Here is a 92,264-nt window from a genome sequence, read left to right as displayed (position 1 = left end):
GTTCTATATATATAAGAATACATTTTCCCTTGAGCAGAGCGAACAAAATCAGTGGCTGTGGCATCATAATCAGTTGAAGCCTGTATGTTATATTTATCTATGAAGATGGAGAGTGATGCCATCCAGGCAACTCTTTCGTCTAATCTATCTGCACTATTCAATTTGGATTTTTTCCAGCTATTTTTTATTGCTTTTAATGTATATGGATTGAATAAATTAATACGTTCCAACGCATCCGAGCATAATGCATTATTGATGAGTTCCGAACAATCCCTTCGTAACCAAAGTCCGTAAAGGTTGTGCGACGTCTGCAGTTCGTCCATAGCTAAACCTGTACTTGGATATATTTTTCCATCTCTAGCCCACGGTATCGATAAAAGGTTTCCTGGTAACGTTTTAAGAACCTCAACATACACATCATCGTTTCGACATTCAGGGCTTAAAGACCACATGAACCCAAAAACTGAAGGAGCAGTGAACATTTGGTACAAAGGTATGCGGTCATCTATTAGGTCCATACAAGCTGACAGTTGACGACGCATGTAGTGACACTGTCGTTCTATTTCATAATACTGCCAATCACACTCGCGAGGAAATTGACTTCGATACTTATCAACTTCGAAAGAAATATTATTCATAAAATCTTTTTCAACTGCACTTGATAACAAACCAAACTTGTTGAAATCACTATCTAATATACTTTTAATTTGATCAACTTTAACACCTGAAAACTCCGCACGCCCAACGCTATCACCATAACTTCCTGCTAATATACCGTCCAAACCTTTTACCTTCGATATGTCATGCATAGCATGAAGGTGCAAAGGAGAGAATTCTGCTCCCATTTCTGCAGTCAACGTTATATTATCAATCAATAAATCTGCACTAAGCGGAAAGTGGACGAACTCCCATTTAAATAGCTTTGCAATTTCTGATGCGTAGCGTACATCTCTTGTTTCAGTTATCCCCCATGTAAGGGCTACGACATCCCCTAAGTACTCACCTCGAACTTGTAATTCTCTAATAATTCCAGCAGCAACTCTACTATCCATACCACCAGAAAGTAGAACTCCAATAGATTGTTTACCTTCCAGAAAACCTCTGACCTCATCTAATAGAAGTTCCTTTAGTCTTAAACCAATATCACTTGCTTCCATTACAATATTACTATGCTTAGGTAAGTGGCATTCATTAAAACTGGAAGATGAATCATCATACTCATGCATCCAAGGTTCTCGTTTTATTCCTTTAACAAGCGTTTCATCACCTATTATATAATTCTTCATCATAAAACTTAGGACAGATGATGGATTTATAAAATTTTCAGCGTCACCTTTCAAAGATAAAGCGTCACCTATATTTTTAAAACGCTCTTTTTTACCCGGAGAATAGTAATTATAACGTCTGCCAAGATAATCAACATTTTTCTCGGTCATTAACTCTCTCTCCATACTTTTAAATACTGCTGGGCCACAACAATATGGGAATGCAAGTTTTCAGCATATTCCCGAGAATCAGCACCGATATCAGTTATAATATGCTTGTTATCAAGAACCCATTCCATTTTTGTTACGATATCTTGAACATTGGTATCAATAGAGATTATAGGTGATTGAGCTATAGAAAACTCATTCAAACATTCATCTTCACCTCCACCAATACACACTTTCCCTAAAGCCAAGTTATAAGCAGTATTCATCCCATATGATACCGAATAAACTTGATCTATAATAACGTTAGCTCGGCTCGTGACTTCAAGATACTCAGAAAGTGGTAGATTACCTACAATATTAATTTCAACTTCATTTGGATATTTTTTCTTAAGTATTTCCATTGCCGCCCTTATCAAGGGCGTTCCTTTCTCACCTTCTCTTGTTACGCCATGGAAGAAGGACACTTTTCCCTTAACTATATTTGGCTCATATTTAACAGAATCAATATTAATTGGAATAGGAATAGTTTGACATAACTTTGAATACGCAATTCGCGGTAAGGTTCTGCATACTCATACATAATAGGTATATACCCTGTAATTGAGTCATGTAAATATTTATTAAACCTCCTACCTGTAGGACTAAAGCACCACTTATCTCCTGTCTTTTTTACTATTTCTTGATATAGTTGAGGGTATTTATAACTGTTCCTAAAAAAATTAGCTAGAATTGTATTTACAGTACTGCCCCCGGCACCAACTAAATATATTTTTTTATTGTTATTTATCACATACTTCATTATTCGTTTATTTATCCCTAACTCTTTAGGGAAAATACATGGGGATATAAGTTGAACAACATCGTATCCTTTGAATTCTTTATAAACTTTAGATAAATTAAACAGTCGCTCAATCTTCCCAGCTTTACCTACCCTTTTCCCTGCCCAACTTAAATCCGAAGAAATAGCCTTGGTGCCATCTCCGCTAGACGCTGTTGTAACATCTATACCAAGATGCGATAACCCTTCAGCCAAATTTTTATGAAGCGCACTAAACTCACCTAATAATAAAACTTTCATAATACTCATACATATTTAAATACTAAAAAACAACACTGCACATTCTACAGTTTGAATACATAACAAATTGGATGTTTAAACAGAAAACTGGTTAATTATATCAATCACATATTCAACTGAACTAAGCTCTAAAGTAGGATCCATTGGTAAGGATAATACTTGATTATGCATTTTTTCAGTGACAGGAAAGCTTAATTCATTCCAAGCTTTATATGCTTGCTGTTTATGAGGCGGAAGAGGATAATGGATTAATGTTTGAATACCGTTTTCTAATAAATATTGTACAAGTAGTTCACGGTGTTCTGTTGTAATAACAAACAAATGCCATACATGCTCTTCTTGTTGTGTAACTTTGGGTAATTGTATTAACGGATTATAAATGTTGGCTATATAAGCATTTGCTACCTGCTGTCTTCGGCATATTTCATCATCTAGATATTTTAATTTAACATTTAATATAGCTGCTTGAATTTCATCTAAACGACTATTAACACCTTGATAAATATTTTTGTACTTTTCATGAGAGCCATAATTACCAAGTGCTCTTACCGTATCGGCTAACTTTATATCATTAGTCGTAATAGCTCCACCATCACCTAAAGCTCCTAAGTTTTTCCCTGGGTAAAAACTAAATGCGGCAGCATGTCCCCAAGAACCACATTTCATACCGTCAAAGGTAGCTCCATGTGATTGTGCACAATCTTCAAGCACAAGAAGATTATGCTTATCTGCTATAGCCATAATTTCAGCCATAGGTGATATTTGACCATATAAATGAACGGGTAATATTACTCTGGTTCTTGTTGTTAAGGCCTTGTTAATATTAGTAGTTGATAAGTTAAATGTATCTTCACTCGGTTCAACAAGAATAGGTACTAAATTATTTTCTGTAACTGCTAGTATTGAAGCTATGTACGTATTGGCTTGTACAATTACTTCATCACCGTCCGATAATAACCCTAACTCTTTCCAAGCCCTGAGCGTTAAGGTTAAGGCATCGAGACCATTAGCAACACCAATACAATGTTCGGTTTGGCAATAGTCCGCAAAAGCAGCTTCAAAAGTTTTAACTTCTTGACCCATTACATACCACCCAGAATCAATAACTCTAGTGGTAGCTTTAACAAGTTCATTTCGATATTGTTCATTTATAGATTTAAGATCAAGAAAAGGGATCACGTTAGGGTCTCAGTATTAATTAAATTATATTTTTTTTACTACTTTTGCAGGGTTACCTGCAATTATTGAGTTTTCGAGATACACACCTGTAGTGACTACACTACCAGCAGCAACAATACAATTATCACCTATTTCAACCCCTTTTAGTACCGTACAATTCCAACCAATCCATACATTATTACCGATTTTAATTTGCGCATTCTTTACACTAGAAAAACTAAAATCTTGACCCGTAACTTGTTTTTCCCTTTCTATTGGGTCAACAGGGTGAAAATTAGTATCTGCAATAATGGTGGATGATGCTATTTGGCAGTTTGCCCCAATTTCAACTTCTTTATATGATACAACACAAACCCCATTGAACATGGTATTTTCGCCAACGGTTATCTTTCCTTCATAGCCAGTAACAAACTTGCAGCGATAGGTTAGGGCTGTATTTGTGTTAGCGAAATCAGAGTTTAATACTACGTTATTGCCAAACTCAACTATGCCATTTTTAGGGATTTTAAAATGAGGTAGTTTACCAAGAATGTTGATTTTTCCAGAAAAAAACACATTTTTATACCGCATTTCAATATATAATTTTTTAAGTTTTTGAAAAGTCATCTTAATATCCAGTAGTAAGTACTGTACTTGTGTCTTTTATTTTAAAATCAGCAATACTTTCAATAATAATATTCGGTTCGTATTCTGTTAAAGATTTTCGAGATAAAAAACCGCTAAGGACTGCACATGTATTGATATTCAATTTTTTCCCTATCTGAACATCATGGCCCGTATCACCAATAAACCAATCAGATGAAGTCAAATGAGGAAGGTTTAGTGTAACCAACTCATCTTTTGATGAGATCTGTTCTGTAACAAGAATTTTCTTGAAGAAGCCCTTTATACCGAAAGTGTCTAATTGATCTAAAGCAGGTTGTCGGTGTTGTCTAGCGGTACACACATATAAATCGGCTTGCTGATTAAGTACTGTTAACACCTTATCAATACCATTAATAATTTTATCAAATTTCAAATAGTCTGGCTGTTCGATTAACTGCATCCAGTTACCTGTAAAACTTTGAATCATAGATTCCGAATAACCAAATTGGGTAGTGAGAATCAATTGGTTAGATATTTTTTGTTGCTTCAAGTTCCAGTATTCATCATAAGTTAAGTTTGAATTCACAACTAAAAACTGAAATAACTTATAAAGACGTAATTTTGAATCAATTAGTGTACCGTCTAAGTCAAAAATTATATTCACTTTATATCCTTAAAATATACAATTTCATCTGTAAGACCGTCGATAAAAGGAGTCTCAGTTTCGAGTAAAAAACGTTTCATTTTTGAGTTGTCAAAAAGTAAACTTTTCTTTACTCCTATAAATGGCTTAGAGATACATTTCAATTCGGTATTTAAAATTTCAGCTACTTTAGCTAGTAAATTAGCAATTGATATAGACTGTTCACTTACGACATTGATAACGCCAACATCATCAGATAATTCAATTGAAGTCAAACATGCATCAATAACGTCTTTAATATAAATAAAGCTCCTTAATTCGCTACCGTCCCCCCAAAGTTCTACTTCTTGACCGTTTAATACTTTTTTAATCGCTATTGGTAACAACTTTTGATACTTTTCTTCACCTGGTCCGTACACATGACCAATCCTTAAGATTTGACTTCTTATATTTGCACTGTCACAAAATGAACTGACCATTTTTTCACAGTATAACTTTGACATTCCATACAAACTGCTAGGGTCTAGCCTAGTTGACTCAGAAATCACCTCATCATCTCCATATACATCAAGTGTACTGAGGTAAAATATTTTTTTTAATCTTTCAAACGGTAAACTTAATAATTTTCTCGTAAAATCAATATTGCCATTACATTTGTCAATATTATTAGCATCGGTTCTAGATTTTGGAGTAAATGCACCGGCATGAATAATTAACTCTACATCAGAAATTTTATCAAAATGATTGAGGTCGATTGAATAATTATCATCATAAACAATAGTTTCACATTGTTTTGTGGTTTTAGAGCTTACCGCTATTACATTATCGGCTCCAAAACAGTCACAAAGTGCGGTCAATAGCCGAGAACCAATAAAGCCAGAGACCCCTGTTAATAAAACCTTCACTAGAAGTTAATTCCAGCTTTAATTTCATCCGATGTGATTAACCTCGGTTTTGTGTCCATCCCTCTAAGCCATAATAAGTCTTTAGGCAGTGGATTAATTTTTTTATCTAAAACAGGGAATTTGTTATACAACGCTATATCTTTGAATATTTCAGGCATATTTAAACCTGCTTCGGTAAAGAATAAAACGGTAGTGAAGAAGCGTGATATATTAATTTCTGTCGGATTAGGGATACCATTTTTATCATATGCCATATCTACACCAAAGATTCCATGCGGCTTATCACTAACAGCTTTAACTGTTCGAGTTGCTATATCGGTTACTTGTGCATCATCACATGTAACACCTACTTTTGTAACACCTGTAACACCAGAAATACTACGATTACCATGAGTCCACCCTTTACGTGCGCGCGACTGAGCGACAATCAACTCACCTTCATGCCAAATAGATAGCCAAGTTACTGTTTCAGGCTCTAACATTTCTGCCGCAACAAAGTCACCCCATCCGTTGTAATGATTTATCCATTCTTTTGCCATAGTGAAACTTGACGTAGGTATTGCGCCTTTACCACCACCACCAATAGAAGATGCTCGTAACCAAATCTTACCGTTTTCATCACTTAATTCTTCAAATGCTAATTTAAGATCATCTTCATTATTTATAAATATATTTCGAGGTACCGGTACGCCAGCATTCTTAAATGCTAGGTATGACTTATGCTTATGAACACAAGTATCAATAACATCATGATCAGGCATGAATAACTTTGTACCCGTTGCTAAAATTTCATCTCTAAATAGTGAGGCGTGAAATATCTCTAAATCATTTTGAAAATGAATTAGGTCAGGCTTCTCTGTTCTCAAAAGATTAAGTAAAGCCGGTTTATATTCGGGTGTATCTGCATACGGCATATAAAACTTTTTTTCCGCACTTGATAAGATTAAATCAGTTGGTTCTGATCCCATACCATAAATAGTTTCTTTTTTATCGCTACGTAATAATGAGTTTATTACGCCTTCTGAAGGAGCACCACCTGCCCCGGCAATTAATATCTTAGTCATTTAATAACTCAACCCTTTCAATAAATTTTTTATAATTACGAATATAATCATCTTCATCATAAACTTCACTTGCAAGTACTAGTAATATGCAATCAGCACTAAACTCATACATTACATGCCATTGCATTGTATCTATCAAAACACCTTGTTTAGGAGTATTTAAAGTTACACTTTCTTTACCTTTACCATCATCCATCAATATTTTACAACTACCCGAAACACAAATAGCTACTTGCAGTAAAGCTTTGTGTGCATGAAAACCACGCGAAACGTCGACTGCAGTACCAAAGATATAATAAACACGCTTAATCTCAAAAGGAATGGCTTTATTACTCTCTAGGGCAACCAGATCTCCCCGTTCATCTCCTAATGACTTAAAGTCAATTAGCTTAATCAAACTCACTTTGTTTCCTTAAGTAAATCACTTAGGTATTTACCGTAACTGTTTTTTGACATGGCCTTAGCGGATGCTGTAAGACTTTCGGCAGTAAGCCAGCCATTATTCCATGATATTTCTTCTAAACAAGCAACTTTAAGACCTTGGCGGTGTTCGATTGTTTGAACAAAGTGACTTGCTTCCAATAAACTTTCGTGAGTTCCTGTATCAAGCCAAGCAAACCCTCGACCTAAAAGCTCTACCTTCAAGTCGCCACGTTCCAAATAAGCATTGTTAACACAGGTAATTTCTAATTCGCCCCGAGCTGAAGGTTTAATTGATTTTGCTATTTCTATGACATTATTATCATAGAAATATAAACCAGTGACAGCATAATTCGACTTAGGTTTTGTTGGTTTTTCTTCAAGTGAAATAGCCTTCATGTCTGCGTCAAATTCAACGACACCAAAACGCTCCGGATCTTTAACTTGATAGCCAAATACCGTTGCTCCTTTCGTGTTTTTTGAAGCATTAAGCAATTTCGGCGTAAACCCCTGCCCGTAAAAGATATTATCACCAAGCACTAAACAAACACTATCATTACCGATAAACTCTTCGCCTATGATAAAAGCTTGTGCTAAACCATCAGGAGATGGCTGTATTTCATAAGATATGTTTATCCCGAACTGTGAGCCATCCCCTAATAATCGTTTATAGCCACCAATATCTTCTGGCGAAGAAATGATTAATATATCTCTTATTTCTGCAAGCATTAATACAGACAAAGGATAAAAAATCATCGGTTTATCATATATGGGCAATAACTGTTTTGATACACCGAGAGTAATAGGATAGAGCCTAGTGCCTGATCCGCCAGCTAATACAATACCTTTCATAATTATTCCTTAGTTCCTAGACGTTCAAGCGTATATGAACCATCTAAAACACGGCTCCACCAATCTTTATTATTTAAATACCATTCGACCGTTGTTTTAATACCAGATTCAAATGTTTCTTCAGGTTTCCAACCAAGCTCTCGTTCAATTTTTGAGGCATCAATAGCATAACGGACATCATGGCCAGGGCGATCAGTTACAAATTCAATTAACCCTTCAAAACCATGCTTATTACCTGACACTTTTGAATAGGTATTTTCAGGGATAAGCTCCTCAAGCAGGGAACAAATAGTTTTCACTACATCGATGTTGGCTTTTTCATTATGCCCGCCTATATTGTAGGTCTCACCAACCTTCCCCTTAGTAGCAACTAAATAAAGTGCGCGTGCATGATCTTCAACATACAACCAATCTCGAATTTGCTGTCCATTGCCGTATACAGGTAAAGGTTTACCTTCCAACGCATTTAATATAACTAGAGGAATCAGTTTTTCAGGAAAATGATAAGGTCCATAATTGTTTGAACAGTTAGTAATAATTACTGGTAATCCGTATGTTCTTAGCCATGCGCGAACCAAATGATCACTTGACGCTTTTGATGCTGAATATGGAGAACTAGGGGCATAAGATGTTTCTTCAGTAAATAAATCGTTAGGGCCTTCTAAATCACCGTATACTTCATCCGTTGAAATGTGATGAAAACGAAATTTTGATTTGTTTTCTTCACATAATGATTGCCAGTATTGACGAGTAGCTTCAAGTAATCTGTATGTACCAACGATGTTCGTTTCAATAAATGCAGAGGGTCCATCAATTGAACGATCTACATGACTTTCCGCGGCTAAATGCATGACTACGTCAGGCTGATGCTCAACAAACACACGTTCTAGAACATTTCGATCACATATATCTACTTCCTCAAAAATGTATCTACAATTGTTTGATACACTTTCAAGCGACTCTAAATTACCTGCATAAGTTAATTTATCGACATTGATCACACTGTGCCTAGTATTTTTTATAATATATCGTATAACTGCAGATCCTATAAAACCTGCTCCACCTGTAACTAAAAATTTCAAAGTAACCCTCTAATATCTTATTTCGCTAGTAGTAAAATTATTTTTGTTCGATACAATAACCCCTGCAGCTATAATTCCTGATAAAGCCACTCCAGCTCCTATAACACAGTCATTGCCTATAACAGTACCTTTTAAAATAGTTACATTTGCTCCTATAAATATATTCTCACCTATTGTAACTGGTTTGCAGATATAGCTATTTGATAATCTTTTAGCTAGATACAATGAGTAGAAGTCGCAATCAAAACAAAGGAAATTTGTACCAATCAAGTTAGTAGGCTTAAAATAAATTCCCGATAATATTTTAATCCGAATCCAAATAACCTTCATCAGTGCTCTAAAAATCAACGTCTTCATTACTGCCCCTCATTTTTATAGTAGCAAAAAAGGTAAATATAAAGTATAAAAGATAATTTAAGCTGTAGGCATAAGTTACACCAATCAGCCCATATCGAGTAATGAATGCATAAGATAGAACAACAAATAAAACAGAGAAGGATATTTCACCTAATACTACTAATTTTACTTTTGCTTTCGCGAGAAGAAGATAAGCAAACAGGAAAGATAACATTCTAACCATATCTCCAATAAGTTGCCATTTAAATAGCTCAAGCATTGGTTTGAATTCATCAGAAAATAAAACATACACAATCAATTCTTTCGAAATATAAATACAACTTGATAGCAATAATACAACAGGAACAATAACTGCGTAGCCTTGCTTTAATTCCGCTCTTAACTCACCTTTAGATTTAATTTCAGATAATCTGGGTAAGTAATAGGTAGACAATGCAGTGGTAACAATCATTAAGTACATTGTGGAAATATACCAAATCGCTTGCCAATAACCCGCAGCTTCCCATGATATATTCTCCCCAATATAATTTCTTATTATTAAATGTGATACTGGTACTGTACAAACAGATACTAAAGCCATTAAAGAATAGCCTGATAATTTTTTAGCCTGCTTATGATCAAACCTCTTTTTGAAGTGTTCAATTAATATTACTTTATGCTTTCTTAAGCGCCACACTACAATTGAAAATATTACAGACTGATTTGTAACAAGTGCTAACAAAGCACCATCTAAACCAAATATTGCTATTAGAACAGAGGTAAATATTAAGCTATACAAACTCTGGGTAATATTAATAGCTATAAATAGTTTTATTTCTTTTAGACCATTAATAATCGAAAGTAAAAACTGATTAAGTGCAAAGAAAACCAATGTAAAACCGAAGACTATAAATATATAGGTATATTCAGCATTATGGAGGATTTTTTCAGCTAGTACAGAGGATAGTAACGTAAGAAGAACACCGATACTTAAAGAGCAAAAGAGTACAATTTTGGCTGCTGTACTCCAAAGCGTTGGTATTAATTCATTATCTTTACCGTATTCAGCAGTATATTTAGTGACACCTTTACTTATACCACCTTGGGCTAGTGTCATAAGTATTTGAGTTGCATTTTGAAACTGGCCTATTAAGGCTAGGCCTGATGGTCCAACAAAAATAGCAACTACCTTATTAATGACTAATGCTGAAAGGAGTTTTATAACTGTAGAAATTAGAGTCAAAAAAGAGGTTTTTAATAAGTTCAAAGCAGGGTCGCTGTATAGTATATTGTTATAAATTTAAATAAAAAGTCAATTTGGAATAACAACTAAATCACTTGTTTAATTGTTTAATTGTTTAATTGTTTAATTAGTACTTTCAGACTTTATTGTATGTTTGATTGCCATTACATAACACACAAATATGAAAATAAAACTTGTAAGCATTACACTTTCAGCAATACTAAAATATTCACCTGCCAAACCAACAGCTGACATAAGAGCAGCAACTGATGAAATTGCAACTAGGGTTTGGCGTGATGATAAACCTGCACGTTGTAATATATGGTGTAAGTGATCTCTATCAGGTTTAAATGGTGATTTACCATTCTTATATCTACGAACAACAATTGACAACATATCCATCAGAGGAATAGCACAGATCCACAGTGCCGTCACAGGGCGAAATGAAGCTTGGTCGCCTTGGGTACCCATAGTTAACAACCAGATGACACTTAAACCAACAAACATGCTACCTGCATCACCCATAAATATTTTTTTAGATTCTTTTTTAAAGAATTTTTCAAAAAAACTTAAGTTATACATTAAATACGGCACTGTGGCAGTTGCTAATATCAGAGGATAACTTAGGTAATTAGTTTGACCACTCATAATAAATAGAATAGCGATAGATGTGAAAGTATTAATACTTAAACTACCAATAAGACCATCAATACCATCAATCATATTGTAAGCATTGATAACTACGATAATACCTACATAAGTAAAGATAATGCCTAATGGACCTAACGTAACATCACCAAAACCGAATAAATCCCCTAGGTTTGAAATATAACCACCTACACCGTAGATCATTAAACTTGCAATAATTATTTGACCTATAATACGTACTCGTACACGTAAGTCGAACTTGTCATCCAGGGCGCCAATAAACACCATCATTGCTGAAGCGATAAGGTACATACGAAGTTCTAAAGTATTTGGTAACCAGAGGAGGCTAGCAGCAAGTACTGCTAAGAAGATTGAAATGCCTCCGATGAGAGGAATATGTCCGGCGTGATGTTTACGTTCAGAAGGTTTATCAACTAAGCCAATTTCTATTGCTACAGGGTTGAAAAATTTAATAGCTATGAATGCAAATAAAAATGCAGTAACAGCTGTAGCAAAGATATACATATTTAGCTTCCGGTCATGGTAGCTTAAGTCTCTCTCTGAGAGCCTAAAACTAATTTGAAATTAATTATAAAAGTAGATAACAAAAATAAACATAATTCTAATCCTAAATTATTGTTTATTCGATCAATCAACCACCATCATTTGATTTCGTTATAAATCACTAAGTTTTATAACCGACATAGTATACTCGAGTTTATGCACTATTACAGCAAAAAAAACTGTATTAATTCGTAATGAAGTTGCGGAGTTAGCACTAGAATTCATATATAGATATAAATTTTATACACTAGTACAAAAAAGAAGTGTTATCGGTGTACATACTTTATTCATGAACTAATCACGCCCGGATAACAATGAGATTCTACTGAACGATAAGATAAGTATAAATATCTCGACCACCAAGGATGTACATCGCTCTCATTGAAACAGTAATTTACTTTTTTAAGTCCTTAGTTTTTCGATTGTTGTGATTGCGAATTCTTGTAGTGAAAGGTATAACTGGTTAACAATAATTGCCCGGTTCACTTTTTCATCTAAATTTAAGTAATCATGCACGATGGCATTTCTCATACCAATCACTTTTTGCCATTCAAGGCGTTCATTTACAGAAATCAGCTGTAGTTCAGTTAGCTTTTCAAAAACACTGTAAGCATCGTTAGGTAATATTTTACCTTGTTGCTTTAGCCAGTGTTTGGCTACGCCAATGTAAGATTCAACTAAAATTTGCAATAAGTGCTCTGCACCTTTTAGTTCACTCGGCTCCAAGAGCGTTGCTTTAACAATTAATGAATACTGTCTAAATCCTCAACACATTCGCTAATATGTTCCTGAATAGCATCGGCATAATTATTAGGCATAGTGTTCCTTATGATAACAATAATCTAGTTCCCATTTTGACATGATTTGTTGCTCCTCAACCATACAACGGTAATTATTAGTTCCGTAAATAACTGTATTATCTTGAACAATGGTATAAGCCATAGGTATGATGCTTGGTTAATATCAATTATAGATAACGACGTATTTAGTTTTTTTGTCCAAGATAATGCAAGCAGTTCCGGCCTTAAACGTCGCTCAAATGGATCGTTAATATAATCAGTGAAAGCTATGGCCAAATCATAGTCGCTTGTTACTGATGCTTGCATCCTTGCTCTAGAGCCATAACACTTCTATGTCAGGGTTCAAGCTAGCAAGTTGTTCTATTGAATCAATCGTCTTTGCCAGACTTCCCATAAGTTATTTATCTTTTTTACTAAAATAACGGATAAGTACCACTAATACCGATAAGATACCACCTAGCATAGTACCTAATACTACAATCAGTGCACGTTTAGGTTTATCTTTGGTATCGGGTACTTGAGCAGGATCTATGGTTTTAAATACATATTCTTTTTTCACCATAGTTAACATCATGTTTTTAGTTTGCTCTTCAATCAACTGGTAAAACACAGTTTCCATGGTAGCAACTTTAATATTAACGAGTTGATTTGTTAAATAGTCAATTGACGCTTTTGCCTCGATTTGATCTTGTGCGCGCATAAATTCATTAATATCTTGGACTAACCATGTTAACCATTGTTTTGCTATTGCGGGTGAGTAAAATTCAATATCGATATTAATCATTGAAGTGGTTTTATCTTGAGCAACTACCACTAATTCAGAAAATTCTTTGTAAGCTTCCCATGAAGATGGCTCAGCTCTTTTAGGTGCTTTGACTTCACGAATCCACTTATTATTCGTTTTGTCATATAGTTCATCATCTAAAATTAGCTTATCTGATGCCATATCCCAGTTTTTTGACGCCATCAATGGTACTAACAGGTCATGTTTAGTAATAAAGTCTTCAATGAATGAGCGTGATTTCAATATCTCTAACGCTAGCGCTGTTTTATCAACCCCGCCGCCGCCAAGGTTTATACCAGCCATGCTGGCTAAACCACCCAGTTGACCTGCCATTGCGCTAAGGCCACCTGCCCCGCCTTCAGTTGAAGCGGGTGCCAATATTGCCGATGCTTTATAAATATCAGGTTTAGATAGCGCGAAGAAAACTGATGCTACGGCAAAAATCATACTGATTATGATGATGGTAAATTTACCGGCCCAAATAACGCGCCAAAGTTCAGCTAAGTCGATTTCATCGTCTTGGTCTTGAGTGTTTTGTAAAAGTAGTTGCTGCTGAAGTAATTGTTGCTGTAACAATTGAATATTTGCATCATTTGATATTACTTGAGAGTTTTCGACTGAGCTTTCTACTGATTTTGACACTTTTCACCATTTCCGCTTGGCTGTTGTTGTTCGTAATTCATTAACGAGCAACAATAAAATTTCCCGCATTATACGAAGAATTCTAGCAAAATTAAAGGGGGATGTAGTTGTTATAACTTTTAAGTAAATGAAAAACATGGATTCCCGATCAGAGACTTCGAGAATGACGGATTCCTTACTTATTATATTACTCGGTTTTGTCTGGTGAATAACATTAATTTACGAGAAGAAACGTAGGAAATAATGGGCATAATGACTTACTAGGTTAAAGCATCCCATTCACGTTGCCAGTTAAATATTTTCTTCGCAGCCATAGGGCAGCCTATATAGAATCCCTGGCCAATATCGCAGCCCATTTCAGTAACTAAACTCATAACTGCATTATTTTCGACACCTTCAGCAATGGTTTTTATGTTCATATCTTTGGCTACTGAAATACTGGAGTTAATAAGTGCCAGTTGGTTCATATTGTCCTTGTTATCTATAAAGTAACTTTTATCTAGCTTTAAATAAGTTAGCGGCAAGTTTTGCAAGCGTTCAATGGTTGAGTGCTTTTGACCAAAGTCATCTAGTGCTATTTCAACGCCTCGCATGTTCAAACGGTTTAGATTCATTAATTCTTGTGCTCGATCACTCGCCATAACCCCTTCGGTGATTTCAATGCATAAGCTGCTAGCTGGCATATCATTTTCTTTCAGCAGCATAAAAATGGTATCAGCAAATTCAATCTGTTGTAATGCAATAGGTGATACATTTACCGATAACTTAATATTTAAGCCTAACTGATACCACTTTTTCCAATCTCCTATCGATTTTTTTAAGACCGCTAAAGTAATATGAATAATAAGCTCACTTTCTTCTGCTTTATCAATGAACCTATCAGGAGAAACCATTCCTAATCTGGGGTGATTCATTCTACATAAAGCTTCAACGCCCATGAAGGTACGGGTAGTTAAGTCAACTTGGGGTTGATAAAGCACTTCAATATCATTATTTTTTATCGCTCGAATAATTTCATAAACCTTTAGTGATTCAGCCGATGAGTTTTTATGACGAGAGCTGCCTATTTTATCAATAATGTATTGAAAATCTAATTCATGGATGGGCTTTAATAAGGTACCAATGTAATTCAAACCATAGGTTTTCGCTAATGATTCTACTGAGGAAATAATTTGCGTAGAGACACCGCTCATAATGACTACATAACCTTTGTAATCAAGCTGGCTAAGTTGTGATAATAATTGAATACCATCTACATTCGGCATATTTAAATCAAGAAATAATAAATTTATTTTACTCGATTGACGGAGTATTTGCATGGCTTCAGGAGCAGAAGATGCCGTATGAATGTGGCGAATATCATAAGATTGCTCTAGTACTTTATTCACATAACTTAATATCGTAACGCTATCATCAACCAATAATACATGTAACCAATCAAAACCTGACTTTTCCATGTTAGCTTCCTAAAATATTCCTAGTCTATGGTGTGATGTCATAATGTAGAGATATACTTCGAACACAATTAACTCAACACTTCATCATGGATATAAGTAAACGATTATAAAAACATGTTAAGTATTAGCAATATAATAGAAAAAGCAAATTATTTGTTTTTTATGCTGGTAACGCTATGGATTCCCGATCAGAAACTTCGGGAATGACGGCTGGATTTTTTGGTCAGTTGGTTGGTTGTCTCAGTTTGGCTTGGCTTAGTTTGCTTTATTCAGCCCGAATTTTGTTTAATATACTTTGTTACAGACCCTGGGTAGTCTTTCTAGCCCGTTTTAAAACTTCGTAATAATCTTGCCAAGCGCTCAATTTTGATATTACTCAGTTGTCGATAATCAAAATACGGACAAACTATAAGTTTATTTCTTTTATCAATAGCAAATTCATCATCTAGCCAAACGAAATTCGCGATGAGTTTACCGCTATTGAGTAATGCTTTTGCATGAGCTTTACCACAGATAATATGCACAGTTTTTGTGTTTAATTTATTACCGGCCATTAATTGTGGTGCTGAAAATAACAGTGCTGTTTTACTTTGCGCTTGCAATAAGTATTTATCACGATAATCTTGCCAAGTAGATGCTTTATTTGAATAAACAAAATACTTTTTGTCTAAAGCGTAGAGCAACTTTGCATAGACGTTAAAGACTTTTCGCCAGCCATTGCCACACGCTTGGTTAATAACGTTTATTTCACCTTGAACTAATGCCGTAACTTCAGTCAGGTGCTGATATTCAAGCATGTTAGGTTTATTTGCAATATACACTGCAAAATTGAAATTACTATCTCCAAAACCAATATTAGTCATATGTTATTTCTAGAAAGTGTCACTATCAGCAAGTAAAAAGGTATTGTCACCATTAGTACGCGCTCTCATGGTAGCAAGTCGAGCTCTTATGCCGCCCATCATTTGCCCAAACTGCTGTTCTTTATTCATGTTCGCTAGAATTGGCTCTAAATCTGCTTGCCAAACCTTTATCCAACCCGCATCTATAGCCCCTTGAAAATATTGATAAGTTGCACTTGTATTATTTTTCAAAGAATTAATTAAGGCCATATTATAATAATACGAAGGCTCGTTAGATTTTTTGCTTTTACCCTTGTCTAAAAATTGAGTAAAGCCATCAATAATCGTTGTTGCCTGTTCCAGCTCTTCTATTTGTATATAGGAATAAGCTAAATGAAGTGCCGACTGGCCTTCCGATACGTAATAAAAAGAGTCACTGTTCTTCGACTTTTCACTGCGAAGTAGTTCAAAGGCAGTAATAGCCTGAACATACTTCCCCTGGTAAAAGGCAATTTCACCTTCAACATAATAATTCATGCCTCTTTGTTCGTCGGTGAATTTGATATTTTTTAACGAACTAAGGGCTTTATTAACATTTCCTTGAGTAGCATAGAAACGTGCTTTCATAAAATTTATATCTGCTGCTGAAAACTGTGACTCTTGTTTACTCGCATAATCAAACCATTGCTGTGTTTTCTCAACTTTTCCCATGTCCATATTCGCAATCAGTAACCCTCTTATTGCTTCCTTATTTATCGGGTCAACATCAAGTGCTCTTTCATACATATTGATTGACTCATCAAGCCTACCGCGTGTTGATAAGATATCGCCTACTAAGTTATAAGCTCCAGGATAATAAGGGTCATTACTTATAATTTGTGAAAATATGTCCATCGCTTTTTTTTCAGAGCCTGCTTGGTAATAACACCAGGCCACATTGTATGCTGCAATAGGAGATTTTGGGTCTAAAACATACGCTTGTTCAAACAACTTATGAGCGCCACTGACATCGCCACGGCCTTGTAGTAAAGACCCATACCACATATACGCCATTGCATAATTAGGATTAAGGTCTATTGCATTTTTAAATGACTGCTCTGCTTTTGTAACATCACTTCGGCTTAACAATAAGCCTTGAGTCGCGTGTGCCGCAGCTAAGTTGGGATTTAATGTAAAGGCAGTAGTTAAGGCCTCTTTCGCCGCGACATTGGCTTGTTCTTTTGGTAAATCACCATAGAGGGCAAGTAAAATATTAGCATTTGCAATACCAACAAATGCACGAGCATAGCCTTCATCAAATTTAACTGCCTCTTGAAAATGCTGTAACGCTTTATTAATTGATGGCGCAGTACGATGTGCTAGCTCTTGTTGACCTTTTCCAAAAGCGACCATAGCATCAACATTATTAGTTTCGGCAATCATTTCAAATGGGGTTGTTTCCCCAAGCAGAGTGACTTTCATTTTATTGACTACAGCTCTAGCTATATCGTCTTGTATTTGAAAAATATCACGATATTCTCGATCATACGTTTCTGACCACAAATGTTCTCCGGTACTTACCTTTATCAACTGAGCTGTCACTCGAATTTTATTTGTTGTGTCATTTTTTCTAATACTGCCTTCGAGAATTGTATCTACTCCTAACTCCCGACCTATTTCTACAATAGTTTTATTTGAGACACCCTTATAAGCAAAAGAAGACGTTCTAGCGGCAACTTGTAAGTCGGGAATTTTAGCGAGTAAGTTTAATAACTCTTCGACCATCCCATCAGCAAAAAACTCATCTTCGGGATCATTACTGAAGGGAACGAAGGGTAAAATAGCAATGGATTCTTTTTTGTTAATCGATAATGATTCTTGAGCGATAGGTATTTGTCCGCTAACCGCTACGGGGCTCTGTTGCAATGTTTGAGGGTTTTGACCTTCTAACCAGAGTTGGCAAGCTAAAGTAACAACAACCGCCAAAGCTAATGATCCTGCAACAGATAAGGTTGTTTGGATATTAGCTTGCGGTGTACTATCTGGAGTTCCACCACTTTTAACTCTGACAATGCCTTTAGCAGTAAAATTATACAACCAAGCAAAAATCAAAGAAACAGGGAAACCAACGAGAAAGACTTGTAATAATGTTGTCATCACCGAGTCTGGTAGTCCGAGTGCGGGCACAGCTAAGTCGGCTATTTGGATTAATGGCCAAGCTGATACCGCATATATAGTGGCGACCTTAAATACTTGCCGATGTCTTAATTGAGCTAAGAATCTATCCAATTATTTTCTCCCTGATATCGCTAAGCATTAACTTATTCATTAGTCACTTTCTCTATGGAAATTGAGCCATTGATAGTATTCATACTTAATTCCCCAGAGCCATCACCAGAAATAAAGCTCAGTGTTTTCTTATGTAAACTTCCATCTATGGGTAAATCATCGCTAAGCTGGTTAATAATATCGCCACCAAACTGGCTAACTACCTTACATTCTGCGTTTAGCTCACCAATTACCTTATACAATATGTCACCGCTAACACTAGACAGTTTTAACTCCGCCTTACTTTTAACTAGACCGCTGATTTGAGTATCACCTGAAATATTTTTGATTGTTAATTTATCTGTACCGGCAATATTAGCGGTGATATCGCCTGACATAGACTTAAGAAATGCTTGCTCATAATCACCTGAAAAATTCACCGTGCCACTCACTGATTCTATTTTAGTAAAACCTGAAGACTCAATCAGTGTCACATCACCACTCACTACCGACAGCTTAATTTTTCCATGTGACTTTTTCACCTCTAAATCACCACTAATGGACTTTCCTTGAATATGATTATTTAGATTGGTTATGCTAAAGGACGTATCAATTCCTTTAAAACGTAATTGTAATTGTTGTGGCATAAATATATTGAGTTCACTGGAATCTCCCCAATGTTGTTGTCCCTGGGTATTAATTTTGATCAAAGTTTTATTGTTTTTAGTCTTAAATACTAACTGCTTAGTCGTATCGTCTAGTTCACCCTGAATCATAACCTCCTGCTTATTCCATCCTTGTATTTTGACAAGCCCTCGAGGTATTTCGACATAAACCATGCCCGTAGCATTAACCGGTAATGACTGATTAACTTTCTGCCCTGCTTGGCAAGCCCCCGAAAAGGTAGTACCTGTAATGATAAGAATGAGAATTAAGCAAAATTGACTAAATATTTGATTCAAAAAGTACGACCTCGTTTAATGCCAGATGGTTTTATCAATTGCAGACTATAAAAGTAGTATACATAAATTTTAAAAAATGATGGTTATTAAATCGTTAGACGATGTTTCAGACTAAGATAATTGAGTTGGGATGGATATATCATAGCGAAGACCTTTATTAGGTTCACTTTGAACAGTGATCTTACCATTTAAAGTCGACGTTACTAAATTATAAATTAGATGAGCGCCTAACCCGCTGCCACCGCTGCCTCTTTTGGTGGTATAAAAAGGTTCAAATAACATTTTTATCTCCCCATCATTTAATCCCTTACCATTATCTTGATAACAAATAAGTAGAAAATCATTTTCTTGAATAATGCTGATTTGTATACAGCCCTTCTGAATATTATGTAAACCATGAATAATTGAGTTATTTATCATATTGGTAAGTATTTGCGAAATTGCGCCCGGTATTGTTTTCACTACTAAGTTATCTGGGCATTCAACAAGTATCTCATGTGGTAATTTCTTTAAAATAGGACGCAGCGAAAGCAATATTTCATCAACATATTCTTTCATGTTTATCTCACGTGAGGCTTCTGAAGATTGGTCAACCGCTATTTCTTTAAAGCTATTAATGAGTTTTGCTGCTCTTAAGGTATTTGACTCAATGATGGTGCAAGCTTCGTCGACATCTTCAAAAAAGTAATCTAGATGTTTATCTGATGCCGTATTATTTGTTATTTTCTTTTTCAACGTTTTATATTGATGATGTAAGTTAGTTATTGCTGTTACGCATATACCTATAGGCGTATTGATTTCATGGGCAATACCCGCCACTAAATTACCAAGGGAAGCCATTTTCTCTTTTTGGACAAGCTCATCTTGCGTCTCTTTTAGCGTATCCATCATACTTTCTAATGCTAAGTTTTGTTTTTTGATGACTGTTAGGCCACATTCAAGCGATTCCTTATCTTCTATTTCTTTATTTATAAACTTTCGTTGCTGAAGAACAATAGCTAAGTTGGAAGCGACAAAAGAAAGTAACTGCAGATCATCTTCCTCATACATATGATCACTTGAATAACTTTGTATAATGATAATGCCGAGGATGCCTTCATCGTTAGAGATAGGTGCACCCATCCAACTCTCACTTAGAGAGCCAATGATATGGGAAATTTTACCCTTCGCCTGTAGTTCTTTTTGATCGTCACTTGTAAAAAGGCAAGGTGTGTTTTGTCTAATGACATAAGAAGATAGGCCTTCTCCAATTGGCATGGTTGTACCTAAGATTACTTTATCTTTTTCATCGACAAAGTAATCAAACACAATTAACTCATCAATGGGATCGTATAAAAATATGGCTATATTTTTTACATAGATTATTTCAGAAATTATCTTATGGATTTTTTTATAGATTTGAGGAAGAGTTAATTTAGACAAAACAAGCGAAGATATCTTCAACAAAGCATTTATAACATTGAGATAGTTCTTATCAGCGTTTTTGTTAATATCCATAGAATTACAAACAGTCGCTTTTGGTTAGCTCAATATTTATTTGAACTATATCGTCAAGTCTATTCATAAGCGCAGAGACTACATCAGGATCAAAATGTTTATTGGTTTCCTCTTTAAGTAGTTTCAAAATATCTTCTAACGCCCAAGGCTCTTTGTAACAACGTTTATGAATTAATGCATCAAACACGTCTGCAACAGCGACTATTCTTGCGAATATATGAATCTCTTCGCCTTTTAATGATGAGGGATAGCCCGTTCCATCATATTTTTCATGATGTTGTTGCGCAATTATCGCCGCCGCTTTTAATATAGGCCTATCCGAGCCCGCTAAGATATCAAAACCCATCTCAGCATGTTGCTTCATGATAGCCATTTCTTCGTCAGATAATCTACCTGGTTTTAAAAGTATGCTGTCTGGAATAGATATTTTACCTACATCATGCATTGGCGTTGCTTGCTTTAAAATTTCACAATCACTGTCAGAGAGTTTCAACTCCTTCGCTATTACAAAACAAAATTCTGACATACGCTTGATATGATTACCGGCTTCTTTCGAGCGAGATTCTACTGCATTACCTAATCGGTTTATTAAGTCCTCTTGTGTTTTAATTATTTCTTCATTCAGTAATAAATTATCAAAGGCAATACCGATACTATTTGAAAATAAATTAAGCAATTGAACATTAACATCCGTTAATAACTCAATTTGATTGCCTTTTAAATACAATAAACTTTCTTGATCACTCTTTGAAGGGAAGTAAGCAACATAGTGTTCGCCATCATAAACACTGCCTTTTATTTTTCTAGCTTCATCTAATAACTCAATGGCTTTAGCTTCTAATCCATTATCTAATGAAATATTGCCGCACTCAGCAATGATTTGATAATCGTTCGCGTAACAAATAGTCCCAGCTCCATCAACCGGTTTTATTAAAGCACCTTTTTGATCGACATGAATTAAAGAAACGACTTGTTGTAATAATCCATTAAAAAAATGTTTTAATGTTTTCTTTTCAAGTAAATCAGTCGTCGATTCAATGACCTGCTGCAACCCTAACCTATAAGCCCTTTCATAAGTTCTTGATTGGTCTATTTTAATCAAGTCTCGATAGGCCCTTAAAGCAGTCACAACCGTAGTAAATAATTTTGTTCTGTCTAACTCCGTTTTTTGTTTATAGTCATTAATATCATAAGTCATAATAACTTCTTCTTCAGGTGCCTGCCCTGGCTGTCCTGTTCTGAGTATAATGCGAGTAAAAGTATTTTTGTTTTCTTCCCGCAGCCATTTAGCCACTCTCAAACCAGCGTCGTCAGTTTCCATAACAACATCAAGAAATATTAATGCTATATCATCATTTTCTTCAAGAACTTGCTTTGCTTCAATTGAATTAAAGGCGCTTAAAAACTCTACCCCACGGTCTTCTAATTCAAACCGTTTCAGTGCCATTTTTGTTACGGTATGTATGTCTATTTCGTCATCAACTATGAGTATTCGCCATGGTTTTAATTGTGGCTTATCTTCATCACTTTTAAGTAAACTGAAAGGCATATGCATGACATTAAATAATTCGAGTTATATATTTATCTTAGCTCGAATTATTTAGAAGTAAAAAAACAACAAAAATAAATTTTAGCGGTATGAATACGATAGCTTATTTATAAAACGAATATTGAGCTGGATTGGGCAATTTATGGCTTAGTCTACTGCTTCTGGCCAGTTTACTTTTGCGTTATCTAAGGCATTCTTACAACTCATCGGCTCATTTCCTTTATAGTTTTCACATCCCCAGAATTCACCATTTTTACCTGAACGTAAAATCATGTCAGCATTACATTTTTCACACCTTGGTATTAAACTTCTGCATGAGTCATTCAAGCAAACTTTAAAATCTGGATGGCGTTTAGCTGTCATTGGGCTGTCACATTTAGCACAAGGCTTTTCTTTATGCGCACAACGAGGATAATGAGAGCAAGCATAAAAATCGCCAAACTGGCCTGTTCGTTTTTTTAGTTGTCCGGTTTCACAAACTGTACAATGTAAGTCAGTTATCAACGATTGATTTGATGTACTTTCAAATTCATGCAATTCAATGTTGTGTTCATCAATAAGTTCTTTAACAAAGCAACTGGCATCGACCATATCGGCAATAATATAAACTCTATCTTTAGCTCGAGTTAACGCTACATAGAATAATCGGCGCTCTTCTGCATAAGCAAAGGTTTCTTTTTTCGCCAGCAGTGCATCAATAAGGGCTGGTGTTTCTTTTTCAGAAGGAAAACCATGAACACCTCTCTTCAATCCAACAATAATAACAAAATCTGCTTCCTTTCCTTTTGATGTATGAAAAGAGTGAGCCTCAATAGTTAATAAAGGGTATTGGTTATTCAATCTTTTAAGGTCGGTACTGCTTGGTAAGAGAAACCAAAAACGTGCTAATAAGTAGACATTTACCGGCTTACCAACGTTAATTGAAATAGCAGCTAAAACCTCATCAATAGCCCCATTTGCCATTTCATCGATAAGTACTGTTTTTTGTGAGTTAAATTGACCGCCATCTCGTTTAATCAGAGATACAGCTGGCGCTTTAACTTGCTTCAACGATTTAATGGTTTTATTAATTTGTGCTGGATTTTTACTAATGAAATCTGTTGCGACTTTGCCAATTTGGCTATTAAATCGAAACGTTAGATCTAATACAGATTGAGTCGTTGCGCCAAAATAAGTTGAAAAGTCTGTGGTCAAAGTAAGATCAGCACCACTAAAGCGGTAAATAGCCTGCCAATCATCACCTACAGCAAAAACAGAACACTCTTTATTATTATCGCGTAACGCTTTAACTAAGCGCGCCCGAGGCTCGGATATATCTTGAAATTCATCTACCATGATATAACGCCACGGAGAATTAAACTGCCCCGATTGAACATAGGTTAACGCCTTATTAATCATATCTTCAAAATCAATTTCAGTGAGGCCTGTTAAGCGTTCTTCATAAGCGAGTAAAATAGGCTCAAGCAATGCTAGCGCTTTTTTGGTCTGTTTTGGATCTTCAGAGTGAGCAATAACCTTATCTCTTAAAGTAATTTCCAAGGCATTGTCTAAAGTACTATTAAAACAAGCCGCCTTATATAGCCCAATGAGTTGAGAAAATGTTTTTGCAAGCGCCGTTATTCTGCCACTTTCATTTATGGTGGTCAGTATTAACTCTGTAGATACTAACTTGCTAGAGATTAGTTCAGCCGGTGATAAACTTAATTGTGTTTGTCGCTCAATCAATAGCACCATTAACCTGCTTAGTAACTTACCTTCTTTATGCTGAGCATAGGTAAACTCAAGGCATTGAGTCTTAAATTGATTATGAATGCCTTGCTTGTGTTTGATACCTTCGTGGTATGTATTGTTATCAATATAAGTGGGTGTATCTCCATTTTTATCGATCTCATAATATTCAATATAAACATCTAGTTTTGGAAGGAAGAAATCAGGCTGATATTGTTTATTATCTTTTGTTTTCACATCATAGGCGTATTTAGCTTGGTATCGATATTCTATACCGTAAGTGAAAAGCCAATTGGCGATATAAAGTTCAGCAAAACTTTTGACTTGCTCACCTTTAAAGCTACGAATATCGTTATCATTAAAGTACTGATAACGCTCACCTAGGCTGTTAAAATCAAAACAACTTCGTTCAACGTAATAGTACTTGGTGAAATATTCTAGAATAAGCTCACGATATTGAGCCTGCTCATTGATGAGCTTTTTAAAATAGCTTTTAATCCAGGTAAACTTTGATTGTTCATCCTCTGCAAATATCGATAAGTTAGGTCTATTCCCTTCAACCTGGGTGATAATATTAAGCCCTAAACTATGAAAAGTTGTTGCGCTTATTTTATTAGTAGCTAGCTTATCCTTTATTCTTTCATCCATTTCATCTGCCGCTTTACGACCATAAGCGAGCAGTAATATTTCATTGCTCTTCGCCTGCTGGCTATTCAACAAATACCCTGCCCGACCAACCATAACACTGGTTTTACCTGTACCAGCGCCAGCTAGCAGCAGGTTATTATCATTATCGATAATACAGGCTCTGCGCTGACGAAGTGTTAAAGGATTAGACTCAACCTTATCAAAAAAGCCTTTATACGTTTGAAGTTGTTTATTGATATAGCTTTCACGACAACCAGCTATGCCCTGTGCTTGCCAGCTTTGGTAATACCATAGCGATTGTAGCCTTTCTGCAATAGTTACTCTGGCTTTGCCAGCTTTATTTAACTTGCTTGAGTTAAACCAAGGAAACCACCGGTTACACTCCTGATCTACTGCTGATTGAATAGATTCAATTGTTGATTGGCGTAAATATCGATTAGTAGTGATTTTTTCTATAGTGGTTAATAACGTTTCAACACGTTTAATATTGGCATTTGCCCAAAGGTGTTCACAGTTAGTTTTTTGTAGTCGCTTTGAGCTATAGCTAAGCATGGTAAAACTATAGTTTTTCTTTGCCGTTTTAAATGAAATTATTTGTCCGAGGAAGCTCAGATTAAATACTGGTGGAACAATCAGTTCTTCCCATTGAAGCTTGATACAACGGTCTTTAACTTCAATGGTTACACCCATGTCACTAATTTCTATTGCTGTAGATATTCCAATAAACCGACCGAAAACACTTGAAGAGATATATTTCATTTACAATGACAAACCTAAATACAGAGAAGAAAAAAACACGAGAATGATTATTCTATCATTAGAGCTGTATTCAGGTAAAAATGAAGTGACAACTTAATGTAAAATAACTAATAAGTATTACTTCTGTAACTTTACTGGCCGGATAACAAGCAATTTGAATTCTTTGTTGCTTCCCTTCCCAACGAGAGCGATAATTGAATGCAATAACGGTGTTAGTGCTAGCTTGAACCAAAAAATAATTTCTATCAATAAGTTCAGGATTTTCTCGATTATCACGTACTGATAAACAATGTCATCAACACTGAAAAACAACTAAAAGCTAAAGAGTGAATATTAATGAACGATACAGGACAGCCCACGATTCTTTGGCACGATTATGAAACCTGGGGCATAAACCCTAAGTTTGATAAGCCTTCTCAATTTGCCGGCATTCGCACCGATCTCGATCTCAATATCATCGGCGAGCCTGAGATGTTTTTTTGCCAACCGCCCGTTGATTACTTACCTCACCCAGAAGCTTGTTTGGTAACGGGTATTACACCGCAAAAAGCGCAGCGTGAAGGCTTGTCTGAAGCTGAGTTTGCTACGCGAATTCATGCGCTTTTTTCTACCCCTAATACTTGTGTTGCGGGTTATAACAATATTCGCTTTGATGATGAAGTGACTCGCTATCTACTTTATCGTAATTTCTACGACCCTTATGCACGAGAGTGGCAAAATGGTAATAGCCGTTGGGATATTATTGATATGGTGCGCGCTACTTATGCGTTGCGCCCTGAAGGCATTAACTGGCCCACAGTCGATCGCGATGGTGAAGAAGTTGTTAGTTTCCGCTTAGAGTTATTGACGGCAGCTAATGGTATTGCTCATGAAGCAGCACATGATGCGATGAGTGATGTTTATGCCACGATAGCCATGGCAAAATTGATTAAAGAAAAACAACCTAAACTGTACGATTTTATATTTAATTTAAAGAATAAAAACCAAGTTAAAGATCTAATCAATACTGCTGATATGACACCCATTGTGCATACCTCAAGTAAGGTATCGTCGGCTCACGGTTGTACCAGTTGGTTTGCACCTGTAAGTTACCATCCGGTTAATAAAAACGCGGTGATCTGTGTCGATTTAGCACGTGATATTTCGCCTTTATTAGACCTTAGTGCTGAAGATATTAAAGCGCGTTTATATACTCGTTATGACGATTTAGCGCCAGATGAGTTGCCAATCCCGGTAAAGCTTATTCATGTAAATAAATGTCCGGTTATAGCGCCAGCAAAAACATTATTGCCTGAAAACGCAGCACGCTTAGCAATACCGCGCGATGTTTGCTTAGAAAACCTAAGTTTACTAAAAAAACATGCTGAGCTAAGAGATAAGTTAAGTGATGTGTTTGCTACTTCGGATTTTGATAATGATGACGTTGATGCTGAGCAAGCCTTGTATGGCGGAAACTTCTTTAGTCATAGCGATAAAGCGCAAATGGATATTTTGCATGGTTTATCACCCGAGCAACTTGCTAATCATCCCTTTCAATTTCAAGATGAACGTTTAAGCGTATTGCTATTTCGCTATAGAGCAAGAAATTACCCACATACGTTATCAACAAAAGAGCAGGAAAAATGGCAATCACATTGCCAAAACAAGCTTCAATATGGCGGTAAAGGTATTTTATCTATTGATGAATTTATGATGAAAATTGAAAACCTTGCACATGAACATGAGACTGATAAAGCAAAGATGTCGGTATTAAAAGCTTTGTATGAATTTCTGCAAGGATAATCAACTTAAACGGTAACTGTTGATTAATTACTGGCTAAAGGCTATTTGATTATTCTGCTATTAACTGAGCAGAATAATCAAATACTAACCAGACCTATTCACGAAAGGTTATTGATAAGTTTTACGCTCTAATTCATATTTTTTCATTTTATCATAAAGTGTTTTTCTTGCTAAATTAAGCTCTTCCATAGTGTCTTTAATGCAGCCTTCATTATTAGCCAGTGCTTCCTCGATCAGAAATTTTTCAAAAAATTCAACCCGCTGAATAAGCCCCATACTACTGTGCATTGAATTGACGTTAGCATTTGTTTTAAGATTAAACGCTGCCGCCTCTCCTAATAAAATGTAACGCTCAGCCAAATTACGTAATTCTCTTACATTGCCAGGCCATTCATAACTTAATAACTGTGCTTTATGCTCTTGTGTTAACGGTATCAATTCCTTTTTATAACGAGCAGAAGCGATACGCGCAAAATGTAGAAAAAGTAAGGGTACATCTACAATACGTTCTCTCAAGGGAGGAATATCGACTTTAACCAAATTTAAACGATAATACAGATCTTCACGGAACAAGCCCTGAGCACATAACTCTAATAAATCGACCTTAGTTGCGGCAATCACCCTAACATCAAGTTCTATGCCTTCATTCGCGCCTAAGCGCACCACTTTTCGCTCTTCTAACACTCTTAACAACTTAATTTGCAATGCCATTGGCGTACTCTCGATTTCATCAAGAAATAAAGTTCCACCATTGGCATATTCAAATTTGCCAATGCGTTTTTTATCAGCGCCGGTATAAGCGCCCTTCTCGGCACCAAATAATTCACTTTCAATGATATGTTCTGGAATGGCACCACAGTTCAGGGCAACAAAGTTACATTCCCGGCGAATACTATGGTCGTGTAAGTAACGTGCGACTAATTCCTTGCCTGTTCCTGTTTCGCCATCAATCATAATATCTGCCGGTGCATCCATCACTTGATGCAATATATTTCGCATTTGTACAATGTTGGGAGAATTGCCTAAGATTCGAGGGCCAGGTGAACAATGCGTTTCTATTTCTTGTTTTAACTGTCGGTTTTCAAGTACTAAAGCACGTTTATCTAGTGCCCTTTTTACGGTATCAACCAGATCATCATTATTAAATGGCTTTTCAATAAAATCATAGGCGCCATTGCGTATCGCCTGAACTGCCATCGATATATCACCAAAACCAGTCAGTAAGATGGTTGGGATATCTGCGTCAATAATTTTGATACTTTTCATCAACTGATGGCCATCAACTTTAGGCATATTAATATCACTAATGACAACGCCCGGCCAAGTATCACTTAGCTGGTTAAGTAATTGATGAGCCTGTGAAAATGTCCGAACTTCAAAACCTTGTAGCTCAAAAGTTTGTTCAATGGCGGTTCGTATATGCTCTTCATCATCAATAACAAAGACCACGCCTAATTGTTTAGTTTCCATAATGTTCCTTACTCAACCTGCGTTATAGGTAAGCTAATGGTAAAAATAGCACCGCCATCGGGGTGATTACTTACGTTAAGTTGACCTTGCATAGACTCAATAATACGGTGCGAAATAGATAAACCTAAACCCAAGCCAAAATTATCTTTGGTAGTGAAAAATGCTTCGAACACTCGGTCAATATTATCGGCTAAAATACCGGGCCCATTATCTCGTATTTCAATAATAACCTGCGTTTTTTCGTCTATAACCGCAATCGTTATTTGTTTATCTGCTTGCTCACTCAGTGCTTGTATCGCATTACTTAATAAATTAACCAGTACTTGTTCAAAGCGAATGGCATCGCCAAAAACATACAAAGGTATTAAGCAAGGTTTGCTGATTAACGTCACGCTGGCCGCTTTCGCTTGGTGTTTTACAATACTCATTGCCGCCATAAGACTGGTGTGCACATTAACTGCTGTTGCAATTCCGGTACTTTTTCTAGAAAAACTATTAAACTGACTAACAATATCGCTCAGCCTATCGACTAAGCCAATAATGAGTGTCAGGTTGTTTTTCACCTTATCTGTCATATTACGTGCTTGATAGGCAAGCGCATTTTCTGAGTAACTTCGTAAAGCCGTCAAAGGTTGATTAATTTCATGGTTAATACCCGCTGACATACTACCAATTACCGCTAACTTTTCTGATTGAATCAATTCTTCCTGCATTTTATTCATTTGAGTTTGCGCTTGTTGGCGCTGCGCTATTTCTTCAACCAATTTGTCATTGCTGGCACTTAAGTCTACTGTGCGCTCTTTAACTTTTCTTTCTAACAACTGTTGAGACTGCTTAAGTCTTAGGGCATTTTTAAGTCGTTCATTGGTAAATAACAATAAAAAAACAATCAAAAAGTAACCACTGGCACTTAGTATAATTAAAAAGTTCTGTTGCTTTTGCATGGGAGTAACAGAGCGCCATAGATGAACTTGCCAATTAGCCGTTTTCATCAACTGTTGCATGGCCAGTACTTGCTCGGTTTTATTATCGCTAGTCACTTCGAGTAATTTACTACTGAGATTTTTGGGCAGGTAGTAATTTGAAATGTCAGTCACTTTGAGCGAAGATATTTTTTTATCGGTATAACGTTTAGCGGTTATTATTTCGTTATATTTGTCTTTAGAGATATTACCAATGGTTTTTAATCGCCATTCGGGCCGATCTGAGATGAAAACAACATCATCGGGTGCGACAATGAGGAAGTTAAAACTATCGGTTAATACTGTCTTTTTATATTGCTCTTCAATATCTGTAATACTGAGTTTTAATGCGATAACGCCAATAATCTTCTTATCGAACATCACCGGATAAGCATAATAAAAACCTCGCTTGCCGCTGCTTAACCCTACGGCGTAATAATGCGAAAGTTTACCTTTTAAAGCGTCTTGAAAATAAGGTCTAAAGGTAAAGTCCATGCCGACAAATGAGGTAGCTAGTTGCCAGTTGCTTGCCGCAATAGTGATACCATTTTTATCAATAAGGTATATATCTGACGCTTGAGTCATCGTGCGCACATCTGCCAACAGCTCATTTAGCCTAGTCACTTTGTTATGCTCATTGGGTGACATTAATACTTGTGTCAGTAAGGGGTGTTTTGATAAGACTTTGGGAATTTTATCAAAACGAGCAAGAATATTTTCTATATAGCCAACTAAATTAGATAACTGCTGGCTCGATTGTTGATGCATTTGCTGATAGGCATTATTCATACCTATCAGCTGGGTAAGTTCAATAGTCAGCAATAAGCCAACAACCACCAAGATGGACACTATATAGTTTTTACGCTTTGATTTACCTTGATTGACCAAAAGAATTCACCTTGTGAATAATACCAATGTCATTAAATTATTTTACTGCCCATGAGACGATCACAAACTTAATGGGATTGGCATAAACCAACTATTGCTTACCTATTTTTCAAGTTAACACGTTGTTTACTGTAGTTCATTAGCTATTTAGTCTGATAAAAAACACTTTGTTCCATATCAAATTCTACACCCGCTTACGCCAAATTAGCTCATGCCTTTGCATGTCCGTAAACAATCAAGAAGCATATTCATAAGAGTATACCTCTTCAGTGTTTATGGTACCTATGGGTATGTTAGAAATCGAATCGAACACCAAGTTGCATTTCCGACATATTTTCTCCCGTTGATGGTAAACGAGTGGTGTCATTATCTAACTGCTCAAATGATGCCCACAGACGAAACTTCTTAGAGAAGTAACGGATGTACTCAACTTTCATAGAGCTTACATCACCTTTAACTTCACAAGTATTAACAGCATAACGAGCATGTATTTGGTTATTGTCTTGACGCCATTTTCCATATAAACCTGCCGTTGAACGCTCTTCATCAGCACAAGCAGTTACCCCTCCGACCTTACCTGAATCTTTTGCAGAGACTAAACGAACATTCCCCGAGGAGTTACCCTTATAGATATCAAAGTCTTTTTCTGCCAAGTGATAAAATGCTGAGACAGTGAATGCTTTGGAGATATCATACCAAGCTCTTAGCCCATATAAGTTACCGGTATTTTCGCCTTGTTGATCAGCGGCTAAAGCAACTTGGAGTTTTAAACCTTCATTATGATATTGACCCGCTAGTTGGTATTGATCAATAGAATCACCATCTTGTTGCTCTGTTTGAATGGCGGCTCCAAACTTCCAATGGTTAAAGCTTTTTTGCCATTGCAACATATCATCATCACGAATAGCACCTTGGCGCAGTGAGTCTAAAGCATCAGAAAAATACGCACTACGTACGTATTGATGCCATATAATAGTTTGCGAGCCATAAGTGACGGTACCAAAATCACCTTTTAGACCTACATATATCTGGCGCATACCCGCTTTTTCATTTTGATTAAAATTAACGCCATCATCCCCGCGTAAACCGTACTCAACTTTACCTAAACCCGTTAAACCATCTGCTAATTTAACTTCGGCATTAACACCAACTCGGCTTAAATAATCTCGACCATTTGCCGCGTCATCGGAAGTACCACTATCAACATAGTCAGCCCCCAAACGCAATGAGCCATAAAAAGAGCTATCTACTGCTTCAGTCGCATTGGCACTTGTGCAACTGATTAACAATGCCGTGAATAAAAGTGATTTACCTGCATGGCCTTTTTTATTTGTTCTATCTGCTTTACCTGACGTGGTTACTTGAATATGTTTCATGTTGTTCCCCTTTATCTTAAGAAGTTTTTATATTGGTATTGGAGTCAATCGCCTTAAGGCTTACGTTGACTCCTTGTTATCGCAATGTTCACGCCAATTAAACAAAATGATAAAAATCAAAATATAAATAACGCTAACAAACACTTATAAAAACACAGGGATTTTCACTTGTTAATTATTGGGGGGATATCCCCCTAAATACTTATTAGGGTATATAGAAATCCCCCCACATTAAGCTCACCATTAACTAATCATGCGACTACGCATTAGGTAATTATTCGCAAAGATCATCCAGAGCTTTCTACACACCTTCTATTAGCTAAATACCATGAGTAAAACTTAGCAATTAAGCCGATGCTTTTTTTAAATCACCTTAAAACCTACTGCGTGCAATTTATTTGGGCGGTTTACCGCTCATCAGAGTTTATTTATGGGTGGATATCAATACTTTTAGGTGTAATAAAAAACATCTACAAACAACAAAAGCCATATATAACAATCAGATAAAAACATGGCAGTATCTTTGCACTTCATCGTGTAGAACTATTATAAAAAAACAATATCGTTATAAAAAACATAGTGAGGAAATTTATGAGTGACATTCAAAACAAGGCAACGCCAATGCGTATGCTTATATTAGGTCCAGCATTAATGCTGATAACCTTATTAGTTCCATCTCCCTTTGAAGGCATGTCGCCAGCAGCATGGCATACCTTAGGTTTGGCATTGTGGATGGCAACATGGTGGATATCTGAAGCAACACCGGTTTCGGTAACTGCATTTATCCCTTTAATCGTGGCGCCTATTGTTGGCATAGCTCCCATTAAAGTAACAACCGCATCCTATGCCCATCCGCTAATATTTTTATTTCTCGGTGGCTTTTTCATTTCAATAGCGATGGAGCGCTGGAACTTACATAAACGTATCGCTTTAAAAGCGATGTCTTTAGTGAGTACTAAGCCAAGCCATCAAATTGGTGGCTTAATGTTGGTGACCGCCTTTTTATCAATGTGGATGTCTAATACGGCAACCGCAGTAATGATGTTACCTATTGCTTTATCGATTATTGAAATGGTTAGACAAAAACAAAATTCAGATAACAAAGATAACTTTTCAAAACCCATGTTACTAGCCATCGCTTTTTCAGCGAGTATTGGCGGTTTAGCAACTTTAATTGGAACGCCACCCAATGCGCTGATGGCTGCCTACTTATCAGATAGCTATGGTATTGAAATAGGCTTTGCTCAATGGATGATTGTTGGTGTGCCACTATCTGCAGTACTCTTAGTCATGTGCTGGGTCATTTTGACTCGTGTTTGTTATCAAGTAAATGAAGGGGAGCAAGTTGATACCACTAGTATGTTTAAAACTAAGTTACAAGAATTAGGGGATATGACAAAAGGTGAAAAGTTAGTACTGTTTTTCTTTGCCCTAGCAGCTTTAGGTTGGATATTTAGACCTCTACTCGCGAAACTGACTGGGCTTGCCATATCTGATACCGGTATTGCTATGTTTGTCGCACTAATGTTATTCATTGTGCCCGTTGATAGTAAAAAAGATATCCGTATTTTATCGTGGGATGACACCAAGAATTTACCTTGGGGAGTATTATTACTTTTTGGTGGTGGTCTAGCATTAGCAGGCTTGATCAAAAAATCAGGTTTAGCGGCTTATATCGCGACTCAACTTGAAGCAACCTCAACGTTCCCTGTTATTGGTGCCATCTTAATCGTCACAATCACCATATTATTTTTAACAGAGGTAACTAGTAATACGGCCACTGCAGCAAGCTTTTTACCTTTACTCGGACCCATTGCAGTAACACTCACTGATGGACCTCTGATGCTAGTAATTCCAGCAGCATTAGCAGCTAGCTGCGCATTTATGATGCCCGTAGCAACACCGCCAAATGCCATTGTATTTAGTTCGGGCAAGTTACGTATTGCCGATATGGCAAGAGCTGGGTTTTGGTTAAATATAGCTGCTATTGGCTTGATAGTAATATTAATGTTAACAACAGTACCAATGGTATTTAACCTCTAAAGTATAATGTGATACTGCATTACGAAGAAACGCCAGACTAGTAGTCTGGCGTTTTTCAAATACGAGCCTGAAGTAAGTAGATATAACTTCAAATCTCCTCAAACTAAAGTTACGTTCGAGCTAGATAAGTTTAAATAATCTTATTAATTACTTTTTAAAGCGTGAGATCAAACTAGACGTATCCCAACGATTTCCGCCATTATCTTGAATTTCTTGATAATAACCATCAAGTTGTTTAGTTACCGTTAAATCAGCACCTAATTTTTCAGCCTCTTTAAAAGCGATAGCCAGATCTTTTCTTACCCAGTCAACGGCAAAACCAAAATCAAACTCGCCCGCGCACATCGTTTTGCCACGATTATCCATTTGCCAAGAGCCTGCCGCGCCTTTACCAATAGTATCAAGTAACTTATCAGTGTCTAATCCTGCTTTTTTGGCAAAGTTCAACCCTTCGGCTAAGCCTTGTACGGTATTAACAAAACAAATTTGATTGACCATCTTAGCTAATTGACCTGAGCCTACTGGGCCCATTATTTGGCTAAAACGAGCGAATGCAGCCATAACAGGCTCAGCCTTTGCAAAGACTGCCTCTTCACCACCAACCATCACTGTTAGCACACCGTTTTCTGCACCAGCTTGGCCACCTGAAACGGGTGCATCTAAAAAGTGTTGTCCATTTTTATTTGCAATTGCAGCAAGCTCAATGGCAAGCTCTGCTGATGCCGTTGTATGATCTACAAAGATACTGCCTTTAGCAAGACCTGCGAAAATCCCGTCTTCGCCTAACGCAATCTGCCTTACGTCATCATCATTACCTACACAAGCAAAGACGATGTCACAACCTTTTGATGCTAGCGCTGGCGTTGCCGCAATATCACCCTCAAATTCTTTCTGCCAAGCTAAGGCTTTATCATTATTACGGTTATATACACATACTTGATGACCGGCATTTTTCAAATGCCCTGCCATTGGGTAACCCATAACGCCAAGACCAATAAATGCTACTTTCATATATATACCTTTCACTCATTAATTTGTTAATTTATTCAACCAAGTCAGTTTACTTCAGTTTTTTATTTTGCTCTAGCAACTTTGCAATTGATCAATTTTCATTTACAATAAACTCATTAAGATTGCGCGCAACTTTATTTAGTGCAATTCACATTGGATTATTTAGCCATTAAAACAGGCTTTCTATTTAACTTTAAGGGATAACCTAGATGAGTAATATTTATCAATTTTCAGTACAGAACAATCAACAAGAAACTGTTGAGTTAACACAGTTTACCGATAAAGTTGTACTTATTGTTAATACCGCCAGTAACTGTGGTTTTACTCCTCAATATCAAGGATTACAATCGCTACATGATTCATTTCAAGCTAAAGGTTTTGAAGTTTTGGCTTTTCCTTGTAATCAATTTAAACAACAAGAAGCGGGCAGTAATGAAGAGATCCAGCAATTTTGTGATTTACGCTTCAATATAAAATTCCCACTGTTTAATAAAATTGACGTCAATGGCGATAACGCAGAGCCACTGTTTAACTATTTAAAAAATGAAGCCCCTGGCATTCTTGGCTCTAAATCAATTAAATGGAATTTCACTAAGTTTTTAGTTAATCGCCAAGGCGAAGTGGTAAAACGTTATGCTCCAACAACTAAACCTGAAGCAATAACCGCTGATATTGAAAAGTTGTTGAAATAGCTGATGAGTAATAATTTACTACTAGAAAAACAGCTATGTTTTCGAATTTATAGTTTAAATAAATTAATGTGCAGACTCTATGCGCCCATTTTAAAAGACTTGGCACTGACCTACCCTCAATATTTAGCGATGCTAGTTTTATGGCAACACAAAGAAGGTATTTCGGTTAAAGCGTTAGGTAGTCAGCTGGATTTAGATTCAGGCACACTGTCACCCTTATTAAAACGCATGGAAACTCAAGCCTTACTTAGCAGAATCCGTCAGTCTAAAGATGAGCGCGTGGTTATCATTAAATTAACGGCAAAGGGTATAGCGCTACAACAAGACGCTGAACATATCCCTGAAAAAATGTTTGGGGTGACTGGATTAACACCAGAAAAGTTAAAGAGTTTGACCCTAGATTTGGATCAGTTAATTGATAAGATGAGTAATCAAAGAGTGGATAGGTAAACACTATTTTAAAGAGCAATATTTAAGTACTGCTCTTTAAAATATCTAAATCTTATGAGAAGTTACATTTTAAGAAAACAAGGTATTATGTAATTTCTCTACCACAAAATTGGCATCTCGTTCATCAACTAAAAAGCATAAGTTATTGGCGCTAGCACCGTGACAAATCATGCGGATATTAATATCATTTATCGTTTCAAAAATGCTTTGACCAATACCTTTAGCGCCCGTTAAACCATTGCCAATAACGGCAACTAACGACAAACCATTCTCAACACTCACCTCACACAGTTGCTCTAATTCAGCAACAACCGTATTAGTAATTAATGATTGCGTTGAGCCACTTGGGTTATCAAAGGTTAACGCGACACTAATTTCGCTGGTGGTGATCAAATCAACACTTAATTCATGTTTAGCTAACACACCAAATACTTTCGCTAAAAAGCCACTAGCATGGAGCATAGCGGGACTTTTTACCGTCACTAACGTTTGCTCTCGTCTTAAAGCAATTGAACGATACGTTGGGTTAGACTCAACTTCTTTTTTGATTTGTGTACCGCCCTTTTCTGGCTCTTTACTTGAACCAACAAAAACCGGAATATTACGTCGCATTGCTGGGATAAGCGTCGCTGGGTGTAATATTTTAGCGCCAAAGGTAGCCATTTCAGCCGCTTCACCAAAACTAATTTCTTTTATCGCGCGTGCTTGATCAGTAATACGTGGATCGGTGGTAAAGATACCGACAACATCAGTCCAAATGGATAAATTCGTGCCATTTAACGCTTCAGCAAGTAACGCTGCTGAATAATCTGAGCCACCTCGGCCTAGCGTCGTTGTATGACCGTGACTGTCTTGGCCAATAAACCCTTGAGTAACAATTACTTTATCCACGAGTTTAGGTGCGAGAAGTAGTGTACATTGCTTACTTAGCTCATTGATATCGACTACCGCTTTACCATGTAAGCTATTAGTTTTCATCACTTGCTGTACATTGAAATATCCACCAGCAACATCAATAGATTGTAAAACTTGTGCAAAAATACGTGAGCTAAATTGCTCACCAAAGGCAAGAATCGCGTCAGTGGTTTTGGTCGAGTATTGTAGTGATTGTGTTAAAGCATGTTGCGTTAACTCATCAAGTAAGCTGTTTATTTCTTGATTAAGCGCGGCTTCAACTTCACTAGATAAATGCTGAGTAATATTGACTTGAATCACACGGATATTTTCAACAATATCCTTTTGTTCATTAACGGGAATATTTTTCTGACTTAAACGCACTAAATAATTTGTCACACCAGCACTGGCTGAAACAACAATTAATCGGTTGCTCGTATCATTTTTGATAATATGTGCGCATCGTAACATTGCTTGGAAATCAGCAACACTGGTGCCGCCAAACTTAGCTACGGTTAATGAAGATGTTGATTGTACTGAATTCATAAATTTCTCCCATAAAAACACTAATCATTTACTGGTGTATTAACCGAGTAAACAACTATTGGAAGAGCATGACTGAGTAGTTAACGAATGGTGTATTTTGTTGTTTAGGGAAATAGAGTAAACAGCAAATAAACGAAACTTTTTCAGCCAGAAGCTCTCCACCTATTATTTGATGCTTAATGATACTTAATTAGTTAGGCATCATTAAACAAATACGTCAGGTGACAGCCATAAGGATTCAACCTTAGTGACCGAATACTTAAGTCCACTCTTAAATACTCTCGGCGATAACTTCCCTCAAAAACGGTCCTTGGAAATGTGGTTCCTCGCGTTTTCTACCTAAGTTTCGCACCTCTTCTGGTGCATTGTGGTTTAGAGTATTCACCCTAAACCACAATGCGAAATCATTAGACCCGATTTTGCACAATATTGCAACAGACTTTTATATGACACTTTAAAACATTGTTTGAACAAGCACTTTATCAAAATAATTGTTATAGTTAATAATTATCAATGTTCTAGGTAACTTAGTTAAATCATATGGATTTATTTCTTCTTAAAAAAATCATAACCGTCTTGATCATGCCTATTAATATAGTGCTGTTATTACTTATTTTTTCGCTCATAGTTCATCGGAAAAAACCAAAACAGAGTATTAAGAGTATATCGGCAGCGTTAGTTATCCTCTTTATCAGCGCCTTTCCGCCTTTTTCAGATACGGTGATGACTGCTATTGAGAATGATTACCCTCCCTATGTTAGAAGTAATGTGCCAATTGATTATATTGTCGTACTAGGTTGCGGTCATAATACCAATGCTGAATTACCGGTAACTAGCCAGTTGAAAACTTGTTCATTACAAAGAATGGTTGAGGCGTTACGTATTTATCAAATACACCCGGAAGCAAGAATAATCACTTCAGGTTATGGTGGGCATAATTCGGTCTCAAATGCTGATACCGTAAAGCAGTCACTGGTACTTTTAGGTGTTCCAGCGCAAAAGATTATTACCGAAAATTTCCCCAAAGATACTGAAGAAGAAGCAGAGCTAATTGCGCCGAGAGTTCAAGGCACTCAGGTGATACTGGTAACGAATGCTGACCATATGCCTCGCTCTATGAATTACTTTCAGGAAGAAGGAATATACCCTATTGCAGCACCCACAGGTTACTGGGTAAGAAATTCAGAGGGCAGTAAGAGTTGGCCTTACTATATGCCCAGCAGTAAGAAGTTAGAGCAAAGCACTATTGCCTGGTATGAGAGTTTAGGCATGATAGTGCAATGGTTTAAATCACTGCTTAATTAAAGTCATAGTAAATTTATAATAAAGAGTGTACAGGCTCTAAATGAGCCTTAAACCGGATTATCAATATCAACAAATACTACTTCAATTCCATGCTTTTCAGCTAAATGTTCACCTAACGCTTTCACCCCGTAACGCTCAGTTGCATGGTGACCTGCAGCAAAAAAATGAATGTCCATTTCATGGGCAATATGTGTAGTTTGCTCTGACACTTCTCCTGATAAAAAGGCATCTATGCCCTGCTCTGCCGCCAATTCAATATAACCTTGACCACCGCCAGAACACCAGGCGATAGTTTTTATTGGCTTATTACTCGGCGGAGCTATATGCAAGCATTCGCGATCGAGTGTGCTATTGATTAACTGGCTAAAATCTTCACCGCTACACGCTTGCTTAAAACTCCCTTGCATTGCCACACTTAACGGATTACCCAACTCGAGCGGTTCAACGGCTTCAATGTTAAACATCTTAGCTAATTGTGCGTTATTCCCAAGCGTTGGATGAATATCTAAAGGTAAATGATACGCAAATAAATTAATGTCATTGACCAATAACGCCTTGATGCGGTCATGCTTCATGCCACGAATAGCATAAGATTCGTTTTTCCAAAAATAGCCATGGTGTACCAGTATGGCATCGGCTTTTTCACTGATAGCACGTTCAATAAGTGCTTTAGACGCAGTAACCCCTGTGACCACTTTATTAATGTTGTCACATCCTTGCACTTGCAGCCCATTCACAGTGAAATCTTTTATTTGCTGTGGCTTTAACAGCGCAGTTAAATAGTGTTCTAGCTCATTTGTACGCATAGAGTTTGACTTCAAAATTAAATTTTAAATATCATACGACATCAACCCTTTGTTTGACACCGTTACCTATATCTCACTTCATTTTTAGTTTTGATCTAAGCCAGCCATTTATAATTACACGCAGAGCGCACAAATTATACAATATACAAACAAGCCCTTGATAATGTGTCAAAATGTTTTTGTTTCATGTGTTGAAAGTTTTTGCTATAACTTTCAAGTCTGATGTTGCTTTGAGTAACAAGTTATTGTCATTTTGTTACGTTTGAGAAGTATTGACATTTAAAATAATAACTATAAATAATCAAAAGGAACACATTATGAAATCGTTAATAGGGAAAAAGCATTTACTTGCGCTAAGTATTTCAACAGCACTTTTTGCTGGTCAAAGTTTTAGTAGTTTAGCTGCTGAAGTTGAAGAAGTTGAACGTATTGAAGTCACAGGCTCACATATTAAAAGAGGTGATATGGCAGGGCCATCACCTGTATCTTCATTAAGCGCAGAAGACATCGCCAAAACAGGTGTAACTGATTTAATTGGTTTGTTCACTAAGTTACCGGCTGCAGGCCAAGGAACCTTCTCTACTCAGGGTAATGGTAGTGATGGCACAGGCAATGGTGGTTCGAGTGTTTCATTACGTGGCTTAGGCGCTGACTCTACGTTAATCTTAATCAATGGTCGACGCATCGCCGTATCACCCTTTGCCAACGAAATTGACACGGCCTTTGTTGATATTAACAACATCCCCCTTGCCGCAATCAAAAGAGTCGATATTTTAAAAGATGGTGCATCAGCCACCTATGGTTCAGATGCAATTGCAGGTGTTATCAATATTATCCTCAAAGATGATTATGATGGAGCTGAGCTTTCTGCCAAAGTAGGTGATACCGCCGATGGTGGTGGTCAAGAAACAAATATAAGCTTAGCTTGGGGAAGTACCTCTGAAAAAGCTAGCCATACTTTTGTGTTAGATTATTTTGACCGTGAAGAAATCATGAACAGTGACCGTGATTATACTGCTACGGCAAATCAAAAAGCACGAACTGGAAAACAATTCGCTAACGATGGACGTAGCTCTTCAGGTTATCCAGGCACTATTGCATTAGCTTCTGATTCAACCATTCGGTTGCCAGATACTTTTGGCAATGATGTCTGCCCAGCAGAAGATATTGTTGGCACCTTATGTCGTTATGATTATGCTCCTTATGGAAGTGCAGTCCCCTCAAGTGAACGTTTTAGTTTTATCTATACGGGTAAATATGAAATAAATGATGATGTTCGTGGTTTTGCTGATATTAATGGTCAAAACTCAAAAACAGTTATAAAAGGCGCAGCTAGCCCGAGTTTTAACGAACTCTTTATGTCAGGCGATAATGTTAATCATCCTATGGCCGATCTGCCCGGGCATGATTTTTACCAGCAAGATCTAACGATGCGACGAAGAATGGTTGATATTGGTAACCGCGAAAAACAAGTGAGCTCAAATTATTACCGTGGCGTACTCGGTTTAGAAGGTGAAATCGGTGAGTGGCAATGGGAAACGGCCTATAGCTATATCAAAAGTGAATCCGTTGAACGTGGTGTAGACGGTTTTCCTAATTCTCGTCGAACGCAAGAAGCAATAGATAGCGGATTATGGAACCCCTTTGAACCTTCAACTAATACGCAAGAAGCGTTAGATTATATTGAAACTCAAACAACACGTTATGGTAAGTCTACCAATAAATCTTTGGACCTCACTGTATCGGGTCCAGTAATGGAGATGCCTAGTGGTGACTTGATGTTAGCCGTCGGAGCGGAATATCGTGAGGAATCCATCAGCGATAACCCAGATGATCAATTTATACGTGGTGATATCTTTGGTACTGAAGCAACTCAAGCCAATGGTAGCCGTGATAATACCTCGGTATATGCCGAGTTAGCAGTACCTGTAATGGATAATGTAGAACTACAATTAGCAGTTCGCCATGAAGATTATAGCGATTTTGGTACAACAACAGATCCAAAAGTGGCCTTTATATGGAGCGTTAACGAGGATATATCGCTTCGCGGTTCATGGGGTACAGCATTTCGTGCGCCATCATTACATCAGATTGGCTTAGGTAATACCGATGAATCACCTGAGCTAGTTGATACCGTGCGATGTGCTGCGGTTGGTAATGTCAATAAAGCCTGTGATTTACAAGAGTATACAGCGGTTTTATCAGGTAACGAAGAATTGGGGCCAGAAGAGTCTGAAAGTATCAATTTAGGTATTATTTATCAGATTAGCGATGATATTGACTTCTCACTTGATTATTATAGTTATGACATTGAGAACATCATCACTAAAGATACTCAATTCAAATTTACAACCTTCGGTGCCGATCCTACTGTGGTAGAACGCCTACCTTCAAATGTGGCTGGCGATCCTGGTGAAGTTGTTCGAATTTTTGATCAATATGAAAATATTGGTAATGTTAAAACATCCGGTTTAGATTTTGACATTACTTACAAACTTGAAAGTAATGTCGGTGATTTCACCTTTAATTACGCCCTCAACTATGTCTTAAATTATGAAGATTCTAGACCAACGGCTAATGAAGATGGTTCACAGGGCGCTAGACGTATTGAGGTCCAGGAGGGTGACTTTGAACAGCCTGAAATGCGCTGGACATTCAATACCTCATGGGTAAAGGATGATTGGAGCGCGAATATTGCCGTTAACTATATTGGTCATTTCAGACAGGATAATACGGTAAGAATACAAACCGTTAAAGATGATAATGATGTTGTTACAGAAATCGTGACTTTAGAAGATGTAGAGGCGATGATTACAGTTGATACGGCCGTGAATTACATTGGTTTTGAAAATACCACATTAACCCTTGGTGCCACTAACTTGTTAAATGAAAAACCACCGTTTAGTTACCATAGCTGGACTAGTTTTTCTAATGCTCACAATAGCCAAGGTCGCTTTGCTTATGTAAAAGCAAGTTATAAGTTCTAGTTCTAGTTCTAGTTCTAAGTAATATTATATACCCGCCTCACTTGAACGGGTATAAATAACCTGAACACTGGTTAAAGAGTACAAAGCCGCATAACGCGGCTTTTTTATTATTGTTTTTTATGTCGGAAAGTCTTTTTATGCACACGCATAGTCGGTACTTTCACCGGACTGAATTCGGTTCTAATTTTCCATTTTGGTTTTATTGGCGTTAAGGGTAATACTCGTTTTTTGGCAACAATGACATAAACAGAGCCAAACGAAGTTAGATAATTACCGGCAAATTTACGCCAAGACGTTGCGACAACGTTATCACTCATTTTGCCAATGAAATTGGTAGGAAGACAACGCTGGTCGGCTAATATTTCAAAGCCCATTAAATGTAACCAATCTTTAACCCTCATGGGTGTAAAGAAATGTTCGTTCCACGGGGATTGCTGATTTCTATGCGGAGTAAAGCGGTTAAGTCCAGCTAAGCTGAAAGGGTTAAAACCTGTTATCACTAAATAACCATTGGGGATCAATACCCTATTAGCCTCACGTACCACGTGGTGCGGATCAAGAGAAAATTCTAGCGCATGACTTAACAAACACACATCAACACTATGCTCTTGCAGCGGTAAATCATCAATATCACCAACCACATCGACTAAGTCACTTTTACTACTAATATTTATTTGATGGTTTATAGTGCAATCTGGTATGTCAATTTCACTACTTAATGCCCCCACCTTAATCAAATGGTAACCAAAAAACTTTGGCCACCAAGGGGCAAGTTCTTGCTCAATTGCCTTTTTGATGATCTCACCATTAGGCAATGCTTGCCATGAACTTGGGTAGTGCGGCTGTCGAAAAGCTAACGCTGGTTTCATAGAGGCTTCTTTTAGGCGTATAATCAACTTAAGTATATAACGAACTACAGGTAAAATCTTTTATGGCTAACTTACACCCTATTGTTACGGCAATTAAAGCATTTAACGATAATTACATTTGGGCAATTTCCGGTCAAAACAAAGATAAAATAGCGCTTGTTGATCCCGGTGATGCGCTTGTCTGTATAGAATACATAGAAAAAAACAATGTCATCTTAGCTGCTATTTTGGTTACCCACCATCACAGAGATCATGTAGGCGGTATTAAAAAACTCCTTGAATATGCTGAAGCTAAAGCATGGCCGGTAACTGTTTACGGTCCAGCTAACGAAAGTATTGCGCAACTTGATGTCACACTCAAAGAAAACGATGCCGTTAACTTAGCTGAACTTGATTGCCAGTTTACTGTGCTCGACTTACCTGGTCATACTAAAGGCCATATTGCTTATCATAACGATACCATGGCATTTTGTGGTGACACTCTATTTTCAGGTGGCTGTGGGCGATTGTTTGAAGGCACGCCTGAGCAAATGCATCATTCGTTGACTAAGCTGGCAAACTTGTCGCCTGATACATTAATCTACTGCGCTCATGAGTATACTCAAGCAAATTTAGCCTTTGCTTTAGCCGTTGAACCCAATAATAGTGACCTGCATAACTATGTAGAGCAAGTAGATAATAAGCGTCAACAAAATCAGGCAACTATTCCAACGAATATAGCGCAAGAACTACTAATTAATCCTTTTCTACGTTGCCACGAGAAGTCGATTAAACTAGCCGCACAAGCCTATACTAACCAAAATAAAAGTAGTGATAGTGAGGTTTTTTCGGTGATTAGAGCATGGAAAGATAACTTTTAGTTACTTAGTTTTTATACCATTATCGCGGGATCTATTTTCACCTATTGCTTAAATATGCTAATCTGCTGAATCATTTTTAATTTCCCGCTGATTTTACTGGTTATCCATGAAGTATTTATTATTACCCGTTGTAGTTCTTTTAGCTGGCTGTCAAAGCCTATCCCAAAGTGATAGTAATACCATCACTGATAATCAAATTGCAGCGTCTCAAATTGAAACTGCAGATCCTATTGAAATAAATCAAGCACTGTTAGCTGATGAAAGCATTGATGTTATCCACCCTGTTGCCGATGTTGACTTCTCTGTAAATAACACGCTGAAAGATCAAAAATCTATTAATGACAATAATATTTGGCCACGCATTCGTAGCCAAATAACCTTTGATATACCGGAAGAAAAACGTCTTGTCTCGCAGAGAAACTGGTACGTAAAGCACCCAAGTTACCTTAAACGTGTCGCTAAACGTGCAGAGCCATTCCTTCACTATATTGTTGAAGAATTAGAAAAAAATGACATGCCTATTGAGTTAGCACTGTTACCTATTGTAGAAAGTGCTTTTGACCCTTTTGCTTATTCGCACGGTCGCGCTTCAGGCATGTGGCAATTTGTACCTGCCACTGGTGAACGCTTTGGTATGAAACAGAACTGGTGGTATGACGGCAGACGTGATGTTGTTGCTTCAACCCAAGGTGCCATTAAATACCTAAAATACTTAAATAAGTTTTTCGATGGCGATTGGATGCTAGCGTTAGCCGCTTATAACTCAGGTGAAGGCCGTGTTAGAAGAGCGGTTAGGAAAAATAAAAGTCTCGGTAAACCTACCGATTTTTGGTCACTTGATTTACCAAAAGAAACCCGTGCTTATGTACCAAAATTATTAGCTCTAGCAGATATAATAAAACGCCCTGAAGCTTTTAACTTATCACTTTACTCAATCGACAATAAAAGTGTTTTAAGTCAGGTTGATATTAAATCACAACTCGATTTAGCCAAAGCAGCAACCTTAGCCGGTTTATCTTTAGCAGAATTACAACACTTAAACCCTGGTTTTAATCGCTGGGCCACAGATCCTGATGGACCTCATCGTTTATTATTACCTTCTCACAGTGTAGAGAAATTTGAGCTCGGACTCAGCAAACTAAGCAAGAAAGACAGACTCGCTTGGCAACGTTATAAAATTAAAAACGGTGACAACTTAGGTGTTATTGCCAATAAATTTAATACACGGGTAGAATTAATCCAACAAGTTAATAACATCAAGGGTAATCAAATCCGGGCGGGCAAGCATTTACTGATTCCTGTAGCAGCTAAATCACTAGACAGTTATGTTTTTTCGCAAGAACAACGTATTGCCAAAAAACAGAGTAGACCGCAAAAAGGCCTTAAGGTAGTTCATACCGTTAAATCGGGAGATAACTTATGGGATATAGGCCAAAAATACAAAGTGAATAGTAAAAGTATTGCCAAATGGAATGGCTTTGCTCCAAGAGATACCTTAAAGCTAGGCCAAAAATTAGTTATTTGGCAAAAACAAAATCGCAAAACGAATAAATCCAACTTTGCCAACCGTGACGCGGTTAACAATGTTGAAAACGCTATTATGCGCAATATTACCTATAAAGTCCGCCGTGGCGATTCGTTTGCACGTATAGCAGATAAGTTTAATGTGCGAATTAGTGATATTGAGCGTTGGAACAATCTTGATAGAAATAAATATTTACAGCCAGGTCAGCGATTAAAGCTGGCTGTTGATGTAACTAATAATATTTAACGGCTAAGTTCTACCTTTATTCAAACATCGAAGATGAAAGCGAGCAGCACTGCTCGCTTTTTTATTTTCTGATTCATTTTATTCAAACTGAAAACCAAACTATAAACGCTGGCTAGTAAAGTCGACAAAAAATGTTTTCGTTTTCTCTCCCCTTTCAATGGTTACCCACAAACGCCAAACCATCTGATCTTCACTACAACTTGCTAATAAGCTTTGTGCTATATAAGTACCTTCATTAGCTCCTTGCTCGAAGAAAAGGGGTACCTTGCCCATAAACATATCCTTACCTTCTAGATAAGCTGATACATTAGTTATACTTTGCTTAGTACTTTTTGTTGTAGTTTGGTTAGATTTATTTGGAGTGGTTATTTGTGCAAGTTGAGACAATTCAATAACAAAAGGTAGCTCTGTTTTAACCTTGTCAGATAATTGATTTTGGGAAAATTTTATACTGAAAATACCGAGTTCCGTACTGACTTCACAACGGCTCTGACTTTCAATACATTGTGATACTAATACACTATGATTACTTGAAGAGTTCTGTTCACTCACAGGCTTACAAGCAGTTAAAAGTAATAGTAAACCGAAAAGGGGGAGCTGTTTTAACACGTTATAAAGCCTTTTATTACACAGTAAAGCCGACCTTCTACTGCAACGTTGTTATTATCCACTAACGCCAGTAAACTAGCTAGCCTAAGTATTAACGGCCAAAATAATCGTTGTAAGTAAATGACCCAAGCCAATAAAACAGTAAATAAAGCCACAGCAGAACAAAAACCTTCACGTTACGTTGACTGCGAGCATTGCTCAATGCAAGCTGTTTGCTTACCTATTGGTTCTGAAAATCACGCTATTGATTTAACCAGTAACTATCTAACGAAACGCATTGAAGTTAGCGCTGGAAGAAATTCATCGCCCCTGCTCAATCAAGTAACTGGCGTAAAGTTGTTCGAACAAGCCAAACCGCTAACCGCAATATTCGCAGTATGCTCTGGTACGTTTAAATTATCTCAGCAAAACGAAGCAGGTATTGAAAAAATAGTAGGCTTTCGCTTTCCTGGTGAGTTGATGGCAGAAGATGCTCTATTTTTAGAAACTTATAACTACAGCGCAATCGCTTTGGACGATAGCTCCGTTTGTCAGGTTTTTGTCGCTCCACTTTCTGCTTGCTCGAAATTAGCCCCGGAATTACAACAAAATTTAATTAAGTTACTGACAAAACAAAGCTACGTGCAGCAACGTAATACACAAGCCCTTATCGGTAAAAAATCCGCTGAATGCTTACTGGCCGCATTTTTACTTAATATTTGTCAGCGTTATGCAAAATACTCAGGTAATGAAACTCAAATAGAGTTAACCATTAGTCGTCATGATATTGCTAACTTCCTCGGTATTCGTCGAGAGACTTTAAGTCGAATATTATCAAAATTTCAGCAAGAACAATTAATTAGTATCAAAGGAAAACTACTAGTCCTACTATCTTTAAACCGTTTAAAACAACTTGCTGATAACTAGTCATCAAATTAAAAGATCACCGCTTACAATTCCCTGAAAAACGTCTATAACTAGAGGTGGCTCTGTGCAATGTCATACTTGTTACCTGTTATTAGAGCAATTACTGATAAAAAGTTGCTAACTCATTGAGTTACTTTTGTCTTTTTTGATAATTTAATATCCATGTCCAATCTAAGGGTAATTATCTTTTGTTGATCTACATCAAATATAAACACGCATAGTTGTTGATTTATATCCTCGCCAAAGGGTAAAATTGCTGGGATTTTGAAACATTTACTTACACGGATGTGACATATCTCACAGCTCATTGAGCAAACACATAGAGTTAGTATGAATTGTGTCCTATACCTAAGGCTTTATCATGTTTAGGTATTACAGCAAAAAGTACTTTCTATTAATAATAACACTGCGGAATCCTTAACATGACCACAAGTAATACGTCAGCAGTAGACTACAACTTTGATGTTGTACGTCAGTTTACTGTAATGACTGTAATCTGGGGAATCGTTGGTACACTTGTAGGTGTACTTATCGCGGCACAATTAATTTGGCCTGCGTTAAACTTCGATACACCTTGGTTAACCTACTCCCGTCTTCGCCCACTTCATACTAATGCTGTAATTTTTGCTTTTGGTACAAGTGCTTTATTTGCCACGTCTTATTACGTTGTGCAACGTACCTGTCAAACGCGACTATTTGGCGGAAAGTTGGCATCCTTTACCTTTTGGGGTTGGCAGGCTGTTATTCTTGCAGCTATTATCTCTTTACCTTTAGGTTACACTTCATCAAAGGAGTACGCTGAACTAGAATGGCCAATCGACATTCTCATTGCAGTGGTTTGGGTTTCATACGCCATCGTCTTTTTTGGTACCTTAGTTAAACGTAAAACTTCTCATATTTACGTAGCTAACTGGTTCTTTGGTGGTTTTATTCTTACCGTTGCGGTTTTACACATTGGTAACTCAATGGTGATCCCTGTATCAGGAATGAAGTCCTACTCAATTTACTCTGGTGCTATCGATGCTATGATGCAGTGGTGGTATGGTCATAACGCCGTTGGTTTCTTATTAACCGCTGGTTTCTTAGGTATCATGTATTATTTTGTACCGAAACAAGCAGAGCGTCCAGTTTACTCTTACCGTTTATCTATTGTGCATTTTTGGGCATTAGTTTCTTTATATATTTGGGCTGGCCCGCATCACTTACATTACACTGCACTTCCTGATTGGGCTCAGTCAGTAGGTATGGTTATGTCTATCGTTTTATTCCTTCCTTCATGGGGTGGTATGATTAACGGTATCATGACGCTTTCTGGCGCATGGCACAAACTTCGTCATGATCCTATTTTACGTTTCCTAATTGTTTCATTATCTTTCTACGGTATGTCTACGTTTGAAGGCCCAATGATGGCAATTAAATCAGTAAATGCGTTATCTCATTATACTGATTGGACTGTTGGTCACGTTCACTCTGGTGCGCTAGGCTGGGTTGCTATGGTATCAATTGGTGCTATGTATCACTTAATTCCTATCTTATTTAACCAAGGTCGCATGTACAGCATCCGTTTAATTAATGTTCACTTCTGGTTACACACTGCCGGCATCGTGCTTTATATCGTAGCCATGTGGATTTCTGGTGTAATGCAAGGGTTAATGTGGAGAGCTGTAAACAGTGACGGTACGTTAACTTATAGTTTTGTTGAGAGTTTAACCGCTTCTTACCCATTCTATTTCATCCGCTTTGTGGGTGGTGTTCTCGTTGTCATTGGTTTCTTATTAATGGCTTACAACATGTTCAAAACTATCGGTGCTAAAGACAATAGTCTTAAGCCTGTAGAAATAGCTTAAGGAGAGCCATATGAAAAATTCACATGAAAAAGTTGAAAAGAACGTTGGCTTGTTCTTCTTATTTACTGTTTTTGCTATCAGCATTGGTGGTTTAGTTGAGATCACGCCGTTGTTCTTTCAAAAAGAATTAGCAACGCCAGTGGATAACTTAAAGCCATACACTGCATTACAAATGGAAGGTCGTGATATCTACATCCGTGAAGGTTGTAGTAACTGTCACAGTCAGATGATTCGTCCATTTCGTGCAGAAACAGAGCGTTACGGTCATTATAGTGTTGCTGGTGAGCACGTTTGGGAACATCCATTCTTATGGGGTTCTAAACGTACTGGTCCTGATTTAGCACGTGTTGGCGGTCGTTATAGTGATGATTGGCATATTGCCCATTTAACGGATCCTCGTTCAGTGGTGCCAGAGTCAAACATGCCTGCTTACAATTGGTTAAACACCAATACCCTTGATGGGGAAATAACAGGTAAGAAGTTAGAAACATTCAACTTCTTAACTCGTAACCGTAGCCATAAAGACGAAAATGGCAACGCAATTCCGCTTTATACACAAGCAGAAATTGACGGCGCTAAAGATGCGGTAAAAGGTAAAACTGAAATGAGTGCCTTGATTGCATACTTGCAATCACTTGGCCACGCGTTGAAGTAGCCCTGATGGATTACGGTACTCTCAGAGGGTTTGTCGCCCTCCTTATATTGGCGTTGTTTATTATCATTGTTGTTTGGTCTTATTCAAAAAAACGTAAATCCTCTATGGATGAAGTTGCAAACTCTATTTTTGAAGAAGACCTTGCCTTAAAAGAGCAAGCAGCAAAAGAAAATAAAGAACGTCACCTTGATACAGATAGCAAACAGGAGACGAATAATAATGTCTAACTTCTGGAATATATGGGTTTGGGTTCTTACCCTTGGCTCGCTAGTAGGCTGTTTTTTACTACTACGTATGTGCTTAAAGAACTTTGCCGGCGTTGAAGAAGGCGAATCAATGGGTCATAGTTTTGACGGCATTGAAGAGTTAAATAATCCTCTACCAAAATGGTGGAGTACGTTTTTCTTATTAACTATTGTTTGGGCATTTGGCTATATTGCACTTTATGGTTTAGGTAACTGGACTGGTCTTTTAGGCTGGAAAAGCTCTAACCAAGGTATTCTAAATATTGCTGAATCAAAAGCTAAAACGTTAGAATATTCACTTAAAGACTCTGGTGTATTAGTTCAATATGACCGTGAAGTTGCTGCTGCTGATGCTAAATTTGGTCCAATCTTTGAAGCTTATGCTGCGCGTAGTATTGAAGACTTGGCCACTGATGGCGATGCATTAAAAGTGGGTCAACGTTTGTTCATTCAAAACTGTTCACAATGTCATGGCTCAGATGCTCATGGTACTACTGGCTTCCCTAACCTAGCTGATAAAGACTGGTTATATGGCGGTACACCTGAAGTAATTAAAGAGACTATTATGAATGGTCGTATTGCTTCTGGCATGATGGCTTGGGAAGGCGCTTTAGGCGGCGACCAAGGCGTTAAAGAAGTTGCTGCCTACGTTATTAGCCTAAGTGGCCGTTCAGTTGACCCTGATTTAGCCAAAGCAGGTAAAGCTAAGTTTGCTTTATGTGCTGGTTGTCATGGCTCTGAAGGTCAAGGTAGTTTAGCATTAGGTCTGCCTATGGGCGCGCCAAACCTAACGGATAATGTTTGGTTATACGGTGGTTCAAAACGTGTTATTGAAGAGTCTATTCGTAATGGTCGTGCTGGTGTTATGCCACCATGGAAAGACATTCTAGGTGAAGAAAAAGTTCACCTAATTAGTGCTTATGTTTATAGTCTTTCTCAAGATTAACTTATAGTACTGCGGAATTGAAACCTCGAGTACTATGGGGTTAACGCCACAAGTACTTATCGGTTGAAACTCTAAGTAATGCGCGGTTAAAACCCCGCCTACAAAAACCCTTGTTACAGTTTGTAATCAAGGGTTTTTTTATGTCTTTTAGATAGTTCTAAACTAGCTGCCCGTTAATAAAAAAGGTATAATCCTGCCCCATATTCTACTGTCAACGTAAGTACATTTTATGAAAGATTCTTGGTACCGTGAGCCTTGGGCTTGGTTAGTTTTTATTCTTCCTTTTACCGCTGTTGTAGCTGGTATTACTACTTATATCATTGCTAACACTAACCCTGATACGTTAGTCGTTGGTGATTATTATAAAAAAGGTAAATCCATCAACCTAGAAGTGGGCAAAGTAAAGATGGCCCAAAAATTAGGCATGCGATTTGCTATTCAGTTAAAGGATAATGAGTTAATAATAAAACCAACCGGTATTGAAAAAGTTTTTCCACTGCTTAATGTCAGTTTTTTTCATCCAACCCTTGAAGAAAGAGACTTTTACTTAGCGTTAACTCAGGATGGTAATGGCTATTTTAGACATCACTTTGACCACAGCATAAGTGGAAAGTGGAAGCTTACCTTGACCTCTTTTGAGAACAACTGGAAAATCCAAGATACCATTAGCTTACCGCAAAGTGATTTTATCGATTTAATACCTGATCCGATAAAAGCCCAATAAGTTAATTAGTTCCGTATTAGTCGAGTTGATAATGTTCTAATCACTGTGCTGAGATCGTTAAATCTCATCACAGTGCCTCCAATTTCCTAAGAAAGTAGCCATGACCAGCAAATGTTTTCACTGTAATGAAGCCGTTCCTACTGGAATTAACCTGTCGGTTGAAATCAGCCAAATTCAGCAGCCTATGTGCTGTATTGGTTGCCAATCAATAGCGAAAACTATTGTTGAAAATGGCCTAACTCAATATTATACCGTACGAACAGAGCCAGCTCATAAAGGCCAAGCTCTTGTACCTGAACAATTACAAAAAAATAAATTACTGGATGAAGCGGTCTTACAGAGCGAATTCATATATCAAGACGAAGGTTGCAAAGAAGCTATATTAACCATTGATGGTATAAGCTGCGCTGCTTGTGCTTGGCTTATCGAAATGCAATTAGATAAGCTGAATGGTTTATTGAGTATAAACGTTAATGCGACTAGCCAAAGAGCGACGGTTAGATGGCAAGATGATGCGGTAAAGCTTAGCGATATCTTACTGGCTATTGAGCATATTGGTTATCAAGCACTTCCCTTTAAAGCCAATGATGCAGAAATAAGAAATAAAAAACAAAGTAAAGAATTTATCAAACGTCTTGGCATTAGCGGCATCTTAATGATGCAAATAATGATGATAGCGGTTGGCCTCTATTTTGGTGCTTTCGCTGATATGACAGAACACAATAAAATATATCTTCGCTGGGTGAGTTTTCTTCTAGCAATCCCGATTGTATTCTATGGCGCTTTGCCGTTTTATACTGGCGCAATAAAAGCGATTAGAGCGAAACGTTTATCCATGGATGTTCCTGTCTCCATTGCCATTATTTTAGCATTTTTCGCGAGTGCTTGGGCAACCATTACTCAGCAGGGAGAGGTCTATTTTGAGTCTGTTTCCATGTTCACCTTTCTACTGCTCATTGGTAAGTTCCTAGAGTTTAGGGCCCGTTCTCACGCTGCACAAGTCTCTGCTAATCTATTAAAATTAATGCCAATGACAGCGACTAAAGTGATTAGCTCGAACAATAACCTTAATGCTCAAGAACAAAAGAAAGAAGTATTGGTTGCAGCTAAACAACTTATTCAAGGTGATGTCGTTATTATTAAACCAGGTGAGGTTGTACCTGCTGATGGCATAATTACTTCAGGACTAAGCCAATTAAATGAAGCAATGCTTTCAGGTGAGCAATTACCCATTAGTAAAACCGTTAATGATAAGGTTTTCGCTGGTACTATTAATGGTGATGGTAATATTACTGTGCTGGTCAAACAGGCTTCTAACCAATCATTTCTCAGCCAACTTATTCGTTTAAGTGAACAATCCCAAGCGCACAAGCCAAAAATAGCACAGCTATCAGATAGAATTGCGCAATATTTTGTCGCCCTTATCCTATTAACCTCTATTGCCACAGCAATTTATTGGCAACAGCACTTGCCAGAAGAAGCTTTTTGGATCACCCTTTCTGTCCTTGTAGCGACCTGCCCTTGCGCACTTTCATTAGCAACCCCTACCGGATTAACCTGTGCTACTACACGTTTAAATCGAGCAGGTATTATGATCAAAGGTGGTCATGTTATGGAAACAATGCCCCAAATAAATTGTTTCGCTTTTGACAAAACAGGCACGTTAACTACGGGTGAATTTACCATCAGTAAAGTGGAGCTACTCGATCAAAGTTCACTTTATAACAAAGAACAGATACTCGCTATCGCGGCTGCATTAGAGGCTCATTCTGAACACCCTATCGCGAAACCGTTTACCGAACATAGAGACTACAGCTTAACGGCTAATCAAGTTAAAGTTCATTCTGGTCAAGGTGTCAGTGGCACTATAAATAATATTGATTACGCCATTGGTAAATACACCTGGTTACAAAGACTTGCCTCTCTTGGTAATCTTCAAACAGAGTCATCTGAAATTAATGTAAACAGTGCCAGTTGTATTTTAATGGCGAATAATAAACCCATTGCAGCTTTTTACTTGGTTGATAAAATCCGTGATGACGCCTTTGATACACTTACAACCCTCAATAAGAAAAATAAAACACTATTGTTATCAGGTGATAGCCAAATAGCGTGTAATACGCTTAAAGAATCACTTCCCGTTAATTCGGTGTTCGGTGGACTTAGTGCTCAAGATAAGATGCAGCATATAAGAGATGCCCAAGCGCAAGATTACACAGTGGCCATGACGGGTGACGGCGTCAACGATTCACCGGTATTTGGTGCTGCTCATATTTCTATTGCAATGGGTTGTGGTGCGGACATCACTAAAAGTGGTGCTGATGTTATTTTACTTAATAATAAACTGAGTAGCATCAATACTTTGATACAAGTATCTCACCGAACTCGTCGAATAATTTTACAAAATTACTTATGGGCTTTTGGTTATAATGCTATTGTATTACCATTAGCAGTAGCCGGTTACATTACGCCTTATATGGCTGTTATTGGCATGTCAGCTAGCTCCATTTTAGTGATAACCAATTCATTACGTTTACTTAAAAAATAAGTTAAAGAGTACAATATGAGTATTATTTATATATTAATCCCTATTGCCATTTTATTGACCTCTTTGGGTATATACCTATTTTTTTGGGCCGTTAAAACAGAACAATTTGAAGATCTAGAAAAACAGGGTATGAGTATTCTTTTTGATGATGAACCTCAAGTTAAAACCATTGAAACAGAACTAGAACTAAAAAAAGAGGAAGAAATACAAAGCGATAAAAATAGCACTGATAATAAATGAGCATAGATATATTCTCTGCTTTTATTATTGGCTTACTTGGCTCTGGCCATTGCTTAGCCATGTGTGGCGGTATAACCACCATGCTTACTTCTGCTATTGATAAATCCACCAATCAACCAGCAAGTCAAATCAGCATGCAAGGTGATATACCGGTTAAAGTAAGCTCTCCCCAACAATCCTGTTCACCACAATCATCAACGTTAAACCTCGTGTTTTTTTATCATTTTGGCCGCATTGGCAGCTATTGTTTAATTGGCGCTATTGTCGGCTTTACTGGCTCTATCGCCGCCAAAAATATCGGTTTACCTATTGCTGGATTACGTCTTGTTGCTGCACTATTTCTCATCCTATTGGGTTTATATATCGGTCAGTGGCTTTTATGGTTAAATCGTATAGAATCAATAGGTAAAGGGCTGTGGGGTTACTTATCACCTATGGTTAAACATGTCATCCCGGTCAATAACCGTAAAAAAGCGCTGGGTTTAGGCGCCTTGTGGGGTTGGTTACCTTGTGGTTTAGTTTATTCGACCCTAACTTGGGCATTGGCAAGTGGTAGTAGCTTAACCGGCGCCACTATTATGTTATTTTTCGGCTTAGGCACGCTGCCAGCATTAATAGCATTGTCATTAGGCATCGGTAGCATAAAAAATCTACTTATCAACACCGTTTTTAGAAAAATCATGGCTCTATCACTTATTGCCTACGGTATATATAGTTTTATTGTTGCATATCAACTAGTGTTCTAATAACATAGTATTGTCTTAAAGTTAGCTTAAATAGCTACGTCACAGAGTAATAGCATGCAAAATAAAAGTTGTCCTACAACTAATCATATCAAGTGTCAGAACTGTAGCATCAGTGAGCTATGTTTACCTTTTTCTTTAAATGATAAAGAACTTGATTCTCTTGACGATATTATTGACCGCAAACGCCCTATTCATAAAGGCGACAAGATTTTTCATGATGGTCAAGAAATGCATGCTTTGTATGCAATTCGCTCAGGTACGTTTAAAACGTTTACGGTTAATGAGCAAGGTGAAGAACAAATCACTGGTTTTCATTTAGCCGGCGATTTACTTGGCTTTGATGCTATTGCTGAAAGTCAGCACCCTAGTTTTGCCCAAGCACTTGAAACCTCAATGGTCTGTGAGATCCCTTACACGAATTTAGATGAATTATCTAATACGATGCCTAAGCTTAAAAAGCAGGTGTTGCGATTAATGAGTAATGAAATCAAAACAGATCAAGAAATGCTTACGCTGCTTAATAGAAAAAATGCAGAACAACGTGTTGCAACTTTCTTGGTTAGTTTAAGTGAGCGATACCATGCACGTGGCTTATCCTCGACCGAGTTTCGCTTAACCATGACACGTAGTGATATTGGTAATTATATTGGCTTAACGGTTGAAACGATCAGTCGATTATTAAATCGCTTCCATAAAAGTGGTTTGATAAAAGTGGATGGTAAATTAATTGCTATTCTTGATATCGACAACCTTTGCGATACAGCTGCGTTATAAGCCCTTGGTTATCCTGTTACTAGGGTTTATTGTATCTGATACAATTAAACCTTAGTAAAACAAACTTGATTTAAAACAAGCATTAATTTGTCAACTTTGCTATAAATAATGTATCGTTCTTATTTATTTTGCCAGAGGTTGCCATGGACATGTATCAAAATATCCTCGTTGTGATTGACCCTACAACAGATGAACAAAAAGCACTTAACAGAGCTATAGATCTCGCCACGAGAATCAATATCTCAGCTCCAGATAAGCAAATAAATATTACTGCTTTTTTTAGCATTTTCGACTTCTCTTATGAAATGACCACCATTTTATCCAGTGGCGAGCGCGATACCATGCGCCAAATGGTTATTAATGAAAAGCAGCAATGGTTAGATGGAATTATCTCTGCAATCAATTCCCAGATAAAAATTACCAGTAAAGTCGTATGGCATAACCGTCCCTTTGAAGCCATTATCAACCAAGTCATTGATCATAAGCATGATTTAGTCGTTAAAGGTACACACCAACATGATAAATTCAAATCGGTAGTATTTACACCAACCGACTGGCATATTTTAAGAAAGTGCCCTTCTCCTGTCTTACTTGTTAAAGAACATGAATGGCCTCTACAGGGAAATATACTGGCTGCACTTAATGTCGGTAGTGATGAAGCAGAACACCTATCTTTAAATAATACGATAACTAAGCAAGCAAAAAATATTGCCCAGTTAATCACGGCTAATGTGCATTTAGTTAATTCTTATCCCGGTACACCGGTAAATATTGCCATTGAAATCCCCGAGTTTGACGCAAGTGAATATAACAATGCTATGCAAGCACATCATAAAGAAGCGATGAATAACCATGCTAATAGCTTTGATATCCCGTTGAGTAAGACTTATGTTGAAGAAGGTTTACCCGAAACAGTTATCGAACAAGCAGCGTTAAATATTGATGCTGAATTAGTTATTTTAGGTACTGTGGGTCGTACCGGAATTTCCGCCGCACTGATTGGTAATACTGCAGAGCATGTTATTGACCAATTAAATTGTGATGTATTAGCGTTAAAACCTGACGGTTATATTTCACCTATGGCTCACTAATTTCGACTGAACGTATAGACACATATTCCATCGCGATAAATAAAAAAGGCAAGCCACAAGGTTTGCCTTTTTTGTGACTGACACTTACTTAACTTGACTGTATAGCAACAGAGTTGAGATTAACTAACCTGAAGTTTGGATAAGAGTTTTGTAACTTATTGAGTTAAATTAATAAATGAACTTAATGTTCCAGTGACGAAATTTAAGTGTATATCAAGATATTTTTACAAACCAATAACTGGTTATTGGGAGTAAAAATAACGCTGATAGGCGCTTAAAGAGCGTTATTGGGCAAATTCTCTTATCCGAAGTTCAGGTTAACTACAGACAATAAGCTGAGTTTGATTAAATCGACTTAAATTAAGGTGGAAAAAATTGTCAGCTTGCGACATAGAAATTGGTTCAAAACGAACTTTATCCCCTTGTCTACATTGTGATAGCTTAGCGCAATCTTGTGAAATAACTGCGCCAATCTTAGGATAACCACCGATAGTTTGTCTGTCATTAAGTAATACGATAGGTTGCCCATCTGCTGGTATTTGTATTGCGCCATAACAAATCCCCTCCGATAGAATACCTGAAATATCAGCCTTTATTGCGCGACCTTGTAGCCGATAGCCCATACGATCCCAATGTTTACTGATTTGAAATTCACTTGAGAAGAATAATCGTTTTTCGATGGCTGAAAAGTGCTGGTGCTGATAACTCAAAACAGTATGTAATAACACCTCATTAGAATATTTGGGCTGATCATGTTTCGCTAACATAAGTTGCTTTAGTTTATCGGCCGCTTTAGGCACTGCTTGGCAAGGTAATACATCATTCTCGACCAGCTTATCACCACTGATGCCACCTATCGACTCTCGACACACAGTTGCAGTGCTACCGAAAATAGGATTTATATCAAAACCACCCGCTACAGCTAAATAACAACGAACGCCAAGTGACGTAAAACCTAAATGAATTTTATCTCCAGCTTTAACCAGAAAGCTGCGCCAAAGGTCTTTAGCTTGTCCGTTAACTGTCAGCGGCATAGGCGCGCCTGTAATTGCAATAACACAATCAACTTGAGCTGTTAGCTGCAAACCACCCAAATTAATTTCAATGGCTGTCGAATTAAGCTCATTACCACATAATCTATTCGACCAATAAAAAGCGAGGGGATCTGCCGGGCCGCCATTGGTCAGTCCTAAATTAAAAGCACCATAACGCCCGGCATCTTGAATTAAACTTAATACCCCGCCATTGTTAACGATGAACCCTAAGGTATTCTTATTCTCATTCTTTGCCATTTGAGCTCACCTGATTGGGTAACTTACCACCTAGTTCAATAAATTGTAATTTCGTAATCGCAACAAACTTTAGCCGATCGCCGACTTCAATCGGCATTGTTGGATCTGCTTGTGGATTAAACATATCAATAGGGCATAAACCGACGATATTCCAACCACCAGGAGACTCCGCTGGGTAAACGGCAGTTTGTCTGTCGGCAATGGCGATAGCCCCTTTAGGCACTTTTAATCTTGGTGTAGTTAGCCTTGGCATAGCAATACGCTCGTCAACTTCACCTAAATATGCAAAACCTGGAGCAAATCCTATTGCATAAACGCGATATTCTTGTGCTTGGTGTAAGGTAATGACTTGCTTAACGGTTAACTTCGCATGTTTGGCAATACGTACTAAATCCATTCCAGATTCGATTGCATAATATGCAGGTAATTCAACTAATCGACCTTGTTTGCTACTCGCGCTGCCACATTGTTTCAATACACTTTTGAGCTTATTACGTAAGTGGTGGTGATCTATTTCAAGTAAATTAAATACCACTAAGATAGATGCGTATGATGGGATCAGATCAATGATTTCAATCGTGAAATGCTGGCGGATAAGTTGAACGGCTTGGTGAACTTCATTACTAATAATAGGCGAAATACTAGAGGTAATTGTTGAAGTCTGTTGCTCACTTACAAGGCTTTTATTTAAAGAAAAATAAAGCATCAAGGCGTTTTCACCCGCAACTTCAAGACGTATACTGTCATTTATGCGTGTTGGCATTAGCTGAGCAAAGCTTTGATTTCGCGAATAGCCTGTACACCGGAAATATTATCACCATGGACGCATAAACTATCTACGCTAAGTTTAAGTAGCTTACCTGAGATAGTAGTGACAGTGCCTTGCGATGATAATTGTTTAACTTGGGCAAGCATGGCTTCTTTATTTAAAACAGCTCCCGCTTGGCTACGTGACAATAACCGCCCTTCATCATCATAACAGCGGTCAGCAAACGCTTCACTATAAATAGTGATGCCTACTTTATTGGCTTTAGTTTTATAATCGGCAATGTCTGCTGTTGCTTGTAACATTAAAGCTAGTTTTTTAGGGTATTGAGTCAGAGCCGTTAAAATAGCTTCGAACACCGCTGGTTTGCTCATCATGTCGTTATAAAGTGCACCATGAGGTTTTACATAATCGATGGCAATGCCTTGTGCATTTGCCATACCATCAAGCGCTGCCACTTGATAATGTATTAGCGCGATTATCTCTTCTGATGAACAAGTCATTGAACGACGACCAAAACCAACTAAATCTGGGTAACTAGGGTGCGCACCAACACTGACATTAAATTTCTTAGCTAACGCCAAGGTGTTTTGCATCACTAAGGGATCACCAGCATGAAAACCGCAGGCTATATTTGCCTGGTCAATATGAGGCATTACCTCATTATCGAGTCCCATGGTCCAAGCACCAAAACTCTCACCTAAATCACAGTTTAATTTCATTGTCATTATTACTCGCCAGTGTCTTCTTTAATGAATTATCTAATCTATTGTTATAACAGATTATATACTCAAAGTTACTCGCTAAAATAGTACTTATACCAATGGCATTAACTAAGGGGTGATTTTCAAAGGCCTAAATATCTCATAACGGCGTTTTTTCTATGCAAATGGTCTAATTATCCCGTTATTTTTCATAACAAAAAAGCCGACAAGTGTTTCACACGAGCCGGCTTAATTAATTATTTCAATAAGTTAACTCACTAGGCTAAACTTTAACGCCTAATTCACGTAAACGTTCGAGTAAATAACTGGCTTGAGTATGTTTTTCCGATAAAACCACTTCACTGCGTGGATGTAAAAACAAAGGCAGTGAAATACGAGATTTATCACTTCCCTTACCAGTAGGATTGATAACTCGATGACTTGTCGATGGAAAATAGCCACCCGATGTTTCTTGTAACATATCACCAATATTAATAATTAGATTACCAAAATCAGAAGGAACATCGATCCAGTCGCCATTTTGACGTTGTACTTGTAAACCGGGTTCATTGGCTGCTGGTAATATAGTCAATAAATTAATATCTTCATGGGCAGCAGCTCTAACAGCACCTGCTTCTTCATCACCCGTAAGTGGTGGGTAATGTAAAATGCGTAATAAAGTATTTGGCGTATCTTTAATCATGTTAGATAACGCTTCTGAATACTTAACTGCAACATCGGCCGGACTATGTGCTTCTACCCAGTCAAGTAACTCGGATGCAAGTTGAGAAGCTAATCGGTAATATTCAAGAATTTCCTCGTTAAGCTGCTTAGGAATTCGTCCCCAAGGATAAACATGAAAATACTCTTTAATATCCTTTTTACTATGACCCTTAGCTGTTTCAGATATTTCAGAGGAAAAATAACCATCTTGCTTTATTGGATCAAAAGCAAATGCATGCTTCTCTTCACTTAAAAAAAATTCTTGCCAATTTTTGTAAATTGATTCAACTAGGCTTTGTTTTATTGGGTGATTAACAAGCACACAAAAACCAGTTTCATGTAAACTTTTAACAAAATTTTCTGCCGCGTTTTTGGCTGTGTAATCGACAACTTGTACTTGCATAATGTTACTTCTCTTTGACGTTAATACTTAGATTTTACTCTTTTATCAATTTTGTACAACAGCTCAAACACAAAAACCTGACCATTTGGTTTGTTAATTATATCAAACTAACTTGCATCAATTAACATTCTTCGCTAGGTTAGCTTTTATTTTCTTAATATTTCGCTTGATTTAAAAGGCTACAGATGACTTTCAACATTTATTCATGGCAAAAACGTTGTTTACACATCGTCTTTTTATTACTTGCAAGCTGTAGCTCACCACTTTGGGCACAAACAATCATTATATTGGCCGATACACCCTACAGCGATAAAGAAAAAAGCATGTTACAAGGACCTACTGGCATACTTTATCGCCTTATCAATGAAGCCAGCCCCAGTGTAGTTATGCACCTTGGTGATTTTAAAAATGGTGGTAAGTCATGCACTGATGACTTATTAAGAGAACATAAAGCACTTTTAACTCAAATCTACCCAGGTAAGATCATTTACACGCCTGGAGATAATGATTGGACTGATTGTGATCGAATGTTCTTACTTTACAGTTTTGATGAACTAGAACGACTCAATTTTTTAACTAAATTGATGTTTCATACTCCGCCACTATTAACCAAAAATTTACCTTCAATAAAGACGCAACCTGAACAAATAGAAAATAAGTTATGGATTAACGACCGTCTAGCAGTAAGCACGCTACATATCGTTGGCACCAGTAATGGTAGAGCTAACATCGGGAAATCAAAACATGAAAATGCTATCAAGAGGGTTGATGAACGAGACGAAAATAATCTTGCCTGGTTAAAGACTATTGAAGATAAGTCAAAAAACTTTGATGCCTTAATTATCGGCTTTCAAGCTGACATTTATCAACAGTCGGTATTAGAAAGTGATGCTTGTGACAATACATCGTTAAAAACATGCGATGCCTTTGCTTTTTACCGTCAAGCCTTTATAGATTTAGCCAAACGACTCAATAAACCTGTACTCATTAGCCATGGAGATACGGGAGAGTTTTGCTTTGAAAAATTAGACAATAACCTATGGCATTTAAATGCTGCAGGTGACTTTCGATATATTGATGCAACTAAAGTTACCTTTGATAAAGAGTCATCTGACAGACCATTTATTATAAATGGTCTGATTAATCCAAATTTACCCAATATTGGTTGCTCAAATTAATGAAGACCGGACGCTGTTTTACTTTTTTATTCATACAGGTTGTGCCTTAACCTAGAAGTAGTGTAATGTGGCAAACAAAATTCTTGACCCTATGGTCAAGTATGGGGAATAAGATACTACTTCATACTCAAATTAAGCGATAAACTAAAGAGAACTTTGATGAAAAAATTAATATTGATCACTTTATTATTAACTATTGCTGGCTGCAGTAGTCATTCAACTACAAACACTTCGTCAGAAAGTGATGTGATGAGAGCCGCGAAACAGAATACCGATGAGATAAAAGTTGCCTCATGGAACATCGCTTGGTTAGGCTCACATGAATATAATAAGCGTACTGATGCTGATTACCAAAAATTAGCGCGCTATGCCAAACAACTCAATGCTGATGTTATCGCTTTGCAAGAAGTTGAAAGTGAATATTGGGCACGTAAAGTTTTTGGCAACGAGTATGACTATTACTTTTCTACTAAAGACTGGGTACAACGTGTTGGCGTAGCGGTTAAAAAATCGAGTGGCTTAAAAGTTACAGCAAAAGAATATAAAGCCTTGGATGTTGGTAAAGTTCGCCATGGTATGGATATTACTCTCACTAAAGACGATAAAACACTCCATATATTAGCCGTACATTTAAAATCTGGCTGTTTTACCGCACCATTAGACAATGATAGTGTTGAGGCGATGCCAAACACATCTATTAAAGAAGAGAAGCGAAAAGAGGCCTGTACTAAGCTCAGCAAACAAATAAAACCGTTAGAACAATGGATTGATTTGCACGCTGAGAAAAGTGCTTCATATATCGTTTTAGGTGATTTTAATCGACGTTTTGCTCAAGATATTGCCTTGAAATACCCTGAAGATAAAGGTCTATGGCAAGCATTAAATGATGAAGGACAAGAAGCACTATGGACACCAACAGCAACAGCTAACTCGGCTTGTTGGGGTGGTTATTATAAAGACTATATAGACCATATTATTTTCAGTCCTAAAGCCAAAGAGAACTATGTTGATGCTTCGTTCGCACAGCTGATTTTCAAGCCAAAATACACCAAAGAATTATCTAGAACATTAAGCGACCATTGCCCAATATCGGTAAAGGTTAAGCTATAATAATTCAATCACTTTGTATGATTTTAAAACAGACTAATGAAGTCTATAATTAATAAGAATGTAACGTGGGTAATCTTCAATATTAATTGCAGTTATTTTACCCATTACACTTTCACTGCTAGGACAAACTTTTATCATGTTTAATAACCAACTTCCCCTTGTTGATTTACATCGTCATTTAGATGGCAATATTCGCCCGAAAACCATTTGGCAATTAGCACAACAAAACAATATCAAATTACCCGAAGATAATTTCGACGCTTTTCTGCCTCACGTACAAATTACCGACAGTGAAGCAGACCTAATGGCCTTTTTGAAAAAGCTCGATTGGGGTGTCGGCGTTATTAAAACCCTTGATGATGTTGTACGTATTGGTTTTGAAAATGTCGAAGATGCTAGTATAGCTAACATAGATTATGCTGAATTACGTTTTTCTCCTTATTACATCGCCATGAGTCACAACTTGCCTATTGAAGGTGTGGTTGAAGCAATTATTGAAGGCGTTAATCAAGGTCGAAAGAAATTCGCCACTAAGATAAATTTAATGGGTATTTTAAGTCGTACTTTTGGTGTTGAACATTGTCAAAGTGAACTCGATGCCCTACTCGCCTATAAGGACGATCTCGTTGCGATAGATCTCGCTGGCGATGAATACAATTTTCCAGGTAGTCTTTTTGAAAGCCACTTTAAACAAGTCAATAATGCAGGTCTTAATGTCAGTATACATGCCGGTGAAGCCGCTGGTCCTGAAAGCGTTTGGCATGCTATTAAAACATTAGGCGCGACGCGCATTGGTCATGGTGTAGCTTGTGCTAGCGATCAAAAGTTAATGGATTACATGCGAGAAAATGAGATAAGCATAGAGTCTTGTCTTACTTCAAACTACCAAACCGGTACGATTAAAGACCTAGCAGTACATCCTCTGAAAACCTTTTTAGAAAATAGTCTTACGGTTTGTTTAAACACTGATGACCCTGCTGTTGAAAATATTGAGCTAGCAGGTGAATTTCAGGTAGCAAGAGACGTACTTGGGCTGAATACAGATCAAATCAGTCAATTACAACGCAACGCAGTGAAAATGAGTTTTTTATCTGAACAAGAAAAAACAGCACTTATCAATATTAAACAAAACACACTAAAGTAATAGCATACACAAGCAACTTCAAGATGTTAGTTTCAGGACGACTGAGCGAATCATGATCAAGGCGCTTCTTTTTATTAAGGGTCATTCCCTTAAAAACAGATGCTACGGTGGACATGTTTTGCTCAGTAGTTCCCAAGGGCAGGTTTAGAAACGTTGTATGCTGCGTCATTGATTTAAACAATAACGCAGCATGGATGTAGCTTATTAGAGAATGCAGGAGCATATTCTCCTGAATAACTATTATCTTCAATCAATGCCTTGCCTAAAGACGTTTCTAATTCCAGCTGAATCCTACATATTGAAGTAGCTTGGGTATATAATAATATTGTCTACTTGAACGATACTTCACTTAGCATTATTATGAACGGCGCAATGTTTATTGTTAAATAAGCATTGCAACCTACAGTAAAGAACAGTAGAAATTAACACCACTTTATCAGTAAAAAATCCTTGATAGAACTATGACTTAACTAGTCTGGGCTAGAAACTTACTGAGTTATACCATCGGATTAATTAATCCGTTTAGTATTATACTTAACATTAAAAGGATAACTCTTATGCCAACACCACATATTGAAGCACAAGCCGGCGAATTTGCAGAAACAGTCTTAATGCCAGGCGATCCCCTTAGAGCAAAATTTATTGCCGACAACTTTCTAGATGATGCTAAATGCATCACCCAAGTGCGTAACATGCTTGGATACACAGGTACCTATAAAGGTAAACGTGTCTCTGTTATGGGTTCAGGTATGGGCATACCAAGCATATCAATTTATGCGACTGAACTTTATAAAGATTATGGCGTAGAAAAAATCATACGCATTGGCTCTTGTGGCGCGGTACGTGATGATATAAAGATCCGTGATATTGTCATTGGTATGGCTGCGAGTACAGACTCAAACGTTAACAGACAACGCTTTCATAGTGTTGATTTTGCTGCGTGTGCCGACTTCTCTTTATTAAAAAGTGTTGTCGATACTGCTGAAAAATTGGGTAAGCCTGTACATGTAGGTAATATTTTTACTGCTGATTTATTTTATACACCGCAGCCTGAAATGTTTGCGACTATGGAAAAGTATGGAGTTCTAGCGGTAGAAATGGAAGCAGCTGGTCTTTATGGCGTTGCTGCTGAATACGGTAAAAAAGCATTAACCGTATTAACTGTTAGTGATCATATCAAAACCGGTGAGAAAACAACTTCAGAAGAACGAGAAACAACGTTCAAAGATATGATGGAATTGACACTGGAAAGCTTGTTATAAGTCTTCAAATAGCGTTTAATTTAACATAATAAAAGGGTTAGCAATTTGCTAACCCTTTTTCATTGCTTAAACTATGAAATTTTAATGCTAAAAGAAGTTAACTTTAAATTCAACGCCGTAAAAACGTTCTTCATTAACAATCGCGGTATTGTTAGTAAAATCAACTGCGCCAATTGCCTGTTGTTCATCAGTAAGATTTCTTACAAATAAAGCAACTTCATAATCTTTATCATCACCATCCCATGTGTAACCAGTTCGAACACCACCCTCTAACAATGACTCTCCAGTAAACTCTACTGAATTATATAAGAAGAAGCTAATTTCATCACGATACGACCAATCAGTGTAAGCATAGAACTCACCTTCACCAATTTCTTGTGTGTATCGTGCAGTGAAGTTGATAATCCACTCTGGCGCATGTGGTAAGCTATTACCATCAATGATGGCTCGACCATCGACTAATCCATCAGTCACAATACAAGAAGCACATACAGGTACTGTCAACGTACTATCATTGATTTGTGTGTTGTTATAACTAGCGTTAGCCGTAACTATTAAATTATCAGTAACAACAAATTGCGAATCAATTTCAAAACCATAACCCACAGTCTCATCAGCATTAAGTAATTGTGCTGTATTACTACCATCACCACCAACAGAAGTGACCTGTTGATCATTCATGGTGTAATAAAAAACTGATGCGTTTATACGACCCATATTATCTAAAATGTCAGATTTGATACCTGCTTCATATGAAATAATAGTTTCAGAATCAGCAACAGATATACCGTCATCAAAAGCAAATAATGAACGTCCTTGTATACTAGGAGCTCTAAATGTATCAGCAACACGCGCATATAAATTTATATCGTCGGTATATTTATGTGAAATACTGACATCCCAACTCACATGGCTATCGCTGGTATTTATTGCACCTGTGACATGATCAGGAAATCCTAAAAAGCCTAGTGGTGATTGAGTTCTTTCGTTATTATATTCTTTATCATCATCAGAATAACGCAGACCTACGGTCACTGACGTTTTATCTGTTAAATCATAATCAACAGAGCCGAAAACTGCCCATGCAGTAGTTTCCTGTTCTTGGATAACATAGCCATTTTCAAGCCCTTTTGGTCCGCCAAAAGCAGCTAACGCATCGTATGAAAAACTTTCAATGGTCAAATCTTCATTAAAATAGAAAAGCCCTACTTGATAATTTAAATCTCCATCAAAATTACTAGTAAGCCTTAATTCTTGAGTAGTTTGAACATGATCTGGAATAGCATCTGCTGTTTCAGAGCTAACATTAATAACTCCTGGGCCACTAGTTAGTGGGACCGGTGGACAACTAAAACCATTACAACCATAACCACCATCAACATCTGCACGAGAATACAATTCAGCGCTTTCATAACCGGTTATTGAAGTGATGGTATGTTGATCTAATTCAAATTCTAATTTTAAACTAGCACCTTCAGTTTCTACCTGCTGGGTAGCACGTGAAGCTGAATCATGGTAAACGGTATCACGGCTAAAATTATCATCTAAGCTGTTACTCCCCGTCTTAATTCCATTGGCATAAAATGCTACTGGTTTTCCGTCAAGATCGCGCATGTGATAATTGAATAAGGCATTAAAGTTATCATCTTCATATAGAAATTGTAGTCGAAGCGCTTGGTCAGTATAACCACCTAATACATCGTTTTGCTCAAAACCCGGTGCCATATTATCAATATAATTATCACGATCTTGACGTAAAACTGAAACGCGGGCAGAAAGTTCATCCGTTAATCCACCACCAACAGCAGCTCTAAGATCTGTTGTGTTTTTACTGCCATATGATAAAGATGCAAAACCATCCAAGTCTTGAGAAGGCTTTGCCGAGTCAATTTTTACTAGGCCAGCAGGAGTATTTCTACCAAATAAGGTACCTTGTGGTCCAGCCAGCACTTCAACTCTTTCAAGATCAAAAACTGGAAAACCTTTTAAAATAGGATTTTCTTGTACGACATTATCAACAACTAAAGAAACAGGTTGAGAAGCATTTAAATCGAAATCAGAGTTACCTAAACCACGCATATAAAAACGCGGGAAAGTTCGTCCAAAAGAAGACTCCACTGACAGGCTAGGTATTTTTGCATTTAAAAAGCGGATATCCATCGCTGCAGAACTATAAGCATCAAGATTATCACCTTGTAATGCCGTAACAGCAATAGGTACTTCTTGCACATTTTCAACTCGTTTACGCGCAGTTACATTGATAACCTCAATGCCGACAACTTTTTCTTTTTTTACGACTTCATCTGCTGCGAAAGCACTACTAGAAACAGCAGCAACACTCGCCATTAGTGACGCTTGCACACAGAGTGATATTGCATTTTGTTTAAACATTTTCATTCGTTTACTCCCAAGGACTGTTTTTGTTTTTTTATTCAGTTTTATATATTTTTTATCGTTATGTTTTAATTATATTTTGTTGCTTTTATAGTGTAGTAGAGATTATGCCTGTTACTGCATTTATCGCGATATAAGCTATTGAACTACTTGACGTATAAGTCAGACAAGAAACTCGTGCCGTAATCCATAGCCTCGACATTAAATAGTTCCGCAATGGTTTGCCCTAAATCAGCGAAAGTTTTTCGGTTACCTATATTAACAGATCGGACCAGATGATGATAAGCAATAATGGGAACATATTCCCTGGTATGCTCACTTCCCGGCCACGTAGGATCACAACCGTGATCGGCTGTAAAAAACAGCACATCATCTGCAGACATCGTCTGGTAAAGCTCTGGAATACGAACATCAAGCGCTTCAAGCTCTCTTGCATAGCCTATAGCATCACGCCTGTGACCAAAGTCTTGATCAAAGTTAACCAAGTTAGTGAAAATGAGTGAATTGTCTTGTGCCGTCTTAATATGCTCTAAGGTGGCATCAAAAAGTGCATCAAGCCCCGTCGCTTTTGTTTTTTCATCAATGCCTTGATGAGCGAAAATATCAGCAATTTTACCAACACTGATAACATGAGTACCTGCCTGTGATACTTTATCAAGTACGGTAGGCGCTGGCGGTAACACTGAGTAATCCCTTCGATTACCTGTTCTAGCAAAGTTATCAGGGCTATCACCTATGAAAGGTCTTGCAATAACACGGCCTATGTTTAAATCACCCAGTAATTCTCGAACTGTTTCACAATACTTATAAAGGTTATCTAAACCAAAATGCTCTTCATGGGCTGCTATTTGAAAAACACTATCTGCCGAGGTATAACAAATAGGTATTCCTGTTTTAATATGTTCTTCTCCTAAACGCTGAAGAATTTCGGTACCCGAAGCATGACAATTACCTAATATTCCTTCAAAGCCCGTTTCACGGTTAATATTTTCAATTAACGACGTGGGAAAACTATTTTTTTTGTCCGTAAAATATCCCCAATCGAAAAGCACTGGCACGCCTGCCATCTCCCAGTGACCACTGGGTGTATCTTTACCTGTACTAATTTCTTGTGCGAAACCATAAGCGCCTTTGCTTGGCTCTTGGCCCTGATAAGGAAATGTTTGATTAGATGCTTGTTCACAAGCCTTTATCAGTCCTAGTGCGGATAAGTTGGGTAAGTAAATTTCTTTACCCGTTTCTTCGTAATAGGCACGAGACAGGTTAGCAAAGGTGTTTGCACCAACATCGCCAAAATCAACTGCATCAGGAGAATAACCGATACCAAAACTATCAATAACCATAATTATTGCACGCGACATAATATTTCCTTTTTTACATTTCTAATTACAAAAAACGACAAAGATTAAAATAATTCGTCAAATAATATGACCAACTGGTCAAGTTGTGTTAATTTAACACCTTTACATTTACGGGTAAATAAAGCTTTTTCAACTGGCTTATTATTTATCTAAAGTATAGTCATACTAAATGGGGTAATTTATTAATTATTCCAATTGGTATAACATCTGGCGACTATCATTAACAAAGCTCAAGATAGTAACTCGACTTTAATTATTGATATTTGCTTTGACAACAGGCTGAACATTGAAAACTATTAAACCAACCATTATTGCTATCGCTGGCCCATCAGCATCAGGTAAAACACTATTTGCCAAAACTATTCATGATGAACTTATTGAAGAACTGGGTGAAAATGGTATTTCTATTATTTATGAAGATGCTTATTATCGTGATCAATCACACTTGTCGATGCAAGAGCGTGAGCAAACGAACTATGATCACCCCAATGCATTTGAACATGAACTGTTATCAAAACACTTAAAGCAACTTACTAACAATCAGGCTATTCATAGCCCCGTTTATTGTTATAAGACACATACTCGTGTAGATGAAACAAATGAGTTTTTACCCACTAGAATAATTTTAGTGGAAGGTATCTTACTACTGTCTAATAAAGAATTAAGAGAGTGTTTTGATATTAAAGTCTATATGGACACACCATTAGATATTTGCCTGATCAGAAGAATTAAACGAGACTTAGTTGAACGTAGTCGCAGTATTGAATCGGTTACTAACCAATATTTAGCAACCGTTAGGCCTATGTACCACCAATATATTGAACCCTCTAAAGCTTGGGCTGATATTGTTATCACCCGAGGTGGTAAAAATAGAATGGCAATTGAGGTGATCAAAGCAAAAATTCGTCAACTTTCACAATTACCCCCACAACAATAATAATTAAATAAAAAGAGGTATTCATGGAATTAGGTGCTCTCAGAGGTCTGCTAGGCGTTGTCGTTTTATTAGGTATCGCCTATGCGTTATCAAGCGGCAAAAAGTCTATTAACTTACGAACAGTCGGTTTAGCTTTTGCTCTGCAAATATTGCTTGGCGCTTTTGTATTATATGTTCCCTTTGGTAAAGACGTTTTACTGTCTATGACCAATGGCGTGCAAAGTGTTATTGATAGCGCAAAAGTAGGCATCAACTTTCTTTTTGGAGGTTTAGGCACTGATGCCATGTTTGACAATGGTGTTGGTTTTGTTTTTGCTGTCAGAGTTTTACCTAACATTATTTTCTTTTCTTCTTTAATTGCGGTGCTTTATTATCTCGGCATAATGCAATGGGTTATTAAGATCATTGGCGGCGGATTACAAAAACTTTTAAAGACCAGTAAGCCTGAATCACTTTCTGCAACAGCTAATATTTTTGTTGGTCAAACCGAAGCCCCACTTATAATCCGCCCATATATTAAAACAATGACTCAATCAGAGCTTTTTGCCATCATGGTTGGTGGTTTGGCCTCTGTAGCAGGTTCAATTTTAGCGGGTTATGCCGGGCTTGGTATTGAACTAAAGTACCTGATCGCTGCATCATTTATGGCTGCGCCTGGCGGTTTGTTAATGGCCAAGATTATTTGCCCTGAAACTGAGCATGATAAAATAGTCAATAAACCTATCGATTATGATGATGAAAATGATAGACCAACCAATGTTATTGATGCAGCAGCATCAGGTGCAGCATCAGGTCTTAAGTTGGCAGTTAATGTTGGCGCTATGCTACTTGCTTTCATTGCCCTAATAGCATTACTAAATACCATCGTTGGTGGCTTATTTGGTTTGTTTGGTTATGAAGATATCACCATAGAATTTTTCTTAGGTTACTTATTCGCACCCTTTGCTTTTGTTATTGGTGTACCTGCAAATGAAATGCTGCAAGCCGGTAGTTTTATTGGTCAAAAGATTATCGTTAATGAATTCTTTGCCTACGTTAATTTCGTTGAAATTAAAGATACGTTAAGCCCTGCGACTCAAGCGATTGTTACCTTTGCTTTATGTGGTTTTGCTAATTTATCGTCAATAGCCATTTTACTGGGTGGCATCGGGTCTATGGCACCAAGTCGCCGCCATGATATTGCTAGATTAGGATTACGAGCAATGCTTGCTGCTACATTAGCCAACCTAATGAGCGCTGCAATTGCTGGCATATTCATTTCATTATAAAAATACAATAGGAACAAAAAATCATGTCTGATCTTAAAAATATTGCTCAGCGCGCTCTATCGTTGATGGATTTAACTAGCCTTAGCAACACAGAAACTGATCAAGAAATTATTGACCTTTGTAGTCAAGCCAAATCACCTGCTGGCGAAACAGCAGCAATTTGTATTTTCCCGCGCTTTATCCCTATTGCAAAAAAAGCATTAAAAGCGCAACAAACACCGCACGTAAAAATAGCAACCGTCACAAATTTTCCCCATGGAAATGACGATATTGATATTGCCTTAGCTGAAACTAAAGCCGCTGTTGCTTATGGTGCAGATGAAGTTGATTTGGTATTTCCTTACCGCGCGTTAATGCAAGGCAACGAAACCATTGGTTTTGATATGGTTAATGTTTGCAAAAAAGCCTGTGCTAATTCTGCAAAACTAAAAGTAATTATTGAAACCGGTGAACTTAAATCTGAAGAATTAATACGTAAAGCCAGTGAAATATCTATCAATGCGGGTGCTGACTTTATTAAAACATCTACTGGTAAAGTCCCTGTCAATGCAACGCCAACCGCTGCACAAATCATGTTAGAAGTCATAAAGCAAAAAAATACATCAGTAGGTTTTAAACCTGCAGGTGGCGTGAGAAACGCAGAAGATGCCGCTATTTATCTTGATTTAGCCGATAGTATCTTAGGACGAGAATGGGCTGACGCTAATCACTTTAGATTTGGTGCTAGCAGCTTACTTGTCAGCTTATTAGAGACACTAGGACATACAAGTAACACCAAGACATCAAGTAACTACTAATCCCCCTTGAATAGCTGCTATTAACTGGCAGTTAATAATATTACAACGATACCCGAACGCTAAAGCATGAATTTCCAATAACTGGGTATTGTTGTAAACATCATATTTATAAAAAAGAACTAAAAAATGGCACAACTGTATTTTTATTACTCATCGATGAATGCGGGAAAATCAACTCATCTATTACAATCGTCATATAACTATCAAGAACGTGGTTTAACTACCGCAATTTATACGGCTCAAATTGATGATAGATTTGCTAAAGGTAAAGTTGCTTCACGTTTAGGTATTGATGCGGACGCTTTTCTGTTTGATGAAAAAATCAACCTGTTCAACAATGTTGACCAAAAAAATCAAGCTGAAAAAATCGATTGTGTACTTATCGACGAAGCCCAGTTTTTATCTACTGAGCAAGTTAAACAGCTTACCGATATAGTCGATTTATTACATATTCCTGTACTGGCTTATGGCATACGCACTGACTTTTTAGGACAAACTTTCTCAGGTAGTGCTGCCCTGCTGGCTTGGGCTGACAAATTGGTAGAATTAAAAACGATATGTCACTGTGGCAGAAAAGCTAACTTTGTTATCAGGCAAGACGCCAACGGCAAAGCAGTACAAGCTGGAGAGCAAGTTGAAGTAGGTGGTAATGAACGTTATGAGCCGCTTTGTCGTGCTCACTTTAAAAAACTTGTCTGGCAATAGAGTAAACTAAAGCCACACTAGGTTAAAAAAGCTTAATTGTTAAGTTGGTATTACTTAACAACTAAGCCTATTTTTTATCTATGAATATATCACTGGTGACAACTCAGGACTCTCTTCAGAGTAGCTAATCGCATTATTAAACTGTTCAATAGCTCTATTAGCCGAATCTTCATCTTTAGCATGAATACGCGCAAGGACTTCACCACGATTCACTTGTACACCTAAAGGTAATATCCGATCAAAGCCAACACTGTGATCTACCTTTTGCGTTGGTGCCGTTCTGCCCCCACCTAAACCTACAACCGACATACCAACTGCTCTAGTATCCATTTCCGCAAGATAACCATGCTGTGATGCTCTCACCTCGGTGATAAAATTCGCTTTTTTCATAGAGTCCCAAGGCTTTTCTACAAAGTTTTTCGGTCCACCTAATGCAGATACCATTCGTTCAAAAGTCTCAGCCGCTAAACCGGAACTTAACACTTGTTCAATTTTTTTATCCGCATCTTTTTCATTATCAGCTAGCTTGGTATTAATAAGCATTGCACTGGCAAGCGCTTTTACAACTTTATGCAACCGTGGCTCACGTTGTTTACCTGTTAAATATTTAGCCGTTTCAGACATTTCTATCGCGTTACCGGCACTGGTACCTAGCACTTGATTCATATCAGTAATAATAGCCTGTGTTTTAACGCCTGCACCGTTAGCAACACTGGTAATACTTTCGGCCAGTGCTTTAGCATCAGCTAAATTATTCATCATGGCACCATTGCCTACTTTGACATCCATCACTAAAACATCAAGACCCGCAGCAAGCTTTTTAGATAAGATAGAAGCCGTGATTAACGGGATAGATTCTACTGTTGCGGTAACATCGCGAATAGAATACAAACGTTTATCGGCTGGTGCCAAATTATCGGTTTGCGAAATAATGGCAACGCCAACGTCCTTCACAATGCTTTTAAACTCGCTAATACTTGGTTGAACATTAAAACCAGCGATGCTTTCAAGCTTATCTGCAGTACCGCCAGTATGACCCAAACCACGGCCTGAAATCATAGGAACATAACCGCCACAGGCAGCAACAATAGCAGCTAACATAAAGCTCACTTTATCACCCACACCGCCTGTTGAATGCTTATCAACAATAGGACCGTCAAAACCTTCCCAGCTAAGCACATCACCTGAATGCATCATAGCCTTGGTAAAGTTTACCCTCTCATCAATCGTCATGCCCTGTTGAAAAATAGCCATTGCCATAGCGCCAACTTGACTATCTGAAAAGTTGCCATCAACAAGACCTGTAACAAAGCCATTTATCGCTTGTTCATTTAATACTTGACCATTGCGTTTCAATCGAATAATTTCTTGCGGGATAATTTTATTGCTTACTGACATGAATTAAATCCTTATAAATCTAATAAATCTTTCGGGGTGAATGCGTCTGGTAGTAATTCCTGTACTGTCCAGACTTTCTGTTCATTTTTATGATTAACGGACAGCACTGGTGCTGATTGTTCAAAAAATTCCGCGATCACTTGTCTACAAGCACCACACGGAGGTGTTAATTTGTCTTGCTCGGTATAAACAACAATCACTTCAAATTCCTGCTCGCCATTAATTACCGAATTGCTAATGCAGTTACGCTCTGCACAAACCGTTAAGCCATACGAAGCGTTTTCAACATTACAACCTTGAACTATATTGCCATTTTTTGTTAATGCTGCAGCGCCAACATGAAAATTGCTGTAAGGGGCATAAGCCAAATGGTAAGCGGCTTTTGCCGCTAGTAACAATTCATCAAAACGTGCTATTTCATTTTTATTCATTTTTACAGGCCTTTAGATAATCAACTGTATTTATTATATTAATATATCATTACTGACCATATGGTCAAGTTGTATATATTATCTATTACTCATCCATACAAAGATCAAAAAAAAAGCCATACTTTTCAGTATGGCTTTATTTGGCATTGACTATAAAATGCGAATTAATTAAACAATATTAACTAATACATTTCAAATTAAGTCATTAGAAGTCGTAACTTACACCAACACGCATTTCCCAAACAGACGCGTCTTTGTAAGCTTTTTGCTTTTCGTTGCCTGAATTAAAACTTTTGTAAAGGTATTTACCATCATCTTGAACTGACATTTCAACCATACGATTACCGACAAATTGCCCCTGATTCATCACACCCCAATCATCATTTAACATATTACCTACGTTTTTAATGATAAAGAATGCATTGCCTCGATGGCCTTCCATTAAGCCAGGAATTTCTTGGTTAATTTTGATATCAAAGCTTACATGCCAATCAGCATTTTGTGCATTACGACCTGTTGTTTGACCACGGGCTAGCCCTTCAGCTGCAACAAAAGCGTCAAACGCTTCTTTATCAAAGTCAGCTCCGTAAACAACATTCGCATCATCAACTGTTGGTATATAAACTAACTGACGATCCCCATTCCAATTACTGTCACCAAAAGCGCTATCCGAATCATCATAGGTATATGAGTAGGCTTGCCCTTCACTTGCTTGGCCGAATAAGCTAAAGCGAGTAGTTAACCCGTCGATTAACTCAATACCATAAGTAAGATTCATAGTGAAACGATGCGGGATCTCATAATTAGACGTGGTGATTGGTGGATTAAGCGCATCAGTAGTTGCTAAGTTACCGTAGTTAGAACCAGCAACAGCACTGGTCATTGGGTTAGCATCTTCAGAATTAGTAAAAGAATAACCAAATGAAGCATCTAAACCAAAATCAAAGCTTTTGCTTAACGCTAATGAAAGAATAGTAGAGCTGCCATCACTTTTAGTATTAGTTAAAACATATTCATTGCGTACATTATCAATGCCATCGGCATGAGTAACTGATTGATAGGTAGGACGGCCATCAAAAGTCTTCTCGCCATATTCTAAATTATAATCAAGTACAGTCGCTGAATTTTGCTTACGATTATGTAGAATATCTGCAGAAATAATATAGTCGTTGTCAGTCGTGTAAGTAGCACCTAATGCATACTTCCACTCTGATGGGATTTCAAAGTTTGGATCCGTTGCATTAACAGAGCCATTACCACTTTCTTCATCTAGGTCTTGAATTGTATCTACCATCACTTGAGGTACACCAAAACCAGGACCGCGCGGATCAGACGATGGGGTTTCAAATAAGTTGTAGAATGTTTTATCCCTGTCACCATCTGGTCTAACCGTTGTTGGTATCACATCTTTGTGATATTTGGCACGTTCACTGATGTTGACTAAACCATCGTTTGAATATGAATTAGACAACCAAACGTTAGGGTTACCACCAGAATAAAGACCGAAACCACCACGTACTTCTAAGTTATCTTGCACAGCCCAGTTAAAACCAACACGGGGTTGTATTAAATCAATACCATCCATGTTTTTGTCATTTCTAACGCCATAACGTTCTTCAAATTGTGCATTATATCGTGGATTATCACTGCTGGTATAACGGTCATAACGTAAACCTGCAGTTATCGTCATATCGATGTCAGATAGGGTATATTCATCTTGAATATAGAAGGTATGCAGACCATAAGTAAACTCTTGGCTAGCATCGCTCGGCACATTGGTACCTGCAGAGTTATTATAATAGACCGCACTTGCTATTCCATCTTCATAGTCGTCGATAGAGCCAAAACGATACTCACCTACGGTATGTTGCATAAATAAGTTAAATGCTGTTAACGTTTCGTACTCATAACCACCTGTAATGGTATGTTCATCTAAATAGTAACTACCAGAAAGTTTAAAAGTAGTTGTTTCCCAGTTCATTTCATTCGATTGACGAGAGTCATCAGGACCTAAGAAAATAGTGGTACCATTATGCTTTATTTGAACTTCACCAAAGCCGCTGTCAGCATCCAATGAACGCTGTCTACCGTCAAGTTCAGTGTGACCAACTCTTACTTCTGTTGAAAAATTATCAGACCAATCAGAGTTAAGTGATGCAGCAAATGAATTCATCTCTGCGCCTGACTCGTAGAAATGGTTGTCTAGCGTCATGCCCCATTCGTCAGATTGATCTAATTTAAAACCATCATTGTAGTTATAAACAAGACTCGCACGATGGTCTTCACTAATATTCCAATCTAATTTTATAAGAATTTTTTCATCATCAACAGGCATACTTGCTGGTGTACCACCGGCAGTATAACCATAGTTATTCATTGATATTTGGTTTACACGGTCGATATCAGCTTGAGAAACATTATCGCCTAATGGTGAATATTCAAATAATTGCACACCATCTAATTTTTCATAAGAGGTATATAGAAATAACGTATCTTGAATTAACGGTAAACCAACATTGAAACCATAACGCTTTTCATCGTAATCACCATTGTCTTGATGTTCACCTTCAATGCTATCGCCTTTCATAGAATCATTGCTGTAATCGAAAAACACACCACCGTGGACTTCATTTGTCCCTGATTTTGTTACCGCGTTAATGTTACAAGAGGTGAAACCACCGTATTTAACATCAAACGGAGCTAACTCAACCGAAACTTGATCAATTGAGTCATATGAAAAAGGGATACGTGTCGTCGGATAACCATTGTCATTTAAACCAAAGCTGTCATTCATACGAACGCCATCAACGGTTAAGCTGTTAAATCTTGGGTTACCACCACCACACTGAATAGCATCACTGCGGCTTTCATCAATATAAATGCGTGGGTCAATACGTACGATATCTTTAATATCTCGGTTTATTGATGGTGCATTTTTTAAGTCATCGGCATTAAAATGAACAGCAGGTCCTGTACCGCCAGACTGCATACTAATAGAGCGTCCTGTTACAACGATTGTTTCTACTTCACTTTGAGAATTTAACGCTACGTTTAAAGGATATGTTTCACCCAGCGTTAAATAAATATCTTTTACTGTGGCATCTTCAAATGTATTTGAATCAACAACAACTCGGTAAGGTCCACCTACACGTAGACCTTTGGCAACGAACAAACCCGCTGCGTTAACTGTTGCAGTTTTACTCGTACCTGATGGCACATGCACAATAGTAACTGTAGTTCCAACCGCTGGGTTACCATTTGGACCTGCAACCTGCCCCTTTATTGCAGAGGTGGTAACATTGGCCATAACCGATGTAGAAAGCCCAAGAGCAAGGACTAACGCGCTACTGATATGTGATAGACGATAATTTTTCATCTGCTATTCCTATATTTTGTTTTGTGTTTTTTGTTTAAAATGGTCTTTATTATTATTATTTCTAAGCAACTGATACAAAAGTTAACCACTTGCTCTGTTTTTTGTTTCGATTGAAATTAAAGCAGAATTTTATGACAGTTTCATTACATATTTTTACATATTCTTCAAAGCACTAAAAGAACAGATGTCAGACCAGTAGGTTATGGAGTGACAAAAAACAACAAAACACTATAAAAAACAAACAGATAAATGTAACCACCAAGCGATTATTTCATACAAAAAAATAAATTAATTACCTATATAAGATATTGTTATGAAAAATGGTGTTTTTAACTACATTTGATTATAAAAACTTTCCATGTGGTCAGTTATAAAACAAAAAAGACACTGTTCATACCAAAAAACAGTAACTTAAGCGCAATGAAAACATTGTCTTATCGGATAAGATTTAAGATGATGTAAAATATTTTAAATCTATTATTATTAAACGTTTCATTTTAACCATCTTGTCATAAAATATTAATCAAACAACGATATGATGTACTTTTTCAATTTAATAAATTACATTTAGCGGAGAGAATTAATAAAATGTGTGACTTCTACCTGTTCAACTGGTAAAAATCCCATAAAAACAATCATGATCATATTAATAATCATGGAAATATTAACGAACACCGAGCCTAAAGAATGACTAGCGCTAATATAATAAAAAAAACCGGTAATATTCGAGCCAAGAGCAGAATTAAAATTCTGACAGCCGCTAGAACAGAGTTTGTCTTGCAAGGGTTTAGAGGAGCAACAGTGCAGTCTATTGCTGATAGAGCTGAACTACCCAAAGCGAATGTGCTTTATTATTTCAAAAATAAAGAAAATATTTACCATGCTGTTCTTGAAGACACACTTGAAATGTGGGATCAAGGTATCGGCGATATTGAAGCCAATGAAGGTCCGAAAATTGCGATAGAAAAGTTTATTGCTGCCAAAGTAAGAATGTCATTTAAAGAGCCTGAAGCATCGAAAATATATGCTATGGAAATCATTCAAGGCGCCCCGCACCTACAAGATTACGCACGTACATACCAACGTCAATGGGTAAGAGAAAAAGCTAAGTTGTTCCAACAATGGATAGACAATGGTGAAATGGCCAAGGTAGACCCTGTCCACCTCATCTTCCTTATTTGGTCTGCTACCCAACACTATGCCGATTTTGATACGCAAATATTGACCATAATGAATCAAGCCGATTTCGAAGAAAATGATGTTGAACAAGTTATCGCATTTCTAACAGACATAATTTTACGGGGCTGCGGCTTAATTTAACTCATTTACGTAAAGACAAAACCATATGAAAAAATATTCAATCATTGCCTTACTAGCTTGGGTGCTGCCTACGATGACTATTGCACAAGAAACAACATTAAAAATAGCTACCTTTAATGTCAGCATGGAGGCGTTGAACTACGTTGACCATAAACGAGGTGAATTACCCAACGTCTCAGGAAAAACACTTAGCGAGGCTTTGGCGAGTGATCATCAACAGATAAAAAACATTGCAGAGATCATTCAGACAGTTAACCCTGATATTATCTTACTGAATGAATTTGATAATCAAAACAATGATAGTCAACACAGTGATAATCAAGCGCTAAAAACCTTTATTAACGACTATTTGAATAAGAATCAAAATGGTCAAAGTGCCATTAATTTTCCTTACTTTTACCAAGGTCCAGTTAATACCGGTGTAAATTCTGGTCTAGATATCGATGGTAACGGTAAAAAGGGGATATTACCTGGCGATGGTTATGGATTTGGCTACTTCCCAGGCCATTTTGGTATGGCGCTGTTATCAAAATACCCAATAAATGTTGAAAGTATTAGAAGTTTCCAACACTTTAAATGGCACGACATGCCAAAGGCATTAATGCCAAAAAATCCTGAAACAAATAAACCTTGGTACAGCCAAGCGGTTTGGCAAGAATTACGACTTTCATCAAAGTCTCATTGGGACGTCCCCGTTGAGGTCAATGGTAAAACGATTCACATTTTAGCAAGCCATCCAACGCCACCGGTATTTGATGGTCCCGAAGATAGAAATGGTAAACGTAATCATGATGAGATACGTTTTTGGGAAGATTATATATCTCCGGATAAGTCGAGCTACATTTACGATGACAAAGGTAATAAAGGGGGTCTCGAACCCAAACAGGCTTTTGTTATTTTAGGGGATTTGAATGCTTCCACTGTAGATGGTGATGCCGTTAAAGCTGGAATTTCATCGTTGTTAAATAATGAAAAAATTCAAGATGTTATGCCGCAAAGTAAAGCGGGTAAAATGCATACACCAGACAATAGAAACGCTAAACATCACACAGCATTTTGGCGCATGAGAGCTGATTATGTATTACCTTCAGTTACTGGCTTAACCATTAATAACTCAGCTGTATTTTGGCCGTTAGCAACTGTCGACAGCTACCGATTAATAAAAGATAGAAAAGCGTCATCTGATCATCGTTTGGTCTGGCTTGAACTAACAACAAAGAAATAATCATATTATATTTCACTCTTAACAATAATGAATCAACCACAAAGAACCAATATCATGAAAAAACTACTTTCCGCCGTTTTTGTCACTCTTGCATTGAGTGCTTGTACAACTACTGAAAATTCGACTGTGATTTCACCAGGTAACGCTGTCGACTCAAATTCATTTAGTAGTCCTAAAAATATAATCATGATAGTTGGTGATGGTATGGGACCCGCTTATACTACCGCTTATCGTTATTTTAATGATAATCCAGAAACAACCATTATTGAACAAACGGTATTTGATCGCCTACTTGTTGGCATGGCAAGCACTTACCCTGCGCCAGTATCAGGTTACGTTACTGACTCAGCCGCAGCAGCAACAGCACTAGCGACCGGCGTTAAAAGTTATAATGGCGCCATAGGTTTAGATGTTGATAAAAAACCCGTTGAAACTGTGCTTGAATGGGCAAAAAAACAAGGAAAGAAAACAGGTGTTGTTGTTACTTCACAAGTTAATCATGCTACCCCAGCGTCTTATCTTGCCCATAATGAAAGTAGAAGAAACTATAACGCCATTGCCGATAGTTATATCGATGAAGGCATAAAAGCCGACGTTATCTTAGGTGGTGGTTGGCAGTACTTTATTCGTGAAGACCGCAATTTGGTTAATGAGTTTAAATCAGCCGGTTTTCATTATCTCGATAATGCCGAAGCATTAAGTGAACTGCCACAGCAAAAACCTATTTTAGGACTTTTTGCCGATGTTGGCTTACCTTGGGCGCTAGATGATGACAATCAACTTCGTTTATCAGCAATGACACAAGCAGCAACCAAGCAACTAGAAAATGATAAGGGTTATTTTCTACTTGTAGAAGGCAGTCAAATAGACTGGGCTGGTCATAGCAATGATATTGCATCAGCCATGGCTGAAATGACTGATCTTGCCAAAACAGTTGAATATCTTGAACAATATGTCGTACAAAATCCTGATACGCTAGTAGTGCTTACCGCCGATCACAGCACTGGTGGCTTTACCATCGCTGCTAACGGTACCTATAAATGGGATCCTGAGGTGCTTCGTACAATGAAACGTTCACCACAAAATATAGCGAAACATTTAGCAGTAACAGATATCACTATAAAAGAAACAAGCGAGCAGCTTAACTTTGCAGTAACTCAAGAAGAAGTTGACTTATTACAGCAGGCAAAAGAGCAAACATCTGAGAAACTTGTAGATTTTTATGGTTTAAATGAAAAAGCACAACAAGAACAGATTAAACCGACTATTGAAACGACCATTTATATTGCGATTAAAAAGCTTATAGATAAGCGCACCAACAGTGGCTGGACCTCAAGCGGTCACACAGCTATTGATGTACCTGTTTTCGCCTTTGGCAAAAGCAGTGAAATGTTTCACGGAAAAATAGATAATACTGATATTGCCAAAAGAATATTTACCTTACTAGGTAAAGAATAAGCAGTAAAAGTAGAAATAAAAAAGCCGACAAGTGGCCACACGAGTCGGCTGAGCTTACACAATATATAGGGGCTGTTAAACATCCCCTCGTAAGCAAAACTGGTTAATACTTTATATAAATTATTCTAGCTATCAATTAACTTTAGCAATCACCGCATCTTTTTTATCATTAATAAATCTGACTTTTTCGCCACTTTGTAGACGCTCTCCACCGCGAACAACAACACTATCATTTACCGATAAAGCCCCTGTTACCGATACCCAACTATTAACACCTTGCCCAATAAGCACAGACACCTTTTGAGCTTGTTTGTCATCATCTATAGTTAACACGTAAGTTTCATTTTCTCGTAACATCAATGCATCGCGTGGCACTAAAATAGCTTCTCGGGGTGTTTGTTTAGGTAAAGAAACAGTCACGGCAGTACCCGCTAACATGGCGATACCATCAGCTGCTAGCCTTACATCAAAAGTACGCGACGCTTGATCACCCGCCTGACTCCAAGTACGCACCGGTAACTCAAGCAAGGTTTGATTCCACTTAACCATCACTTTGCTGCCTCGTTGCAAAAATGGTGCTATTGAAATAGGCGCAGCAATTTTAATATCAAGGTTCTTAGTATCGATGAGTTGTACTAACGGGCGGCCAATAGAAATCAGCTCTCCTACATGAGCAAACCGTTGACTAATATTTCCAGAAAAAGGCGCTTTAATAGTCGTTTTCTCTAAGGCAAGTAAGGTTTGGTCAACCGATATATTCAAAGCGACAACTTCATTAATGGCAATGGTTAAATCTTTATTAACACGTTCAAGTTCACTTACCGCTGAATTGTTTTTTTCACGTAATTTTAAGAAACGTGCTTTTTGTCCGGTAAGATAATCTACATCGGCTTGGTGTTGCTTTACTTGTGCTTGTTGACCCGCTAATTGTAACTTTAAATGCCTGTCATCAATTTGTGCTAATAACTGACCTTTTTCAACTTGACTGCCAACATCTTCAATCCATAATAACTGACCTGTTTGTTCCGCGGAAATAGGTGCGTTCTTTCGACTGATTACATTAGCAGGTAACCAAATACTCGGCTTTACTTGTTCTTTCTTAACCGTCTCAACACTGACCAAGTGTGCTGGTTTTTCATCTTTAGCCGCATTAGCATTTTCACTAAAACTCAGTAAACCAATGACGGATATAAGAGATAAAACGATTAACGCTGAGTTGTAGAACTCACGTTTATTGGACTTTTTATTCGTGAAGTTCATTTTTGGTGGTGCAACATTTGTAAGCATTAAGTTATTCATGATTTGTTCCTTAATTTCTTGAATTGTCATTACGCTTTAACGCGAGTGACTGGTAACTGTTGTACTGCATCTTGTTTGCTGCTATTTGGTAAAAAATCATACTTAGATAGCCTTAATAAACATGGCAGTAATACTATGGTAAATATGGTACTAAACGCTAAGCCGCCGACAATTACTGCCGCTAAACCGCGATAGATAACACTGCCCGCTCCCGGCATAAGTAATAACGGTAACATGCCAAAAAAGCTGGTTGCTGTACTCATAAAAATAGGACGTAAGCGTAAGCTTAAGGCTTGCTCAATGGCTTCTGAACGCTCAAGACCATCTTGTTGACCTATTCGGGTTTGATGAACTAATAAGATCGCGTTGTTAACCACTAAACCCAGTAAAATAATAAAACCTATCATAGTCAGTAAATCAAGCGGCTGAAAGACACTTAAATTTAGTAATTGCAGAGCTAAAATACCGCCAACAGTCGCTAAAGGAATAGTAATGACAACTAATAAACTGTCTTTGATTGATTTAAACAATGCCGCCATCAGTAGGAATAAAATCACCAAAGCAAAAGCAAAGTTTTCCGCCATCACTGTGATCGCTTTTTCTAGCTGATCAGCACTACCGCCATATTGAATATTGCCGCCTGCTGGCATAATATCGCGTAATTTAGGTTCTACCTGTGCCTTTAACACCGAGATAGTTTCTTCTAATGACCAGCCTTTTGGAGGGTTAACATTCAAGCTAATAGTACGCTGTCCATCAATGCGCGTTAAGCGGCTCGGTCCAACGGTACGCTGTATATCAACTAAATTAGATAATTGCGTAACGCTACCATTACCAGTAACTACAGGAACATCTCCTAGGTTATCTGGGTCATCCCAACCGTCAGCACGTAAAATCATATTCAAGCGTTTGCTACCGTTAAAATACTCGCCTACATATAAGCCGTCACCTAGTGTTCTTACTACACGACCCACATCGCGACGATTCCAACCTTGCTCTAAAATACTGCGATCATTAGGGCTTAAATTAATTTCAGGCTCTGACATCGCAAGACCAGGGTTGGCATTTACGTTAGCGCCTTCAATGGCTTCTTTTATCCAATCCATGCCCTGACGTGCTACTTCTTGTAATGCTTTGGTATCTTTGGATTGCAAATGTACTTGCACGCTTCTACCCCCACCAAAACCACCGAATAAATTACCTTGTCTGGCAAATACACGGGTATCAGGTAGATCTATCAATATTTCATTTTTAACGATTTCAAGTAGCTCATCAACGCGGTCTTGATCTTTTACTCGAACCCCTAAACTACCGCCAAATGAGCCGCCGAAAATATAATAGTTTTTCAATGCTGGCTCTTTGGTGCCATCCATATAAGGCTTTAATCGCTCAACAATAGGTTGAATAACTTCTTTTTCAATGGTTTTAACATTTGATCCCGGCGGGAACTGCAAATTAGCATCAATTGCATCGCGTTTTACCGGTGGTAAGTAATCAAGTTTTGGCATGGCTATAATAGTGATGACAACCGGTAATATTAAAAGCGTGGTCGCAAGGGATAAGCGTTTAGTACGAGTACTAGTACTTTTCATCACAACGTTGGTAATTCTCTGCCACAACTTTTTATTGGGATCGTTTACTTTTTGCTGTTTTAGAAAGTGTTTGGATAAAACGGGTAATAGCACTACTGCAACAATAAGTGATACCGAGACCGCTATAGCGATAGTTAAGGCTAAATCACCAAAGAGTTGCCCTTCGATATCTTTTAAGAAAAATACCGGCAGAAATATAGCGACGGTTGTCGCAGTAGAAGCAAGCAAAGCGCCCCACACTTGCTCAGCGCCCTTTTCTGCACTGTCATGTTCATTGAGTCCTTTATCTCGCATGCGTAATATATTTTCTAACACCACAATTGCAGCATCAAGCACCATGCCCACGGCAAAAGCTAAGCCAGCTAACGAGATAACGTTTAGTGAACGGCCAGTAATTTCTAACACGATAAAGGTACTTAACAAACTTACCGGAATGGCAGTCGCAATGATTAACGTAGCGCGCATACGGCGAATAAAAAACCATAAAACTGATAACGATAAAATAATGCCGACAAATAAATTGCTGGTTACTAAATTAATTGCGCGGTAAATAAACACAGAGGCATCAAAAGATTGCACCATCACTAATTTCTTATCAGCCAACAGTTCAGTATTAAGTAAGTTGACTTCTGTTTTCACTCTATTCAAAGTTTCTAAAACATTTGCGCCATTGGCTCTATTAATACGCATAGAAAAAGCTGGATTACCATTTTGAACCGCCATGCCTTGTCTATCATTTCGACGTACTTCAACGGTGGCTATATCACTTAAACGAATATTTCGTCCGCCACGTGATTCAAGCATCAATTCTGATAACTCATCAACACTGTACTTACCGCTATAACGTAAAGTGTATTGGCGTCGACCGACATCAATAAAACCGCCTGAGATATCGTCACTCGCAGAAACCAATGAAATTAAACGCGGTATTTCAATGCCATACTCAGCTGCTTTAATCGGATCGTAACGAATTTGCAGCTCTTCTCGGTTTTGCTCTGAAAAAGTTTCGACACTGGCAACACCTTCAACCGCCTCAAGGCGAGGTCGAATAACATCATTGGTGAAATCAATATATTGACTAATGTCTTGGCCATTTCCCGGTAAAGCCTGTAAGAAGAAAAAAGTCAGTGCTGGGGTATTACCTCGACCACCGCCAAGCATCACTCGTGGCGGTCTGGCATCCTGTGGCAAATTAGCAACACGTGTCATGCGGCTAATTACTTCAATTAGCGTTTGCTCCATGTTAGTGCCAACGCCAAAAGACAAATTAATATATGCACCACCTCGATTGGCAAAAGCATTCATTGATTCTAAACCAGGGATACCACGTAATACCTGCTCTTGTGGTTCAATAATTTCAGACTCAATTTCTTTAGGTGATGCTGCTCGCCAAGTGGTTTGTACGCCAATTTGCGGGCGTTCAATATCAGGAAAAAGCTGTACCGGTAACTTAAATAAACTAAGCATGCCGACAAGCAATGTTAGGGCAACAACTACAGCAACGGCAGCTGGATTAGTTAAAGCGCTCTTGGTGAGTTTCATTTCGATTCCAATAGTGGGTTACATTATTTAACAATCAAGATACAAGCCCTCACTAATAAAGAAAGGTAGCTTGCGGTTAATCGAGATAAAAATAGGACCAACTACCGAGGGGAAATGCTTTGAAATGCGCTGACATAATTAGACATATTTAATGGTCACTTAAATATTCGTTAAAGCACTTTTGGTATTTTATGATTTTATTTTTTAATCCCTACGCCCGTATCTATTGATTCAACGGAAAACAGGCTATAATCGCCGCCAATTTCAGCTCACACAATTGGCAACTATGAGATCAATAATTTCAATAGGTATTTCCCTACTTTTACTTTCGCTTTCATTCACTACGCAAGCTAAATCACCTGAGGGTGATGACAATAAAGTAGTGCATGAATCACATAGAGCTGTATTTGAGATGTGTTTGTTTAAGGCCATTAAAAGTGCAGAGAAAAGTGCAACGCTAGCGGAAATAGAAACACAATGTGAGAAGAGAATTGCTCGAAGTATTTTGAATGAAGACAGCGGTCAAGATATTGAACTAGGCGCAATAGCCAATCGAATGATCAGAGAAAAAAGAACAGCGGCTAACCCTTATGTATTAACGCCTCATAAAATGAATTACATATTACCCTTCTCGCTAGTTAATGAAATTAACCGTGATGCCTATCAAGAATTTTCTACTTGGGCGGACGATTTAAAAGATACTGAGGCAAAGTTTCAAATTAGTTTAAAAATCCCACTGTTGACCGGACCTTTTCTTAAGGAAGGTGATCAACTCTTTTTTGGCTTTACCCTACAGTCATGGTGGCAAATTTACTCGGAGGAAATATCAAAACCTTTTAGAGAAACAAATTATCAACCTGAGATTTTCTATTTCACGCCTATTAATTATCACCCTTGGGGAGGTAATTCAGCGTTAATCGTCGGCTTCGAACATCAATCAAATGGTCGTTCACAATTGCTTTCAAGGAGCTGGAATCGTATTTATGTTAATTACCTCTATGAAAAACGTAACTTTGCCTTATCATTTCGCCCTTGGTACCGTATTCCTGAGAATGAAAAGTCTTCGCCTGATGCTGGTCAAGGTGATGATAATCCCGATATCCTCGATTATATGGGCCATTTTGAATTAGGTTTGGTTTATAAATACAACAACGCCTTTGAGTTTTCTTTTAAAGGCAGAAACAATTTTGCCACCCATAATGGCTTTATTGAGGTTGGCGCTACCTTCCCTTTATGGGGTAAATTAAAAGGCTATGCTCAGTTTAGTAGTGGCTATGGCGAGAGTTTAATTGATTATAATGTTAACCAAAAACGCTTTGGTATTGGTATCGCGCTAACTAATTTACTTTAGTCCCTCCATATTAATACGATGATACTTATCATCAATATTAAATAACATCAGTCCATCTAAAATAGAACAAAGATGGGCTGTCTACTCCGCTCGAACAATACCCATAATTTAAGCCTTAACCAAAAACCTATTATGCCCCCCTGACCTATTCTATTTTTACCTCCGAAAATTATAGTTAAAATATGAACTATAATTTACTGTAACACGAGGTTATAAGGTTTTTTAGCTCTAGCCTCACCAACCTTTAACTTGGGGAATAGGCATGTTTTTTTTGAAAATTCAAACTAAACAAGTACTTTTTCTCACAACATTCCTTCCCCTATTTGTCTATTTATTAGTCCCCAACTACAGTAATGCCGCTACTTATGATGAATTAGCTAAAATCGAAAAAACATGTGAAAGTTCACCTCATCAATGTTTGTTGTTACTCGATGATGCGCTAGCGTCTTCAACAGTAAAAAGCAGACAATGGTATCGTCTTAAACTTATTCAATTAGATGCACTGTTTACTCTACAACACTTCGACAAACTTTCCTTAGAAATAGAGACCTTACTTAGCTATAACACCTTACCGATAAACTTTTCTATATACGTTTATATTTATTACGCAAAACTAAGTTATGGCAACAAAGATATAAAGCCCACAAGAGATTACTTAGATAAAGCAGTAAGCTTACTGACACAAATCAATGATAAATATCAGGATCCCATAAGGTTAATTGAAATTTCCAATCTTCAAATAGCGATGAAAGAGTATGAAAAGGCAAAAATAACTTTATTACAGTTAGACCAAAAATTTAAAAAAAGATATCACCCCATTTTCAAACGAGAACTTTATGCTAACTTAGGCCATGTGGCTTACTTTCAAGATGATAAACCCCTGCATATAAAGTATCGTAAAGACTCATTGAAATGGGCGAAAGCAGCCAAAAATAAACAGCAAATTGGTGTTGCTTATAATAACGTTGCTTTAGCTTATAAAAAGGCAGGAGAATATAAAAATGCTGAGGAAAGCTATATTAGAGCCATCAATCTTGCCGAAGGTGAGAAAGATGTGATTAATGGATCTATTAGCAAATTAAAACTAATCGAGGTGATTTTTCTTCAAGGAAATGTTGATAAGGCATTAATGATTTTCAATAAAGTACCGAGTAATGTTGAAGGTATTAATGAATCAGCAGAATATAATAAACTCTATAAGAATTTAATCTTAACTCTTGATCAGTGATCAGTTGCCAAAAAGTACTTCAGTGTAACTATCGTTTTAACAAATATTACTTAACCACGACAAGATGACTAAAACACATTAGCTTCTCGACATTTAATTCATCTGAGAAATAAAACGTTTCGTTAGTAATAATCCTTGGTTCATCGCCAGTTTATCAAGCTGCTCCGCTAAAGCTGCGAGTCTTTGTGATGGTGCTGGATGCGTTTGATATAACAATGCCAAAGCACTATCATCCGCGTCGATTGATGCTAATACTTGTAAGTTATCAATATAAGCAAAAGCATCATAACCCGATTTAGCCAATAAGCGGATTCCGAGTTGATCTGCCTGAAGTTCATCATCTCTGCCAAGTCCTTTCGCATATAAATTTTGAGCCATGCCCGTTACTTTTTTCGCCCATATGCCATAATTTTTATCTTCATCATTTGCCGAAGTATTATCTTGATACGCTTGAGCTGAAATGAACAAACTCTCGGTTATTGCACTTCTATTAGCCTCTTCTTTAATAGCATTCAAATGATGCTGCTCGGTGATATGACTTATTTCATGTGCTAACACTGCCGCTAATTGTGCTTCGTTTTCAAGTTGCATCAACATGCCTGAAGTAATAAATACAAAACCGCCAGGCGCAGCAAAAGCATTAATGGCCGTACTGTTAATAACGCCAAATTGCCAAGATAAATCAGGTCTTGAACTATTACTTGCTAGCCACATACCTACCTTGTTGACATAAACATTAATCTCTTTGTTTTCATAAAGTGGTCTAGCCCCCAATAATACCGCTGACATATTTTCACCAAATTGTATTTCTTGTGCTTCGTCGATATTACTGGCGTTAAAAACCTTAACACCTTGATTCACTAGTTTACCCACATCGAAGTTGCCAATTTTCAAACTGGTACTTTTACATGCGACCAGTAAGCAAAAAACGGTGACTACACAAAGGTAACTAGGCAGTGTTAAATATTTCATTTATTTGTCCTCTTTAACCTTCGTTTTATTGGATGCCAACTTAGCTGAATGTGCGAATGCCACAGCGGTGTTACTCGAAACGGTATAAGATTTAAGTAAAATTAATTGACTAAGGTCCGCTTTAGCATTTTTTAGGTCTCCTTCATCAAAACCACGGATCCCAGTTGATACTGTTGGTAAACTATCATGAGTGACACTGGAAAAGAGTGATTGTACGCCCAGATCCCCTTCTCGCTTTGGTGTAGAGTCAAACCTTACGCTTAACATACTTACCCAACCGGAGAATGTCTCTGGCGTTTGACTGTTCATGGTAGAAATGAAATACCAAGCACTTTGTCGGTATTTGATATTGATGTTTTCTTCTGCTTTTACCAAAACAAGCGGGTCACTTTGATAACGAGGTTGCTTTAACAAGTGAGTATCTTTTATTAGCTGTCCTAAACGTACTTTATTTGATATTTGCGATGTTAATTCGTTGTCAAAAGCCAAACTAATGTTAAAAGTTGAGATGGCTAAAAGCATCATCACGGTAGGTAAAACGATTAAAAAATAGTAAGTAAACGCTTTAGACATTATTTTCTCTCCTAGTCGGTTGAAATAACTTAACTTTACCTTGCCTTCCTTTTACTTGGTATTCACCTTGATAGCTAAAATCGAACGCATCCCCGGCTATATTTTTAGTCTGCTCAGAGACTAATATACGTGCTTGATGTTTTGTTAGCCCTTCAATTCTACTCGCCAGATTCACCGCATCGCCAATGACAGTATAGTCAACACGTAAGTCGGCGCCGATCATACCGACAATACATTCTCCGGTATGAATACCAATACCAATATCAAAATCTTGCAAGCTCTCAGGTAAGCCTTGACGGAAAAGCAGTAACTGTTGCTCCATGGCAAGTGCGGTATTAATAGCTGCTACAGTATCTTGGCGAGGCTCACTTTCCATAGGCGCGCCCCAAAAAGCCATTACACAATCCCCTATGAATTTGTCCAATGTGCCATTATTTTTAAAAATAATAGCCACCTGCTGATTAA

The 92,264-nt window shown here is 37.5% G+C and carries 77 protein-coding genes, 1 pseudogene and 1 riboswitch (1 of these 79 cut by a window edge); of the genes and pseudogenes, 32 read left to right on the top strand and 46 right to left on the bottom strand.

All coding sequences use genetic code 11. The annotated features are described in order from the left end of the window. The 24 genes and pseudogenes from CXF85_RS15245 to CXF85_RS15130 all read right to left on the bottom strand — a co-directional run. Positions 1-1,436: asparagine synthase-related protein (locus tag CXF85_RS15245; protein WP_101229500.1), on the bottom strand; the 1,436-nt coding region annotated here is incomplete at its 3' end. After that, on the bottom strand, positions 1,436-1,834 hold the full coding sequence (locus CXF85_RS15240) for a glycosyltransferase (protein ID WP_157829116.1): 399 nt from the start codon (positions 1,832-1,834) through the stop codon (positions 1,436-1,438). The genes CXF85_RS15240 and CXF85_RS15245, both read right to left, overlap by 1 nt. A gap of 74 nt (positions 1,835-1,908) precedes the next feature. Beyond that, positions 1,909-2,511, bottom strand: coding sequence for a hypothetical protein (locus CXF85_RS15235; RefSeq protein ID WP_157829115.1), 603 nt, complete (start codon positions 2,509-2,511; stop codon positions 1,909-1,911). Between the two features lie 75 nt (positions 2,512-2,586). Beyond that, a complete protein-coding gene (locus tag CXF85_RS15230; RefSeq protein WP_101229497.1) occupies positions 2,587-3,690 on the bottom strand; it encodes a DegT/DnrJ/EryC1/StrS family aminotransferase in 1,104 nt (367 codons plus the stop codon). A gap of 24 nt (positions 3,691-3,714) precedes the next feature. Continuing rightward, complete coding sequence (locus tag CXF85_RS23175; RefSeq protein ID WP_101229496.1) at positions 3,715-4,296, bottom strand: acyltransferase; 582 nt, start codon at positions 4,294-4,296, stop codon at positions 3,715-3,717. Between the two features lies 1 nt (position 4,297). Next, on the bottom strand, positions 4,298-4,939 hold the full coding sequence (locus CXF85_RS15220; protein WP_101229495.1) for an HAD family hydrolase: 642 nt from the start codon (positions 4,937-4,939) through the stop codon (positions 4,298-4,300). Then, complete coding sequence (locus CXF85_RS15215) at positions 4,936-5,823, bottom strand: NAD-dependent epimerase/dehydratase family protein (RefSeq protein WP_101229494.1); 888 nt, start codon at positions 5,821-5,823, stop codon at positions 4,936-4,938. The genes CXF85_RS15220 and CXF85_RS15215 overlap by 4 nt, the downstream gene beginning before the upstream one ends. Beyond that, positions 5,823-6,887 (bottom strand): ATP-grasp domain-containing protein, encoded by a 1,065-nt coding sequence (locus CXF85_RS15210; protein ID WP_101229493.1) that lies wholly within the window; start codon positions 6,885-6,887, stop codon positions 5,823-5,825. Before CXF85_RS15210 ends, CXF85_RS15215 begins: the two co-directional genes overlap by 1 nt. Continuing rightward, positions 6,880-7,290 carry a sugar 3,4-ketoisomerase gene (locus tag CXF85_RS15205; protein ID WP_101229492.1) on the bottom strand — a complete coding sequence of 137 codons (411 nt, stop codon included), beginning with the start codon at positions 7,288-7,290 and terminating at the stop codon, positions 6,880-6,882. The genes CXF85_RS15210 and CXF85_RS15205 overlap by 8 nt, the downstream gene beginning before the upstream one ends. After that, positions 7,287-8,159 (bottom strand): glucose-1-phosphate thymidylyltransferase RfbA, encoded by an 873-nt coding sequence (gene rfbA / locus CXF85_RS15200; protein ID WP_101229491.1) that lies wholly within the window; start codon positions 8,157-8,159, stop codon positions 7,287-7,289. Before rfbA ends, CXF85_RS15205 begins: the two co-directional genes overlap by 4 nt. A gap of 2 nt (positions 8,160-8,161) precedes the next feature. After that, positions 8,162-9,241, bottom strand: a complete 1,080-nt coding sequence (gene rfbB, locus CXF85_RS15195) for a dTDP-glucose 4,6-dehydratase (RefSeq protein ID WP_101229490.1) — start codon at positions 9,239-9,241, stop codon at positions 8,162-8,164. Between the two features lie 9 nt (positions 9,242-9,250). After that, entirely contained in the window at positions 9,251-9,598 is a 348-nt protein-coding gene (locus CXF85_RS15190; protein ID WP_101229489.1) for a DapH/DapD/GlmU-related protein, read from the bottom strand. After that, entirely contained in the window at positions 9,579-10,844 is a 1,266-nt protein-coding gene (locus tag CXF85_RS15185) for an O-antigen translocase (RefSeq protein WP_101229488.1), read from the bottom strand. Before CXF85_RS15185 ends, CXF85_RS15190 begins: the two co-directional genes overlap by 20 nt. Positions 10,845-10,943: 99 nt before the next feature. Continuing rightward, entirely contained in the window at positions 10,944-11,993 is a 1,050-nt protein-coding gene (gene wecA, locus CXF85_RS15180) for a UDP-N-acetylglucosamine--undecaprenyl-phosphate N-acetylglucosaminephosphotransferase (protein WP_101229487.1), read from the bottom strand. A 441-nt stretch (positions 11,994-12,434) separates the two neighbouring features. Next, positions 12,435-12,758, bottom strand: a complete 324-nt coding sequence (hepT, locus tag CXF85_RS15175) for a type VII toxin-antitoxin system HepT family RNase toxin (protein ID WP_157829114.1) — start codon at positions 12,756-12,758, stop codon at positions 12,435-12,437. Between the two features lie 116 nt (positions 12,759-12,874). Then, positions 12,875-13,144, bottom strand: a pseudogene (locus tag CXF85_RS23415) (hypothetical protein); the annotation flags it as partial. A gap of 85 nt (positions 13,145-13,229) precedes the next feature. Next, entirely contained in the window at positions 13,230-14,258 is a 1,029-nt protein-coding gene (locus tag CXF85_RS15165) for a Wzz/FepE/Etk N-terminal domain-containing protein (RefSeq protein ID WP_101229485.1), read from the bottom strand. Between the two features lie 260 nt (positions 14,259-14,518). Further along, positions 14,519-15,715 carry an EAL domain-containing response regulator gene (locus tag CXF85_RS15160; protein ID WP_101229484.1) on the bottom strand — a complete coding sequence of 399 codons (1,197 nt, stop codon included), beginning with the start codon at positions 15,713-15,715 and terminating at the stop codon, positions 14,519-14,521. A 320-nt stretch (positions 15,716-16,035) separates the two neighbouring features. Next, positions 16,036-16,578 (bottom strand): DUF6942 family protein, encoded by a 543-nt coding sequence (locus CXF85_RS15155; protein WP_101229483.1) that lies wholly within the window; start codon positions 16,576-16,578, stop codon positions 16,036-16,038. Positions 16,579-16,587: 9 nt separating this feature from the next. Continuing rightward, positions 16,588-18,825 (bottom strand): tetratricopeptide repeat protein, encoded by a 2,238-nt coding sequence (locus CXF85_RS15150; protein ID WP_101229482.1) that lies wholly within the window; start codon positions 18,823-18,825, stop codon positions 16,588-16,590. A 32-nt stretch (positions 18,826-18,857) separates the two neighbouring features. After that, positions 18,858-19,766 (bottom strand): DUF4097 family beta strand repeat-containing protein, encoded by a 909-nt coding sequence (locus CXF85_RS15145; RefSeq protein ID WP_101229481.1) that lies wholly within the window; start codon positions 19,764-19,766, stop codon positions 18,858-18,860. A 111-nt stretch (positions 19,767-19,877) separates the two neighbouring features. Beyond that, positions 19,878-21,263: a GAF domain-containing sensor histidine kinase gene (locus CXF85_RS15140; RefSeq protein ID WP_101229480.1), complete on the bottom strand. Its 1,386-nt coding sequence runs from the start codon at positions 21,261-21,263 to the stop codon at positions 19,878-19,880. A 4-nt stretch (positions 21,264-21,267) separates the two neighbouring features. Continuing rightward, positions 21,268-22,812: an HD domain-containing phosphohydrolase gene (locus CXF85_RS15135; RefSeq protein WP_101229515.1), complete on the bottom strand. Its 1,545-nt coding sequence runs from the start codon at positions 22,810-22,812 to the stop codon at positions 21,268-21,270. 147 nt (positions 22,813-22,959) lie between these two features. Next, the gene (locus CXF85_RS15130; protein WP_101229479.1) at positions 22,960-25,947 is read right to left on the bottom strand and encodes a UvrD-helicase domain-containing protein; all 2,988 of its coding nucleotides are present in this window, start codon (positions 25,945-25,947) and stop codon (positions 22,960-22,962) included. Positions 25,948-26,283: 336 nt separating this feature from the next. On the opposite strand from CXF85_RS15130, the gene sbcB reads away from it, so the two are divergent. Further along, positions 26,284-27,729, top strand: coding sequence for an exodeoxyribonuclease I (gene sbcB, locus CXF85_RS15125; RefSeq protein ID WP_101229478.1), 1,446 nt, complete (start codon positions 26,284-26,286; stop codon positions 27,727-27,729). Positions 27,730-27,837: 108 nt separating this feature from the next. On the opposite strand, the gene CXF85_RS15120 is transcribed toward sbcB, so the two are convergent. The 3 genes from CXF85_RS15120 to CXF85_RS15110 form a co-directional block, all read right to left on the bottom strand. After that, positions 27,838-29,199 carry a sigma-54-dependent transcriptional regulator gene (locus CXF85_RS15120; protein WP_101229477.1) on the bottom strand — a complete coding sequence of 454 codons (1,362 nt, stop codon included), beginning with the start codon at positions 29,197-29,199 and terminating at the stop codon, positions 27,838-27,840. Between the two features lie 8 nt (positions 29,200-29,207). Further along, positions 29,208-31,049: a sensor histidine kinase gene (locus CXF85_RS15115; RefSeq protein WP_101229476.1), complete on the bottom strand. Its 1,842-nt coding sequence runs from the start codon at positions 31,047-31,049 to the stop codon at positions 29,208-29,210. A gap of 293 nt (positions 31,050-31,342) precedes the next feature. Then, positions 31,343-32,425: a porin gene (locus CXF85_RS15110; RefSeq protein WP_101229475.1), complete on the bottom strand. Its 1,083-nt coding sequence runs from the start codon at positions 32,423-32,425 to the stop codon at positions 31,343-31,345. A gap of 591 nt (positions 32,426-33,016) precedes the next feature. Between CXF85_RS15110 and CXF85_RS15105 the strand changes: the two genes are divergently transcribed. Beyond that, a complete protein-coding gene (locus tag CXF85_RS15105) occupies positions 33,017-34,468 on the top strand; it encodes an SLC13 family permease (RefSeq protein WP_101229474.1) in 1,452 nt (483 codons plus the stop codon). 147 nt (positions 34,469-34,615) lie between these two features. Here the strand turns inward: CXF85_RS15105 and CXF85_RS15100 are convergent, their stop codons facing one another. Further along, on the bottom strand, positions 34,616-35,485 hold the full coding sequence (locus tag CXF85_RS15100) for an NAD(P)-dependent oxidoreductase (protein WP_101229514.1): 870 nt from the start codon (positions 35,483-35,485) through the stop codon (positions 34,616-34,618). Positions 35,486-35,688: 203 nt separating this feature from the next. On the opposite strand from CXF85_RS15100, the gene CXF85_RS15095 reads away from it, so the two are divergent. Beyond that, positions 35,689-36,171, top strand: coding sequence for a glutathione peroxidase (locus CXF85_RS15095; RefSeq protein WP_101229473.1), 483 nt, complete (start codon positions 35,689-35,691; stop codon positions 36,169-36,171). Between the two features lie 66 nt (positions 36,172-36,237). Beyond that, positions 36,238-36,621, top strand: a complete 384-nt coding sequence (locus tag CXF85_RS15090; RefSeq protein WP_232771218.1) for a MarR family winged helix-turn-helix transcriptional regulator — start codon at positions 36,238-36,240, stop codon at positions 36,619-36,621. 69 nt (positions 36,622-36,690) lie between these two features. Here CXF85_RS15090 and lysC read toward each other — a convergent pair whose 3' ends face one another. Then, on the bottom strand, positions 36,691-38,061 hold the full coding sequence (gene lysC, locus CXF85_RS15085; RefSeq protein ID WP_101229471.1) for a lysine-sensitive aspartokinase 3: 1,371 nt from the start codon (positions 38,059-38,061) through the stop codon (positions 36,691-36,693). 143 nt (positions 38,062-38,204) lie between these two features. Continuing rightward, positions 38,205-38,426: riboswitch (Lysine riboswitch) on the bottom strand. A gap of 175 nt (positions 38,427-38,601) precedes the next feature. On the opposite strand from lysC, the gene CXF85_RS15080 reads away from it, so the two are divergent. After that, positions 38,602-39,366: an ElyC/SanA/YdcF family protein gene (locus CXF85_RS15080; protein ID WP_101229470.1), complete on the top strand. Its 765-nt coding sequence runs from the start codon at positions 38,602-38,604 to the stop codon at positions 39,364-39,366. A 47-nt stretch (positions 39,367-39,413) separates the two neighbouring features. On the opposite strand, the gene CXF85_RS15075 is transcribed toward CXF85_RS15080, so the two are convergent. Continuing rightward, positions 39,414-40,172 (bottom strand): Nif3-like dinuclear metal center hexameric protein, encoded by a 759-nt coding sequence (locus CXF85_RS15075; protein ID WP_101229469.1) that lies wholly within the window; start codon positions 40,170-40,172, stop codon positions 39,414-39,416. A 317-nt stretch (positions 40,173-40,489) separates the two neighbouring features. Here CXF85_RS15075 and CXF85_RS15070 point away from each other — a divergent pair, with 317 nt between their 5' ends. Further along, a complete protein-coding gene (locus CXF85_RS15070; protein ID WP_101229468.1) occupies positions 40,490-43,159 on the top strand; it encodes a TonB-dependent receptor plug domain-containing protein in 2,670 nt (889 codons plus the stop codon). A 107-nt stretch (positions 43,160-43,266) separates the two neighbouring features. Here the strand turns inward: CXF85_RS15070 and CXF85_RS15065 are convergent, their stop codons facing one another. Further along, positions 43,267-44,028: a class I SAM-dependent methyltransferase gene (locus tag CXF85_RS15065; RefSeq protein WP_101229467.1), complete on the bottom strand. Its 762-nt coding sequence runs from the start codon at positions 44,026-44,028 to the stop codon at positions 43,267-43,269. 62 nt (positions 44,029-44,090) lie between these two features. Here CXF85_RS15065 and gloB point away from each other — a divergent pair, with 62 nt between their 5' ends. Together gloB and CXF85_RS15055 are read left to right on the top strand one after the other, a co-directional pair. Further along, the gene (gene gloB, locus CXF85_RS15060) at positions 44,091-44,888 is read left to right on the top strand and encodes a hydroxyacylglutathione hydrolase (protein WP_101229466.1); all 798 of its coding nucleotides are present in this window, start codon (positions 44,091-44,093) and stop codon (positions 44,886-44,888) included. A gap of 106 nt (positions 44,889-44,994) precedes the next feature. Continuing rightward, a complete protein-coding gene (locus CXF85_RS15055) occupies positions 44,995-46,659 on the top strand; it encodes a lytic transglycosylase (RefSeq protein ID WP_101229465.1) in 1,665 nt (554 codons plus the stop codon). Positions 46,660-46,758: 99 nt separating this feature from the next. Here CXF85_RS15055 and CXF85_RS15050 read toward each other — a convergent pair whose 3' ends face one another. Further along, positions 46,759-47,211 carry a hypothetical protein gene (locus CXF85_RS15050; protein WP_232771217.1) on the bottom strand — a complete coding sequence of 151 codons (453 nt, stop codon included), beginning with the start codon at positions 47,209-47,211 and terminating at the stop codon, positions 46,759-46,761. 177 nt (positions 47,212-47,388) lie between these two features. Here CXF85_RS15050 and CXF85_RS15045 point away from each other — a divergent pair, with 177 nt between their 5' ends. The 11 genes from CXF85_RS15045 to uspE all read left to right on the top strand — a co-directional run bounded on the left by CXF85_RS15045 (position 47,389) and on the right by uspE (position 57,990). Then, positions 47,389-48,174, top strand: coding sequence for a Crp/Fnr family transcriptional regulator (locus CXF85_RS15045; RefSeq protein WP_101229463.1), 786 nt, complete (start codon positions 47,389-47,391; stop codon positions 48,172-48,174). Between the two features lie 422 nt (positions 48,175-48,596). After that, a complete protein-coding gene (ccoN, locus tag CXF85_RS15035) occupies positions 48,597-50,021 on the top strand; it encodes a cytochrome-c oxidase, cbb3-type subunit I (RefSeq protein ID WP_101229461.1) in 1,425 nt (474 codons plus the stop codon). Positions 50,022-50,031: 10 nt separating this feature from the next. After that, on the top strand, positions 50,032-50,676 hold the full coding sequence (gene ccoO, locus CXF85_RS15030) for a cytochrome-c oxidase, cbb3-type subunit II (protein WP_101229460.1): 645 nt from the start codon (positions 50,032-50,034) through the stop codon (positions 50,674-50,676). 5 nt (positions 50,677-50,681) lie between these two features. Continuing rightward, complete coding sequence (locus CXF85_RS15025; RefSeq protein ID WP_101229459.1) at positions 50,682-50,903, top strand: cbb3-type cytochrome oxidase subunit 3; 222 nt, start codon at positions 50,682-50,684, stop codon at positions 50,901-50,903. After that, positions 50,896-51,867, top strand: coding sequence for a cytochrome-c oxidase, cbb3-type subunit III (ccoP, locus tag CXF85_RS15020; RefSeq protein WP_101229458.1), 972 nt, complete (start codon positions 50,896-50,898; stop codon positions 51,865-51,867). Before CXF85_RS15025 ends, ccoP begins: the two co-directional genes overlap by 8 nt. Before the next feature lie 229 nt (positions 51,868-52,096). Further along, positions 52,097-52,591 carry a FixH family protein gene (locus CXF85_RS15015; protein WP_101229457.1) on the top strand — a complete coding sequence of 165 codons (495 nt, stop codon included), beginning with the start codon at positions 52,097-52,099 and terminating at the stop codon, positions 52,589-52,591. A 100-nt stretch (positions 52,592-52,691) separates the two neighbouring features. Next, positions 52,692-55,139 carry a heavy metal translocating P-type ATPase gene (locus CXF85_RS15010; RefSeq protein WP_101229456.1) on the top strand — a complete coding sequence of 816 codons (2,448 nt, stop codon included), beginning with the start codon at positions 52,692-52,694 and terminating at the stop codon, positions 55,137-55,139. A 15-nt stretch (positions 55,140-55,154) separates the two neighbouring features. After that, a complete protein-coding gene (ccoS, locus tag CXF85_RS15005; protein WP_101229455.1) occupies positions 55,155-55,379 on the top strand; it encodes a cbb3-type cytochrome oxidase assembly protein CcoS in 225 nt (74 codons plus the stop codon). Continuing rightward, entirely contained in the window at positions 55,376-56,125 is a 750-nt protein-coding gene (locus CXF85_RS15000; RefSeq protein WP_101229454.1) for a sulfite exporter TauE/SafE family protein, read from the top strand. The genes ccoS and CXF85_RS15000 overlap by 4 nt, the downstream gene beginning before the upstream one ends. A gap of 54 nt (positions 56,126-56,179) precedes the next feature. Beyond that, positions 56,180-56,899, top strand: a complete 720-nt coding sequence (locus CXF85_RS14995) for an FNR family transcription factor (protein WP_101229453.1) — start codon at positions 56,180-56,182, stop codon at positions 56,897-56,899. A 143-nt stretch (positions 56,900-57,042) separates the two neighbouring features. Then, positions 57,043-57,990 (top strand): universal stress protein UspE, encoded by a 948-nt coding sequence (gene uspE / locus CXF85_RS14990; RefSeq protein ID WP_101229452.1) that lies wholly within the window; start codon positions 57,043-57,045, stop codon positions 57,988-57,990. 317 nt (positions 57,991-58,307) lie between these two features. On the opposite strand, the gene CXF85_RS14985 is transcribed toward uspE, so the two are convergent. The 4 genes from CXF85_RS14985 to CXF85_RS14970 all read right to left on the bottom strand — a co-directional run bounded on the left by CXF85_RS14985 (position 58,308) and on the right by CXF85_RS14970 (position 61,878). After that, the gene (locus CXF85_RS14985) at positions 58,308-59,282 is read right to left on the bottom strand and encodes a biotin-dependent carboxyltransferase family protein (RefSeq protein ID WP_101229451.1); all 975 of its coding nucleotides are present in this window, start codon (positions 59,280-59,282) and stop codon (positions 58,308-58,310) included. Then, entirely contained in the window at positions 59,269-60,045 is a 777-nt protein-coding gene (pxpB, locus tag CXF85_RS14980) for a 5-oxoprolinase subunit PxpB (RefSeq protein ID WP_101229450.1), read from the bottom strand. The genes CXF85_RS14985 and pxpB overlap by 14 nt, the downstream gene beginning before the upstream one ends. Next, a complete protein-coding gene (locus CXF85_RS14975; protein WP_101229449.1) occupies positions 60,045-60,770 on the bottom strand; it encodes a 5-oxoprolinase subunit PxpA in 726 nt (241 codons plus the stop codon). Before CXF85_RS14975 ends, pxpB begins: the two co-directional genes overlap by 1 nt. A 265-nt stretch (positions 60,771-61,035) precedes the next feature. Further along, positions 61,036-61,878: an isopenicillin N synthase family dioxygenase gene (locus tag CXF85_RS14970; protein WP_101229448.1), complete on the bottom strand. Its 843-nt coding sequence runs from the start codon at positions 61,876-61,878 to the stop codon at positions 61,036-61,038. 185 nt (positions 61,879-62,063) lie between these two features. Between CXF85_RS14970 and CXF85_RS14965 the strand changes: the two genes are divergently transcribed. From CXF85_RS14965 to deoD, 4 genes are all read left to right on the top strand, one after another. After that, positions 62,064-63,056: a hypothetical protein gene (locus CXF85_RS14965; protein WP_232771216.1), complete on the top strand. Its 993-nt coding sequence runs from the start codon at positions 62,064-62,066 to the stop codon at positions 63,054-63,056. A 159-nt stretch (positions 63,057-63,215) separates the two neighbouring features. Then, positions 63,216-64,166 (top strand): endonuclease/exonuclease/phosphatase family protein, encoded by a 951-nt coding sequence (locus CXF85_RS14960; RefSeq protein ID WP_232771215.1) that lies wholly within the window; start codon positions 63,216-63,218, stop codon positions 64,164-64,166. 136 nt (positions 64,167-64,302) lie between these two features. Beyond that, positions 64,303-65,310 carry an adenosine deaminase gene (gene add, locus CXF85_RS14955; RefSeq protein WP_101229447.1) on the top strand — a complete coding sequence of 336 codons (1,008 nt, stop codon included), beginning with the start codon at positions 64,303-64,305 and terminating at the stop codon, positions 65,308-65,310. Positions 65,311-65,867: 557 nt separating this feature from the next. After that, positions 65,868-66,572: a purine-nucleoside phosphorylase gene (gene deoD, locus CXF85_RS14950; RefSeq protein ID WP_101229446.1), complete on the top strand. Its 705-nt coding sequence runs from the start codon at positions 65,868-65,870 to the stop codon at positions 66,570-66,572. Between the two features lie 87 nt (positions 66,573-66,659). On the opposite strand, the gene CXF85_RS14945 is transcribed toward deoD, so the two are convergent. Both CXF85_RS14945 and CXF85_RS14940 read right to left on the bottom strand, forming a co-directional pair. Next, a complete protein-coding gene (locus CXF85_RS14945; RefSeq protein WP_101229445.1) occupies positions 66,660-68,969 on the bottom strand; it encodes a TonB-dependent receptor in 2,310 nt (769 codons plus the stop codon). A 143-nt stretch (positions 68,970-69,112) separates the two neighbouring features. Further along, the gene (locus tag CXF85_RS14940) at positions 69,113-70,327 is read right to left on the bottom strand and encodes a phosphopentomutase (protein ID WP_101229444.1); all 1,215 of its coding nucleotides are present in this window, start codon (positions 70,325-70,327) and stop codon (positions 69,113-69,115) included. 286 nt (positions 70,328-70,613) lie between these two features. Here CXF85_RS14940 and udk point away from each other — a divergent pair, with 286 nt between their 5' ends. The 4 genes from udk to CXF85_RS14920 all read left to right on the top strand — a co-directional run bounded on the left by udk (position 70,614) and on the right by CXF85_RS14920 (position 74,034). Continuing rightward, entirely contained in the window at positions 70,614-71,264 is a 651-nt protein-coding gene (udk, locus tag CXF85_RS14935; protein ID WP_442871875.1) for a uridine kinase, read from the top strand. A gap of 23 nt (positions 71,265-71,287) precedes the next feature. After that, the gene (locus CXF85_RS14930) at positions 71,288-72,532 is read left to right on the top strand and encodes a NupC/NupG family nucleoside CNT transporter (RefSeq protein WP_101229443.1); all 1,245 of its coding nucleotides are present in this window, start codon (positions 71,288-71,290) and stop codon (positions 72,530-72,532) included. A 23-nt stretch (positions 72,533-72,555) separates the two neighbouring features. After that, entirely contained in the window at positions 72,556-73,329 is a 774-nt protein-coding gene (deoC, locus tag CXF85_RS14925; RefSeq protein ID WP_101229442.1) for a deoxyribose-phosphate aldolase, read from the top strand. A gap of 126 nt (positions 73,330-73,455) precedes the next feature. Then, positions 73,456-74,034, top strand: a complete 579-nt coding sequence (locus CXF85_RS14920; protein ID WP_101229441.1) for a thymidine kinase — start codon at positions 73,456-73,458, stop codon at positions 74,032-74,034. A gap of 78 nt (positions 74,035-74,112) precedes the next feature. On the opposite strand, the gene deoA is transcribed toward CXF85_RS14920, so the two are convergent. The 3 genes from deoA to CXF85_RS14905 all read right to left on the bottom strand — a co-directional run bounded on the left by deoA (position 74,113) and on the right by CXF85_RS14905 (position 79,239). Continuing rightward, positions 74,113-75,432 (bottom strand): thymidine phosphorylase, encoded by a 1,320-nt coding sequence (deoA, locus tag CXF85_RS14915; protein ID WP_101229440.1) that lies wholly within the window; start codon positions 75,430-75,432, stop codon positions 74,113-74,115. An 11-nt stretch (positions 75,433-75,443) separates the two neighbouring features. Continuing rightward, a complete protein-coding gene (locus tag CXF85_RS14910; RefSeq protein ID WP_101229439.1) occupies positions 75,444-75,863 on the bottom strand; it encodes a cytidine deaminase in 420 nt (139 codons plus the stop codon). A gap of 205 nt (positions 75,864-76,068) precedes the next feature. Further along, positions 76,069-79,239: a carboxypeptidase regulatory-like domain-containing protein gene (locus CXF85_RS14905; RefSeq protein ID WP_101229438.1), complete on the bottom strand. Its 3,171-nt coding sequence runs from the start codon at positions 79,237-79,239 to the stop codon at positions 76,069-76,071. 687 nt (positions 79,240-79,926) lie between these two features. On the opposite strand from CXF85_RS14905, the gene CXF85_RS14900 reads away from it, so the two are divergent. From CXF85_RS14900 to CXF85_RS14890, 3 genes are read left to right on the top strand one after another with little or no spacing between them, the layout of a single operon-like run. Then, positions 79,927-80,559: a TetR/AcrR family transcriptional regulator gene (locus CXF85_RS14900; protein ID WP_101229437.1), complete on the top strand. Its 633-nt coding sequence runs from the start codon at positions 79,927-79,929 to the stop codon at positions 80,557-80,559. A gap of 25 nt (positions 80,560-80,584) precedes the next feature. Next, positions 80,585-81,784, top strand: coding sequence for an endonuclease/exonuclease/phosphatase family protein (locus CXF85_RS14895; protein WP_101229436.1), 1,200 nt, complete (start codon positions 80,585-80,587; stop codon positions 81,782-81,784). 54 nt (positions 81,785-81,838) lie between these two features. Beyond that, on the top strand, positions 81,839-83,242 hold the full coding sequence (locus tag CXF85_RS14890; protein ID WP_101229510.1) for an alkaline phosphatase: 1,404 nt from the start codon (positions 81,839-81,841) through the stop codon (positions 83,240-83,242). A gap of 132 nt (positions 83,243-83,374) precedes the next feature. On the opposite strand, the gene CXF85_RS14885 is transcribed toward CXF85_RS14890, so the two are convergent. Further along, a complete protein-coding gene (locus CXF85_RS14885; RefSeq protein WP_101229435.1) occupies positions 83,375-84,541 on the bottom strand; it encodes an efflux RND transporter periplasmic adaptor subunit in 1,167 nt (388 codons plus the stop codon). Positions 84,542-84,570: 29 nt separating this feature from the next. Further along, the gene (locus tag CXF85_RS14880; RefSeq protein ID WP_101229434.1) at positions 84,571-87,675 is read right to left on the bottom strand and encodes an efflux RND transporter permease subunit; all 3,105 of its coding nucleotides are present in this window, start codon (positions 87,673-87,675) and stop codon (positions 84,571-84,573) included. A 286-nt stretch (positions 87,676-87,961) separates the two neighbouring features. Between CXF85_RS14880 and CXF85_RS14875 the strand changes: the two genes are divergently transcribed. Together CXF85_RS14875 and CXF85_RS14870 are read left to right on the top strand one after the other, a co-directional pair. Then, positions 87,962-89,026: a phospholipase A gene (locus tag CXF85_RS14875; protein WP_101229433.1), complete on the top strand. Its 1,065-nt coding sequence runs from the start codon at positions 87,962-87,964 to the stop codon at positions 89,024-89,026. A gap of 262 nt (positions 89,027-89,288) precedes the next feature. Next, complete coding sequence (locus CXF85_RS14870) at positions 89,289-90,254, top strand: tetratricopeptide repeat protein (RefSeq protein ID WP_101229432.1); 966 nt, start codon at positions 89,289-89,291, stop codon at positions 90,252-90,254. A gap of 93 nt (positions 90,255-90,347) precedes the next feature. Here the strand turns inward: CXF85_RS14870 and CXF85_RS14865 are convergent, their stop codons facing one another. The 3 genes in view from CXF85_RS14865 to CXF85_RS14855 are tightly spaced (each overlapping or abutting the next) and all read right to left on the bottom strand, a layout consistent with a single transcriptional unit that may run on beyond the window. Next, the gene (locus tag CXF85_RS14865; protein ID WP_101229431.1) at positions 90,348-91,226 is read right to left on the bottom strand and encodes a M48 family metalloprotease; all 879 of its coding nucleotides are present in this window, start codon (positions 91,224-91,226) and stop codon (positions 90,348-90,350) included. After that, complete coding sequence (locus CXF85_RS14860) at positions 91,227-91,799, bottom strand: hypothetical protein (protein WP_101229430.1); 573 nt, start codon at positions 91,797-91,799, stop codon at positions 91,227-91,229. It abuts the gene before it with no gap. Continuing rightward, a protein-coding gene (locus CXF85_RS14855) for an adenylate/guanylate cyclase domain-containing protein (protein WP_269801187.1) crosses the window boundary here: on the bottom strand, positions 91,792-92,264 show its final stretch. Its footprint extends 1,348 nt past the window's final position; 473 of the gene's 1,821 nt are visible here — the last part of the coding sequence; the start codon falls outside the window, past its right edge; it ends in the stop codon at positions 91,792-91,794. The genes CXF85_RS14860 and CXF85_RS14855 overlap by 8 nt, the downstream gene beginning before the upstream one ends.

Source organism: Colwellia sp. 75C3 (assembly GCF_002836255.1).
In the GTDB taxonomy this organism is placed as follows: Bacteria; Pseudomonadota; Gammaproteobacteria; order Enterobacterales; family Alteromonadaceae; genus Colwellia.
The sequence above is the reverse complement of the archived record's forward strand: the minus strand, read 5'-3'. Positions and strand labels throughout refer to the sequence as shown.

Bases quoted from the DNA above. Each gene is read 5' to 3' on its own strand.
- CXF85_RS15240 (WP_157829116.1), bottom strand. From the start codon at position 1,834: ATGGAAATACTTAAGAAAAAATATCCAAATGAAGTTGAAATTAATATT.
- CXF85_RS15235 (WP_157829115.1), bottom strand. From the start codon at position 2,511: ATGAAAGTTTTATTATTAGGTGAGTTTAGTGCGCTTCATAAAAATTTG.
- CXF85_RS23175 (WP_101229496.1), bottom strand. From the start codon at position 4,296: ATGACTTTTCAAAAACTTAAAAAATTATATATTGAAATGCGGTATAAA.
- CXF85_RS15210 (WP_101229493.1), bottom strand. From the start codon at position 6,887: ATGACTAAGATATTAATTGCCGGGGCAGGTGGTGCTCCTTCAGAAGGC.
- rfbA (WP_101229491.1), bottom strand. From the start codon at position 8,159: ATGAAAGGTATTGTATTAGCTGGCGGATCAGGCACTAGGCTCTATCCT.
- CXF85_RS15190 (WP_101229489.1), bottom strand. From the start codon at position 9,598: ATGAAGACGTTGATTTTTAGAGCACTGATGAAGGTTATTTGGATTCGG.
- wecA (WP_101229487.1), bottom strand. From the start codon at position 11,993: ATGTATATCTTTGCTACAGCTGTTACTGCATTTTTATTTGCATTCATA.
- CXF85_RS15160 (WP_101229484.1), bottom strand. From the start codon at position 15,715: ATGGAAAAGTCAGGTTTTGATTGGTTACATGTATTATTGGTTGATGAT.
- CXF85_RS15155 (WP_101229483.1), bottom strand. From the start codon at position 16,578: ATGACTAATATTGGTTTTGGAGATAGTAATTTCAATTTTGCAGTGTAT.
- CXF85_RS15140 (WP_101229480.1), bottom strand. From the start codon at position 21,263: ATGGATATTAACAAAAACGCTGATAAGAACTATCTCAATGTTATAAAT.
- CXF85_RS15135 (WP_101229515.1), bottom strand. From the start codon at position 22,812: ATGCCTTTCAGTTTACTTAAAAGTGATGAAGATAAGCCACAATTAAAA.
- CXF85_RS15130 (WP_101229479.1), bottom strand. From the start codon at position 25,947: ATGAAATATATCTCTTCAAGTGTTTTCGGTCGGTTTATTGGAATATCT.
- sbcB (WP_101229478.1), top strand. From the start codon at position 26,284: ATGAACGATACAGGACAGCCCACGATTCTTTGGCACGATTATGAAACC.
- CXF85_RS15120 (WP_101229477.1), bottom strand. From the start codon at position 29,199: ATGGAAACTAAACAATTAGGCGTGGTCTTTGTTATTGATGATGAAGAG.
- CXF85_RS15110 (WP_101229475.1), bottom strand. From the start codon at position 32,425: ATGAAACATATTCAAGTAACCACGTCAGGTAAAGCAGATAGAACAAAT.
- CXF85_RS15105 (WP_101229474.1), top strand. From the start codon at position 33,017: ATGAGTGACATTCAAAACAAGGCAACGCCAATGCGTATGCTTATATTA.
- CXF85_RS15095 (WP_101229473.1), top strand. From the start codon at position 35,689: ATGAGTAATATTTATCAATTTTCAGTACAGAACAATCAACAAGAAACT.
- CXF85_RS15090 (WP_232771218.1), top strand. From the start codon at position 36,238: ATGTGCAGACTCTATGCGCCCATTTTAAAAGACTTGGCACTGACCTAC.
- lysC (WP_101229471.1), bottom strand. From the start codon at position 38,061: ATGAATTCAGTACAATCAACATCTTCATTAACCGTAGCTAAGTTTGGC.
- CXF85_RS15080 (WP_101229470.1), top strand. From the start codon at position 38,602: ATGGATTTATTTCTTCTTAAAAAAATCATAACCGTCTTGATCATGCCT.
- CXF85_RS15075 (WP_101229469.1), bottom strand. From the start codon at position 40,172: ATGCGTACAAATGAGCTAGAACACTATTTAACTGCGCTGTTAAAGCCA.
- CXF85_RS15070 (WP_101229468.1), top strand. From the start codon at position 40,490: ATGAAATCGTTAATAGGGAAAAAGCATTTACTTGCGCTAAGTATTTCA.
- CXF85_RS15065 (WP_101229467.1), bottom strand. From the start codon at position 44,028: ATGAAACCAGCGTTAGCTTTTCGACAGCCGCACTACCCAAGTTCATGG.
- gloB (WP_101229466.1), top strand. From the start codon at position 44,091: ATGGCTAACTTACACCCTATTGTTACGGCAATTAAAGCATTTAACGAT.
- CXF85_RS15055 (WP_101229465.1), top strand. From the start codon at position 44,995: ATGAAGTATTTATTATTACCCGTTGTAGTTCTTTTAGCTGGCTGTCAA.
- CXF85_RS15045 (WP_101229463.1), top strand. From the start codon at position 47,389: ATGACCCAAGCCAATAAAACAGTAAATAAAGCCACAGCAGAACAAAAA.
- ccoN (WP_101229461.1), top strand. From the start codon at position 48,597: ATGACCACAAGTAATACGTCAGCAGTAGACTACAACTTTGATGTTGTA.
- ccoO (WP_101229460.1), top strand. From the start codon at position 50,032: ATGAAAAATTCACATGAAAAAGTTGAAAAGAACGTTGGCTTGTTCTTC.
- CXF85_RS15025 (WP_101229459.1), top strand. From the start codon at position 50,682: ATGGATTACGGTACTCTCAGAGGGTTTGTCGCCCTCCTTATATTGGCG.
- ccoP (WP_101229458.1), top strand. From the start codon at position 50,896: ATGTCTAACTTCTGGAATATATGGGTTTGGGTTCTTACCCTTGGCTCG.
- CXF85_RS15015 (WP_101229457.1), top strand. From the start codon at position 52,097: ATGAAAGATTCTTGGTACCGTGAGCCTTGGGCTTGGTTAGTTTTTATT.
- CXF85_RS15010 (WP_101229456.1), top strand. From the start codon at position 52,692: ATGACCAGCAAATGTTTTCACTGTAATGAAGCCGTTCCTACTGGAATT.
- ccoS (WP_101229455.1), top strand. From the start codon at position 55,155: ATGAGTATTATTTATATATTAATCCCTATTGCCATTTTATTGACCTCT.
- CXF85_RS15000 (WP_101229454.1), top strand. From the start codon at position 55,376: ATGAGCATAGATATATTCTCTGCTTTTATTATTGGCTTACTTGGCTCT.
- CXF85_RS14995 (WP_101229453.1), top strand. From the start codon at position 56,180: ATGCAAAATAAAAGTTGTCCTACAACTAATCATATCAAGTGTCAGAAC.
- uspE (WP_101229452.1), top strand. From the start codon at position 57,043: ATGGACATGTATCAAAATATCCTCGTTGTGATTGACCCTACAACAGAT.
- CXF85_RS14985 (WP_101229451.1), bottom strand. From the start codon at position 59,282: ATGGCAAAGAATGAGAATAAGAATACCTTAGGGTTCATCGTTAACAAT.
- pxpB (WP_101229450.1), bottom strand. From the start codon at position 60,045: ATGCCAACACGCATAAATGACAGTATACGTCTTGAAGTTGCGGGTGAA.
- CXF85_RS14975 (WP_101229449.1), bottom strand. From the start codon at position 60,770: ATGAAATTAAACTGTGATTTAGGTGAGAGTTTTGGTGCTTGGACCATG.
- CXF85_RS14970 (WP_101229448.1), bottom strand. From the start codon at position 61,878: ATGCAAGTACAAGTTGTCGATTACACAGCCAAAAACGCGGCAGAAAAT.
- CXF85_RS14965 (WP_232771216.1), top strand. From the start codon at position 62,064: ATGACTTTCAACATTTATTCATGGCAAAAACGTTGTTTACACATCGTC.
- CXF85_RS14960 (WP_232771215.1), top strand. From the start codon at position 63,216: ATGAAAAAATTAATATTGATCACTTTATTATTAACTATTGCTGGCTGC.
- add (WP_101229447.1), top strand. From the start codon at position 64,303: ATGTTTAATAACCAACTTCCCCTTGTTGATTTACATCGTCATTTAGAT.
- deoD (WP_101229446.1), top strand. From the start codon at position 65,868: ATGCCAACACCACATATTGAAGCACAAGCCGGCGAATTTGCAGAAACA.
- CXF85_RS14945 (WP_101229445.1), bottom strand. From the start codon at position 68,969: ATGAAAATGTTTAAACAAAATGCAATATCACTCTGTGTGCAAGCGTCA.
- CXF85_RS14940 (WP_101229444.1), bottom strand. From the start codon at position 70,327: ATGTCGCGTGCAATAATTATGGTTATTGATAGTTTTGGTATCGGTTAT.
- CXF85_RS14930 (WP_101229443.1), top strand. From the start codon at position 71,288: ATGGAATTAGGTGCTCTCAGAGGTCTGCTAGGCGTTGTCGTTTTATTA.
- deoC (WP_101229442.1), top strand. From the start codon at position 72,556: ATGTCTGATCTTAAAAATATTGCTCAGCGCGCTCTATCGTTGATGGAT.
- CXF85_RS14920 (WP_101229441.1), top strand. From the start codon at position 73,456: ATGGCACAACTGTATTTTTATTACTCATCGATGAATGCGGGAAAATCA.
- deoA (WP_101229440.1), bottom strand. From the start codon at position 75,432: ATGTCAGTAAGCAATAAAATTATCCCGCAAGAAATTATTCGATTGAAA.
- CXF85_RS14910 (WP_101229439.1), bottom strand. From the start codon at position 75,863: ATGAATAAAAATGAAATAGCACGTTTTGATGAATTGTTACTAGCGGCA.
- CXF85_RS14905 (WP_101229438.1), bottom strand. From the start codon at position 79,239: ATGAAAAATTATCGTCTATCACATATCAGTAGCGCGTTAGTCCTTGCT.
- CXF85_RS14900 (WP_101229437.1), top strand. From the start codon at position 79,927: ATGACTAGCGCTAATATAATAAAAAAAACCGGTAATATTCGAGCCAAG.
- CXF85_RS14895 (WP_101229436.1), top strand. From the start codon at position 80,585: ATGAAAAAATATTCAATCATTGCCTTACTAGCTTGGGTGCTGCCTACG.
- CXF85_RS14890 (WP_101229510.1), top strand. From the start codon at position 81,839: ATGAAAAAACTACTTTCCGCCGTTTTTGTCACTCTTGCATTGAGTGCT.
- CXF85_RS14885 (WP_101229435.1), bottom strand. From the start codon at position 84,541: ATGAATAACTTAATGCTTACAAATGTTGCACCACCAAAAATGAACTTC.
- CXF85_RS14880 (WP_101229434.1), bottom strand. From the start codon at position 87,675: ATGAAACTCACCAAGAGCGCTTTAACTAATCCAGCTGCCGTTGCTGTA.
- CXF85_RS14875 (WP_101229433.1), top strand. From the start codon at position 87,962: ATGAGATCAATAATTTCAATAGGTATTTCCCTACTTTTACTTTCGCTT.
- CXF85_RS14870 (WP_101229432.1), top strand. From the start codon at position 89,289: ATGTTTTTTTTGAAAATTCAAACTAAACAAGTACTTTTTCTCACAACA.
- CXF85_RS14865 (WP_101229431.1), bottom strand. From the start codon at position 91,226: ATGAAATATTTAACACTGCCTAGTTACCTTTGTGTAGTCACCGTTTTT.
- CXF85_RS14860 (WP_101229430.1), bottom strand. From the start codon at position 91,799: ATGTCTAAAGCGTTTACTTACTATTTTTTAATCGTTTTACCTACCGTG.